Raw genomic sequence first — 115,343 nt, 5'->3', positions numbered from 1 at the left:
CCAGGAAATAGCAGATAAATTATACCTCAGCAGGCGCACTGTTGAGAGTCAGAGGGAAGCTTTGATCAATAAAACGGGCACCAAAAACTCTGCTTCGCTGGTCAGATTTGCCATGCGGAATGGCTATGTTTCCTAGGTTTTTTGCCTGGTTTTTGGGCATTTTTTAGGCTTTTAAAAGAAACCGTAAAAAATCGGGTATTTCTACAGATAACATTGGATGATACTATTTTGTTGAATGGGTACATCAATCCTAACTGAATATGGAAATATTAAATTTCAATTGCGACATTTACCAGTACAGACAACCACTATTAGATCGTGCCCTAGCTTATACCCGTGATGAAGATGATGCTGCAGATTTGGTGCAGGATACCTTTATGAAAGCGTTTAGGTTTTCGGCAAAATTCGAAATGGGCAGTAACGTAAGGGCATGGCTTTTTACGATCTTAAAAAATACCTTCCTTAATCACTATTACAAGGTAAAGCGCAAAAATGAAATGATACAACAAGGAGAGGATCTCACCTCTGTTCAGCTTATGCCAAGCGCATCGGCCAATAGCGGATCGGCCAAATTTATGATGGAAGATATTCAACGCGCTTTAAACTGCCTGCCCGATGATTGCCGCTTTTGTTTCTGCCGTTATTTTGAAGGGTATAAATATCATGAAATTGCCGAAGAACTCGACATTCCTTTAGGAACGGTCAAAACCAAAATACATGTTGCCAGAGGACTTTTAAAAAAGATGCTTAAAAACTATAGGGATGGGCTGGCTTTATAATACTGCCCACATTTGAGTGCAGCTTCGATTACTGAAATAGCAAACCGGTAATGTTTTAGGAAGATAAAAAAAGGGACAAGCTATAAAGCTTGTCCCCATATCTAAACTCAAACATGCGCTCAAACATGAATGAATCTCGGAAATTTAAACATTTTAGTTTAATATTAGTTTTAAAAAAATATTAATAGTTAAAGAAGGCCTATTATGCTTTTTAATTTAATGTTAAATAGTTTCTTTTTTGAGTTTAATTGCTCATTTTTATAAAATGAAACCATCGTAATTTCCAGAAATTACACTTCTAATTAACGATGGCACCAGCCAGCCCAGGCGTGGCTTCATTACAACAAAAGCATATTTATAAAGATGAAAGTAGCAACTTATAATGTGAATGGAATAAATGGGCGCTTACCTGTGCTGCTGCGCTGGCTCGAAGAAACCAAACCTGATGTTGTATGTTTACAGGAACTAAAAGCACCGCAGGAAAAATTTCCGGAGCAGGCCATTAAAGATGCAGGTTATAATGCCATTTGGCATGGCCAAAAAAGCTGGAATGGCGTTGCTATATTGGCCCGCAACCTGGAAATAAAGGAGCTAAAACGAAATTTGGATGGCGATCCTGAAGATTTGCACAGCCGGTATATCGAAGCAATGGTTAATAATGTTATAATCGGTTGCCTCTACCTCCCTAACGGAAATCCTGCGCCTGGGCCAAAATTCGAATATAAGTTGCGCTGGTTTGAGCGCTTTAATGCACATGCAGCAAAACTATTGGAGCATAATTTACCGGTAATTTTATGCGGAGATTATAACGTTATACCTACAGAGCAGGATGTATATAAACCAGAACGCTGGGTTGAAGATGCTTTATTTCGCCCTGAAACCCGTTTGGCATTTCAAAACTTATTGGAACAAGGCTGGACAGATGCAATCAGAAAATTATACCCCACAGAAACAATTTATACCTTTTGGGATTATTTCAGAAATGCATATGGCAGAGATGCGGGATTAAGAATTGATCATTTTTTACTAAGTCCTCAAGTTAGTGATCGCTTAAAGGCTGCAGGAGTAGATAAACAGGTAAGGGGTTGGGAAAAAACAAGCGATCATGGTCCGGTTTGGATTGAGCTAAGTGAAGTTTAGCAATATTGAACCTATTGCTTTAAATCGGTTACATCTAAAATTGTTCCTATTAATTTTAAGCTTTCGCCATCGTGTTGGGATAGTATTCCATCAGCTTTGATCCATCGAATTTTTCCATCAGGCCGACAAATTCTATGCACCGTGTGGTAACTGTTTTTTTCCTTCGAAACCGTAAGTTCAATCTCGTCCTGTACATAGTCAAGATCTTCTGGTACGATTAAGCTTAAAAAGGTTTCATAACTTAAAACCTGGTCTGGAGGGCAGCCTAAGCTTTTCTTAAATGACTGTGTTGAACGGAGTATGCCGGTTGCGATACTCAACTCCCAAAAACCGAGACCAACATGGTCGAATACCACATCCCAATGCGCATCGCGGATTATGGACAGGTCGATGCTTTTTTTTTTGTTACTCATAAATAAAGGATAAACTATTTGGATAAATTACACAAACAATGTAAAGATATTTTGAGTATTAATAAAATAAAGGTGGTGCGAGCATGTTAATTCAAATGATGCACGCAATATAGAATGTGTTAAAATGATGGAGATGTAGCGCAAAAAAGAAGTCAGGTTTTAATTTCAAAACCTGACTTCCTGATATTGATAATATTTAAACTTTTGTCAATTGTCTCTTTTTAACCGGCTCAATCTTACAGCAGTAAACCCAAAACGGGGATAACATTTGACGATTTAATTTTCATTATTTAAATTCCCTGAAATCCTGTCCATCAGTAATATTCAGTAAGCTTTCGTAAATCAGGCTGATTACATTATCAACATCCTCTTTATGCACCATTTCTACCGTGGTATGCATATAACGTAACGGCAGCGAAATCAACGCCGATGGCACGCCACCATTCGAGTAGGCAAATGCATCGGTATCAGTTCCGGTAGAACGCGAAGAAGCCTGGCGCTGGAATGGAATATTATTCTTTTCAGCTGTTTTAATCAGTAATTTATTCAGGTTGGTTTGTACGGCAGGTGCATAAGAAACTACCGGACCCTTACCTGCAAATAACTCGCCCTGAACATTTTTGTTGATCATTGGGGTGGTGGTATCGTGCGTTACATCAGTAATAATGGCCACATTTGGTTTAATGCGTTGGGCAATCATTTCAGCACCACGTAAACCGATTTCTTCCTGTACTGAGTTTACAATATATAAACCGAAAGGAAGTTTTTTCTTGTTTTCTTTCAGCAAACGGGCCACCTCGGCAATCATAAAACCACCAACACGGTTATCTAAGGCACGGCCAACATAATAGCGGTCATTCAAAACCATAAATTCATCTTCGTAGGTAATTACACAGCCCACGTGGATACCTAATTTTTCTACTTCTTCTTTTGATGTGCAGCCACAGTCTAAAAAGATATTCTTTAATTCTGGGGCCTGTTCTTTCTCGCCATGACGGGTATGGATTGCCGGCCAGCCAAATACCGCTTTAACCAATCCTTTTTCAGTATGGATATTTACCCGTTTTGATGGTGCAATCTGATGATCTGAACCACCGTTGCGGATTACATATATTAAACCGTCTGCTGTGATGTAATTTACATACCATGAAATTTCATCTGCATGGGCTTCTATCACTACTTTAAAAGTGGCTTTAGGATTAATAACACCTACAGCTGTGCCATAATTATCGATAAAATGTTCGTCTATGTATGGTTTTAAATAGTTTAACCAAAGTTTTTGACCTTGCCACTCATAACCGGTAGGAGCAGGGTTATTGATGTATTCTTCAAGAAATTGCAGCGATTTTTTAGTAACCACAGCAACATGTTTTTTCTTTTCGTCGTCTTTTTTCTTAGCCATAATGTTATTCTATAATTATTCGTCATCCTGAACTTGATTCAGGATCTGATTAATGAGATGCTGAACTAAATTCAGCATGACGGTTGGTAATTTAAAGTTCTTTTTCCATGATCACAAAATCGTAACCATCTTTAAAAAAGGTTTTATCTGTTTCGTAGAAGCCAAATTTAAAATAAAATTCTTTAGCATTTACACGCGCATTGCACCATAGTTTTGTCGCTTTTTGAATTTTACAAAAATCGAGTATATACGCCATTAGCTGTGAACCCAAACCTCCTCTTTGTGCCGATGGGAGAACGGCCAGTTTTCTGAACTGATAAATGCTGTCATTATGAAAGAGTGAAACAACGCCTGTTAGTTTATGATCGAGATATAGTCCGAAATGGATGCCATCAAAATCATCAGGCAGTTTTACAGAATCAAAAGGTAATTCCGGATACATGGCCTCATGCCTGATCCGCCAGGTTAGAGAGGGGAATATTTGCTCAATTTGAACCATAATTATAATAAAAAACTAAAGCCAATTCTTCCGCCAATCCCGTAATAGGTGTCGGTTTTGTTGATTGCAGCAATGGGACCTAAAGCCAGTTCAAAGTTAATTTTCCTGCCTACGGCAGTTTGAAATCCCCATTGAGGCATAATATTGACCTGATAACCATATACAGTATTGCTTTGCGTAGGGACGATTGCTAGCACATCAAGGCCTACGTAACCAGCGTTGTTATTTAAGGTTTTTTTACCTTTTTTAATTCTTCGGTTAAAATTGTAATAATGTCTAAATCCGGCATTTAATGCAGGATAAACTTTGAAATCTGTTTTCGTATGAGTACTAATATTATAATTGTTGTCAATTGTAATTTCGGTTTGATAAATAAATGCTCCTTCTGCTCCTGCGCCAAAATAGACCGAAGTTGTTTTACCTACTTTTTGTTCTCTTTCATAACTAACGCCAAGAAGGGTAAGCCGTATTTTATTGAGTGACTTTACTTCTGTTGGCTGTTCTACTTTTGTACTGTCCTGTGCTTTTGCACTTCCAAAAATGGCCGTACAGATAATTAAGATTAAAAGTGTTTTGATTGCGTTTTTAGATTTCATGAAGATTTATAGTTTAGTTGTTTGATTTTTTCTTTCCGTAAAACTGATAAATTAAAATGTTAAGGATAATTATACCTGTCATCCCATAACAGAATAAGGCCCATCCGCCCTGAGCCCAAAGCCACAAACCTAATGCTGAGCCACAACTTGCACCGATAAAACTAACCGACATAAAAATGGTGTTGAGCCTGTTCCTGGCTTCAGGGATCAGCATGTAAATGCGGGTCTGGTTGGTTACATGTATAGCCTGCTGCCCTATATCGATCAGTACAATGCCAATTACAAACAGGTATAAATGGTTGCCGGTAAAATAAAACAGGGCCATGCTCACCAGCTGCAGGATAAAACCAATCATCAGGTTTTTACGGGGATTGCTGCCATCGCTTAATTTTCCGACCAATGGAGCGGCCAAGGCGCCGGCAGCACCGGCAATACCAAATAAACCAATCTGTAAGGTTTGAAAGTTAAAGGGTGGATTGGCTAAAAAAAGCACCATAGTAGTCCAAAATGCACTGATAATGGCAAATGCCAAAAAGTTGATAAGGGAAGTTTCTCTTAGGGCGGGTTGTGTTTTAATATAACCGAACATCGATCCCATGAGCGCTTTGTAAGATCCCTTAAATGAAGGGAAACTTTGAGGAAAACGTTTGGCCATTAAAAAGATCAGCAAGCCACATATCGCAGCGGCAATATAATAAACTGCTCTCCATCCCAGCCAAAAGCCTATGCTTCCGCTTACCGCGCGCGAGGCTAAAATACCTACCAGCAAGCCACTCATAATCATGCCGATGTTTGCTCCACGGTTTTCATCGCTGCTTAAATTAGCGGCCAGTGGCAAAATTAATTGTGGTACGATAGAGCAGGTACCAATCAGGACCGAAGCTGCTTCCAGTATAAAAAAGCTCCGAGAAAGCGCAGCAATTAAAAGTGCAAAAATAGCCAGTCCTGTAATGACAAGGATCTGCTTTTTACGCTCAAACATATCACCCAGTGGTACCAAAAGGAAAAGTCCAAGCGCATAGCCAATCTGCGTAAGGTAGGTAATTTTACCGGCATTGGTTTCGGTGAGGTTAAAATCTTTTGCAATCAAGATCACCAATGGCTGACAGTAATAAATGTTTGCAACAATAAGGCCCGTGCAAAAAGCCATGAGGAGGATATCGGCTCGTTTTAACATGTAACGTTATATAATGTAAGATGTACAATGTAAAATGGATGATGAAATTAAAAAAGTACGATGTATAATGACAGTGTAGTTGTTCCATCTACCATCTTACCTCATCCATTTTCCATCTTTACAAAGGTATATTTCCGTGTTTCTTTCTGGGGTTGTTTACCACCTTATTTTCTAACATCTTGAAAGCTTTTATCAACTTTATGCGGGTTTGGGCAGGTTCTATTACTTCATCAACAAAGCCGCGTTCTGCTGTACGGTAGGGGTTAGCAAAGATATCAGAGTAAATTTTTTCTTTCTCCAGCCATTTTTCTTCCGGGTTTTCTGCTGAAGTAATCTCGCGTTTAAAGATAATTTCAGCAGCGCCTTTTGCACCCATAACTGCAATTTCGGCACTTGGCCAGGCATAGTTCATATCTGCACCTATGTGCTTGCTGTTCATTACATCGTAAGCCCCTCCGTAGGCTTTTCGGGTAATTACGGTAATGCGTGGCACGGTAGCTTCGCTAAATGCATATAATAATTTTGCCCCATTGGTGATAATGCCGTTCCATTCCTGATCAGTGCCCGGTAAAAAGCCCGGTACATCTTCAAACACCAGTAATGGGATGTTAAAACAGTCGCAAAAACGGACAAAACGGGCTGCTTTGTTAGAGGCATTACTATCTAAAACACCGGCCAGGTAGGCGGGTTGATTGGCTACTATGCCGATGCTTCTTCCTGCTAAACGGGCAAAACCAACCACAATATTTTCTGCATAAGCAGCATGCACTTCCAGAAAGCTATCGGCATCGACAGCGGTTGCAATAACTTCGCGGATATCGTAAGGTTGCGAAGCATTCTCAGGCATAAAAGTGTTTAGTTCTGGTCGGTTTTCGTCAGTACTTTCGTAAGGTAGATGGCCGGCAGTCTCTTCACAGTTTTGAGGCATATAGCTCAGTAACTTTTTCAGGTGGTTAATAGCCTCTATTTCATTGGCGCAGGCGAAGTGGGTAACGCCCGATTTTGTTGCATGTGTACTGGCTCCGCCCAGTTCTTCCGAAGTTACTTCTTCATGTGTTACTGTTTTTACTACGTTAGGTCCGGTAACAAACATATAGGAAGTATTTTCTACCATCAGGATAAAATCGGTAATGGCAGGCGAATACACTGCTCCACCGGCACAAGGTCCCATAATAGCCGATAGCTGTGGAATAACCCCTGATGCCTGTACATTTTTGTAAAAGATATCGGCATAACCACCCAAAGAAACAACGCCTTCTTGTATACGGGCACCCCCACTATCGTTTAAGCCAATTAGTGGTGCACCGTTTTTCATGGCCATATCCATGAGTTTACAGATTTTTTCGGCGTGTGTTTCGGATAATGAGCCACCAAATACCGTAAAATCCTGAGAGAAAACATAGGTCAGGCGTCCGTTAATGGTTCCGTAACCGGTTACCACACCATCACCAAGATACTTTTCGCGCTCCATGCCAAAATCGGTACTGCGGTGGGTAACCATCATGCCAATTTCTTCGAAACTGCCTTCGTCCATTAAAAAATGAATACGCTCGCGGGCGGTTAGTTTTCCCTTTTTATGCTGACTATCGATCCGATCCTGTCCGCCACCAAGGTTGGCCTGGTTGATTTTATCTTTAAGTAATGCTATTTTTTTATCCATTGCTGATGCTATGAGATTTTAAAATTAAAAATTACTAACGGTAATGCAAGATAAGCGGTGTTATTTTATCCAGGCCTAATACGCGATTTTGAGTAAAGCAGCTGGCCAGACTATCGTACCTATGAAAACTGATCTTGCATTTCCAAAAAAGAAAAATATTATAGTGTTAATTGGAAATGAACGGTTCCGTGCTTTTGGCAATTTCAGTCCCGCTTTTTGGTACGAGTTCCGATGAAAGATCGGAAGCTCTTCCCTGCAATCGGATTTATTTAACCTAGGTCCATGCAGGGAACAGCGATTTTTTCGTCTGCCGGTAATAAAAATGGGCTGTTTAGAATAAGCTTTTGTTTATAAAGCTAAGGGACAGCAGCGGCATCCTTTTTGGCTTTTTTTGATTTTGAATTAAAACTAATTTTGCCAAAAAAGATATAGCGGATGGCAGGACTGGACTGGCCGATAATAACGGAACCGGCTGTTTTCAAAACCTGAAAAGAATCTTATTTCTACATCGTAAATGCCTGTATTTTACTTATATTACATTTTTTTTACAGCTTACGGTATTGAAAAACCAATTATCCGTTTATTTTTGTAATTGTTAGTATTAAAATAACATTAGAAATTTTAGATGTTTTTAAGGAAATACAAGTATTTGATCGTTGCCTCATTTATGTTCATCTTCATGGCGAAGATGGGGATAGCTGCTGCACCGGTATTTTGTACGGGTATTGACAAGGAAATCATGAATGCTGTAATCATGCAGATTGAGTTAGAGCATGAAGGCGGAAAGGATACCGCTAAAGACACAGCAAAATTTACCGATTTTAAAATTGTTGAGCTTAATCATCCTATCTTTTCTTACGAGTTCTCTTCAAGCCATTTCTTTCTGAAGAGCAGTTTTATAGAACATTTTAAAAGATATGTAGACCCATATCATCCTACTGTTCCGACACCACCGCCTAACGTAATCTAGTTTTTTATTATTGGAGTAATTCTGGCCTGTTCAATTGAATTGAGCATAAACGTTGTGTTTAAAATTTTAAAACATAATGTAATGCTGTTCTGGATATGTCTTGAAATCCTCCTACGATTTATTCGTTAAAATTTACCAGATAATTATATCGTTATGCAAAAGTTTAACCCGGCCTTTTCAGGTTCGGACGTGAAAAAATATTTTCTTAAAAAGAATCTAAAGAAAGATTTACCTTCAAGTATTGTGGTGTTTTTAGTGGCCTTGCCACTATGTTTGGGCATTGCATTAGCTTCTGGTGCACCATTATTTGCCGGTTTAATCACCGGTATTATCGGGGGGATCGTAGTTGCCTCATGCAGTGGCTCGCAATTAAGTGTGAGTGGGCCTGCAGCAGGTTTAACGGTTATTGTTCTGGGAGCAATAACCTCTTTGGGAAGTTATCCTACCTTTTTACTTGCTGTGGTCCTTGCCGGGGTATTTCAGTTGATTTTAGGTCTGGTTAAAGCAGGTACCATTGGTAATTATTTTCCTTCGAGTGTAATTGAAGGGATGCTTGCAGCCATCGGACTGATTTTGATCCTAAAACAGTTGCCTCATGCATTAGGTGTTGATACTGACTTTACGGGCGACGAAGGTTTCTTTCAACAAGATCATGAAAATACTTTTTCGGCAATTACGGCTGCCATAAGTCATTTCAGTCTGGGAGCTGTGGTGATCAGTGTCTTATCAGTAGCCATCCTGGTCATCTGGCCTAAATTTCAGAAACTGGCCATTGTACCGGCTCCGTTATTGGTTGTAACTTTGGGCGTTTTGGGCACGCTGTTTTTTGCAGGTACCGATCATCCATTACGTGCTGATCAGATGGTGAAAATTCCGGTGGTTAATGGCTTTGATGAGTTTGCCCGTTTATTTACATTGCCCGATTTTTCACAATTGGCCAATAAAAACGTCTATATCGTAGCGTTAACCATTGCCATTGTTGCCAGTTTGGAAACTTTGCTAAGTATCGAAGCGATTGATAAAATCGATCCCATTAAACGTATAACACCTACAAATAGGGAGCTGATTTCGCAAGGCATAGGAAACATTACCAGCGGTATGGTGGGTGGTTTACCTATGACATCGGTAATTGTACGCAGCTCTGCCAACGTTAATGCAGGCGGTAGAACCAAGATGTCGGCTATTTTTCATGGTATTTGGCTGTTGTTGTCGCTGTTGTTTATACCGGGTTTGATTAACATGATCCCGCTATCGTGTTTAGCTGCCATTTTATTGGTAACCGGTTATAAGCTAACCCGGATCAGCCTGTTTAAACACATGTACCATAAGGGCTGGGACCAGTTTGTACCCTTTGTGGTTACCGTTGTGGCGGTATTATTTACCGATCTGTTAAAAGGCGTTGCCATTGGAATGCTGGTTTCGGTTTTCTACCTGTTGCGTACCAACATGCGTAACCCCTTTTTTTACCGAATAGCGAAAGAAGGTGATAAAAAAAACATCAGGATTAAACTGGCCGAAGAGGTTTCCTTTTTAAATAAAGCAGCGATACAGGTACTTTTAACGGATATTCCGAAAGAAACCAATGTGATTATTGACGGTTCGAATGCAAGGTATATCGATCCGGATGTATTGGAAACCATTTACAATTACAAGCATAATGCTTACACCAAGGGCATTGTGGTAACTTTAGAAAACATACAGAAACATTATTCTGTTCCAAAATTGAATATAAAAGTAGAAGAAGATATTAATAAGTTATAATTATGTGCGCTAAAACAATAGATACGAAAGACATAACATACGAAAGTTTATTACAAGGGAATAAAGACTGGGTTAAGGATACAATTGATAGCGATCCTGCCTTTTTTGATAAACTATCTGCAGGCCAGGCTCCGCCGGTTTTATGGATCGGTTGTTCTGACAGCCGTGTGCCTGCCAACCAGATTACCAATACAAGACCCGGAGATATTTTTGTACACAGAAACATTGCCAATGTGGTGGTGCATACCGATATGAATTTGCTGTCGGTACTCGATTACTCAATCAATGTATTAAAGGTAAAACACGTTATTGTTTGCGGTCATTACGGCTGTGGTGGTGTTAAGGCTGCATTGGGCGATAAACAGGTTGGTTTAATCGATAACTGGTTGAGAAACATCCGTGATGTATACCGTCTTCACGATCAGGAACTATCGGACATCCAGTATCCTGATCAGAAATTCGATCGTTTAGTGGAGTTAAATGCGATTGAAGGGGCTGCCAAAGTGATGAATACGTCAATAGTTCAGAGTGCCTGGGCTAATGGACAAGACTTATCGGTACATGCCTGGGTATATAGCTTAAAAACAGGATTGATCAAAGATTTAGGGGTAACAACCAAAAGCCTTGATGATGTTTCGCCTGCATTTAAGGTAAGTTAAAACGCCGATCAGGTGTTATTTTTTAGTTGTTAGGGAAAGCCCGGATTTATCCGGGCTTTTATTTTTTTGTGCTGTGTGGCATATTGCCTGCGCTACCTTTATTGCCTTTTTCGGCATCTTCCCTTGCTTCTTCGGCGCCAAAATCGCCTCCTCCGAAATTTCTGCCCAGGTTGCCGGCATCGGTTTTTACAGTGTTTTTCTTTTCTTTATTATTGCTGCGGTGGCGGGGTACCTGCTGTTCGGGCATGTTCGTTTTATCTGCTGCATTATCTGCATTTTTATTGCCCAGGTTTTCGTTATTATCTTTTGTGTTTTCCATAATCTTCCTTTAAGCTATTTTATATAAACAGCACAAAAGAAGATTGGTTTCATATCTTTAACCAGTGTTGTATAAATAGAGCCGGCCAGAAAGACTGGCCAGCTGATGTGTTTTTATTTGGTTTTTGCTTCTTCAGAGCTTAATAAAGCTTCCAATTCTTTCACTTTTTCCGGATATTTTAGGGCAAGATTGTTTTTTTCGCCCAAATCATCCTCAAGGTTGTATAGTTGTACCACCGGCAGATTTCCACTGTCGGTATGGGTAAGCTTATAAAAAGCTTCTCCTTTTGAGGGCCTGATGTATTTCCAATTGTCTTTAACAATTGCCAATTGACCACTCTGTTCGATAAAGGAGCTGCGGCCTTTTTGGTCTTTCCCGGTAAAGGCATCCCATACATTTTTACTGTCAATTGCGTTTTTACTTTCTATATTGAAGAAGCTTGCAAATGAGGCTAAGAAATCAATTTGAGAAACTAAGGCACCTGAAACACCGGGTTTAATTTTTGCCGGCCACGAAATAATAAAAGGCTCGCGTGTACCACCTTCTAAAATGCTGTATTTTCCTCCGCGTAAACTACCAGCAGGTGTGTGGCCGTTCAATTTTTCGAAACCCTGATCTTCGTAGCCATCCATAATTACCGGACCGTTGTCGCTGCTAAAAATGATCATTGTATTTTTATCAAGACCCAGATATTTTAGTTGTTTAGTGATTTCACCAACTGCCCAATCGAGTTGTAAAATGACATCACCCCGATTGCCCAATTCACTTTTACCTTTAAACATGGTGGCAGGTAAACGTGGTACATGTGGTTCGGTTAAGGCATAGTACAGGAAAAAAGGCTCTTGTTTATGATCTTCGATAAAATTTTTCGCTTTCGTTAAAAAAGTAAGCGGTACCTCCTCATCAGTCCAGCGGGCAAGTTTGCCACCCTGCATGTACCCAATACGACCAATACCGTTTACAATAGTTTGGTTGTGCCCATGATTAGCTTCAGCAGGCATTTTTAACAGTTCGGGATGATCCTTCCCCGTTGGGTCTGTACCAATTGGGTTTTTATAATCAACCGTAATTGGATCTTTAGGGTCTAAACCTACCACCAATTGATTTTCCATAAAAACGGTTGGCACCCTATCGGCAGTAGCCGGAAAAATAAAGGAATAATCAAAACCAACTTCTTTCGGACCGGGTTTTACTTCTTTGTTCCAGTCTTTTTCTACGGTATTGCCTAAACCCAAATGCCATTTGCCAACAAGACCTGTTTTATAACCGGCCTGCTGAAAAATTGAGGGTAGGGAGCTATTATCTGTTGGGATAATTAATGCGGCATCGCCAGGCAAAATGCCTGTTCCTTCTTTGCGCCATGCGTATCTCCCAGTCATTAAAGAATAGCGCGAAGGTGTACAGGTAGATGCAGTGGCATGGCCATTGGTAAAACGTATTCCTTGCTTTGCGAGAGCGTCGATATTTGGGGTTTTTATTTTGGTTGCACCATAACAGCTGAGGTCGCCATAACCCAGATCGTCTGCATAGATGATAATTACATTGGGTTTCTTTTGTGCAGTAGCGTAAAAGTTAAAGCTTGTCAGCGCGACAAGCAGGGATAATAAAAATTTGTGGTTCATGGTTAGAAAAGGATGTTGATGTTTTTAAAATTAATGCAATTGTCCTCGTTTATAACGAGGATGCACGAGAGCCACATTTTTAATGTGGCGTATAAGTTAAGCGATACAATCGCTTTTCTCCATAATCCTCGTTGCAAACAAGGACTATATGTGCATAAAAAAGGCCAAACAATCATGCTTGGCCTTGTATGTAAATATTAATCTTCTGCTAAGAATGGGTAACGGTAATCTGTTGGAGGGTTAAAGGTTTCTTTAATGGTACGTGGAGAAACCCAACGTAATAAATTGATCATTGCGCCAGCCTTATCGTTCGTGCCTGATCCTCTTGCGCCACCAAATGGTTGTTGCCCAACTACGGCACCTGTACATTTATCGTTAATGTAAAAATTACCAGCTGAGTTGCGTAAAGCATAACTGGCTTTTTCTATGGCATATCTATCTTGTGATAAAATGGCGCCCGTTAATGCATAAGGTGAGGTGGTATCGATTATTTCTAAAATCTGGTCAAATTCTTGATCTTCATATACGTATACAGATAATACTGGACCAAAAAGTTCCTCACACATGGTGGTGTATTTCGGATCATCAACAACTAAGACAGTAGGTTCGATAAAATAACCTTTGCTTTTATCGTAATTGCCACCGGCAATAACTTCTACACCTTTATCTTTTTTAGCCTGATCAATGTATTTAGCCAATTTATCGAAAGAACGCTCATCAATAACTGCATTAATAAAGTTGCTGAAATCTTCTGTTCCGCCCATTTTAAATGAAGCTAAATCTCTGATCATTAATTTTTTAATCTCAGGCCACAGGCTTTGTGGGATATAAGTACGACTAGCTGCAGAACATTTTTGGCCCTGATATTCGAACGCACCCCTAACAATTGCAGTAACCGAAGCAGCAACATCTGCACTTGGATGAACCAGGATAAAATCTTTACCACCAGTTTCGCCAACTATGCGTGGATATGATTTATATTTATGAATGTTTGTTCCGATTGTTTTCCAAATTTCCTGAAAAACTTTTGTTGAGCCTGTAAAGTGGATACCCGCAAAATCAGCATGATTAAAAACCACATCGCCAACTTCCGGACCATCGGCAAAAATAAGATTAATTACACCGTCAGGTAAGCCTGCTTCACGGAAAACCTGCATAATTACATTAGCTGCGTAAACTTGGGTGTCTGCAGGTTTCCAAACAACCACATTACCCATCATAGCTACACAAGCAGGTAAATTACCTGCAATTGCGGTAAAGTTGAAAGGTGTTAAAGCAAATATAAAACCCTCTAAAGGACGTTGTTCTGTTCTGTTCCACATGCCATTTGGCGATACAGGCGGTTGTTGGCCATAAATGTCATGCATGTAACTTACATTAAAACGCAAGAAATCAACCAGTTCGCAAGCGGCATCAATTTCAGCCTGATAAGCATTTTTACTTTGCCCAAGCATGGTTGCTGCATTAATTTGGTAGCGGTATTTTGTGGCAAACAAATCGGCAGCTTTCATAAAAATAGCAGCTCTATGTTCCCAAGCTAAAGCTTCCCAATCAGCCTTGGCGGCCAAAGCAGCGTCTATGGCTTGTTTTACATGGTTTTTATCGCCATAACTAAAGGTAGCCAGTACATGTTGGTGATCGTGTGGAGCGACTACTTTCTTTTTATTATTAGTATGTACCTCTTGTCCGCCAATAAACATCGGAATATCCAATTGTTTAGAACGGGCATTGGCAATAGCCTCTTTTAAAAGCAAACGTTCTTTTGTGCCAGGCGCATAGCTGTTAATGGGCTCATTAACCGGGGTAGGTACGTTAAAAAATCCTTTAAGCATATTTTATTTTTTATGATTTGGACAAAGATAATGCTTTTTGAGGTAGGCAATTCTATTATTCTGTAAAGAAAACAGGGCAAACGTTTGTGTAGAATAGTCAGGGGTTGGAGGTTCGATGACCAACGCCCGGGAATGGGTAATTTTAAAGAAAGTGTGGTTAAAATACGGGTAGTTTGAAATTAATACACCAAAGCCAAATACCGACCGTGATGGCTTACGCACCCAGGTTTAGTGCTTTTATAATCAAAAAGATTTTCCGGAGATTGGTAGATATTTATTCTGATTTTAGCTAATTGATGGTAAATAGGGGTAGCTATCGTATGAAGATAGCCTGGATGTACATCACTTTTGGTGAAATAAACATCTTTATCAATGCTTACTTTGCCTTTTATATAATCAGAGTTTGGTGAAAGAGTACAGGTTAAGCTTTTTGGTGCAAAATTTCGGATTCCGGTTTTACGGTTGTAAATTTTATAAGCCGATTCTTTCATACTCCATAACAGCCATACCATTAGATCTGGGTTTGGTGCTGATGTAACCATCAACTGTTCATCAGCGGTGAAAATCTTATTCAGGTAGTTCTTACGCCTCCAGTTACTTTGGATTTTAGCCAGGTCAAGATCAACAATATCGTTACCCAGCATGTGATTCCAGTTTTTGAGCTATAATTTCGGTTGTAGCTTTTACCGTAAGCATTTTAGCCATCGAATCGTTGTCTATTTCGATGTTAAATTTCTCTTCGATATCTAAAACAATATCAACCAAATTGGCCGAATTTATTTTTAAATCATTTATAAAATCGGTGTTTTCGTCAATATAGGCCAAGGCTGTTGTCTCTTCGCTGTAGGGCTCGATAATTTTTTTCAAAGCATCAATAATCTCTTCTTTATTCATGGGTGTATTTTTTAAAGATAACGCAGGCATTAATATCACCAAAACCAAAACTGGCTTTAGCTAAGGTATTAAATGGTTTATAAATTACGGTTTGTGGAATGCATTTCGCATCAATTAAAGCGCTAATCTCGGGATTTAAGTCTTCGCAATTAATATTAGGGAATATAAAGCCCTCCGAAAGTTCAAGTACCGAAGCTACGCATTCTATACTGCCTGATGCCGCAATACAATGACCAACCATGCCTTTTAAAGAATTGATATATGGGAAATCATCAACGGGTAATTGCAATGCTGCTTTCCAGTTTTCTATTTCAAGTGCATCTTTAGTGGTGGCCGTAAGGTGGCCGTTAATCACATCGATTTCATCGGCTTTAATACCTGCATTTTTTAAGGCTGCCCGGATACACCGCTGCACGGCGGTAGGATTTGGTGCAGTCATAGAGCCTAAACCCCGCTGACCACCAGAATTGATATGACCACCGCATACTTCTGCATAAACTTTTGCTTTCCTTGCCATTGCACTCTCGAGCGATTCCAATACTAATGCACCGGCACCGCTTCCGGGTACAAAGCCACTTGCTGTTGTACTCATAGGGCGGCTACCTTTTTCCGGATCATGGTTATGTTTAAAAGTACAAACCTTCATGGCATCAAAACCACCCCAAATATAAGGGCCACTGTCGCTGGTGCTGCCGGCCAGCATTCTTGTCGCCTGACATGTTTTAATTCTTTCGTAAGCCAGCAATATACTTTCGGTTCCGGTTGCGCAGGCAGATGAATTGGTGCTTACCTGATTGCCTAAGCCGAGTTTGCCACTGATAAATGCACTTACGCCACTGGCCATGGTTTGTATCACAACTGAACTTCCCAATTTTTTAATTTCAAGTGCATCTATCTTATTAATGGCCCATCTGAATTTATCTATCCCGGAAGTACCGGCTCCGAAAATGGTACCACTATCCCAGTCGGGTTCGTCATGATTTCCGGTGACCAGGCCCGCATCTTTCCAGGCATCTAAACCAGCAATAACACCGTATATAATTCCTGAGCTGTTTAGGTTTCGTAATTCGAGCGAAGTAAAATACTGGCTGATCCGCTCTTCGTTAAGCGTTGGTTTGCCTGCTATCTGGCAAGAGAAGTTCAAGGCTTCCAGGTCGGGTTGATGGCGGATACCCGAAAGCCCTTTTTTTATGGCATCCGAGAACTCATCAATGCTTGTGCCATTGGGTGCGCATACGCCCAAACCGGTAATTACAACTCTGTTATCCATTTTCTTTCGAAATTAACATGCCAGAAATATTTCCTTTGCAAACCATTTCACCAGTTGCATTTTCCATTTTAACCTTGCAACTGAGTTTATTAAACCTGAAATACACTTTTTCGCTCGTTACCGTTACCTGCTCACCAGGTGCAACTGGTTTTAAGAAATCGATTGCGTTTGAAGTCATCGCAATAGATGTATTTTGATTGATATCTTTCAGCAGGTAAATTCCCAAGCATACCAGGCCAATTTGTGCCATGGTTTCAGTAAGGATTACAGCAGGCGTAACCGGATGGCCCTTGAAATGGCTTTCGTAAAAGGGTAGATCTTGAGTATAAATATAAGTGCCCTTTACTCCGTTTTCATCAATGTGCAATAATTCATCAACAAAAAGAAAAGATTTTCCGTAAGGCAGTTTATCTAATATTTCTTGTGTTGTCATGATTATATTATCGAATGAGTAACCGTTACCATTGTAAAAGTATACGTTGTGCTGAAAAACCTGGTCCGAAGCTTAACATCAGCCCCTTTTCTCCAGGTAGAGGCTTTTTATCCATAATCTGCTCTAAAACATAAAGTACTGTTGCGCTGCTCATGTTTCCGTAAAGTCTTAGAACCTCTTTCGTTTCGTTTATATTTTTGCCCAGCTGGCCAAATAATTCTTCCACAATCTGGATAATCTTTTTTCCGCCAGGATGAAAAATCAAATGGTCTATATTGTCAATCCTTAATCCGTTTTTCTTCAAAAATGGATAAATGATGTCTGAAAAATGATTGGCGATGGTTTCCGGAACGGCCACATCCAGCACCATTTGTAGTCCGGTATTGGTGAGTTTAAACCCCATCATCTCTTCAGCATCATAAAAGTGGTACATTTCTTCAGCCAAAAGCGCTGGTCCGGTATCATCCTGATCCGAACTTAATAATACGCAGGCAGCACCATCTCCAAATATTGCTGCACTTACAATGTTGGCCATCGAAAAATCGTTTAATTGAAAGGTTGCGGTAGGCGATTCTACAGCAATAACTGCTGCGCGTTTGCCCGGATTGGCTTTCAGGAAATTCTTGGCGTAAATCATGCCCGATACACCTGCGGCGCAACCCATTTCGGTTACCGGTAAACGAATAATATCCTGGCGGAGTTTGAGCAGATTAATTAAATAGGCATCTAAAGAAGGGATCATGATTCCGGTACAGCTTACGGTAATAATGTAGTCTAAATCATGGGCTTGCCAGTTGGCTTTTTTGAGTGCCGTTTCCAAACATTTAGCCCCCAGTTTTATCCCCTCACTTACATAAATGTTGTTCCGTTCTTCAAAACTTAAATCGCTAAAAACCTCTTCGGGCGACATGATCGAATATCTTTTATCTACTGCCGCACTTTCAAAAATCTTTTTTACCTTTTTAATAAAACGCTCGTCCTGACCTTTTAGCCAAACATCAAGGAAAGGCAAAATTTCTTCGGTCGATCTCCAGAATTCGGGAAGGGCTTTGCTTACAGCTTTTACGGTTACACTCATATTGTTTTAATTATCCATTGATAGCGAAAAGCCCATTTCCATTTTATCGAACTCGATTTAAACTTTAATTGTTCCTGATATTTAACCAGATCGGCCCTTTTAAATCCGCGGAGGATTGATACCAATCCATCTTCGCGCGACATATCATTTAGGCGGAATACATAACATATCGCCTTAAAAAGACGATAGGCCAGTACACTTCTTTGCAGGTCATTAATTACGATGCCCAATTTTGCCGATCTTTTAAAGTTTTCCAACAGTTTAATGATCTCTTCATCTTTAAAATGGTGCAGTGTTAAGGTGCACAGTATAATATCGCAAGGATCATCTTTATCCAGATCATCAAAAACATCGCTACAACTGTAGGTGATATTAGGATAATTTTGAGATAAACTTTTTGCGTGATCGATGGTAAAACTATTGGCATCTATTCCTTTCAACATAAAATTTAAGCCTTTGTTTTTGGCGTAATCGGCCAAAGTACGCAGCATATCGCCGTTTCCACAACCAATATCAGTAATACGTATCAATTCATCCTTTGGTTTGCTACCGAGCAATGTTTTTACGCCATCCAACGTAACTTTATTGCCGCCAAGCAGTTGGTTAATACGGGCAATTTTATCCAGTGCATCACGTAATATTTCGCCTTCCATGGCAAAATTGTCCATAATTTCGTGAGCAGTGCTTCTATGAGTGGTATCTAAAGGCATTTATGTAGTAATGATGGGTTTCCCATGTGTTTGTTTAATAATGCTATTTAACAAAAAAGGCATTTTACTCAAAGTGTTCATTGTAAAACGCTCAAACGCATTGTTTTTTAACAAAGAAGATAAAATTCTGCCCATTTTTAAGCGGTTCTTAAACTCTTTGTTCCACTGTGAAATATAATTTTGTTCAAGCACATGGCGCGAAGGGATTTTGCCTTCTATTTTTTGGCGCAGCAGTGTCGATACAATTTTAGCACTATGGATGGCCATGGCCATACCGTTCCCACAAAGTGGATGGATCAGGCCCGCAGTATCGCCGGTCATTAAAATGTGGTTATAAACAGGCTCTTTGGCTTCAAAGGAAATTTGGCTGATGGTTAATGGCATTTCGAACAAGCTTTCTGCGTTCTCTAAAATGGCTTTAAGGTGGCTGTTTTTGTAGAGCACATTTTCCTGGTAAGCCACAATGTTTTTATGTTTTTTAAAACTTTCGTAATTGGCAAGATAACAGATGTTTAATCTGTCTTCTTCTACTTTTGAAACACCACAGTAACCGCCTTCGAAATTATGCAGACTTACTATGTGATTAGGGAAATCGGCTTTGTAATGCGCTTTCACTGCTAAATATGGCGATTGTTTATTAATGAATGCACGGTTCAGTTTTACATCAATGGCCGATCTTTTACCGTAAGCCCCGACTACATAAGGTGCAACAAAAAGAGCTGTTGCTGTTTCAACTATAAATTGATTATCGGTAAAATTTATCTGTGCTACGCGATCGTGTACCACTTTTACTTTCCTTTTGATGAGTTCGGTATATAGATAGTGATCAATGCTGTACCGGCTCAACCCGAAACCGCCGAGGGGTAATTTATTTTGTAGGCTTTGACCTGAGAGTGAAGTGAAAAGCAGATCGCTGATCAAAGCCGGAGCAAGGCTTTCGATATCCAGGCCAAGCCATTTTAAATAAGGTAAAACCTCGTTCGAAATATATTCGCCGCAAACTTTATGATGTGGATAAGTATCTTTCTCGATCAGTATCACATTTAGTCCGAGCTTATTCAGGTGGAGTGCAGCTGTTAACCCAGCCAATCCTCCTCCAATAATTAAAATTTCTGTTTCGGAATGCATAAGATGAGATGGAATACTAATATAACGTTTTAATAAATTGTTTGTTCCGATTGCTTAAATAAGTTTATTGTTAATCGTAAATTGCAAACTGTTAATTAGGTTAATCGGTCAATTGTTTAAAACTGGTTAACTGGCTCCAAACACCCAACTCCGAACTCCAAGCTTAAATAGGTTAACTGTAAATTGCAAACTGTTAACTGGGTTGATCAATTAATTGTTTAAATCGGTTAACTGACTCCAAACACCCAACTCTGAACTCCAAGCTTAAATAGGTTAACTGAGTTCTGGCTAAATCACCTTCCTACACAAACCATTTACCTCACTTAATGGTTGCTTTATTGCGCATAGGTTTTAGCCGATGCCTTTCTTTTTTAAATAATCCTTATTTTTGAAATCACGATATGCTATTTAACTATCTACGCCTTTTACTGCTTCCGTTTTCAGTTATTTATGGAATGGCTATTATTCTCCGTAAAAAACTTTATGATTGGGGTGTAATAGATTCTGTAATGTTTGATTTGCCTGTAATCTGCGTAGGTAATTTAGCCGTTGGCGGATCAGGCAAAACACCTACAACTGAATACTTGGTAAGGTTGCTGGCCGATTATAAAGTTGCTATACTGAGTAGGGGTTATGGACGAAAATCGAAAGGGTTTATTGTTGCCGATAGCACGGCTACAGCCGAAACGATTGGAGATGAACCTTTGCAGTACCATCAAAAATTTGCAGGTGTTACCGTTGCTGTTTGCGAAAACCGTGTAAATGGGATTAAACAGTTGAAAGAAAACCACGATTTGATTATTCTTGATGACGCCTTTCAGCACCGCGCGGTAAGGGCTGGCTTTAATATTTTGCTTTTCGAGTTCCGAAAATTGGGTACTTTACAGTTCTTATTGCCTGCCGGAAATTTAAGGGATGTCTTTTCATCACGTAAAAGAGCTGAAGTATTATTGGTTACAAAATCGCCGGTACCACTGTTGCATGTAGCCCAGCAAGCCTCCATAAATGAGCTGCAGCCAAATGTAGGCCAACCTGTATTACATTCTTATCTTAAGTACGGCGATTTGGTCCATTTATATGATAACGAAAACCTCCCTTTGAAGTCGGTCAAAGATTTCGAAATTTTTCTGCTTACCGGAATTGCAAATCCTGCTCCTTTAATAGAAGAACTGGAAAAATATTCCCATAACATTAAACACGAAGAATTTCCTGATCATTATGCCTTTAAAGAAGAGGATATTAAGAAGTTTAGATCAACTTTTTTAGCAGAAAATAAAAAAGATAAAATCATCATCACAACAGAAAAGGATAGCAAACGTTTAAAAGCTACCGGATTTGAAGATTTACTGGTAGATTTACCCGTATATTATTTACCCATAGAGGTTGAATTATTTGAAGAGGATAAGATTATCTTTGACGAACTCATTTTAAACTATGTTAAGAGCAATAGAAGAAACCGTTGAATATATAAAACGTAAAACAGAGAATTTTAAGCCAGAAATAGGCATAATCTTAGGTACTGGCTTGGGTGGCTTGGTAAAAGAAATTGAAGTTGAGCATCAATTGATGTATTCTAATATTCCAAATTTCCCAATTTCTACTTTAGAGTTCCACAGTGGAAAACTGATTTTTGGAACATTGAGCGGAAAAAAAATTGTAGCCATGCAGGGCCGCTTACATTATTACGAAGGTTACAGCATGCAACAGATCACCTTTCCTGTTAGGGTAATGAAGGGGCTGGGTATCGAAAACCTAATTGTATCTAATGCTGCAGGCTCGTTAAATCCTGAGTTTAAAAAAGGAGATTTAATGATTATCGATGATCATATCAACTTGCAACCCGATAACCCATTACGTGGTTTAATTGAGAGCGAGTTGGGTCCCCGTTTCCCGGATATGAGTCAGCCTTATAAGCGCGATATCATAGCTAAAGCGCTTGAAATAGCCCAAAATGTTGATATTAACTGTCATAAAGGAGTGTACGTGGCTGTTTCGGGACCTAATTTAGAAACAAAAGCCGAGTATAAATATTTGCGTTTAATTGGTGCTGATGCCGTTGGTATGAGTACAGTGCCCGAGGTTATTGTGGCCAATCATGCCGGGTTACCTGTTTTTGCCATTTCAGTATTAACGGATGAAGGTTTCCCTGAAGACCTGCAACCTTTTAATTTAGATGAAATTTTGGCTGCTGCAGCCAAAGCAGAGCCTAAAATGACAGAGATTTTAATACGCTTAATTTCTGAACTGTAAGATGCATAAAGGTGTTAAAATCTGTTTTTTTTTCTTACTGCTGCTAAGCATTAACAAAACCTTTGCACAAGATTTAAAAACGAGTGTTGGTACCAATAAGGAACTCGATTCGGTCAGGAAAAAGCTAGATGGAGGCAAAGATTCTGTTGTTTTTACGGCAAAATATATCAAGTTTACCAAGCTCTCGTTAACTAAAGACAGTATTATACTATTGCCTTTAGATACCTCAACAACCAATATTCAAAATTATAGTCCGCTTTTGCAGCCATTGTACCCTACCATAAGCAATGGCAACATGGGGCTGGCAGCCAGACCCTTACTATACGAACCCAGTAAAAGAATCGGTTTTGATGTAGGCTTCCATTCGCTTGATTATTATGCTTTAACACCCGAAGATATTATTTACTATCAGGCCAGAACCCCCTTTACCAGTTTGTATTTTGTGAGTGCCGGACAAAAGGAGCAGCTTTTTAGGGCCATCCACACACAGAATATAAAAAGAAACTGGAATGTTGGTGTTAATTTTAACCGTGGCGATTCCAGGGGTTTTTATTCCAGGCAGCGTGGCGATAATTTGAATGTGGCTATATTTTCTTGGTACCAATCGCCGAGTAAACGTTATAATATGTGGGCATCGGCAATTTTTAATACCATGCGCGCTTACGAGAATGGCTCTACTGTAGCTACAAACTTATTCGATCCAAACTATTCTAAAATTGCGCGAGAGGCAGAGCCGATTAAATTATCAGATGCAAGAAATTTATATCGTAAAAACACTGTTTTTTTAAAGCAAACTTATTATGTAGGCAGGATAGATACCTCTGCAAATGTGAATAATGCGGTTTTACCTACCAATAAAGTTTCGTATACATTTGAATATAATAACGACAGTTTTGATTTTTACAAAAATGGAGCAGATGTTAATAACGTGCTGCCTCCGGGAATTGCCAGTACAGTATTTACAAATGATTCTACCCATGTAAAGCACCTTAAAAATGAATTTATTTATAGTTTCTTTTTAAGGCCAAAAAACAGCTCAGTTATTAAAAATGAATTAAAGGTTGATGCGGGGGTAAGGCACGATTATTACAGGCATGAATACCTTGGTATAAAACAAGATGGAACCAATTACGAACAGAGTAGATTTGCTTACCAAAACATTACCATTTTAGGTGCCGCGGGCTACCGTTTTTCTAATAATATCGATTTCAATTTAGACCTACAGCAAATTTTGCAGGGTGAAAATGCAGGCGATTATTTATATGAGGCAAAAAGTAAAATTCTTTTAAGTAAAACCATTGGAAGGATCGAATTGGGAGCCTATGTTCAAAATCAAACCCCGTCGGCTATTTTTAATTACTATCATGGTAACCATTACCAGTGGACAAATACCGATTTTAAGAATACTAAAATTGCCAACCTATCATTCAATTATATCAATGATAAATATGGTTTTATGGCGGGAGCCAAATATTACCTAACCAGCAATTATGTTTATTTTGCGGCTGACCACACCAATGGTACAACCGCTATTTTACCAAAACAAGCAACTGCCGATATTAGCTTAATTAGGTTGGATCTGTCAAAGAAAACCAGGTTTGGCAGGTTTGTGATCGAAAATTACCTCGCTTATCAAAAAACAGATAAAAATGCAATATTAAGAACACCTGAATTTTATACCTATAACAGTCTTTACTTTGATAATACTTTTTTTAAGGTATTAAAAGCTAATGTGGGATTCGATGTAAGGTACAACTCTGAATATGCAAACTACTTGTATTCACCGGCAACAGCCCAGTTTTATATAGATGAACGCAACCCAACCAATCTGTCTTCCAAACCGATAGTTGATGTGTTTTTTAAGGCAAATTTAAAAAGAGCCAATATTTTTGTTAAATATGATTTTGTAAATCAGGGCTTATTCCAGAAAGGATATTATACAGTTAACAGGTACCCGATGCAGGATGCCCTGTTAAAATTTGGGGTAAGCTGGAATTTTTACGATTAACAATTTAAAAGGCATAAAAAAACCTTCCTGATTTTACACCAGGAAGGTTTTTTGCTTTTAAGGTTTTCCTTAGAATGAATAACCAACTGAGAATCCTAATACACGGTTAGTTAATTTATTCGAATTTGATTGTCTGTCTTTTGGTGTTAAATCGGTTAAACCTAAACCATAGTTAGCACCTACCAAGAAACCTGACGAAGTGCGGTAAGCTAAACCAAAGTTTGCACCAAAGTCTGTGCTACCATAATTTTTGTCGCTTGCACTACCAAAAGAAAGGTCTCTATCATTAGAACTGGTTACAGTTGCACTTGTGTTGTTGCTGTTGTTAACCGTAGTAGTGGTAGTTTGTCCTTTATCTTTACCTGAGATATTAAAACCGATATAAGGACCAGCACTGATCTGTAATGCACCAGCATCACCTGTAGGGATTCTGAATACTGCATTAACCGGAACTTCAATGGCCATTAAATTTGTTTTAACAGATGATGTAGTAGTAATGGTATTGTTTCCTACTGTTGCTGTACCTGTCGATTCAAACTTGTTACCCTTATTCTGTAATGATACTCCTGGTTGGATAAAGAAATTGTTTCCTACACCAAAGTCGCCAAATGCGGTAACATTAAAACCAACATTGTTTTTTGCATTATCGTTAAAAGCATTGGCTGCATTATCATTTCCGCCTGCATGAAATTTTGAAAGGTTAACACCAGCTTTAATTCCAAAACGTGCAGTTTCGCCAGTCATTTTTGTTTGAGCGAAAGCACCTGTTGCTAATAAAATGATCGATGCACTTAATAGTAACTTTTTCATGATATTTTTCTTTTATAAAAATCTAGTTTAAAAATTCAGGTTTTACCCTGCTTGTTAATTGTCAGTGCTAATCCAAAAGCTGTGCCAAAGTATCAAGTGTGTTACAATTAGATCGCTAATACGTTGGTTATCAATACGTTTTTTGTGGTCTTTAAGTATGGTTATGGCTTAGATCAGAAATGCTATAAAGCGCCATTTATTGTATACATAACAGGAATATAGTAGGGAATTAACAATTTTTTAACCTAAAAAGAAATAATACCAAAAGTTAAATTTTTGATAAATTATGTTTTTTGAGGTTTCTTTTTTGCTGCGGGAAAAAGAACATTATTGAGGATCAGGCGATAGCCCGGCGAGTTTGGATGCAGATTTAAATCTGTTGGCGGATCGCCAACAGCATGCTGATAATCTTCCGGATCGTGCCCGCCGTAAAAAGTAAACTGACCTTTGCCAATTTCGCCATGTAAATACCTCACTTCTGCCGCACCTTTGTTTTCACCTAAAACGGTTACACTCGGTTTCACTAAGCTCTTTCTGAATGCTGTGGTTTGTCCCATAAAACCTTTAATCACCCTATCGTGGTCTTGGGTAAGCATGGTTGGAACGAGGTCCCATTTTGCAGAAAAATCGAATAAGGTAAAGTAATCGTTCGTTTGGTTTAAGGTACGGGTTTGAGTGGCATCTATATCAGAAAACTCATAATTCATAGGGTTATTATCGAGTTTAAAATTCTGAAAGGCCAGTGTTTTGCTAAAATCCAGTTTAGATTGTGCATTTGGGTCGGCCGGATCTCCGTCAAACATCTGTGCACAAATATCTACGCCTTCTGCTGCCAAAGCAATATCGAAACTATCGGTACCCGAACACATAGCGAAAAGAAAACCACCACCGGCACAGTATTCTTTAATGTGTTTGGCTACGGCCAATTTCATTTCGGATACTTTTTTATAACCCATGCGTTTTGCTAAAGCTTCCTGGTTTTTAACATCTTCCTGGTACCAGGTAGCATACCTGAAATTGGCCCAAAAACGTCCGTACTGACCGGTGAAGTCTTCATGATGCAGGTGCAACCAGTCATATTTACTTAATTTATCCTGTAAAATATCATCATCGTAAATCACATCATAGGGTATCTCGGCATAGGTGAGTACCAAGGTAACGGCATCGTCCCATGGTAACTTGCTCTTAGGAGAGTATACTGCAATTTTTGGCGTTTTTTCCAGCTTCACCATTTCCATGTTTACCGATGGGTCGCTTATTTCGTTTAAAAGGCTTACTACCTTTCCATCGGCCACTACCTCATAAGATACCCCTCTGATCTTTAGTTCGTCCTCAACGATTTTGTTGTATTTGATTAAAAAACTCCCGCCACGGTAATTTAAAAGCCAATCAACTTCCAGCTGTTTGCTGATTGTCCAGTAGGCAATTCCATACGCTTTCAGGTGATTTTTTTGGTCTTCATCCATATAAATCAATAAAGATGAAGCCCTGAGCCCTAAAGAGCAGAACAGGCAAATGAGCAGTATATAATATTTTTTGATCAAATCGGTGTACTTAAAACACTAAAATACCGCATTTAAACTGGATAGAAAAATTTAATGATGTTATAAGTTACACAATTTTGTTATTTTTGCCCTCTACCAAAAAAATGAGAATTTTTTAGGTGTTAAAAATTAGTACCGATATTGATATGAGTAAAGCAATTATAAAAACAGAAAAAGGCGATATGACCGTAGAATTCTACGATAATGATGCGCCAAAAGCCGTTGCAAACTTTAAAAAATTAGCTAAAGAAGGCTTTTATGATGGAGTAACCTTTCACCGTGTAATTCCAAATTTCGTGGTTCAGGGTGGATGTCCGAATTCAAAAGACCCTGCTACTGCGCATTTAGCTGGTACTGGTGGCCCGGGTTACAAAATCGATTGCGAATTGGATGGCGACAACCAATATCATGACCGTGGTGTATTATCAATGGCACATGCAGGCCGTAACACAGGTGGTTCACAGTTTTTTATCTGCCACAGCAGAACAAACACTGCACACTTAGACAGAAACCACACTTGTTTTGGTAAAGTTATCGAAAATGTAGATCTTGTTGACGATATCCGCCAAGGCGATAGGATTGTAAATATTGAAGTTTTAGAAGATTAAAATAGCCTGGTGCGAAGGGCTTTGAGCATAGCGCTTGCTACACTTGGCACCATGCAAAATATTAACGCGTGAAGCGTTTGGCAGCAGGCAATTTATTGCGCTAAACCCCAACCGTTAACCGCTAAACACACATCATATGAATTTAAGAGGAATTGTTGCCGTATCCGGCAGGCCAGGTTTGTTTAAACTGGTTGGGCAAAATAAAGTAGGTTATATTTTAGAGAGCCTGGATGCCCAAAAAACTAAAATTGTAGCCAATATTACCAATACAAAACTAGCTTCGTTAGAAGATATTACTGTATATGGTGAAGATGAAGAAATCAAATTGGCTGATATTTTTGCTAAAATTTCTGCAAAAGGATCTACCCCTGATTTAAAGGGCGATTTACGTGCTTATTTCCTGGAAGTAGCTCCAAATCACGATCAGGAAAAAGTTTATGCTTCGGATATGAAAAAAATCATTACCTGGTATAATCTCCTTAAAGATCTTCCTTTGTTTACAGAAGAAGCTCCTGAAACACCAGGAACAGCTGCAGAGGTTAAATTAGCTGAAGAAAAAACAGCTGATAAAAAAGTAAAAGCTGCAGGCGCTAAGGCAACAGCCAGCGCAAAAGCAACGACTAAAACTTCGGCCCCTGCTAAAAAAGCAAGCATGACAAGTAAAAAAGGCGTTTAAGCTTTGTTTAATTAATATAAGGAACACCAGGCCATGGGTCTGGTGTTTTTTTATGGGGTTTAATCGAAAAAATACCAAAGCAGCGCAACAATCACCAAAGAAACAATAATGCTGATCCATAAGTATTTATTGTTGCGATTTTGATCGCTTTTGTATCTGTATTCCCTTTTATATTTATCTAGTAACATCGTTTCTTTTATTTAATGATGATTTTTATTCCCTTTTTCCATATCCAAGTCCCTACAATTTACGTTATCCATCTTCCTTAAGCCATTTTTCCGTTGCTTATGCATGATGGTAAGGTTCTCCCCTCAAAATACTAAATCCCCTGTAAAGCTGTTCTACAAAAAACAACCTGATCATCTGGTGTGAGAAAGTCATATCTGATAGCGAAATTAACCCGTTTGCCCGCTTGTAAATACTTTCGTCGAATCCGTAAGGGCCGCCAATGATAAAAATTAAATGCTGCACACTACCCACCATCTGTTTATTCAGGTAGTTTGAAAATTCTACAGATGAATATTTTTTTCCTTTTTCATCCAACAAAATAACAACATCTCCATTATTAATTTGTTTATGTAAGAGTTCTGCCTCCTTTGTTTTTTGCTGTGCTTCACTCAGGTTTTTAACGTTTTTTACATCAGGTATGGCCAAAAAACTAAAATTAATATAATGTTTGAGGCGGTTGATATATTTATCAATCCCCTCAATTAGATATTTATCTTCGGTTTTGCCAATGGCAATCAGGGTAATCTTCATTTAATATTTTGCCTATCTTTAGAATTTCGAGATTCAAATATAATGTTAAAATTACAAGCACAGATCATATCAGGTTACGGTGAAAAAATTAAAGAGGTCACTGATGGGATAAATCAGACTAAAAAATTAATCGACAAACTGTCATTAGTAAGGGTGGGGTTGTTCCTGACCGAAATCTTGTTCTTTATTTTACTGGTACGATCTGCCGATGATGGCTTTCGTACTTTGATACAGATCGCCTTATTGTTGCCTGTAATTGCATTTGCCTTTGTGGTACGTAAGCAAAGCAGGCTCGATATTGAAATTGATTACAAAAAACAGTTGTTGTGGGTGTATCAGAATGAATGGAATGTTTTAAACGGCGAGGAAAATGGTTATGACCACGGTACAGCATTCGAGTCTGAAACCCATCCATATACTTCCGATCTTGATATTTTTGGGAGAGCATCTTTATTTGCCCTTTTAAACCGTTGCAGTACTAAAAACGGGAACGATGTGCTGGCAAAAAAACTGGCAGAGAAATCGTCACGCGATATCATTTTAAGTAGGCAGGAAGCGGTAAAAGAGATAATAACCAAAATAGAGGAGACCTATAGTTTCAGGGCAAATCTGCATGGTTACGATCCCGATAAAATAGAGCAGATTAAAATGCAGCTAAAACTGCAACTTGGGGCACAACTGGAATTTGTAAAAGGTAAATTTTTGCGTTTGTATGTGAAACTGGTGCCTTTTGTTACTGTTGGTTTAATTTTGGCTGCCATTTTAACCAGTGCTGCTTTTTGGAAAGTGCTGGTACTGGTTTTTGTAATCCATACGGGTTGGAATGTATTGCTTAGCGCAAAAATTAATAAGGTATTTTATAGTTTTGGCGGCAGTTCAGGGTTGTTAAACGGTTATGCCAGTGCTATTTTATGGACGGAAAATCAAAACTGGAAAAGTGCTTATATTTTAGGTTTATTTGACTCTCGTATTCCGGTAAGTCAGGAAATCAAAAGCCTGTCCAAAATTATCCAAAACTTTGATGCCCGCCTGAATATCCTGGTAGGGGGAATATTGAATGCATTGTTGCTGTGGGATTTAAAGTGTTGCATAAATCTCGATACCTGGTACAAATCTTCCTCCAAGGATGTAATTGCCGCACTAAACCATCTGGGCGATTTTGAGGAATTAATTTCGCTGGCTACGGTTGCCTATAATCAGTCTGATTGGGTTTTCCCAATAGTAACCGATCAGTTTACGTTAAAGACCGAACAGCTTGGCCATCCACTCATCCGGCCTGAGCTTAGGGTGGATAATGATTTTCAATTAACCCATAACCCAACTGTCGATATCGTAACCGGCTCTAATATGGCGGGTAAAAGTACCTTTTTACGTACTTTAGGTATTAACATGGTATTGGCATATGCCGGTGCACCCGTTTGTGCCAGGAGCATGCAGTTATCGGTTTTTTCGATCAATACCTATATGAGAATAAAAGACTCTCTGAATGAAAGCACCTCTACTTTTAAAGCCGAATTAAACCGACTGAAAATGATTTTGGACAATGTAGTGAAAGATGACGATGCTTTTGTACTGATTGATGAGATGCTCCGTGGTACCAATAGCAGGGATAAATATCTCGGATCGAAAGTATTTATAGAAAAACTGATTGCAGAAAAAACACCTGCACTTTTTGCTACCCACGATCTGCAGCTGGCCGATCTGATTATTGATCATCCTGAAACGGTTCGCAACTTTCATTTCGATATCCAGATTACCGATGGCGAAATGAAATTTGATTACCTGCTAAAACAAGGCCCGTGCAAAACCTTTAATGCTGCTATTTTACTGAAGCAGATTGGGCTTAGTTTAGCTTAATTTATAAGATCAATTAAGCTGGTTATGACGATACTGTTTAGGTGAGGTTCCCATCACGTTCGAGAAAAGCCAGCTAAAATAGTAAAAGTCATTAAGGCCTGTTTTCTTTGCGATTTCAACTGATTTTTAAATTGTTTAGTACCATCAAAGGTTAATATTTAATCTTCTTTTTAAAAATGGCCGAATCTTTAACATAAAATTTATAGCTTAATGATTTGTTAATATTAAACTTGCAACTTATGGCAATTAATTGGTAAACAATGATTAATGCAAGCGATTTTGGTCGGGATTTTTTGTGGGGGGTGGCTACAGCTGCAGCTCAGATAGAAGGAACAGCAAGCCAGTATGGAAAAGGCCCTTCCATTTGGGATACTTTTACGGCTAAAAACGGCAAAATAAAGAAGAACCACAAATTAGATCCTGCCTGCGATTTTTATCACCGGTATACAGAAGACGTTGCGCTGGTAAAGCTACTTGGCTTTAAAGTGTTCAGGTTCTCTATTGCCTGGTCGAGGATATTGCCACAGGGAAGGGGAGAGGTAAATCAGGAAGGCGTCCGTTTTTATCATAACCTCATCGATGAATGCCTTACCCAGGGCATAACCCCTTATGTTACCCTTTACCATTGGGATTTGCCTCAGGCACTTGAAGACGAAGGGGGCTGGACCAGCTTTAGCATCAATGCTGCTTTTAATGCTTTTGTAAGTATCTGTGCGCTGGAATACGGCGATAAAGTGAAAAACTGGATTGTATTGAACGAACCTTTTGGTTATACTTCTTTAGGTTATATGCTTGGCGTGCATGCACCGGGTAAAACTGGTTTAAGCAATTTCTTTCCTGCGGTTTTGCATACAGCTTTAGCGCAGGCCGAGGGGGGTAAGATTTTGCGTGCTGAAGTAGCCAAGGCTAATATCGGGACTACTTATTCCTGCTCCGAAATACTTCCTTACACGCAAAGCGACAGTGATATACTGGCTGCAAAGCGGATTGATTGTTTAATGAACCGTTTGTTTGTAGAGCCTACATTGGGTTTAGGTTTTCCAACAGCAGACTGGGATGTATTAGAAAAATTTCAGATCGAATATGGTACCTGGCGATTGCAGGACAGAATGAAATTCGACTTCGATTTTATCGGCCTGCAAAATTATTTTCCATTGACGGTAAAATACAATGCTTTTATCCCGGTAGTTCAGGCCTGGGAGGTAAAAGCCAAAAGCAGGAAAAAACCACATACAGCCATGGGCTGGGAGATTAATGCCGATAGCTTTTATAATATTGTAAAACAGTTTGCAGCCTATCCTAATATCAAAAATATTATCATTACCGAAAATGGTGCCGCTTACCACGATAAATTAATTGATGGCAAAATAGAAGATACCGAACGGATCGAATATTTTAAACTTTACCTGAATGCTCTGCTAAAACTAAAAATTGAAGGGGTGAATATTACCGGCTATATGGCCTGGACATTAATGGATAATTTCGAATGGGCGGAAGGGTTTACAGCCAGGTTTGGCCTGATCTATAATGACTTTAAAACGCAGGAACGTACCATTAAAGATTCAGGGTATTGGTGGAAAGAGTTCCTGAAGAGTTAGTTGATAATATGCATTGCGGTATTTGGGCAACTATACTTGCATTTTTAATATTTACTAGCCTAATAAAGGTAGTAAGTGCCATCATTGTTACGATGACGTTATCAATTGGTAGATTGATTAGTATTTTTTGGAGCGCATGGACAGTCACAACTATTAAAGCTGGTTCCCGTTCTCCACTATATCCTTTCGCTGCGCTTCAGGGATGCCGATTCGCCCGGGGCTAAAAACGCTGTTACTGCAAAGCACAAAACGCATCATAACAGGCAAAGCGCCAGGTCGTTCCTTTTACTGCCCTTGTGGAATAAACCTTATTGAAGCGGTTATACTTTTTGGTGCACAAACAAACGTATTCTACTAACGATCACAAAATGATAGAAGCGGAAAGAAGGACTGCCGGAACCGACAGCGATAAACCTGCTTTCCAAAAAAAGAAATCTTAAATTTATCTGAAACAAAAAATCCCGTTCTGAATAAACAAAACGGAATTTACACGTTATAATCTTTTAAGGAAATTACTGTATTCTGGTTGCGGTAACGGTTGTATTTTCCGTGTACGTTCCCGAATTCCCGATACTGGAGACATCAGTCCTTTTCATGATCAATATGTTATTTGATATAGAAAAGGTAAAGCTGTTATGATTAAAAGCCAAATTTCCGCTCAGGTTTAATTTGTCCCCATTTACGGTATATTTTACCTTAACATCCTCTATTGTGTTTTGATTATTGCTGAAAGGGTCTTTAAAATAAAAAATGGCATGTAAATTACCATCTTCCTTAAATTCCAAAGTTGGCCTCGGACTTTCTCCTTTGGTATCGTCCTGATCTTTACCGGTGTTTTCAAAATTGGTAATTACGTAGGAATCTATTTGCCATTTACCAACAATAGTAGTCTTGGTAGTTTCATCCTTTTTGCATGAGCTGAGGTTAATTAAAGTTAAGAGCGTAAATGCTAGAAATAGTTTTTTCATTAATTTAATTTAGTTTAATCGGCAAAATTAGATTTATTATTATGTTTTGCAAACAAAAAATCCCGTTCTGAATCAACAAAACGGGATTGATAATATACATCCAAACTTCGGACTTCCGACTCCAGACTCTCAGGCTATTGAAGTGCAGCTTTTGCAGCAGCTTCAGCCCTAATGATGTTTAATGCACCACCAGCTTTAAACCAGTCTATTTGCTGTGCATTATAGCTGTGATTAACCGGGAACTGATCAGTAGTACCATCTGCATGGTGTAATACCAATGTTAATGGTTGATCAGGAGTAAACTCAGTTAAGCCTAAAATGTCTATCGTATCGTCTTCTAAAATTTTATCATAATCATCTTTATCGGCGAAAGTTAAGGCCAGCATACCTTGTTTTTTAAGGTTGGTTTCGTGGATACGGGCAAAAGATTTTACCAATACTGCACGTACACCCAGATGGCGTGGCTCCATGGCAGCATGCTCACGTGATGAACCCTCACCATAGTTTTCGTCGCCCACTACAATAGAGCCTAAACCTGCAGCTTTGTAATCGCGTTGTGTAGCCGGAACAGGTCCATACTCACCTGTTAATTCATTTTTAATTGTATCGGTTTTATCGTTAAAAAAGTTTACCGCACCAATTAACATGTTATTGGAAATATTATCCAGGTGCCCACGGAATTTTAACCACGGACCAGCCATCGAAATGTGGTCGGTAGTACATTTGCCCTTAACTTTAATTAAAAGTTTTAAGCCTTTAAGATCTGTACCTTCCCATGGGGCAAACGGATCTAACAATTGCAAACGGTGAGAAGTAGGAGAAACCAAAACCTGTACCTTTGAACCATCTGCAGCCGGTGCCTGGAAACCTGCATCTTCTACAGCGAAGCCTTTGGTAGGCAATTCGTAGCCGGTAGGCGGGTCTAATTTAACCTGCTCACCTTTATCGTTGGTTAAGGTATCTGTTAATGGGTTAAATCCTAAATTGCCGGAAATGGCAATGGCAGCAACCATTTCTGGCGAAGCCACAAAAGCATAAGTATTTGGATTGCCATCGGCACGTTTCGCAAAGTTTCTGTTAAACGAGTGTACTATGGTGTTTTTTTCTGCCTTTTCTGCACCGGTACGGTCCCACATACCAATGCATGGGCCACAGGCGTTGGTAAAAATAGTAGCGTTTAAATCCTGGAAGGTTTTTAAATAACCATCGCGATCGGCGGTATAACGTACCTGTTCAGAACCTGGGTTAATGCCAAACTCTGCTTTCGTTACCAAACCTTTGGCAATAGCCTGTTTGGCAATGGAGGCAGCTCTCGATAAATCTTCGTAAGATGAGTTGGTGCAAGAACCAATTAATCCCCATTCTACTTTTGTTGGCCAGCCGTTTTTTTCTGCTTCAGTTTTCATTTGCGAAACCGGAGTAGCTAAATCTGGTGTAAAAGGGCCATTTAAATAAGGTTCTAAAGTATCTAAATCGATCTCGATAACCTGATCGAAATAGCTTTCAGGATCAGCATAAACCTCAGGGTCGCCGGTTAGATACGAAGCAATTTTGTTGGCCTCATCTGCCACTTCGTTTCTGTTTGTTGCACGTAAATAACGTTCCATACTTTCGTCATAACCGAAGGTAGATGTGGTTGCGCCAATTTCGGCCCCCATATTACAAATGGTGCCTTTACCTGTACAGCTCATTGAAGTAGCACCATCGCCAAAATATTCTACAATGGCGCCGGTACCGCCTTTTACTGTTAAAATACCGGCAACTTTCAGAATCACATCTTTGGCAGCAGTCCAGCCGTTTAATTTACCGGTTAGTTTTACCCCGATTAACTTAGGGAATTTAAGCTCCCATGGTAAGCCAGCCATTACATCGCAGGCATCAGCACCGCCAACACCAATGGCCAGCATCCCTAACCCACCGGCATTTACCGTGTGCGAGTCGGTACCAATCATCATTCCACCTGGAAAAGCATAGTTTTCTAAAACAACCTGGTGGATAATACCTGCTCCAGGTTTCCAGAAACCAATACCATATTTATTGGATACGGACGATAAGAAATCAAAAACCTCGGCACTCTCTGTTTTAGCATGAGGTAAATCTATCGCAGCACCTTCTTTAGCCATAATTAAGTGGTCGCAATGCACTGTAGATGGAACTGCAACCTGAGGGCGGCCCGCTTGCATAAACTGCAATAAAGCCATTTGCGCCGTCGCATCCTGCATTGCTACCCGATCGGGTGCAAAATCAACATAGTCAGACCCACGTTTAAATGCCTTTTTAGGATCTCCGTCCCAAAGGTGTGCATACAATATTTTTTCAGATAAGGTTAAAGGCCTGCCTACCACTTTGCGTGCAGCCTCAACGCGGCTACCAAAGTTTGCATAAACCTTTTTAATCATGTCTATATCAAAAGCCATACTTTAATTTTTTATAATTATTATCAATAAGGTATTATCTAAAGTAAACAATTTTAAACACAGTTATTTTTGAGATTTGTCATAATCTGTTATTTAAAACCATTCTATCCAATTCTTTGCGTAAAAGAAAAGGCTACCTGATATCTCGGATAGCCTTTTCTATTGCTTAACAATTAATATGTTTTTTTGTTTACTACTGTTTTGTAGAGATTGGGGTGAACTTGGTTAAATTAATGCCTTCTACTGCTACTTTGTATTCTTCGATACTTGGAATACGACCTAAGATAGCTGAAAGAACAACCACTGGTGTAGAGGCCAGTAATGACTCTCCTTTTTTACCATCCCTGTCTTCTACTACACGCCCCTGGAATAAGCGGGTAGAGGTGGCCATTACCGTATCACCTTTAGCGGCTTTCTCCTGGTTACCCATGCACAAGTTGCAACCCGGACGTTCCAGATACATGATGTTTTCATATTCGGTACGGGCTACGCTTTTAGGTAGCGCATCGCTGAACTCAAATCCGGAGTATTTTTGTAAGTATTCCCAGTCGCCTTCTGCTTTCAATTCATCAATGATGTTGTAAGTAGGAGCAGCAACAACCAATGGCGCTTTGAATGATACTGTGCCTGTATTTCGTTCTACGTTTTTCAACATTTGTGAAACGATTTTTAAATCGTCTTTATGTACCATGCAAGAACCTACGAAACCAAGGTCTACTTTTTTATCGCCTCCGTAGTAAGTTAAATCCCTGATGGTATCGTGCGTATAACGTTTAGAAACATCAGCGTTATTTACATCCGGATCGGCAATCATAGGTTCTTGAATCAGATCGAGATCAATTACTACTTCTGCATAGTATTTAGCATTGTCATCGGGTGTTAAGGCAGGCTTAATGCCCGTTTTAATTTCCTCAATGCGTTTGTTTGCCTTGTTGATCAGTCCCTGAAGCACCTGGTTATGGTTGTCCATACCTTTGTCGATCATGATTTGGATACGGTTTTTGGCAATTTCAAGCGATTGGATTAACGTATCGTCCTGAGAAATACAGATAGAAGCTTTAGCTTTCATCTCTGCAGTCCAATCGGTGAAAGTAAAGGCCTGGTCAGCCAATAAAGTACCGATGTGCACCTCGATGATACGGCCCTGGAATACGTTTTCGCCATCAAACTGCTGCAACATTTGCAATTGTGTAGCATGAACCACATCACGGAAATCCATGTGTTCTTTCATTGTACCTTTAAAGGTTACTTTTACCGACTCCGGAATAGGCATTGAAGCCTCGCCGGTGGCCAATGCCAATGCTACAGTACCAGAATCGGCACCGAAAGCCACACCTTTTGACATGCGGGTATGTGAATCGCCACCGATGATAATTGCCCACTCATCAATGGTAATGTCGTTCAATACTTTATGAATAACATCGGTCATTGAATGATATTGACCTTTAGGGTCGCGGGCAGTAATTACCCCGAAATCATTCATGAATTTCATCAGTTTAGGAATATTGGCCTGTGCCTTTTTATCCCAAACAGATGCCGTGTGGCAGCCTGACTGGTAAGCACCATCAACAATCGGCGAAATCACCGTAGCAGCCATTGCCTCTAACTCCTGGGCGGTCATTAAACCGGTAGTATCCTGCGAACCTACAATGTTGACTTCGACACGAACATCAGAACCTGCGTGTAAAACTTTACCTGGTGTTAAGCCCACTGCATTTCTGTTGAATATTTTTTCTACAGCTGTTAAACCCTGGCCTTCAATAGAAACTTCTTTAGCCGGAGCAAATACAACCGGAGCTTCGATACCTAAAGTTTTGGCTGCAAATGTTTGGATTTTTTTACCAAATACGATGGCATAAGAACCACCGGCTTTGATAAACTCCATTTTTTGAGGGGTTAATGCTTTCGAAATATCAATCAGTTCCCGATCTCCGTTATATAACTTTTTGGTTTTGGTATTAATGGTGAGCACAGTTCCGGTTTCTACTGAATATACTTCTTCTAAAACCGGTTCGTCGTTTTCATTGCGGATAACATTGCCGTTTTCGTCAGTTTTCTTTACCCAGTTTTTAAGGTCGATACCAATACCGCCGGTTACATCAACCGTGGTTAAGAAAATTGGAGAAATACCATTGGTACCACCTACAATTGGCGCAATGTTTACAAAAGGAACATATGGACTGGATTGTTTACCTGTCCAAAGGGCTACATTGTTTACACCAGACATACGTGAAGAACCTACACCCATGGTACCCTTTTCGGCTACCAGCATTACACTTTTATCAGGATGTTGAGCCTGAAGGTCTTTGATTGCCTGTTGTGCCTCCGGCGTAATCATGCATTTACCATGTAATTCGCGGTCGGAGCGCGAGTGTGCCTGGTTACCAGGTGATAATAAATCGGTAGAAATATCGCCAATACCGGCAATAAACGTTACTATCTTAATTTCTTCGGCAACAGCCGGTAATTTGGTGAAAAATTCGGCCTTGGCGTAACTTTCCAATATTTCTTTTGCAATGGCATTGCCATTGATGTAAGCCTCTTTTAAGCGATCAGTATCCGCATCGTATAAGAAAACCTGTGTTTTAAGAACATCTGCTGCTTTTTTAGCTTTATCGCCATTATCAGCCAGCGCAATATCCAATAAAACCTTAATAGAAGGGCCACCTTTCATGTGCGATAACAGTTCGAAAGCAAAATCAGGCGTAATTTCAGCAACAACCGTTTCGCCTGCGATAATTTCTTTTAAGAATTGGGCTTTAACGCCTGCTGCAGCTGTGGTACCCGGAAGGGTATTGTATATGAAAAAATTAACCGCATCTGCCCGGTTAAAATTATTTACATTTTTGATCTGATCGATAATTTCGATCAACAATTCAGCGCTGTCAATAGGTTTAGGGTGAAGACCTTGATTTTTTCGTTCTTCAATCTCCTGGATATAATCGTTATAAATACTCATCTTGCTATTTTATTCTTTTTTCGCGAAGTTTTGCGTAGTAAATACGCCTTCCAAAAGAATATTATTATTTGTGATTAATTTGTGGTTATCAACCCAAAAAAATGAATTTTTGGATAGGAACAAAAATAACAAAAAGCAAGCTTTAAATGGAATTTAAGCAGTTGATTACATAATTTAGAATTGTTCTAAATTGACGCTTTGATATTAATAACCGATCATAAATCAACGCGTATTAATCCTTACAATTAAGAAGAAGATGTATCTGATTAACTGTTCAATTCCGTACAGTCTTGTCCGTTTTTGAACAGCTTGAAATTAGCTTCCGACCTAAAAACCTGTTTTTAGCTTATTGCAGTAAGCCCCATGAGTTATGGCATAACTATGGCTAAAGGGAGGCGAAAGTGAAACCCTTTTCGGTAAAATGGGCTAAAACCTTTGGAAGGGCGTGTGCCAGGCGGTCAAATGCTTTTAAACTATCATGAAAAACAATTATAGAACCATTTTCGGTATGTTTAATCACATTTTGATAACATTTTTCTGGCGAAAGATTAATGTCGAAATCGCCGCTGAGTACATCCCACATTATAATTTGCAATGGGGAGTTGGGAGTTCTGGGTTGGGAGTTGCTGGATGCTTTAAGCTCCGGGTTCCAAACTCCAAGCCCCAAGCTACGAATCTGGCTTTTTTTAATTCTCCCGTAAGGTGGGCGAAAAAGATTGGTTTGAGTAAGTTCCTGGCATTTTAGCGTGTTTTCGAGATAGGTTTCATCATCGGTTTTCCAACCCTTTAAGTGGTTGAAAGTGTGATTGCCAATGGCATGTCCATCAGCTTTTACACGTTCAAAAACTTCGGGGTGTTTAACAATATTATCGCCAATGCAAAAAAATGTAGCTTTAGCATTAAAGACTTTTAAAGTTTTTAATACAAAATCTGTAACATTGGGTATGGGTCCATCGTCAAAGGTGAGATAAATAACTTTTTCGGTGCGGGATTTATTCCATAACAGTGATGGATAATACCATTTAAGCAGAAGCGGTGATTTGATCAGGTACATTTAGGCTCAAAGTTAGTAAATGCCTGAACAGATTGAAATTATTAAAGTTGTTTATATAGATTTGAAACAAATTATGAAGATGTTTACCAAGAATAAGTTAATTACCGGATCTGCGTTATTAGTGGCATTAAGTTTTAGTCAGCAAATTAAGGCTCAAGAAGTGATCAGCATTCAACAGGCGGTTGAAAACACATTAAAAAACAATCTAAACATCAAACAGGCTGCTTTTAATGCCGCACTTAGCGAAGAAAATGTGCGCCAGTCTAAAAATGCTTTATTGCCCACTGTAAATGGTACTGTTAATCAGTCCATGCAATGGGGTAGGAGTCAGGTAACATCAGGTTTGTATCTAAACACTCAAAATTATAGCTTAAGTCCAAGCGTTTCTGCCAATTTGCTATTATTTGGTGGTGGAACTCAGCTTAACCAGATCAGGCAGAATAAATTATTGCTTGCTGCAGATCAAACCAATGTAGAGAAGGTAAAAAATGATCTTATTCTGCAGGTAGTAACGGCTTATCTGCAGGTTTTAAATAACCAGGACCAGGTTAAAGCTACCCAACAACAATTAGATGTAGCCAATTCTACTTTAAAAAGGGAGCAGGCATTGTTAGATGTTGGTAACAAAACGTTAGCTGATATTTCGCAGGCCAAATCGCAAGCGGCAACTGCTGAGCTTAACCTGACCAATGCGCAGAATCAGTTAACTATATCTTATTTAACTTTAGGACAGTTAATGGAAATTCAGCCACCAATGACATTCAAGGTGCAGCCGCCATTGGTTAACGAATTGAACAACATTCAGAACAATTATGTTCCAAGTGATATTTACAACCAGGCTTTAAACACTTTTCCCGATATCAAATTGGCAAGTTTAAATACAAAAGCAGCAGAAAAAGCAATTGATGTTGCCAGGGGTAGCTATTACCCAAGGGTTACATTTGGAGGCGGTTTAGGATCGTTCTATCAATACCAGTTTGCTTTCCCGGGGAATAATCCATTTTTTAGTCAATTGTCTGATAACTTCGGTAAATCAATTAATATGGGTATTTCGATCCCAATTTTTAATGGTTTTAATGCTAGGTCAAATGTAAGAAAGGCTAAAATAGCATTCCAGCAGCGCAAAACAGATGAGCAACTCTCGAAAAATAACCTGATCAAAGTAATCAATCAAGCTGTTGCCGACTTAAATGCCGCTCAAAGCAGGTATTCTTCTACCCAAAATGCTTTCCAGGCACAAAAAGATGCTTTTTACGTAATCGAGCAACGTTATGCCGTTGGTCTGGTAAACTCTTTAGATTACAGTACTGCACAAACCAATAGAAATAAAGCCGAAATAGATTTTATCTTAGCAAAATACGATTTACTGTTCCGCGCCAAAGTAATTGATTATTATTTAGGCAAACAGATTGTTTTTTAAGATCAAAACTGAAAGCAAGGTGAATTAAATAATAAAACCTTACAACTTTACCCGGTTTAACCTTGACAAATTAAACAAACGAAATACAATACATAAATTATGAAACTGAAGCATATTATTATTACCGTAGTTGCGATTATAGCGCTCCTGGTTATACTGAAACTCGCTGGTGTAATTGGAGGCGATAAAACTGAAAAGGTAACTACAGAAAAAGCATCAGATAAAACTGTTGTGGAAACAGTTACGGCCAGTGGTAAAATCCAGCCAGAAACCGAGGTTAAATTAAGTTCGGAGGTATCGGGCGAGGTGGTAGAATTAAAAGTAAAGGAAGGCGATATTGTTAAGGCAGGCCAATTGCTTTGTAAAGTACGTCCGGATGTATTGCAATCGGGTTACGAAAGAACAGTGGCTACCTTTAATGCACAGAAAGCGAGTGTGGCTGCGGCACAACAGCAACTTGCCCAAAACCAGGCAAACTTTGTAAATGCCGAAGCTACGTATAAACGTAATGTCGAGCTTTTCAATAAAAAGGTAATTTCAGCTTCAGAGTTCGATTCGGCTAAAGCAGCGTTTTTAACCGCTAAAGCCAATTTGGCCAGTGCAAAAGAAAATGTAACCGGTGCTAAGTTTACTTTGGAGCAAACAGGCGCAAATGTGAAAGAAGCAGGTGCTAACTTAGCCAAAACAACAATTTATGCGCCGGTTGATGGTGTTGTTTCTAAACTATCAATCGAATTGGGCGACCGTATTTTAGGAACTTCGCAAATGGCAGGTACCGAAATTATGCGTATCTCTAACCTGTCATCAATGGAAGTTAACGTTGATGTGAACGAAAACGATATTACCCGAGTTAAAGTAGGTGATAAAGCTTCGATCGAGGTAGATGCCTTCTCTGATAAAAAGTTCAAAGGGGTAGTAACCGAAATTGCAAGTTCATCAACCGCAGTGGGTACTGCAGTATCTACCTCCGTAGATCAGGTAACCAATTTCTCTGTAAAAATCAGGATCAGTGAAGAAATGGAAGGTAAACAGCGATCTATCTTCCGTCCTGGAATGTCGGCTACGGTTGATATTGAAAGCGAATCAGTAACAGGTTTGGCCATCCCAATCCAGTCTGTATTTACTGACAGTGGAAAATCTGGCGAAAACCAGGGCAACCAGGAAAATACTGATAAACAAAAATCAAAGCTGACTGATAAAAAGGTGAAGCAATATGTTTATGCTTACGATGCTAAAACCAAAAAGGTTAAAAAGACAGAAGTAACCACAGGTATCCAGAACGATCAGTTTATCATTGTAAAATCGGGTGTTAAAGCCGGCAATGAAATTGTAACCGGTCCGTATTCTGCCATTCAGAATAAATTGAAGGATGGAATGATCGTAGAAAAAACATCTAAGGACCAGTTGTTTAACAAAGACGCTAAGAAGTAGTTTATAATTAATCGCAAGAAATAGTAACTTGCGTTGTTTAAGGTGTATTCCTAAGGTTTAGGGTGTAAGGTTTAAGGTATAAGGCATTTGTCTTAAACCTTAGGCCTTACACCTTTTGCCTTATGCCTTTAAAATAAGGTCTTACACCTTTTACCTTTAACCTTTTTTATAAACATGGTACCTAAAATAGCAATGATAGGGGGTGGGAGCTGGGCGACTGCCATTGTAAAAATGCTTGCAGATAATTTATCTGATAAAGAGATTTTTTGGTGGATGCGTAATGAAACAGCCATTGAACACATTAAAAAATTTAAACACAATCCGCATTACCTCAGTTCTGTTGAGTTAAAGCTCGATCAGGACAATATCTCCTCTGATATTGTTGCAATTATAAAATCAGCTGATTTTGTTATTTTAAACGTGCCGGCTGCATTTTTAAAAGAAACCCTTTCTACTATTACTCCTGAAGATTTAAAAGGAAAGAAGATTGTATCTGCCATTAAGGGAATTGTACCTGAAAATAACCTGATTATAGGCGAATTTTTGCACAAAAACTACAATATCCCCTACCACGATATTCTGGTGGTAAGTGGCCCTTGCCATGCTGAAGAGGTGGCTTTAGAGAAATTGTCTTACCTAACCATTGCCTGTACCGATATAGAAAAGGCATCGGTATTTGCTTCGATTTTAAATACCCGATACATTAAAACCAATGTTTCTGACGATATTTTTGGAACAGAATATGCTGCGGTTTTAAAGAATATTTATGCGGTTGCCAGCGGTATTTGCCACGGTTTGGGTTATGGCGATAATTTTCAGGCGGTACTGATTAGCAATGCCATACGCGAAATCAAACGCTTTGTAGATGTGGTGCATCCTATTGATAGGGATATTAAAGAATCGGCCTACCTGGGCGATTTGCTGGTTACCGCTTATTCGCAATTTAGCCGCAACCGTACTTTTGGCAACATGGTAGGGAAAGGTTATACCGTAAAATCGGCCCAGCTCGAAATGAATATGGTTGCTGAAGGTTATTATGCCGCAAAATGTATGCATCTTAAAAATCAGGAATATAACGTTGATATGCCAATTTGCAAAGCCGTGCACAGCATCATTTACGAGAAACGTTCGCCACAGATAGAAATGAAACTATTAGCTGAGAAGCTAAGCTAGAGATATAACGCAGCAGCCGGCAGGCTTTACTAATTGTGACAGCCCTCTACGTTTCAAAAAGAATTAATTTTTTATTAAAGCAGGTTTACTGCCTGTCGGTTCGGGTAGTCCTTCTTTCCGCTTCTATCTTTTTGTGAAGGGCTGTGAAAAGATTTTTGTTTGTGCACCAAAAAGTATAACCGCTTCAATAAGGTTTATTTTACACAGGGCAGTAGAAGAAACGGGCCATCACTTACCCATTATTATGCCTTTTTCATTTTGTTCTTTGCAGTAACTGCGTTTTTAGCCCCGGGCGCAGCGGCATCCCTGAAGCGCAGCGAAAGGATATAGCGAAGAACGGGAACAGATTCTGATAGTTGTGACTGCCCCTGTGCTCCAAAAAACAATTAAGCCTTGATGTAAGTATTTTCAGTATGTTTTGTACAGATTGTCTTTCTTTTTGCTGTATACTTTATATGCTTAAAAAAATATATTCTTTATCTTTATTAGTGTAACAGAAATAAAACAAATCTAACCATTAACTGTTATGCTCTAAATAAAATTTACTGTCATGAAAAAGAAACTTGTAACGGGCTTATTAACGCTTGCCTTGTTTGGGGGTGTTGCCTTAAATTTAAATGCTCAGGAAAAGAAAAAAACTGAAGTAGGTAAGGCATTAGACCATACCGGCAAAGCCATTAGTAAAGGGGCTAAATCAGTAGGCAATAAAACGGCCGAAGTAGCGGTGAAAGGCAGCTCGAAAATAGCAGATAAAACCTGGAAAGGTAAAATGGCACCCGATGGTTCTGATGTTTATATTAACGGAAAGAACGAAAAATATTATGTAAATGCCAAAGGTGCAAAAATTTGGTTAAAACCAAGCCAGATTAAAAACAGGCCAGCATCAAAAAACTAAAACATAAAAATCCCGATCTATGATCGGGATTTTTTGCTGAAGGGCCAATTAGCTAAGGGCAATTAAATTTTTAATCTATAAATATTGTTCAGCGGTAAGCCGGTCGCGTTAGGAAGTTCTTTAACGGCTTCTATTTTATCGATTAATAGTTTATCAATAGAATTGTTGCCTACTTTTAAATTAAGCTCATACACTTTAGCATCACCCAGTTTAAGATAAAAGGTATTGTCGATACTTTTTGACAAGCGTGTTATTTCATAAGAAACTAACTGATAATAGGTAATTTTAGCATCGTTGGTATAAGTAAAAGGTTGTTTAATATCAAAGTTGAGTTGTTTAATCACATTGTTGGCATCTTTTGAATAAAGCTGGATTTTTGCCTTCTCAAAATAACCTGTACTGGTAGGGCTAAGCAGATCAACGTCACTGCTGTTTTTAATCACCAACATTAGGCTCGGACCCGGCAGTACAGAACAGGCACACAATCCGCCGCCGCCAATATTCTCTTTTTTACAACCCAGTCCAACGATAAAAATTGCAGAGAGGATAATTAGAAATTTTTTCATAGCTGTTTACGATTTTATACTAAAACGGGGAAACGTTTGTTTTCGCTACAAAGTGTTAATAATTAATGGGATGGCTTTAAAACAAAAATCCCGAAAGGGTTACTTCCGGGATTTTTAAGCAGTTATATTTTATTAAACAATTGTACCGTACAGATCGAAATCTTCGGCCCTGTCAATTTTCACATTAACAAAGCTTCCGTTAGCAGCATAACCAGTAACAGCATCAATTAACACTTCGTTATCTACCTCGGGCGAATCGAATTCTGTTCTGCCCACAAAGAAATCACCTTCTTTTTTATCCACCAGTACTTTAAAGGTTTTGCCTACTTTTTCCTGGTTAATATCGAAAGAAATGCCCTGCTGTATTTCCATGATATCATCTACACGTTGTTGTTTTACTTCCTCAGGAACATCGTCAACCAAGGTGTGGGCATGTGTTTTTTCTTCATGCGAGTAGGTAAAGCAGCCCAAACGATCGAATTTGGTTTCGGCTACCCATTCCTTCATCTCTTCAAAATCGCGCGTTGTTTCGCCCGGATATCCGCATATTAAAGTGGTGCGCATCGCAATATTAGGCACCTTATCTCTAATTTGGTTAACCAGGTCGATGGTTTTCTGCTTGGTGGTACCGCGGCGCATCGATTTAAGCATATTATCGGTAATGTGCTGTAGTGGCATATCCAGGTATTTGCAGATGTTGTCGCGCTCATTCATAACATCTAAAATTTCCATAGGGAAACCAGAAGGGTAGGCGTATTGCAGGCGGATCCACTCAATTCCGGGTACGTCCGATAAGCGGCGCATCAACTCATCTAACTTACGTACGCCATAAAGATCAAGGCCATAATAGGTCAGGTCCTGTGCAATCAGGATCAGCTCTTTGGTGCCGTTTTTAGCCAGTATTTTGGCTTCGTTAACGAGCTCTTCCATGGGCTTGCTCATGTGCTTGCCTCGCATTAGCGGAATGGCACAGAACGAACAAGGACGGTTACAGCCTTCGGCTATTTTGAAATAAGCAAAGTGAGATGGGGTAGTGAGTAAGCGTTCGCCAATCAGCTCATGTTTATAGTTGGCCCCCAGTTCGTGCAGGATATTTTGTAAGTCGTTGGTACCAAAAAAGGCATCAACATTGGTAATTTCCGATTCGAGTTCTGGTTTATACCGCTCAGAGAGGCAGCCCGTAACCACCACTTTCCCAATTTTACCGGCTTCTTTTAGCTCGCTAAACTGAAGAATGGTATCGATTGACTCCTGTTTGGCATTATCGATAAAGCCGCAGGTATTAATCACCACGATATCATCTTTACCCATTTTGTCCGATTCGTGGGTAACATTAAGGTTGTTGCCACGCAACTGGCCCATTAATACTTCCGAATCGTATATGTTTTTAGAACAACCTAAAGTGATTACGTTGATTTTGGGTTGTTTAGTTGCTGTTTTACTGCGTACTACTTTAGTATTCATCTTTTACACTTAATCTTTACTGTTATTAAAAGTAAGGAGATCGTCTGCCTGAATTTATTCCAGGGTCTTTAATTTAAAAAGCAATGCTGAACAAATTCAGCATGACGGATATTTTACAGGTTATTTAAACAAACTATTTACAAAATCCTTTTTATCGAAGAGTTGCAAATCATTTATTTTTTCGCCTACACCAATATATTTAACGGGAATTTTAAACTGATCGGAAATACCGATTACCACACCGCCTTTAGCTGTCCCATCCAGTTTGGTAATGGCCAGTGCATTTACGTCAGTAGCTTCGGTAAACTGTTTGCACTGTTCAAAAGCGTTTTGGCCGGTAGAGGCATCCAGTACCAGTAAAATTTCGTGTGGCGCACCTGGTACTACTTTTTGCATTACCTGTTTAATCTTGCCCAGCTCATTCATCAAGCCAATTTTGTTATGTAAACGCCCGGCGGTATCGATAATTACGACATCCTCGCCATTGGCAACGGCCGATTGCAGGGTGTCAAAAGCAACAGAAGCGGGATCTGAACCCATGGCCTGGGCTACTACTCTTACACCAACACGTTCGCCCCAAAGTTTAATCTGGTCAACAGCCGCAGCCCTAAAGGTATCAGCAGCACCCAAAACAACTTTAAGCCCTGATTCTTTCAGTTTATGGGCCAGTTTCCCGATGGTAGTGGTTTTGCCTACACCGTTTACGCCAACCACCATAATTACATAGGGTTTATGATCGCCATATTCGAACTGGCGGAAATCGTTACTGTTGTTTTCTGATAGCAGCAGCTGGATTTCGTCGCGGAGGATAAAGTTGAGCTCGGAGGTGTTAAGATATTTATCCCTGGCAACACGCTCTTCGATGCGTTTGATGATTTTTAGGGTTGTACTTACGCCTACATCAGAAGTAACCAAAACCTCTTCAAGGTTATCGAGTACTTCGTCATCAACAGAAGATTTTCCTGCTACGGCCTTGGTAATTTTATTAAAGAAACCATCTTTTGTCTTCTCTAAACCTTTATCCAGTGCTTCCTGAGCTTCAGGTGCGGTTTCTTTCTTTTTGAAAAAATCGAATAAACCCATATCTAAATTTTATATAACAAAAAAAGCCCTTCCGGTTAAAGCGGAACGGCCTATAATATTTTATATTAAAAAATATTAACCTTATTTAGATGCAATAGCATCTTTTACGTGGTCATTGTGTACGATAAGTTCTTTGAATGAGTAAGCACCAGTTTTAGGTGATTTTACCATTGTAATTACTTTCGAATATTCTTTACCTGTACCTGTTTTAAGGGTTGCAACTACTTTCTTTGCCATGTTCTTATAATTTTAAATGATTGAATGATAGAAGGATTGAATGAGTGCTTAAACCCTCAACCTTAAGCCTTTTACCTTCAGCCTTATTTAATCTCTTTGTGTACGGTTACTTTTCTCAATACTGGATTGAATTTTTTCAATTCTAATCTTTCAGTAGTGTTTTTACGGTTCTTGGTAGAAATATATCTAGACATACCTGGCATGCCACTTTCTTTATGTTCAGTACATTCTAAAATAACCTGAACTCTGTTACCTTTTTTTGCCATTTTATTATAAATTGAAAACTGTTAATCTCAACAGTTAATGTTTTTTACAAAAATCCTTTTTTTACGAAACGGTTAATTGCTTCGCTGATACCCACTTTATTGATGGTTTTGATCGCTGAAGTAGAAACTTTCAACGTAATCCAACGGTTTTCTTCAGGGATATAAAATTTCTGAAGTTGTAGGTTTGGGTAAAATTTGCGTTTGGTCTTAACGTTTGAGTGAGAAACGTTGTTACCTATCATTGCTTTTTTTCCTGTTAAATCACAAACTCTTGACATGACTTGTAAATATAGTTGTTAATATCGTCCGCTTAATTTTTTTAAGAGTGTGCAAATATCTGAATAAAATTTGTAAACGGCAATAGCCTAGTCAATTATTTTTATAATTCCCTTCTCTTAGCTCATTAATTCCGACTTTAAGCATTTAATGGCTGTTCCGGATTAAAAGTACCTGTTGATTTTTTTAAGAAAGCTACGGTTGTGCTTCTTCGGTTCATTGCTTTTAATATCTGGCTATTGAAGGTTTATTAATGCCAAATATCTGTTAAAATAAATATTGTACCAAAGTTTGATATTCATTTTGATACGATTTGTCTATTTCTCCTTATTATTATTTAGTTAAATTAGCCCCCACTAATCCAAAATATAAACAAGCAATGCAAATTACATCTTTTAAGCAGTACGAAGAAGATTATAAAAAAAGCGTAGAAAACCCAGAGCAGTTTTGGGGTGAGGTGGCACAGAATTTTCAGTGGCGTAAGCCATGGTTTAAAGTTTTATCATGGAACTTTAACGAGCCCAATATCAAGTGGTTCGAAGGCGCTAAACTTAATATTACCGAAAATTGTTTAGACCGGCACCTGGCTGCCAATGGAGATAAACCAGCCATTGTTTGGGAGCCAAATAATCCGGAAGAAGAAAGTGTAACTTATACTTATAAAATGCTGCATGAGCGTGTTTGCCGCTTTGCCAATGTACTGAAACGTAATGGAGCAAAAAAGGGCGACCGTATCTGTATTTATATGCCCATGGTGCCCGAACTGGCTATTGCTGTTCTGGCCTGTGCCAGGATCGGTGCCGTTCATTCGGTTATTTTTGGCGGTTTTTCTGCAAAGTCTATCGCCGATAGGATCAACGATTCGCAATGTAAGTTAGTGATAACTGCCGATGGCTCTTACCGGGGCAATAAACAGATTCCCTTAAAGGATGTAATTGATGATGCACTGATTGGCTGTCCGACGGTAGAAAAATGTATTGTGCTTACCCATATCCGCACTCCGGTTTCGATGTTGAAAGGTAGGGATGTTTGGTGGGAAGATGAAGTAAAACACGTGAACGATGTTTGTGAGGCAGAAGAAATGGATGCAGAAGATATGCTCTTCATCCTTTATACTTCTGGTTCAACCGGAAAGCCAAAAGGAGTAGTACATACCTGTGGTGGTTATATGGTTTATGCAGGTTACACTTTTGCCAATGTATTCAATTATCAGCCTGGCGAAGTTTATTTCTGTACAGCCGATATCGGTTGGATTACCGGGCACTCTTATATTGTTTACGGACCGCTTTCGCAAGGTGCTACTTCGGTACTGTTCGAAGGTATTCCCACTTATCCGAGTCCTTCGCGTTTTTGGGATATTGTAGAAAAACATAAGGTAAATACACTATACACGGCCCCAACCGCTATACGTTCTTTAATGAGCTATGGCGATGAACCTTTAAATGGAAAAGATTTAAGCACCATCAGGGTTTTAGGCTCGGTAGGAGAGCCGATCAATGAAGAAGCATGGCATTGGTTTGATGAGAAAATCGGGCATGGTAAAGCGCCTATTGCCGATACCTGGTGGCAAACTGAAACCGGAGGGATCATGATTTCACCTATTGCTACGGTAACACCAACCAAACCGAGTTTTGCAACCTTGCCTCTACCGGGTATACAACCAATTCTGGTTGACGAAAACGGTAATGAGATTGAAGGCAACGGCGTAATGGGCAACCTTTGTATTAAATTCCCATGGCCTGGTATGTTGCGTACTACCTATGGCGATCATGAACGTTGCAAACAAACTTATTTCTCTACTTATGATAATTTATATTTCACCGGCGACGGTTGTTTACGTGATGAAGATGGTTATTACAGGATTACGGGAAGGGTAGACGATGTGCTGAACGTTTCCGGACACCGTATTGGTACCGCAGAGGTAGAAAATGCCATTAACATGCATGCCGGTGTGGTAGAAAGCGCTGTGGTGGGTTACCCTCATGATGTAAAAGGTCAGGGCATTTATGCCTTTGTGATTTATCCGGATATGCATGGAGAGGCTGACCTGTCTAAAAAGGATATCTTACAAACCGTAACGCGTGTAATTGGGGCCATAGCAAAACCTGACAAGATATTATTTGTTTCTGGCTTGCCAAAAACACGTTCAGGAAAAATTATGCGTAGAATTCTACGCAAGATTGCCGAAGGGGATACCAGTAATTTAGGCGATACCTCTACACTGCTTGATCCAGGTGTGGTAGAAGAGATTATTGAAGCAGCTAAAAAGCTTTAATATAAAATTTAATAAGAAAGCCTCCGGATGTAAATCCGGAGGCTTTCTTATTTATAGATTACACTAGTAACCTGGATTTTGCTTTAAAGCTTTATTCACATTGATTTCACGGTCTGGGATTGGGAAAACCAGCTTAGGGTCATCATAAGCATATGTGCCTATAGAACGTTTGGTACGTTTGTAATCGTGAAGTCTAAAGCCTTCATAATCCAATTCTTTTTCGCGTTCGTTTAAGATAATATTTAGGGTAGGCACCACATCTGCTAATCCGGCCCTTGCTCTAAGGGTATTGATATCACTGGCTGGCGTGGCACCTACAACTGTACCTAATCTGAAGTTACATTCAGCACGGATCAGGTATTGCTCGGTAATCCTACAAACCGGAATATTATCGTAAAAGCTGTACCATTTTTTGGTGAAAAGACCTGTTCTCGCACCCGTGCCATCATAAATCATTTCGGTTTGTCGTTTATCACCTGCTTCGAATGAGTCGTAAAAGGTAGTGTTTACCAGCGCATCGGCCCGACCAACATTTCCTCCCGTAGCATTTTGATAGCTTGCATAAAAAGTAGCTAGGCCATCGTTAGAGGTGCCTGCATTGCTTTGCTCGTTCTGTTTGATTTCAAAAATACCCTCACTTGAGTTTTTGGTTCTGAATGGTGCTTCAAGAGAATTGGTAATTAAATGATATGGGCTATTGGTAATAATATCGTTAGCCATATCTCTCGCTAATGCATATTTGCCCTCCTGTAAGTAAACCCTGGCCAAAAAAGCCTTGGCAGCATATTGATCATCAACTGAAGACAATTTTGTAATAGCAGATTTTAAATCATTTTCTACCGCAGCATATACTTCTGCAACGGTGTTCCTTGCAACAGAATTGGTTACATTATCGATGGTTTTAACAGCTTTTGTAATAATAGGAACGCCTAAATTTGTGTTAGTGCCAGATGCATCATAAGGTAGCGCATACAGTCTCACCAGTTCAAAGTGCATTATGCCTCTGATAAACAATGCTTTACCTTCAATCACACTTTTGGTGTTGGCATCTCCTACAACGTTTAGTGCAGAAATTACAATGTTTGCCGTGTTAATTGCGCTGTAAGCGGTTACCCAGGTTCTTCTTACATCAGCGTTATCTGATACAATGGTTTTGCTCGAAATGTTACGGTAAGTAGTAAAACTGCCACGCCATGTTAAATAGTTATCGCTGGCGTAAAGGTCAGGTATAAATACAAGGTTATTTCCATAAAGGTCGCCTGTTGCTAAAAAAGTATAGGCTCCTGTCAATGCATTTTGAACATCTGCGGTTGTATTTAATGCCACATTGGCATCTATATTTTGTTTAGGATCTATATCTAATTGTTTTTTACAGCTGGATATGCTCAAAACAATAAGAAATGCAGCTAATATATTTTTATAATTTTTCATATTCTAATGTTTTTATAAGCCAATGTTTACACCAAAAGTAATGGTTCTCGCCTGTGGTGGAGTGTAAAAATCGTGACCAAGTTGAATGTTATCAGACTGGAGATTGCCGCCACTAGGGGTGTTTACTTCAGGATCGTAACCTTTATAACCGGTTATGGTAAACAGGTTAAGGGCCGATGCAAATATTTTTACATTCTGTAATTTATATTTATTGGCAAATGTTTTAGGTATATTATAGCTAAAAACTACACTTTTTATCCTCAGGTAAGAACCATCCTGTATCCATCGTGACGATGGACTTGTTCCGTTACCTTCGTTAAACCTGGGTTGTGGAATAGGAGTATTACGGTTCGTCGGTGTCCAATAGTTTAACTGATCGATGGTTTGATTATCAAAATAATCGCCATTGGCAGATTGGAAAACACCTGCCATGTTATAAATGTCGTTACCAGAAACAAATTGTGCCTGTACATCCAGATCGAAGTTTTTGAAAGAGAAATGGTTTCCGAAACCACCGAAAAATTTAGGGTTAGGATCACCAAGTTTTTGATTTTGGGCAGTGGTATAATCGTTGGTTGTTGTCGTTCTTGAAGCATCTACGTAGTAAAGTGCATCTCCATTAGCCGGATCAACACCAGCATAAGCTTTTCCATAGAAATAACCCAAAGGCTCGCCAACTGCAACACGGCCCAAAAATCTTCCTCCCGGGTAAATTGGTTGATCATTAACCAAACGTAAAACCTTATTTCTGTTTAAGGAGATATTAAAAGAGGTAGACCATTTAAATTCTCCAACAAAGTTTCTGGTGTTTAAAGAGAACTCAAATCCACGGTTCTGCATATCGCCAATGTTTTGGGTAATCGACGAAAAACCATTTGTTGCTGCGATTGGTGCATTCAGCAATAAATCGGTTGTTTTCTTTTTATAATATTCAACCGTACCTGAAATCCGGTCTGAAAATAGACCAAAATCTAAACCTATATTGTAATTTGTGGTATTTTCCCAGCTTAAATTCGGATCGCCTAGTTGGCTTGGACGTGTGCCGCCTACACCAGCATAGTTAACGCCACGATATAAATTTCTCGAGGCAAAATCGCCAATTTCTGCATTACCTGTTAAACCATAACTTCCTCTTAGCTTTAATAGACTTAACCAATTACTTGATTTTAGAAACTCTTCCTGGTTAATGATCCAGCCTGCAGAAACTGCTGGGAAAGTTCCATACCGGTTATTCACACCAAATCTTGATGAACCATCCGTTCTTATCGAGGCGCTTAACAAGTATTTCTCATCATATTTATAATTTACCCTGGCCAGGTAAGAAACAAAAGTATGCCTTGTTTCTGAAGACTCACCTGCAGAAATTACCGCTGCACTTGCAATTTTGGTAAAACTATCTGATGGTAAAGTAGTTCCTGTTACTGATGAATACCTGAATTTTGTATCCTGAAAGGCAAAACCAGCTAATACATTCAAATTATGCTTTTCGTTAAAAATTTTGGTATAATTTAAGGTATTGTTTGTGTTAAAGTTGATGGATTTTGCCATGTAATCAGTTGAAGACCCTCCTGTACTGCCACCGTCCTGTGTTTTCGACCCTAAAAACTGCTCCTCTTCCAAGTTGTTGAAATCAAAACCATACTCACTTCTAAAAACTAAGTCAGGTATAATTTTTAAACTCGCATATGCATTTGCAAAGGTTCTGTAAGTAGTTGATAGGTTTTTACCATTATCATAATCGATTAAACTATTATAATAAACAGTAGAGCCATTTAACTGACCTGATGCATCACGTACTGGTTGAATAGGAGGTAAGGCATTTAATTGTAAAGGATTAGAGAAGGCATTATCAGTAGGGATACGATAATTATCTACTTTCGAAACATTGATTGCTCCGCCTACATCTAAAATTTTAGAAACTGTATGGTCTATACTTAAACGACCACCTGTACGTACATAACGGTTGCTAATGATGATCCCATCATTGTTATTGTAGTTTCCAGATAGCATGAACCTGGTTTTTGCATCACCACCATTAATGTTGATACTGTACTGTTGGGTATGTCCCCTTCTAAAAGCTTCGTTAACCCAATTGGTGTTGTTGTTGCTTGTCCAGTCATCTGTACCTGTATAATCTTTCCACATTTCTGCTGCATTGGCATAACTGCCATTATCATAGTTGTTATATTTAAAAGATGCATCAAACAATTGGCGATATTGGTCGGCATTTAAAAAATTGCCTTTTTTTGTTGGATCGCTAAATCCAGCATAATATCCAACATCAATATTGGTTCTTCCCTGCTTACCCTTTTTTGTAGTGATGAGAACAACCCCGTTTGATCCCCTTGCACCATAAATAGCTGCAGAAGCTGCATCTTTTAACACTTCCATCGATTCAATATCATCTGGGCTAATGGCTGCAAGTGGATTATCAGCTTCTGTATAGGTTCCTAATGCTTCACTTACAATAGGAACACCATCGATTACAAATAGTGGCTGGTTACTTGCTGAAATGGAAGAAATACCCCTTACACGAATCTGAAGTGCCTGTCCCAGTTTACCACTACCTGAGTTAATAAAAACACCAGGCGCTTTACCCTGTAAAGCACCCTCAACAGTTGGCACAGGTCTGTCTTTAAAATCATCAGCGGTAACCTTTGCAATAGATCCTGTTACATCACGCTTGTTCTGTGTACCATAACCTACCACAACCACATCGGATAAGGTATTATTATCTTCCTCAAGATTTATATTAATGGCTTGCCCGGTGATGGGCACTTCCTTGCTTTTGTAGCCGATAAAGCTAAAAACAAGTATTTTAGCATCGTCTGCAACAGTTAATTTAAAAGCTCCCGAGGCATCGCTTTGCGTGCCATTGGCTGGTGAGCCTTTCACAAATACGCTAACACCTGGGAGCGGTCCAGAGGTCGACGTTACTTTTCCGGTAATTACCTTGCCTTGTGCGAAAGCAAACGAAATTACGCAGAGAGATAAAATCATACTTAAGAGTAGTTTTTTCATCAAATCGTTGATTTAGTTAGTAATGTTTAATAATTGATAGAAATAATACCGTTAATATAAATAAAATCTACATAAACCTCCGAGAAAAAGACAAAATAGCGTTGTTATTTAGGTGATTTGCCGAAAAATGAAACAAAAAGCGGTTAAGGTTGTTGATTAACTTATATAATACATTATTCACAACAAAAAAAAACGAGCCATGGATAAGTTAGAATTAAAAGGAAAGTGGAATGAAATAAAAGGAAAAGTTAAGCAAGCTTATGCTGATTTAACAGACGATGATTTAAAGCATGAAGAGGGACAAGATGATGAATTGTTAGGAAAACTGCAACAAAAAACAGGAAAAGGAAGAGATGAACTGGTGAAATGGATAAATTCCTTATAATATCAATTCAATAACTAAACAGGCGGTCAGAATTTTGGCCGCCTGTCTGCTTTAAAAACACTTTATGGCTGACATAGCCCAGCGGTTCACACAAAATCCAATCTTATCTCCAAAAGATTTACCCCCCAGCAGGGAAGGCCTGGAGATCGTTTGCCTGCTAAATCCCGGTGTTTTTACATTTGATGGTAAAGTATGGCTGCTGATCCGGGTAGCTGAAAGACCCGAACAAAAACCCGGTATAATCTCTTTTCCAATTTTAAAGAAACATGGAATAGAAATTTTGGCCATCGAAGAAAATGATCCATTTTTAAATGCAACCGATCCGAGGGTAATTCATTACAGAGGTGCCGATTATCTAACCACTTTATCTCATTTAAGATTGGTTTGCAGCGATGACGGTATTCATTTTTATCAACCCGAAGAATTTCCGTTGTTACAGGGAGAAGGCAAAGACGAGATATTTGGAATTGAAGACTGCCGTGTTTCCTTTATTGATGATACTTATTATTTGACCTTTACGGCCGTTTCCGGGCATGGGGTTGGTGTGGGGATGCGGACCACCAAGAATTGGAAAGATTTCGAAAATCACGGGATGATCATTCCGCCTCATAATAAAGATTGCGCTTTATTTGAAGAACGTATAAATGGCAAATTTTATGCCTTGCACCGGCCCAGCAGTGTGGCTTTGGGCGGTAATTATATCTGGCTTGCCGAATCTCCTGATGGTATCCATTGGGGAAAACACCGGTGTATCATCAAAACCCGATCTGAGCTATGGGATAGTGCCCGTGTAGGCGCTGGTGCAGCACCAATCAAAACCGCAGAAGGATGGCTCGAAATATATCACGGCGCAAATGAAAGGCATCAGTATTGTTTAGGCGCGTTTCTAATGGATTTAAATGACCCATCAAAAGTACTGGCCAGAACCGAAGAACCGATTATGATACCCAAAGAAGATTACGAACTGCACGGTTTTTTTGGCGAGGTTGTATTTACAAATGGGCACATCGTTAACGGCGACGAGCTAACCATTTACTATGGTGCGGCTGATGAATTTGTTTGCGGGGCTAAGTTTTCAATAAAGGAAATTTTAGAAACACTTGTTTTTTACCACTAATTTTCAGCTGGCAATTATCAATGAGTTAACAAACTTTCTGCACCATGCCCACTAATGAACCCATGACTAGTGAACGAATGAACTAATAAACCAAATAAAAAAAGCGATTCCCCTCTCAGAGAATCGCTTTGGTTTTTAAGCTTTAGTCTTCGCTTCCTAGTATCCGAAAATCTGTTCCAGGCTTAATTTCGTAACCGGGCCAAATTTTGCTAAATCGGCCATGTTGATTTTCTTTTCAGAAGCAACGATACAATAGTTGTAAGGTTTGCCTGAAAGATTGTTTTGGTGGAATGATTTTACATCATTGAAAGTTAAAGGCTTTAGATTAGCATACTCATCAATCCTCGAATCATGATCAAATCCTAATTTCTTGTCAGACAGGTAATTGTATATAATGCCGTCTTTGGTGATGCGGCTCGTTTCAATACCGTTTAAAGAGTTGGTTTTAGATAAGTCGAATGATTTGTCAGACTCAGGCAAGGTGGTCAGCAATTCGTTCATACCCGCCACAGCCTCATTCATTTTATCAGCCTGCGTACCTACATAGGCAATGATGGTATTTTCTTTTTCTTTACTGTTTGGAGAAGAATATACGGCAAAGGTAGAATAAGCCAGGGCTTTAGATTCTCTGATGGTCTGGAATACCACAGAACCCATACCGCCACCAAAATAATTGTTGAATAAAGCAATTTTGGCTGAATTGGCAGGATCGTATAAACCGCTGTTGCGAACCCAACGGATTTCTGCCTGAACCATATCATAATCTGCAAAATAAACCTTGTTCGAATCGGTTTTGGTGTATACAAATTTTTTGATCGGCGCCGCATCGGTAAATTCTTTTGCCAATGGGTGTGCTTTTACAATATCAGCAGAAAATGCCGCCAATGTTTTTGGCCCGTAATAGGTAATGGTATGTTTGTAATTAGTAAGATTATGCAAGATGTAGATCAGGTCGGCTGATTTCATATTTTTGATCTCATCGTTGCTTAATCCATAATTAAAAGGGTTATCAGAACCATATTGTGCATAACTCATCAAACCACTCAATATCGAGCTTTTGTTCAATTTTGCATTTTCCCTCGATTTTAACAGACGTCCTTTTAAATCTTCTAGAGCTTTTTCGTTTGGCTTGCAGTGTGCTAAAACATCTTCAAGTAAAGCCACTGCTTTATCGAAATTCTCTTGCAAACCGCTGATAGAAACGGTAGTGACGTCGGTACCTACATTGACGTTATAGCTACAGGCAATGTTATAAAATGCTTTACTGATGTCTTCTGCAGAATATTTGTCTGTACTTAAGAAAGACAGGTATTGTGCAGCATATGGTAACAATTTGTAGTTATAAGAGCCCATATCAAAGCGGTAGCCCATACGGAAAATTCCATTTTCTGTATTCTGAACGGCAATTACATCGGCAATACCTGCTTTGCCAAACTGAAGATCTTTTGTATAATCCAAGAATTTAGGGGCAATTGGCTTTACCGGTTGTGCAATAATATTTTTGGTAAACGACGAAACCTCGTTGGTATTGGTTTTTACCGCTGTAATGGCTGGTTTTTCTACTTTGATGATGCTTTTGTCTTCACCTTTATGCTTTAAAACAGCAACATAATTGTTGATGAAAAATTTATTTGCAAAATCTACAATTTCTTTTTTGGTGATTTTACCCATGGCATCAGTTGAAGCCAGCGTTTTATCCCATTCGGTACCACGGTTTTGGATAAAAGCATTCATGGTAGCATCCGCGCGGACATCGTTATTATCGAAACCCTGCAGTTCGGCCAGTTTAATGTTGGCTACTGTCGCTTTGATTAAACTTTCATCAAATTCGCCTTTTTTAAGCAGTTCTACTTGCTCCAATAATAATTTCTGAGCTTCTTCCAAACTCTGGCCTGCTTTTGGCGAACCCGATAAAATAAAGATACCATAATCTTTCATCGAGTTATAACCCGCACCGGCACGCAACATTTTTTGTTGTTTGTTGATGTTGATATCCATTAAACCCGCTTTGCCATTAGATAAAATGCTGCCGATTAAATCCAATAATAAACTTTCGTGGGTGTTTTGTGCAAAACCCCTGTAGGCAACATATAAATTTTCAGCACTCGGACCATAAATATCAACTTTCTGAACCTGTGTTAATGGTTTCTCAGGAGCAGGGTTGTATAACGTTAAGGGCTTTGGCTTCATATAAGCAAAATCCTTATCAATTTTTTTGATCAGGTCGTCATAATTGATATCACCGCTCATAATTAAGGCCATATTGTTTGGCACATAATACTTATCGTAATATTTTCTGATTTCGATCAATGAAGGGTTTTTTAGGTGCTCAATGGTACCAATGGTAGTTTGTTGCCCGTAATTGTGGGTCGGGAAAAGCGAATACAGCATTTTCTCGTACATTTTACGTCCGTCATTATCCATTCCAATGTTTTTCTCTTCATAAACCGCTTCCAGCTCCGTATGGAAAATACGGAAAACCGGTGCACGGAAACGCTCCGCCTGTACCGCTAAAAACTTATCAATGGCATTTGATGGAAGATCTTCTTCATATACGGTTTCCTCTACCGAAGTATGAGCATTGGTACTATTACTTCCGATCGATTTCATCATTTTATCGTATTCATTTGCGATAGAATAATTCGAAGCTTCACCAGAAGTTTTATCGATTTCCTTATAAATCTCTTTACGCTTAACCGGATCGGTTGTTTTATTATAAGTTTCGTAAAGGGCCTCAATCTTATCGAGGTATGGTTTTTCCTTGGCGTAATTTAAAGTCCCGAACTTATCAGTTCCTTTGAATAAAAGGTGTTCTAAATAGTGAGCCAACCCCGTATTGGTACGAGGATCGGTATTGCTACCGGCCCTAACCGCCATCTTGTAGGTAATGTTAGGCTCTTTATTGTTTTGTGATAGGATTACCGTTAAACCATTTTTTAAAGTATAGAAGCGGCTTTTGGTTGGGTCGTTGGTTACATATTTATAAGTATAACCACCTGATGTTCCTGTTTTCCACTGATAGGTTGTTTGCGCTTGCGCTATAGTACCTGTAATCAGAAAACAAGCTAAAGTAAATAGTTTGAATTTCATTGTTTGGTTTGGTTTTATGATCATGATAGTACCCGGTTGTTAGATAAATCCGAATACGATATTCATTTTTAATAAGTTATTTATCCAAATATAAAGGCTTTCCCTCACCGAATGAAAATATTTTTTATTTAATAACTAAAAGAGTAGGAATAAATGATTCCGGCATATAAATCATGCTTTGTTACGCCCTCAAATAATAATTCTGTATTTTTACCGACATGACGAAGCAAGGCACAAAACCAAATATTTTAGTTGTAAATGACGATGGCATTACAGCAACGGGGATCAAGAATTTAATGGAGGTAATGCAGGAGCTGGGTAATGTAGTGGTGGTTGCCCCAGATAGTCCGCAGAGCGGGATGGGACATGCCATAACCATTGGTAAACCAATCCGCTTTGATAAAGTAGAGCTTTACGAAGGGGTAGAAATGTACAAATGCAGTGGTACCCCGGTTGACTGTGTTAAACTTGCTGTAAATAAGATTTTTAAGGGTAAAAAACCCGATTTATGTGTTTCCGGAATCAACCATGGATTGAATAACTCCATTAATGTATTGTATTCAGGTACCATGTCAGCTGCGGTAGAAGGGGCTATTGAAAAAATCCCATCCATTGGTTTCTCTTTGGATGATTTTGCTGCAGATGCCGATTTTAGTCATACCAAAAAGTACATTAAAAGTATCTGTGAGCAGGTTTTGGCAAACGGTTTACCGGAAGGAACTTTATTAAATGTCAATTTCCCCAAAGGAAATAACCTGAAAGGCGTTAAAATCTGCCGCCAGGCCAATGCAAAATGGATGGAAGAGTTTGATGAAAGGACAGATCCTTACAAGCGACCGTATTATTGGTTAACCGGCGTTTTCGAAAATTTTGATAAAGGAGAAGACACCGATGTTTGGGCATTGGAGCATAACTACGTTTCTATTGTTCCTGTTCAGTTCGATTTAACAGCGCATCATGCTATCCAAACGTTAAACAGCTGGGATTTTATTGGAAAGAATGATGCTGGATCTGGCAATACAGGTACGAAAGTTTCGGCACCTGATGGTATTAATTTAGGTTAAGCAATGATGGATCGCTTAAAAAGTCTGAATAATTCGGTATGGGTTGGTTTGGGGATAGGTTTACTTGTGCCTGCAGTGTGTTGTTCCATTGCCTGGTACCTGATTCACCATGTGGCTTATCTGTCAAAAGCTCATCTCCTGTACATTGGTGGGATTGCAGTAAATGCCTATACTATGCAAACATTTTTTAAATATAATAAAGAGAATATTGGCAGAGGTATTTTAGCTGCAACGTTTTTGTGTGCTTTTATATTCTTTGCTTATAAAGTTTTTTAGCAACGGAAAATGTAAGATGGAAAAGAGATTAAGGTGATTATACCTTCCAGAGGACATCTACATCATACCTGACAAATTATGAAATATTACCTCGTAGCCGGAGAAGCCTCGGGCGATTTACACGGAGCCAATTTAATGAAAGCCTTAAAAAAGGAAGATGGCGAAGCTGCGTTCAGGTATTTCGGCGGAGATAAAATGCAGGCCGAAGGCGGAGAGTTGGTTAAACACTATGCCGACATGGCTTTTATGGGGTTTACAGAGGTGCTTTTAAATTTAAGAACTATTTTTAGAAACCTTAAAGCCTGTAAAGAAGACCTTATAAAATGGAAGCCTGATGCATTGATTTTGATCGATTTCCCTGGCTTTAACTTAAAAATAGCTGAATTTGCAAAATCCGAAGGCATCAAGGTATGTTATTATATTTCACCCAAAGTTTGGGCTTGGAACCAGAAAAGGGTGCTCAAAATAAAAAGAATTGTCGACTACATGTTCTGTATTCTGCCCTTCGAAGTCGATTTTTACAAGGAATGGGGCATGAAGGTAGATTATGTAGGCAATCCGCTTTTGGATGAAATTGCACAGTTTACACCCGATGTAAACTTTAGTGAAGACAACCAATTTGGAGATGAAAAAATTATTGCCCTCTTGCCCGGTAGCCGCAAACAGGAAATAGAACGTTTACTACCGGTAATGTTGAGCGTAACGGAAAATTATCCTGATTATATTTTTGCTATTGCAGCAGCTCCAACTTTTAGCCAGTCTTATTACGATCAGTTTACCGGAGGTAAAAAAGTTAAACTTCTTTTTAACAATACCTATAATTTATTGCATCATGCCCATGCAGCCATTGTGGCTTCGGGAACGGCCACGCTGGAAACAGCACTGTTTAAAGTGCCGCAGGTGGTGGTATATAAAGGAGGTACCATTTCGATAGCAATAGCCAGGATGCTGGTTAAAATTAAGTTCATCTCTTTGGTTAACCTGATCGTAAACAGAAAGATCGTAACAGAACTGATTCAGGAAGATTGTAATCCCAAAAAGTTAAGCGAGGAACTTAAAATTATTTTAAGTGGCGAAGGCAGGAGTGAGATGTTGAAACATTACGGCGAATTGCTTTTATTGATGGGAGAACCTGGTGCTTCGGCCAAAACAGCCAGTTTAATTATAGCCTACCTGCGCTAAACATTCAATTCTATCAGTATTAATAAACGTTTCTAAGACGATTAATATAAAAAATGTTAAATTGCACTTTATAGTGTTAAAATTTAAAGCTGTAATTTTTATTTAACTTTAAATCGATTAAATCAAAAGAAATTCAAGCCAATGAAATCGCTTTCTATCAAAGACATAGCCATAAAAGCAAATGTATCTATTACAACCGTTTCGTTCATCATCAACGGTAAAGCAAAAGATAAATCGATAAGCGATGCAGTAATAGAGAAAGTTGAAAAAATCATTGAAGAAAGCGGTTATAAGCCTAATCAGATTGCAAGAAGTTTAAGGACCGGTAATTCCAACATTATCGGTTTAATTATCGAAGATATCTCCAATTCGTTCTTCTCCAGAATTGCACGGTTAATAGAAGATAAAGCCTACAAAAAAGGATATAAAATTATTTATTCCAGTACAGAAAATAGTGTCGACAAAGCGAAAGAACTGATCAACATGTTTAAATCGCGAAAGGTTGATGCCTATATCATTTCTCCAATAAAAGGAATAGAAGAAGATATTCAAATGCTCCTGGATGATGGAAACCCCGTAATCCTGTTCGACAGGAATTTGCCGGAGGTTAATGTCAGTTACGTTGGAGCCGATCATTTTAATGCCTCGTACCAATCCATACAGAATTTCATCGATCAGGGTAAAAAGAATATAGCTTTGGTTACCACCGATATTAATGTTGAGCAGATTGTTGAGCGTTACGATGGTTATAAAAAAGCCCTTGAGGATAATGGAATCAAGTACGATGAAAGCCTTGTGCTTAAAATACATTTTAACCAGGAAGAAGGCGAAACCATTGCACAGATTAAGGAGTTACTTCAGCATAAACAGATAGATGCTGTGCTTTTTGCAACCAATTACCTGGCAATCAGTGGCCTAAAAGTGTTAAAACAGATCAATAAAGCAGTAGGAGATGATTTTGGCGTGATTGCCTATGATGATCATGAAGCATTCGAATTGCATACTCCCCGTATTTCTGCTATTCAACAACCCCTCGAAGAAATAGCCGAAACCATTATTAAACTCATTTTAAGCCAGCTTTCTACAAAAAGTAAATTACCAGCTGAAGAAGTAATTATCCCTTCCCGTTTAGTGCTTAGAGACTAAAAAGCCCACTCTTAGCCATTTGTCATAAATTTTTTACTTACTAAAACGTTTTATTATAATTTATAATTTTTATTATTGATTTGCTAAAACGTTTTAGCCTTACCAATATAATTTTATGAGCATTATGGCAGTTCCCCGACTGATTGTTAACGGATTGCATCAACTTCAGAAATGGATCTTATCTCCGGGATCTTCTGTTGTGATCCAGCTAAACCTTAACAACGATAAAACAATGGATATCAGGTACTAACAAGGTCAGGCCATTGCTTTTCAGATAAAAAACCAGAAACAATAACTAATCATTTATAATTAAAACAAAACCGTTAATGAAAATTAATTTACTCAAAATTACGGGACTGTCTGCTGCCATTGTGTTGCTGAACAGTCCTGCGTTTTCAATGAATCCGGAGTGGGAAGGTACACGGAGGTTCTTGAATAGAAACGTGCCCGGCGGGCGCGTTCAGGTGCAAAAAAATGTAACCGGAACGGTGATCGACGAAAATGGCCAGCCAGTTCCAGGTGCCGGAATTAAAAATCAAAGTACGGGTAAAACAACTGTAACCGATGTTGCCGGAAAATTTGTGATCGAAGCCAGTGCCGGGCAAGTGCTTCGTTTTACCTACATCGGTTACGAAACACAGAATATCACTGTGGGAGAGTCGTCGGTCATTAATGTAAAACTTGCTGTCTCTAAAAATACCAATTTAGAGGAAGTAACTGTTGTTGCTGTTGGTTACGGTACACAATTGCAAAAAGAAGTAACGTCAGCAGTTGCGCACGTCGGATCTGAGGATTTCAGGCAAAGTGGTTCAAGAAATGCGCTGGATCTGATCCAGGGTAAGGTAGCAGGCTTAAACATTACCCGTAGTGGTTCTAACCCGAACTCCGGTGTTAGTGTGCAGCTTCGTGGTGTGGTTACCGTAACCGGAAGCTCGAGCCCCTTATTTGTAATTGATGGAATTCCTGGTGGTAACCCAGATTTATTGCAACAAGACGATATTGAATCAATAGACGTATTAAAAGATGGTTCAGCTGCTGCAATCTACGGTTCCAGTGCCAATGCAGGTGTAATTTTAATTACCACTAAAAAAGGTAAAGCCGGACCTCCGCAATTTAACTATTCGGGTTATGCACGAAAAGAATATTATAACCAATGGTTAGATTTTCTAACACCAGCTCAGTATAAGGAAAAAATTGCATCGGGCGAGATTAAGCAACAAAACTTCGGAAGTGAAACCAATTTCGTTGATCAGTTAATTAATCATGACAACCTGACTCAAAACCATAACTTAAACTTTAGCGGAGGTACCGATAAAACCAGCTACAGGGCCAGTATCAACTACCGCGATTTACAGGGTATTGCTAAAGAAAACAGCCGCGAAGAGTATACATTAAGGTTTAACATCAACCAAACCGGTTTAGATAACAGGTTAAAAATTCAGGCCAATTTGGTAACCAACTTTAACAGGGCCAACCTCCTTGGTGGTGGTGGCTGGGAAAGCGAGCAAACCAAAAATCCTACTTTATCTAACTATAACCCTGACGGAACTTATCGTTTCGATTTAACCAGTACCAACGAGTTCGCCCGTTTGTTCCAGGAAACATCTTATCGTAAACAACAAACCAGCTCGGCAGATGTGAAAGCCGATTTAGACATTGTTGAAGGTTTAAAAGCTTCTATTTTTGGTTCGGTAACCCGTGATAACCGTTACGACGGACAATATCGCCTGAAAGCCAGTGAAAACTCTGTAGAAAACACTGATTTTCCAGGTGGTGGTTATGCTTATAAAGGCGATTACCTATCGCAGGCATGGGCAGTAGAGCCAACTTTGCAATACAGCAAAACCATCGCATCAAAGCACAATTTAAACGCTTTAGTAGGTTATAGCTATCGTTATTTCATGGAGGAAAGCTCAAGTGCATCCAACCGTGGATTCATTAACGACTTATTTCACGAAGATAACTTAGGTCAGGGTGCTGCTCTGGGCGTAGGTAAAGCTTCGATGAGCAGTGGTAAAAACGATAACACCCTAATCGCTTTCTTTGGAAGGATCAACTATAACTACGATGGTAAATATTTGTTAACCGCTATTTTAAGAAGAGAAGGTTCATCACGCTTCGGTGCCAATAACAAATGGGGTAATTTCCCGGCAGTTTCGGCAGCATGGAACGTTACTCAGGAAGATTTCATGAGAAACATTAACTGGGTAAATAACTTAAAGTTAAGAGTGGGTTACGGTGAAACGGGTAACAGTGGTTTCTCAAACAACGCATCGAGGGTAACCCTTGGTGGCGGGGGTAGGTATTTATACCCGGATGGCCAGTATCTTGAAACTTATGGTCCAAACCGGAACCCCAATCCAAACCTGAAATGGGAAACCAAAAGGGAAACTAACATTGGTCTTGAATTTAGCGTGTTGAAAAGTAAGCTATCAGGATCAATAGACTTGTTTAAACGTACTACTAAAGATTTATTGGATACTTATACCTCTCCTCAACCTCCGTTTGTTCAAAGTTCTATTTATACCAACGTAGGTACAATTTCGTCAAAAGGTATTGAGTTGGCATTAAGTTATGCGGCATTCAGAACAAAAGATTTCAGTTGGGATATTGATGCAACGGCTAGTACATTAAGAAATACTTTAGATTCTTATTCAAACGATGAGTATAAAATTTTATACAAAACCTTTGGCGGAATTGGTGGTGCTGGTGCATTAGGTGATGCAATTGTAACTTACGAAGGTGGTGCTTTGGGCGAATTCTGGGGTAAAAAATTCGCAGGTTTTACTTCTGATGGTAAATGGTTATTCTACAACAGAAATGGCCAGGCTGTACCAAATGCACAGATCAATAATTCAAGAGATAAAAATGTAACAGATTTACAAATGATTGGTAATGCCATTCCTAAGTATTACGCATCAATGGCACATAATTTCAGGTATAAACAATTTGATTTACGTGTTTTCTTAAGAGGCAAATTCGATTACGATATCTTAAACAGAAATGCACTTTCTTATGCAAACAAAACCTGGTCTGGTAACCTCTTAACCAGCACCTTCGATAAATACAGCCAAATCAATGATACCTATATGTATTCAGACTACTATTTGGAAAAAGGAAGCTATGTTAAGTTGGATGAGGTAACCATTGGTTACAACTTTAAATTAAAAACCAAATTAATTAGAAACATGCGCATTTATGCAACCGGACAAAACTTAGCCACCATTACTGGTTACACCGGTAGCGATCCTGATTTTATTGCCGATAACGGTACCGGACCAGGTGTAGATAACAGTGGGGCATATCCAAGTACCCGTTCTTTCTTGTTTGGATTAAATGTTGGATTTTAAAGAATAATAAAATGAAAAATAAATCAATCATATATGGTGTGCTTGCAGGTATACTGAGTATTACAAGTGCTTGTACAAAACTGGATGAAAACGCATACGATCAGTTATTAACAGATAATTTTTATAATAATAAAACTGAGGTTTTATCGGCCGTGTTAAGGCCATACACCCACGCCAATGCATGGGTTACTCCTTCCGGTCAGGATGGCTGGTGGCGTTTAGCTGAGCTTTCTGGCGATCAGCTGGCCTGGCCAACAAAAGGCCGCCATGGTGAAGATGGCGGCAAATGGAAAAGATTGCACTACCATACCTGGACTACTGACGAAGGTGGAATTAACAATGCCTGGTCTTTAATGTTCTGGGGTATGGGCTTGTGTAATGACCCGATTGAAAATATCGAAAAACGCGATATCGGCCAGATGGGACTTACGCAAGTTGAAAAAGATGCCTTTATTGCCGAATTGAAGTTATTAAGAGCGTTCCACTATTTAAAATTAATGGATTTGTTCGGTAATATTCCGGTGGTTACACAGGTAGGTATTCCTGCAAAACCGGCAACAAAATCTCGTAAAGAAGTATTTGATTTTATCGAATCAGAGATTAAATCGAACATCGATAAAGCACCTAAACTTTCGCGCGGTATGCTGGGGCGTATGAGCCAGGCCGGTGGTTATGCTATGTTGGTAGAACTTTACTTAAATGCCGAGGTTTGGACCGGAACACCACGTTGGGATGATTGTATTGCTGCAGCCAATAAATTAATTTCAGGCGAAGCTGGTGCACAGAATGGTGTAATGGCACTTGATCCGAACATCACAGATCAGTTTAAAACCACTAACGATTTATCTAAAGAGGTTATTTTCTCTATTGCCTATAACTATAGTATAGCTAACTTCCAGCCATCATGGCCAGGCGAATTCTACCATTTTAAACAACAGCAAATTTATGGCGGTGGTAGAAATGGTAACGATGGTATTGTGTTAATACCGGGCGTTTTTACCACTTACGAAGATGCTGATTTAAGAAAAAGAACTTGGCTTTTAGAAGGTCCGATGTTTCAGTTTGTTGATCCAACTCAACCGGTTCTGGCATCTGAAGAATATAACGGATCTCAATTGGTATTTGTCGATAATATCCGTAAAAACAAAACGGGTTCTACGGTGAGTAACATGAGCGAAGGTGAAGAAAACTCGGGTGTTCGTTTTAACAAATATAAATTGGGTAACCAGTTTGCCGGTCCGGGTGGTGTGCCGGCTATTGACCCGAATTACAACAATGGCGACTGGAATATCTACCGTTTAACCATGATTTATTTCGCCAAGGCAGAAGCAATTATGCGCAAGAATGGGGGAGTAGCCACGGCAGAAGCTGTACAGTTAATTAACGATTGTAAAAAACGTGCATTCAGCGATGCTGATTTTGCTACACGTGCCTATACTACGGCATCGTTAACACTTGATGAGTTGTTAGCTGAAAGAGGAAGAGAATTTATTTTCGAAGGAATGAGAAGAGATGATCTTATCCGTTTTGGAAAATTTACTACCGGCAGCTGGTGGGACCACACACCAACGGTTGCTACGAAAGCACTTTATCCAATTCCTCAGGTTCAACGTAGTTTGAACGGGAATTTAACTCAAAACCCTGGTTATAACTAAAACCGAAAAAGGTGCTCAATTTGGGCACCTTTTTTTGTGCTTTCTAAATCAAGTTGTTTGTAACCTATAAGTTACTGATTAACACGATTGAATTTGTCTTTTTTTACTAATATTGGTATACTAAAACGTTTTACTTTTGTTTTGAGCTTTCAGAAGCAAATCCATTTTTTAACCAGTATCATCTTCCACCTTTTATCTAGGTCTGGCAGAAGATTTTTGGCTGATAAATCGGTAAGATGTTTTTGATCAAACATAATGAAACCAAATATTAATCATGAGAAAACTTTCCTTATTAACATTTTACCTGTTTCTTAATTTAATTGTTAACGCACAGGATAAAGCCCCTGCCTATCCTTTAATCACACACGATGCTTATTTCAGCATTTGGTCTTTTGGCGATGGCCTTACCAATTCTGCTACCAAACACTGGACCGGTAAAGAGCAATCGCTATTGGGAGTGATCAAAGTTGATGGAAAATTATACCGCTTCTTAGGCAAGGAAGGCAAAACCTTTAAAACCATACTACCGGCTGCCGACGAATCCAAATACCAGGCAAGCTATAGTTTTGATCAACCACAAGAAGGGTGGGAAAGCAATGCTTTTAACGATGCTGGCTGGAAAAAAGCTGAGGCACCCTTTGGCGATGATGATCGCACAAAAACAAAATGGACCAGTAACGATCTTTATTTCCGTCGTACTTTCAATCTGAACACGATTTCTGCTACTAAAAAATATTTAAAACTTAATCACGATGATAACGTAATCGTGTACTTAAATGGTAAGGTGATTTACAATAAAAACGGATGGGTTTCTGATTATGTTTACCTTCCGATTGAAAATGGGGTACTGCAAAAAGGCAAAAATGTATTGGCTATCTATGTTAAAAATACCGCAGGTGGCCGGCATTTAGATGCAGGTATTGTTGAAGAAGAAGCAACAGGGATTAACACTGATATCGCCAAACAAACGAATGTAAACATTCAGGCTACCAGTACACAATATACTTTTAGCTGTGGCCCGGTAAATTTAAAGGTCAGTTTTACCTCCCCGCTATTAGCTGCGAATATTAAACTAACCGCCCGCCCCATTAGTTACATCAGCTATGCGGTAAATGCTACTGATGGTAAAACACACCAGGTTGATGTTTATTTTAGTGCATCATCGAACATTGCGGTAAACAATCCTACGCAACCTGTTTCGGCCTGGAAAAGTACCCGTAACAATTTATCTTTATTGAAAACCGGTACCGTAGCGCAACCTGTATTGAAAAAACGTGGCGATGACCTTCGTATCGATTGGGGCTACCTTTATGTTGCCGCTCCCGCAAAATTTAAGGCTACTCAATTTATTGGTACACCAAACGAAAGCCTCAAAGCTTTACGTTCGGCAAGGTACCCTGCCCAAACGCAGGTATTAAATACCAAAAACTTAAGCCTGTGCAGTGTGATTCCTTTTGGTAAAGTTTCTGCTGCTGCGGTAGAGAAATATGTAATGCTGGGTTACGATGATCTGGAATCGATAGAATACTTTGGCGAAAAATTGTTACCGGTGTGGCGACATGCAGGTGGACAGCACTTTGAAGATCAACTTGCAGAAGCCGCAGCACAATACCCGGCACTAAAAGCCGAATGTGCAACATTTGATGCTAAATTATATGCCGATGCGAAAAAAGCAGGCGGTGCAGCATATGCCGATTTATGTAAACTGGCCTACAGGCAGGCCATTGCGGCCCATAAAATTGTTTATGCACCAAATGGCGATATCCTTTTCTTATCTAAAGAAAATTTCAGCAATGGCTCAATCAATACGGTAGATGTTACCTATCCTTCAGCGCCACAATTTTTGATTTATAACCCCGAATTGTTAAAAGGTATGCTGAATGGAATTTTCTATTATTCCGAAAGTGGTAAATGGAAAAAACCTTTTGCCGCGCATGATCTGGGTACATACCCTTTGGCTAACGGGCAAACCTATGGAGAAGATATGCCGGTTGAAGAAGCGGGCAACATGATTATTTTAACTGCAGCCATTAGCAAAGCTGAAGGCCATGCAAAATATGCTGAAAAGCATTGGGAGGTGATGTCAGTTTGGGCCAATTATTTATTAAAAGAGGGGTTTGATCCTGCAAACCAGCTTTGTACCGACGATTTTGCAGGTCATTTGGCCCGCAATGCAAACTTATCAGTTAAAGCAATTGTTGCATTGGGTGCTTATGCGCAAATGGCACAGCAACTGGGTAAAACCGATGTAGCCGGTAAATACAGAACTGCAGCTTTGCAAATGGCTCAGAACTGGATGAAAATGGCCGATGATGGCGACCATTATGCCTTAACCTTTAACGATAAAAATACCTGGAGCCAGAAATACAACCTGGTTTGGGATAAGCTTTTAAAACTCGATCTCTTTCCGAAAGAGGTTTACAAAAAGGAAATCAATTTCTACTTAACCAAACAAAAAGATTTTGGCTTACCCTTAGATAGCCGCAGAACTTATACCAAATCGGATTGGATTATGTGGACAGCTACCCTGGCCGATAATGATGCCGATTTCGGGAAATTTATAAGTCCGGTATATCGTTATGCTACGGAAACGGAAAGCAAGGTGCCTTTGAGCGATTGGCACGAAACCACAAATGGCAAAATGACAGGTTTCCAGGCCAGGAGCGTAGTGGGAGGCTATTTTATTAAAATGCTGGCCGATAAATGGGGGATTAAATAAAAACCGATAAAACCAGCATTAGGCTGCAATATACAGCTGTAAATAATGCTGGTTTTCTTAAATATTCCAATAGTTTAAATGTCAAATAAGGGGTTTCTGCAAGCAAACCAATGTAACTTGCTAGTCAGAGATTATGGGTATTTCTTAATGCCGCTGGTTGAAGAACCGGTGGTTGATGGAAACAAGTGCGAAACAAAATTTAGTCACAACCTTGGAGCTGCCAAAATCATGTTGACGGAGGGTAAAAGCGGTTACAGAAGCTATTTTGTAATTCAGTTTAACTAAGCCATTAAATCCTGCAGAACCTGAGAAAATAAAAGCAATATCGTTTCAGATTCTCCTATGTTCTAAGGCTTGGCATTTAAAAATGGCAAAAAATTCACCAAAACTTCATTAATTATTGCGATTTTTTGAAAGGAGAGAGAATAAAACTGAAAATGAATGTTAAACATTCGTTAAATAGGGGAGTGATGGCTTAAGAGAGGCCGTTTTCACTTAGCAAATAGAAATGAATTGCTACTTTTGCAAAATTATTAGAAGTAGGAAGAACAAATAACTGAAAATATAGAATGGAAAAGCCTGTTGCATTAGGTGTAGATATTGGCGGCTCGCATATTACGGCCGCATTGGTAGATTTGGAAACAAGAACATTGATGAAAGATTCTATCAAGCGTAGCCCTGTGGATTCGCAGGAGAGTAAAGAAGTAATTTTATCAGCATGGTGCGATATTATTGATAAGGCTTTTAAAAATATGGGAAACGGTGCCCGGAATGTTGGGATTGCCATGCCTGGCCCTTTTAATTATAGTGAGGGCATTTCGTTAATTAAAGATCAGGATAAATTTAAGGCACTTTACCAGATCAATGTTAAAGAAGAATTGTCTAAAAGGTTGGATATCCCTACAGCGCATATTCACTTTATAAATGATGCAGCAGGTTTCTTACAAGGTGAGGTTTTTGCCGGTGCTGCCAAAGGAAATGCCAATGTATTGGGCCTCACATTAGGTACTGGACTTGGTTCTTCACTTTGCCTCAACCACAAAACTTTTGATGCTGCTCTTTGGAACTCGGAATTTTTAGATGGAATAGCTGAAGATTATTTATCTACGCGCTGGTTCGTAAAACGTTTTAACCAGCTTAGCGGTAAAGTGGTGGCAGGGGTTAAAGAGTTGGTCGAAATTGTGGAAACCGACCATCATGCAACCATGGTTTTTATGGAGTTTGGTAACAACCTTGCAAAGTTTTTAATCCCGATTATCGGACAGCATAAAATTGATACCGTAATTATTGGTGGCAACATTGCACAATCTTTTAATGCCTTTGCACCAGAACTTATCGCTACACTTAAAGGAAATGGCATTGAAACGGAAATAAAAATATCCGAACTGAAAGAACACGCCGCCCTTATTGGTGCTGCAAGTTGCTGCGATTTAAACTTAATTTAAGCTTCTGGTGTAAAAAAACTAATTTGATTTTAACTACAGGATTAATGATTTTTTATCAATGCTGTAGTTAATTTTTCTCTCTGATTTCAAGACAGGCATATAATATCGGTGTTTCAGGTTGCCTATCAATACTAAATAACTGATGAAACACATTTTTTTAACGCTTTTTGTTCAAAAAAATGCAAAAATAATTTTGGAATTGTAATAATATGCTTATACTTGTTTAGTTAAACGTTTTAGTTTTGTTTTTAGGGTTGTTTCATACTGGCATTCAATCTTTTAACGGCCTCTCGAAAGAAGTTTTAATAGCATTGAAGCTTTTTTTTATGAAAATAAACTAAAACGTTTTAGTAATGCTAAATCATTAATTATTCATTAAAAAGCAAAGGAGTTCCTATACGAAGAAAATTTTACACCACTAATCAATATTTATCGTTCTCGGCGAAAAACAAACAACCAAACTAAAACAACCAATAATACCAAACAAAAAACCGACTAAACCAACTTTAGCCATGAACCGGCAGGCATTGTATTTCAAGTGCTGAAAAGAAGGCTAAAGTTTAACTATGGTAAATGCCAAAGAGCATTTCGTATACAATACGAATCTAAATAACAGGCATTATAGGTCAAAAAATAAGCAGATAATAGAAATGAGTTCTTGCCAAGGCTGATGGGATTGGAATGCAGTTAAACTATTGTACAATTTGCTTTCCCTGTAATCAATGAGCTGCATTGTTTATTAAGCTGCTGTAAACTGTAACACTTTTACTAACTAATAAACCCTAAATTAATTATGAATGTTTTAAAAATGACCAGGGGTGCTATCGGGCTATGCTTAGCTGCGGTTTTACTTCTTGGATGTGGTAAAGAAGAATACCCTGCTGTGGATCTTTTTACCTGGAAAGCCAAAGTTGATGTGACGGCAAAAGCTGCGCTCACAGTGAACATCGAAAACCCTAGCGGCGCATCAGCCGGCGAAGGATCTCTAAAGGTGGTTGATAACGATATCAACTCAAAATTCCTGATCAATCCCTATCAGGCAAGCCTTTACATGCAATTAACTTTCCCATCAGCTCAACAAGTGGCATCTTATACTTTAACATCAGGAGGCGATGCCCCCGACAGGGATCCTAAAAACTGGAAACTAAGTGGTTCTACTGATGGTAGCAATTGGGTAGACCTGGATACCAGAACAGGCGAAACATTTTCTGGCCGTAACCTAACCAAGACATACAACTTTAAAAATAAGGTATTGTACAAATATTACAGGCTTAGTATTACTTTGAATAATGGTGGTTCTCTATTCCAGTTATCAGAGTGGAGGGTAATTGAGGTACCCGAAGAGCAACAATAATCTACTTCCGTAAATCAGACAGATCAAAATTTATTCGTCCATGCTAAAAGGATGGGCCATAAGATTTTCAACCAAGCAAACCAACAACAGTATACTGTTAATACTAAAAAAATTATGATGAAAAAAAATACAAATTTAACCGGAGGCAGGCTCAGGTTTAAAGATTGTGCTTTTAAAGCTATTGCTTTCACTTTAGCTTTAAGCAGTGGTTTTTATACCACGGCTCATGCTGCTGCTGTTAATATAAACCCTGCGGTCTCAATCAATCAATCGAGGGCAGATATTGTGATTCGTGGTATTATTAAAGATGAGGCAGGTTTGGCACTGCCTGGAGCTGGCGTAAAAGTTAAGGGCAGTTCTACAAGTGCTGCTGCCGATGTTAATGGTGCCTTCACCATTACGGTTCCAAATCAAGATGCTATTTTAATTGTAACATACGTAGGTTACGATACAAAGGAAATTCCTGTTGGCACGCAAACCATGTTAGATATCCGTTTAAAAGAAACAACCGGTGCTAACCTGCAAGAAGTGGCAATTGTAGGATTTGGAACGCAGAAAAAAGAAAGTCTTGTTGGTGCGCAATCATCAGTTAAGGCCGACGAATTAAAACAACCGGTTTCGAGTATGAGCCAGTTATTGGCTGGTCGCATTCCAGGTGTGGTAAACGTATCCAGAAATGGCGAGCCAGGTGCAACCGGCTCAGATATCTTCATTCGTGGTATATCGTCGCTAACATCAGGTGACAGAGGCCCGCTAATTATTATTGATGGGGTACCTAACCGTAATTTAAATGATATTAGCGTATATGATGTTGAAAACTTCACCGTATTAAAAGATGCTGCTGCAACGGCAGTATACGGTATTCGGGGTGCCAATGGTGTAATCTTAATTAATACTAAACAGGGAAAAACCGGGTCGCCGCGAATTAATGTGGAGTATTATGAAGGGATAAGCCGTTTTACCAAAAAACCACAATTGATTGATGGGGTAGATTACATGAACTTAGCTAATGAGGCCAAATATTCTGATTATTTAAGGGGAGGTGCAGCGGGTGCTTTTACACCAGCTTATTCAATAGATGCCATTCAAAAAACTGCAGCAGGCACCGATCCGGTTCTTTATCCAAATGTGAACTGGTTTGATGCCATTTACAATGATTTTGGTAGAAACAGATCGGCAACTGCTAACCTTTCAGGTGGCGTTAGCAATGCCAAATATTATGTTTCGTTAGGATATTATGGCGAGGATGGATTGTTTAAAACAGATGAAGCTGTAAATTCAGCTGTTAAACAAAATTTTAGCCGTTACAACGTAAGCACCAATTTAAACTGGGATATTACCGGAACGACTAAAATGGATTTGGGTATCAAAGGTATTTTGGCACAAAGCAACTATCCAAGTAACTTAGGGGCACAGGATATTTTTAGTCAGGCTTTCCTGATTAACCCCACTTCTTTCCCGGTTCTTTATCCAAATGGTAGTTTACCGGGTATCAGCCCACAGGCTGATCAGCGTAACCCTTATGGAGACATTACCAGAAACGGTTACAGAGTTGGCTATAACAATCAGTTGTATTCTAATCTTCGTTTAACCCAGGATTTAAAAGAGCTAACTCCTGGTTTGTCGGTTACTACAATGTTTTCTTTTGATGTAAACAACAACAACTCTATAGCGAGAACAAAGCGCGAGACTATATACAGGATAAACCCCAACGATCCTTACCTTGTTGCAGGAAACCCTGCTTCAGGTTATAAATACGGTTTGGTATTGCAAGGACAGGATTTCCTGAACTACAGTATCGGAAATGGTGGTGATAAAAAAATGTATTTTGAGGCCGCTATTAACTATAACCGTACATTTGGCAAACATGCGGTAACCGGTTTGTTGTTATATAACCAAAACGATAATACCACACCATTTGCAGGTAATTTAACCCTCTCTCTTCCATATCGCCTGCAAGGTATTGCCAGTCGTGCTACTTATGCTTACGACAATAAGTATTTCTTTGAGTTTAATGTTGGTTACAATGGTTCAGAAAACTTTGCACCAGATAAACGTTATGGTTTCTTCCCGGCATTGGGTATTGGGTGGTTATTGTCAAGCGAGAAATTTTTTGAGCCACTTAAAAATGCCTTTCAGATGGTTAAATTCCGTTATTCAGATGGTATAGTAGGTAGTGGTGGCAGTGGTTCTGGTTATGCGGGTAGCGAAGGCGACCGTTTCTATTATTTAACAAAAGTAGGTAGTGCAAGTGGTTATACCTTCGGGCAAAATGGAAACATTTCGCCAGGTGGTTTGGGCGTAACAGCTTACGGCGTAGATGTAACCTGGGCCGAAACCCGCAAGCAGGATTTAGGATTTGAATTAAAAACATTAAATAACAACTTATCATTAATTGTCGATTTCTTTAAAGAAAGAAGAAAAGATCAGTTTATACAAAGAGGTACTGTTCCAAATTATATTGGTTTAGCGAACACCCCAATTGGTAACCTGGGTATTGTAGAAAATAAAGGTATTGATGGTACTTTACAGTACGATGCTCAGTTTGGTAAAGACTGGTCGCTTAATTTAAGGGCTAACTTTACTTTCAATAAAGATAAGGTGATTGAAAATGACCAGGCACCAAAACCTTATCCGTGGATGGAACAACGTGGCCTAAATGTGTTAGCTTCTACACGTGTGGGTTACATTGCCGAGAAATTATTTGATAGCCAGGCAGAAATTAATGCAAGTCCGACACAATTTGGAACGCTCATGCCAGGCGATATTAAGTACAAAGATTTAAATGGTGATGGTAAGATCGATTCATTCGATCAAACTGTAATTGGAAGAGGCGATTTGCCAAGTACCACTTATGGTTTTGGTTTTTCTTTAACCTATAAAAACTTCGATTTTGGTTTGTTCTTTCAGGGGCAGGACAATGCAGATATTTTGTTAAACATTCCCTCATTTGCCAATTCAGGTGGTTTGGGTAATATGCTGGCCGTTGCTGCCGATCGCTGGACTACAACCAATCCTCGTCAGGATGCAGTTTACCCACGTTTATCTTATGGAGGTACCAATAACAATAACTATCAGCCAAGTACCTGGTGGAAACGGGATATCAGTTTCTTAAGATTGAAAAATGCGGATTTAGGTTATACCCTGAAAAATGGTATTAAATCTTTAGGTGTTAAGCGCTTAAGGATATATGCAACTGGTTATAATGTATTTACCATAAGCAAATTCAAGCTTTGGGATCCTGAGCTTTTAACCAACAACGGTACAAGATATCCGCTAACATCTAATTATTCTTTAGGTCTTACCGCTAATTTTTAAAATAAAAGGAATGAAAAAAATATTAATATATACGGCCGGAGCATTACTTATTGCAGGTAGTTATGGCTGTAAGAAATTTTTAAATCAGGTACCTGACGACCGGTTAACTTTCGATCAGATGTATCAGAAAAAAGCAACTGTTGACCAGGCTTTGGCCAATGTTTATTCAACATTACCTGATCAGAATCAGGATCGTTCTGCCTCTGCAAGTGGGAACATAGGCCCGTGGACAGCTGCTTCTGATGAAGCAGACTACACGTTACCTAATTTTACTGAAAATGTGAATTCGGGTGCCTGGGATGCAACCAGTGGGCAAGTAAATTACCACTGGCAAAATTATTACCGTGGCATACAGGCAGCCAGTTCATTTATGGCCAATGTAACGAAATGTACCGATTGTAATATTGGGGGCATTGACATTGTAAATCGTTATTATAATGAGGCAAGAGCACTAAGGGCCATTTATTATTACTATTTAGTGAGGCAATACGGACCTGTTGTGTTATTAGGAAATGATCCAATTGCTTCAGATGCGCCTTTAGCTGAAATCAGTAAGCCACGTAATTCGATGGATGAGTGTATTGACTACATTGTGAGCGAATTGGAAGCCGTTAGTCAAAGGTTACCTGCTACGCCACAGGCTAATGAAGATTATGGTCATATCACCGCCTCTGTAGCCGATGCCTATAAAATCAAAGCATTATTAACTGCTGCACGTCCGTTATTTAATGGAAATACCGATTATGCTAATCTTAAAAATCAGGATGGAAAGCAACTGATTAACCAGAACTATAATGTGGCCAAGTGGACAAGATTAGCAACAGCAGCCAAAGCATTTTTAAACAATCCTAATTATTCTGGCTACGCATTGTATACTGTTGCGGCAACACCATCAGGCTTACCAAATACGGCATTTAACAGGGCGTTTATAGCCACAAGGGATGTGTTTTTAAATGGTTGGAATTCGGAGGTTATTTTTGGAAGAGGTGGTGATGTAACTTTCTATCAATATTCATTAGCGCCTAATCATAGTGGTGCTTCCGGGGGAGATAAAGGTGGCTCTTTCTTGTCTCCATCTCAACAGTTAGTCGATGCATTTTTTACTGCAAATGGTTTGCCAATAGAAAGTGATCCCACTTATTCGGCAAATGGAACTTCAAGTTATCAGGCGCCAGATCCGAATGATCAGGGGGTTAGCAGAAACATTAGTAATATGTATGTTAACCGCGAACCGCGCTTTTATGCCGATATTACCTACAGCGGCCGTAAATGGATCAATCCGTCATCGAATATTGTTACCAGTTTTGAGTTTAACGGTAATGCAGGTAAAAGTGCTATCGCTAATAATGATTATACCAAAACAGGTTATACATCCAGAAAACATTTAACTGTTGCCGGCTGGACAAGTGGCAGAACAATTTTTACCGTAATCAGGCTTGCTGAAATTTACCTGGATTACATTGAAGCTTTGCAGGAATCAAATCCTTCTGATCCTGATATTTTAATCTACCTAAACAGAATCCGTACAAGAGCCGGCATCCCTGTTTATGGAAACGGTGGTTTGCCTGTACCAACAGACATGAGAGATGCCATCCGTAGAGAAAGAAGAGTAGAATTGGCTTTCGAGTTAGATCGTTATTTCTATACGAGGGAATGGAAAATTGCAGAAACTACTGATACCCAGATCAGGGGATTAAATATTACTCAAAACGCGCCAGGATTTTTCACACCAGTTGTAACTGAAAACAGGGTTTTCCAAAAGAAACACTATTTGTGGCCAATACCAAGTGGCGAAATCCAAAAAGTACCTGTAATTGTACAAAATACAGGTTGGTAGCACCATCCAGGCACCGGGTATTACACCCGGTGATTTTTTTAAACCTCCTAAATTTTAGGCTATGAAAAACATTTTTTTACTATTTGCCATTATTGTTTTTGCTGTTTTGGCATGCAATACTAAAAAGGCACCTGTTGAAACGGTAAGCCCGGCCCCACCTCTTATAGAAACGGTAGACCCTGCAGATGCACCACCTAAAACCTGGAAAGAACATTGGTTTGAACATGTTCAGTTACTAAACCGGATATACTATGATACCAGCGTAGTGGTTTACTATGATGGCGATGTTAAACCTACTGTTACATGGCCCAAAACTTACATGGCTGAGGCCTGGAACTATACTAAAAAGGCTTATGGAAAATTTGGTGATGACAGCCGTTTGTTTGTAATATATCATGCCGGTAAATATGGAGGCGGGCATCCAGGTACTTACCTCGATGCCGGTCATGATTACCGGAACGTAACCGATTGTGGCGCTAACGATTTTAATGCCTGGGTAACGGGTGTGGATAATGATATTGATTTGTCGACCCATGAGATTGGTCACATTGTAGAGGGAGCATCAAAGGGAGTAAAAGAATCTCCTGCTTTCGATATCTGGCATGATAGTAAATGGATGGAAATTTATCAATACGATGTGTATCTTGGCTTAAACAGGCCTGCCGATGCGCAACGTTGGTTGAACAAAATGATGACAACCACCGATAATTACCCAAGGGCGAGTACGCAATGGTTTAAAAACTGGTTTTTACCCATTTATGAAAACTATGGAAAAACCAAAGTGTTAAACGGGTTTTTTACTTTATTGTCGCTACATTTTCCTAAACAGGCCATTACAGTGCAGGGAAAGAATTATCAGCAATATACAAGGAAAATGAATTTTGGTGAGTTTATCCACTTTTGGAGTGGTGCAGCTAAAACAGATCTGGCACCTCTGGCATTAACTGCTTTCGGACCTAAAGATGAAAAAGGAGCTGATTGGGCACCAATGCTTGCAAAAGCTAAAACCGATTTTCCCAACATTAACTACTAAATTTTAAATTATCAGGAAAGATTCAGGCTTATTATTCTGAATCTTTCCTTTTTTATCATCAACACACAAATAAAACAAATGGTCAAGAAATTTTTAATCTTCGCATTGGTATCCTGCTCGGTATTTTCTGCTGCTGCACAAAATAGGGAAAGAGGGTATAAGATAACCAATAATGATCCCGACAGTGCTGCAAATGCCATTGTAGATGCCAAATTGAAAGCCGCTTTTTTTAACGTTTATCCAGGTTTTGCACAGGCAGATGGTTACCGTACCAAAAGAAATGTGGTGCTTGATTTTGTAACTAACGAAACATCAACCATTAAGGCTAAAGCCGGAGAAATCAAAGTAAACAGCGAATGGGTAAAAAATAAATCGCAAAAGAAAATAGAAAAAGAATTGTTTTCCGCACTTGCTCAAAACTGGGTTTCTTACAGCAAAGAAAAACACAAGGGCTATACTTTAACCTTCATCAGCAAAGACCCGAATTTAGATCCTGTGGTTAGAAAAAACCTGATTAAAACCTATTTCGAAATTTATCCTACTTTGGTTAAAACCTTTAACACCAAATCTACCCATGATGTACTTTTTGTAGTCGACACGGCATATAAGGCGGTTGCCGAAGCCAGTGGAAACCGGATTCTTTTCAGCGCCGGGTATATGAAAGCACATCCTACCGATATTGATGTAGTAACGCACGAAACCATGCACATTGTACAAGGTTACGGCTACAGTGCCGGTCCGGTTTGGTTAACCGAAGGCATTGCAGATTATGTGCGCTATAAATACGGGGTAGATAATGTAGGTTCTAAATGGAGCCTGCCTGCCTATACCGAAAAGCAGAGTTATAAGAACAGCTACCGCATTACTGCACGTTTTTTCGCCTGGTTAGAACAAAATGTAAAACCAGGTTTAATTGCCGTACTAGATCAGCAATTAAGGGCGCATCAATATACCGAGCAATCGTGGTCGGCTTTAACCGGTAAAACGGTCGACCAACTTTGGGAAGATTATGGCAAAGCCGCAGATAAAGTAACGCTTACTTATAGCAGTAAATAAAATTTAATAACAGGTAACCGGGAGAGGAATTTGTAAAAAATATAATCACATAAGTAAAATTTTTGATCGTTTAGTAAAACGTTTTACATATTATATTTACTTTGCAGAATCAAACGTGCTAACCAAAGCGATAAAATCTCAGATAAATGAAAAAAATATTTAACATTTCGATTTGTGCAATGCTGATTTCGGCTTTTTCTACACAGCTAAAAGCACAGGAAATCACCAAAAAAGGTGGTTACACCTTATCGTTCGAAAGCAATTTTGCCGAACTGGACCCACAACTGAAAAAGCGTTTAGTTAAAACATTTTTCGAAGTTTATCCCAAACTGGCGAAAGAGTACAATCCGGCTACCATAAAAGAAGTAAAATTTTTTGTTGATACGGCTTACAAAGGTGTTGCAGCAACAGCCAACGGTAAAGTGACGTTCAGCTCGCTTTGGATGGTAAAACACCCTGAAGATATTGATGTGGTCACCCACGAGGTAATGCACATCGTACAGGATTATGGTCGTAGCGTTGGGCCGGGTTGGTTAACCGAAGGGATAGCCGATTATGCCCGCTATAAATTTGGTGTTGATAATGCCGGTGCAAAATGGTCGCTGCCTGCTTTAAAACCTGAGCATAGCTATAAGAACAGCTACCGCATTACGGCGGCATTTTTTGCCTGGATGGAGAAAAGTGTAAAACCCGGCACCATTAAAGCTGTTGACGCTTCTTTAAGAGACCATACCTATACCAAAGAAATCTGGACTAAACTCACTGGTAAAGATTTAGATGCACTTTGGGCAGATTATGTTAAAAATTCGCAAGTTTAAATAATATTACACCCATTTTAAAACACAACCAAAACAAATGAAACGACTATTTATTGCCTTATTGGGTCTTGCGGCAACAACCGGTTTCGCACAAACCATTGGTAAGGTAACCGATCCGGTTGACTGGATAAATCCCCTGATGGGAACCGCATCCAAACCGGCATTATCAAATGGAAATACCTACCCGGCCATTGGTTTGCCATGGGGAATGAACATGTGGACCCCGCAAACAGGTAAAAACGGCGACGGATGGGCATACACTTACGATGCCGATAAAATCCGGGGCTTCAAACAAACGCACCAGCCGTCGCCATGGATGAACGATTATGGTGCTTTCTCTTTAATGCCAGGCACCGGTAAATTAAAATTTACAGATGACGACCGCGCAAGCTGGTTTAGCCATAAGGCAGAGGTTTCTAAACCTTACTATTATAGTGTTTATTTGGCCGATGCCGATGTAACTACCGAAATTACGCCAACCGAAAGAGCGGCACAGTTCAGGTTCACTTTTCCTAAAACCGATAGTTCTTTTGTGGTAATTGATGCACAGAACCGTGGTTCTTACATTAAAATTATTCCGGCCGAAAGAAAAATTATTGGTTATACTTCCAAGTATGCCCGTGGGCCGCTACCTAAAAATTTCAAAAACTACTTTGTAATTTATTTTAACAAAGATTTCAAACTGGCCAAAACCTGGGATGATAAAAAACTAAAAGATAAAGATTTAGAGCTTACGGTTGACCACGCTGGTGCCGTTATCGGCTTTGCTACCCAAAAAGGTGAGCAGGTAATTGCCAAAGTAGCTTCTTCATTTATCAGTTTCGAGCAAGCCGATTTAAACTTAAAAAGAGAGCTGGCTAATGATGCTTTCGAGGCTACAAAAGCGAAAGGCCGGGCTATCTGGAACAAAACCTTAAGCAAAATTGCTGTTGAGGGTGGTACCATCGATCAAACCCGTACATTTTACTCAGCAATGTACCGTACCTTGTTCTTCCCGAACAAATTGTACGAAATTGATGCACAGAACCAGATTGTACACTGGAGCCCGTATAATGGTCAGGTATTACCTGGGTATATGTTTGCCGGAACAGGTTTCTGGGATACCTTCAGGGCTTTATACCCTTTCTTAAACCTGGTTTATCCTTCAATCAATAAAGAAATGCAGCAAGGCTTAATTAACGACTACAAAGAAGGTGGTTGGTTGCCTGAGTGGAGCAGTCCGGGTTATGCCAATATTATGGTAGGGAACAACTCTGCTTCGGTAGTTTCTGATGCTTACATTAAAGGTATGCGCGGTTATGATATCGAAACCCTATGGCAGGCAGTAAAACATGGTGCCAACAACGAAGGCCCTATGGAAGCCGTTGGCCGCGATGGCGTTAAATATTACAACGAATTGGGTTATGTACCTTTCGATGTTAAAAAGAGCGAAAACGCAGCTAAAACCTTAGAATATGCTTACGATGATTTTACCATTTATCAGTTAGGAAGAGCATTGGGTAAACCTGCATCTGAAATTGATATTTACAAGAAAAGGGCAATGAACTATAAAAACCTTTTCGATCCGGCTTCGGGCTTAATGCGTGGTAAAAACCAGGATGGAACTTTCCAAAGCCCGTTCAGTCCGTTTAAATGGGGTGGTGCATTTACCGAAGGTAACAGCTGGCACTATACCTGGTCGGTTTTCCAGGATATTGATGGCTTAGCTAAACTAATGGGCGGTCACCAAAAATTTGTAACCAAACTGGATTCGGTTTTCTCTATGCCCCCAGTATTTGATGAAAGTGCTTATGGAGGTGTGATTCATGAAATCCGTGAAATGCAAATTGCCAACATGGGACAGTATGCACATGGAAACCAGCCGATCCAGCATATGATTTACCTGTACAACTACGGTGGTGCGCCTTACAAAACCCAGTATTGGGTACGCGAAACCATGAACAGGATGTACAAAGCAACGCCTGACGGTTATTGCGGTGATGAAGATAACGGACAAACTTCTGCCTGGTATGTGTTTTCGGCAATGGGCTTTTATCCGGTAACCCCTGCTACAGATCAGTATGTGTTAGGTGCGCCTTTGTTTAAAAAAGTAACCGTTACTTTAGAAAATGGCAAGCAGTTAGTCATCAATGCACCTGCAAACAGCGATAACAACCGTTATGTACAGTCGTTGCAGATTAATGGTAAGCCATATTCTAAAAACTGGATCAGCCATAGTGGTATGCAAAAAGGTGCCGTGTTAAACTTTAATATGTCGGCAACGCCAAATAAAACAAGGGGTTCAAATCCAGCCGATTTCCCATATTCATTATCAACAGAAAAGTAATTAATTTTATCTTTCCATTGAGTAGCAAAAACCTGCTCAATGGAAATTTTAAAACACAGCTTGCCTACAAGGGCGGGCACAACATGAAACCAAATATGATAAGAAACGTCTCAAAGACGGGTTTTACAGCCATGCTCTGGCTCTGTGGAACCATGCTGGCCTACAGTCAGCGCATTGAATTAAAAGACCTATCTGCTTTCCGGAATCCTGGAAATTCCTGGTCACTGGCCGGAAATGTCGTAGCCGATTTAAACGGTGAAAATGTTTTAAAAGCAACCAAAGGCGAAGGGATTCTGGTTAACCAGTCTTCGGCTAAGAAAGCCGGATCCGATTTGTTCACCCTAAACGAATATGGTAACGTAGCAGTAGAACTTGATTATTTAACTTCTAAAGGTGCAAACTCTGGTATTTACCTGCAGGGTAATTACGAAATCCAGATTGATGATGCCTGGGGATTAAGAAATGCAACCTCATCCAATAATGGAGGCATTTACCAACGCTGGGATGACAGCAAACCAGAAGCCGAAAAAGGTTTTGGTGGTGTAGCCCCGCGCCAGAATGCAAGTAAAGCGCCTGGTTTATGGCAGCACATTAAAATTGTTTTCCAGGCGCCTAAATTTGATGCTTCAGGAAAGAAAACCCAAAATGCTAAAGTAATCAGCGTGGTGCTTAATGGTGTAACCATCCATGAGAATGTAGAATTGTTTGGTGCAACCCGTGGCGCTGCTGGTGCCGAAAAAGCTACCGGACCATTGCGTTTACAGGGCGACCATGGTAGCGTTGCTTTTAGAAACATCGTAATTACCGCACTACCCGATATTCCGAAGTCGGATCAAAGAGGAGGTCCGGATCCAATTTATATCGAAGCTGCCAGCAACAACATGATCAGAAGTTTTGTTGATGTATTGCCTGGAGTACGTTCAGTACATGCCATTTCAGTAGGCGGACCAGAAAAAACAGCTTATAGCTATGATTTGGATAATGGAACCTTATTACAAGGCTGGCACGGAGATTTTGTTGATGCAACACCTATGTGGGACGGCCGTGGTAATGGTACCTCGCGCGCATTGGGTAGTGTAACCCGTTTTACCCAAAAACCTGTTTTAGCCATTTCTAAACTGGCAAATGCACAGGATAATTGGGTAGCTGACACGGCCGGTACAGGTTTCCGTACCAAAGGATATGTACTTGATAAACAGGAAAGGCCAACATTTAAATACCATATTTATGGTACCACGGTTACCGATGCGGTAAAAGTGATGGAAAACGGGCAGGGTTTAACCAGAGAAATTACTATCGACAACGCTTCAAAAGATTTGTATTTCCTTTTAGCTACTGCTTCAAATATCGAAGAAGTATCGAAAGGATTATACCTGGTTGATGATAAATCTTATTATATCCAGCTGGCTGATGGCGCTGCCAAACCGGTAATCAGGGATGTAAATGGCAAGAAAGAAATGGTGGTAGCCATTGGAAGTAAGTTGAATTATACCATTTTGTTTTAATTGAGATAGTAATGAGAAATACATTTAAGAAATTAGCAATACTGGCATTAAGTTTTAGCTTTACCACAGTTTTTGCGCAGGAAACACCGAAAGAAGAAGATTTTTTCAAAATAAATAAAGTACGCGTACCCGAAGGACCTATTTTAGAGGTTGGCGGGTTAATTACCTTACCAAATGGCGATTTAGCCCTTTCTACCCGTAGGGGAGAAGTGTTTATCGTAGAAAACCCAACCACAACCAAACCTTACTGGCGCAGATTTGCTTATGGCTTGCACGAGATTTTAGGTATCGCCTATAAAAATGGGGCTATTTATGTGGCACAACGTGGCGAGTTAACCAAACTGGTTGATAAAGACCAGGATGGTAAGGCCGATGTGTACGAAACCGTATATGCATGGCCTTTAAGTGGTCACTACCACGAGTATAGCTTCGGGCCTAAATTAATGCCTGATGGTACTTTTATGGTTACTGCAAACGTAGCCTTTGGCGATGAGGAGTGGTGGCGTGCAGAAAGCCGCGTACCGATGCGGGGTTGGGCGATGAACATTACCGAAGATGGTAAAATGAGTCCTTATGCCGCTGGTTTCCGTTCGCCTGCTGGTATTGGCGAAATCGACGGCAAGTTTTATTACACCGAAAATCAGGGCGACTGGGTAGGATCTGGTGGTTTATGGAAAGTTAACAAAGGCGATTTTATGGGGCACCCTGCAAGTTTAAGGTGGACCAGCCTGCCAAACTCTCCAGTTAAATTACAGTCTGATTTCTTTTATTCGCAAATAGACGAACGCAGAACTAAAAACGAGCAGGGAAGATACATTAAACCTGAAAACAGGGTTAATGAAACCTTTAAAACCTTGTTCGATATGAAGAAAGTATTCCCTGAATTACGTTTACCATCAGTCTGGTTACCTTACGGTATTTTAGGTATTTCTTCTGCTGAGCCAGTTAAAATTCCTGAAAATAAATTCGGACCATTTGCCGGCCAGATTTTAGTTGGCGACCAGGGTATGAGTATCATTTCGAGGATTTTTATGGAAACCGTAAAAGGTGAAGAGCAAGGTGCTGCCTTCTTGTTCCGTAAAGGTTTCCGTTCAGGTGTGTTAAGATTAGAGTGGGGTACCGATGGTTCCTTATTTGTTGGAGAAACCAATCGTGGCTGGGGATCAGCAGGTGATGCCAATGAAGGCTTAGAAAGATTGGTTTACAACAATAAAACCCCTTTTGAGATGAAAGCGGTCAGGGCAATGCCTGATGGTTTCGAAGTTGAATTTACCATGCCGGTAGATCGTAAATCGGCAGAAGATTTAGCTTCTTACAACGCAGAGAGTTTTATTTATAAATACCACCCGGTTTATGGTTCGCCACCGGTAAATACCGAGAAATTAAAAATTTCTGGGGTTAAAGTTTCTGCTGATGGATTGAAAGCAAGAATTATTGTTCAAAACCTGCGTCAATATTACATCCATACTTTAACGTTAGATGGTATCCGTTCGCAGGATGGTTTCTATTCGCTGATTCATCCGGTAGCTTATTATACCTTAAATCAGATTCCTGATGGAACCAAGCTTAGCATGAGCGAAGTGAGTACTAAAAACTCAGAAGCCAAACCGGCCACATCTGCACCAGCTAAAAAAACAACAGTGCCTAAAACAACCGCTGCAAAAACAGCTGAAACCAAAGCACCTGCAACTGCTGCTGCCACTGCAACAACCAAAGCACCAACATTTAAAGAAGTTGAAGGTTTATTAACTAAAAATACTTGCCTGGCCTGCCACAATCAGACCAAAAGACAAATTGGTCCTCCATTTGCAGAAATTGCAAAACGTAAATATTCACCTGAGAAAATATTTCAGTTGATCCACAACCCTCAGCCACAAAACTGGCCAGGTTACTCAACTGAAATGCCTCCAATGCCTCAGGTAACCAAAGCCGAAGCATATAAAATTGCCAGCTGGATCAATTCTTTAAAATAAAAATAGCTTAGATTAGTAAAAAGGCGGTTGATGGAAACATCAGCCGTTTTTTATGGAATTTGTACGTCACCCTGAATTTATTTCAGGGTCTGCTACATAAAAAGGAGGTTATTTAGATAAGTATGATAATAGAATCTCTTTAAAAAAGAAATGAGGATTCCACAATTGCAGAATCCCCATCATCTAAATTAACGCTCTCATATACATTAACGCTGTAAAAACGATTTATTGTGTCAGCTTTAAATTTTTTTCATTTTTCGCATTGGTATGTATCCGAACGAAACAAAATAAATGTTTTCATCATGTGTAACATTTAACTCCTATTTTTACTGTATGGAAAAGACCAATCAAAACCAGCAGGATGCCGAAAAACAGGCTGCGGCACTGGCGGCTGTAAAATACGTTAAAGAGGGCGATGTAGTGGGCTTAGGCACAGGATCTACTACCGCTTTTGCCATTAAAGCGTTGGGGAAGCGGGTGCAGGAAGGTTTAAATATTACTGCTGCTGCCAGTTCTGTTGCTACTGAAAAACTGGCTAAATCATTAGGCATCGAAATCCTTGATCTGGGCACTTTAAGCAAAATCGACATCAGTATAGACGGTGCCGACGAATTTACCGAATCGCTCGACTTGATTAAAGGTGGGGGTGGTGCACTTTTCAGAGAGAAAATTATTGCTTCGCTGAGTAAAAATGCCATCGTAATTACTGATGCCTCGAAAAAGGTAAAAAAGCTGGGTGCCTTTACTGTACCTGTTGAGGTTATCCCATTGGCTTACCAATATGTTTTCGATCAGATTAACTTATTAGGTGGGCAAGGCAAACTCAGGATAAAAGAAAATAAGACCTTTATTACCGATAACGGAAATGTAATTATCGATGCTGATTTTGGCCTGATTGATAACCCTGCGAAACTGTCTTCCGATCTCAACCAGATTAATGGTGTGCTTGCCCATGGTTTGTTTATCAATATCACCTCAAAAGTAGTGATGAGCGAGGGGACGGAAATCATTGTATTTGAATAGTTGGCAATGGTTCAATAGTTCATTGGTTTATTGGCAATAGTCCACAGCCTAATCTAAAAATAGTTCAATAGTCATTGATTCATAAGAAATCCGTCATTGCGCATTGAAGGGCAGGGCGGGTGTAGGCGTAGAGCTATCTTACCCCATTTTCATTCGTTATTGATCTATTGAAAATTGATTATTGCCAATTTGAGTCGCTTACACTCCATTCACCGATAAAATCATCTTTTCTTGAATTTTCCGAAAATTTTTACCGACGGTTTTATTTCACTCACCGATAAAATATCATAACTGGAGGAAAAACCATTCCCTAGCCTTCATTTCCGTGCTACATTTGAATCATAAAAACAAACAGTCATGGAAACTTTCATCAAAAAAAATCACGCTGATAAGCAATTAGGTTTAGGCATTTTAGTCTTAGTAATCGGGTCTGTATACTTACTTAGAAATACTGGGGTCGACGTTCCTCATTGGATATTGAGATGGCATACCATTATGTTCGGTGCAGGTTTGTGGATGGGTTACCGCAAAAATTTCCAGGGAAACGGCTGGCTGGCATTAACCATTATAGGTGGCTTGTTCACCTTTAGATCAATCAGCATTTTTGATTTCAATCTATCGGGGATCAGTGTTCCTTTGGTGTTAATCGGATTGGGTTTATATATGATCATGAAACCAAAAAAAGTTCAAAACTTTGACCAATATTTCGAAAAGAAACCAATTGACTTTAGCAATAAAGCAGAATAAAAAATTATAACTCTATCATATATTTTGAAAAGGGACATTTTTGAACAGGTGTCCCTTTTTTATGCTTAGTAGCTGAGCGGAGAGATTTGATCGCCATAGGCTCCGCTCTATGCACCATCTTGCCCTCTGCTAAAAAAGAAACGGGGATTCCAACCCTTAGGCAGTATCCCCGTCATCTAAATTAACGCTCTCATATACATAAACGCTGTAATTGGAATATATTGTGTTGAGTTAATCATTTCTACTGAAGTGAAGCTGGAGGGAGAAATCTGTTGAAGAAATGCTTCGACAACGCTCAGGTTGACAAAGACAAAAAAGAAACGGGGATTCCACCCTTAGGCAGTATCCCCGTCATCTAAATTAACGCTCTCACATACATAAACGCTGTAATTGGAATATATTGTGTTGCGTTTAATTTTTTTTTGCTAAACCTGTAAAACAGGTACCGCTTTATGGTATTTGTTGCGGTATTCAATTGGCGTTAAACCGGTAATTTTTTTAAAAACATCCCTGAATGATTTGGTATCGGTATACCCCACATCGAACATCACTTCGGTAATGTTTTTTCTGCTCGATTCGAAACTCCGTTTTGCCGCTTCAATTTTAACCCTTTGTATATACTCAATTACCGTATTTTTAGTAGCACTTTTAAATCTCCGCTCAAAACTCCTCCGGCCCAGGGCCAACATATCAGCCAGCTGATCTACCGTAATTCGTTCCTGGTAATTTCCATCAATAAATTCCTGAGCCTTTTTAATTTTTGCATCCTCATGGCCTTTCTGGCCCTGAAACATCATGAAAGCCAGCTGACTTTCGCGATCAATATCAATAGCGAAATATTTTGCTGCTAAAATTGCGGTATCGCGATCCGTATATTTTTCAACCAGGTATAAAAGCAGGTTCCAGTATGAATTTGCACCACCGCTCGAATATAATCCCTGTGCATCGGTAATAATGCTGCCATCAACCAATTCCACATCAGGAAACATTTCCCTGAACTGATTGGCAAATAACCAGTGTGTAGAGCATTTGCGGCCGTTTAATAAACCTGTAGAAGCCAATAAAAATGCACCTAAACAAAGTGAAGCTACTTCGGCACCTTTTGCATGCTGTTTTACCATCCATGGTATCAGCTCCTGGTTTGCCTCCATGGCATAACCAACATTACCACTTATTGCCGGAACAAAGATGAGATCGGTACGTTCCACTTCATGCAATAATTTATCGGCATGTACCGAGAAAAGATTGTTGTTGAGCTTTACCTCTCTAGTCATGGCTACAAGCTCCACTTTAAAAAGCGGCAATTTACCAGATGCCTGCAAAAATTCGTTAACAGCGGTAAATAAATAACGTGGATCTGCAATGGCCTCGATCACGGCAGTCTCTGGGATTAAGATAGATACATGTTTCATATCTCAAATATAGCAAGGCTCTTTGTCGTAAACAACCCCCGCAATTGTCGTGTCTACGTGTTCTACTTGCTGTAATCTCGCTGTATGTTTGTAGTGTTAAGGGCTTGATGCCAAAAAGTATAATGTAGAAACCGATTGCTGTATGGCATCAAAAAATAGCAATAAAATGGCTAGCATAAATTCATACCTCACTTTTAACGGGAATTGTAGGGAAGCAATGACTTTTTACCAGGAATGCCTCGGTGGAGAATTAACGCTCGAAACCATTGGGGAATCAGCTCGTGCCGAAAAAATACCAAATATCATACGCAGAAGCATTATGCATGCCGTTTTAGCTAAAGATGAAATGGTAATTATGGGTACTGATATGGTTGAAGAAAGAGGACTAGTAAAAGGAAACTCTGTTTCTATGATGATCAATTGTAATTCTGAAGAAGAGGCAAAGGTTTTTTACCATAAACTTTCAAAGGGTGGCAGAGCCTCGCATCCCTTACAGGAAAATTTTGGCGGGGTGCTTTTTGGCGATTTAACAGATCGTTTTGGGAATAACTGGCTAATTAATTACGACAAAAACAGATAAACATGAAAAAGTTAACAACCTGGTATTGGATTATAACAATTATTTTTGCTTTAATGATGATTATGGATGGTTTTGGTGGGATAACACAACAGGAGGCAGGTAAAGAAGTGTTTAAACACCTTGGTTATCCCATGTATATGCTCATCATTGTAGGTGTTGCCAAATTGCTTGGGGCAGTATCCATTTTACAGAATAAATATGCGGTCGTAAAAGAATGGGCATACGCAGGTTTTGCCATCAATTTTATTGGTGCCTTTGTTTCAAGGGCATTTGTTGGCGATGGTGTATCCCTTCTGATTCCGCCACTTGTAGCATTGGTTATTATGTTTATTCCTTACATTTTATGGAAAAAACTTCAGGAAAATGTTAAAAATAGTTAAAACTAAATAATTAGTTTAATTGTGGGCTTTTGAGAAGCAAATATTGTTAACTTTGGGTATTGTAAACAACCAGACAAATTACAATTAAACGATCATGGTTTCAGGAATCATAATCATTTAATCACCCCTAAAAACAATATTATACGAATGAAAAAGAGCCTTTTATTCATAATTGCTTTACTATTTACAACTTCAGCATTTTCTCAAAATGTTATCCAGCTGTTTAATAGCGCAAACGATTTTTTTAAGCTATTACAGGAAGAGAAGTTCACCAATGCACATGCTTTTTTTGACGATACGCTAAAAACCAAATTAACAGAAGAAAATTTAAAGAAACTTTGGATCGATATCGGTGCCAAATACGGCAAGGCTGAATCTTTTGATGCCATTCAAAGTAAGGCCCAGGGCGAATTTTTTGCTGTAACTGTTGAGGGTAAATTTGCCAACGGAGATCAGAATTTTATAGTAGGCTTTAATAAAATGCAAAAAATTGTAGGGATTTTCCTTGCACCCTCTAAAAAAGTAACCACCTATTTAAAGCCGGCTTATGTTGATACAGCTTTGTATGTAGAAAAATCGGTATATATCGGTCCTGCAGGTAAACAGGTAGCAGCCATTATTACCACACCAAAAAATGTTAAAAATTTTCCGATGGTTGTTTTTGTGCATGGTTCTGGTCCTGCAGATATGGATGAAACAGTGGGGGCCAATAAGCCGTTTAAAGATTTAGCTGGTGGACTTGCTTCTAAAGGGATTGGTTCTGTTCGCTACGTTAAAAGAACGCTTATTTATCCGAATGAATTTGTGAGCCCTTATACAGTAAAAGAAGAAGTTTTGGATGATGCAGGTGCCGCTATTGCTATCGCCAAAACAGCTGTAGGCGCTGATCCGAAAAACATTTTTGTATTTGGACATAGCCTTGGCGGAATGTTAGCCCCTAAAATGGCAACACTTTCGCCTGATTTGGCTGGAATTATTTTAGCCGCTGCACCTGCCAGAAAGTTAACGGATGTAATTGTTGATCAGAATCAATACATGTTCGATCAGGCCAACGATACTACTGCTGCCTTTAAAAAACAATTGGCCGACGCTATGATAGAAATTGATAAAAGCAGGATTTCCCAATTAGGAACCACTATAAAACCTGATTCTATTATTTTAGGATTGCCGGCAAAATACTGGGCAGATTTAAACAGTTATAACCAGGTTGTAACAGCAAAAAGCCTGTCGAAACCGCGTATATATGTTTTACAGGGTGGAAATGATTTTCAGGTAAGTAAAACAGATTTCGATTTATGGAATGAGGCTTTGGGGAAGAAGAAAAATGTAACCCTTAAATTTTACCCGGATTTAAATCATTTGTTAAGTCCGCAAAGCGGAAAAGGGACCATGGCCCAATACCAGGCAGCAGCAAGCGTATCTGATGTTTTAGTGAACGATCTTGTACTTTGGATTAAAGCAAAATAACGACCTTACAGACACGGTCTGAATGATAAAAGCTCCGAATATCGGGGCTTTTTTTATGGCTTTGCAGGTGGATAAAAAACTATTCAAAAAAATCAGGGTTTAATTTAAAGAATCTCATCCTAACCGTTATTATGGCAAAGAATAAAATTACTTTAAAAGGAATCTGGACTGTTTTAAAAGCTTCGTTTACAGGATTTACCGATCATAAGGTAACCAAGTTAAGTGGCTCATTAGCTTACTATACCGTTTTTTCTATGGCTCCTCTATTGGTCGTAATTATTTCTTTATGCGGTATATTTTTAGGCCGGGAAATTGCTGAAGGCCAGGTTTACGCACAATTAGAAGGCTTTTTAGGAAAGGAATCTGCAACTTCTTTACAACAGCTGATTAAAAATGCTTATTTAGACGGAAAAAGCACTATTGCCTTAATTATCGGCATATTCACCCTATTGCTGGGGGCTACTACTGTTTTTGGAGATATTCAGGATTCTATTAATATGATCTGGGGTTTAAAACCAAAACCCAAAAGAGGCTGGGTAAAGCTATTACAGAACAGGTTTCTGTCATTCTCTGTGATCATCAGTTTAGGCTTTGTATTGTTGGTTTCACTTGCCATAACTTCGGTGTTGGACGCTTTTAGCAGTCGTTTACAAGCCAGGTTTGCAGAGGTCTCCGTAATTGTATTTTACATTATTAACCAAGTGGTTACCCTTGCTGTTATCTCCTTAATATTTGGGGTAATATTTAAGGTATTGCCAGATGCAATTATAAAGTGGCGCGATGTTATTGCCGGTGCAATTGTAACGGCATTGCTCTTTATGATTGGTAAATTTGCCATTTCGGTTTATATCGGGCAAAGCAATGTTGGTGGTACTTACGGTGCCGCCGGATCACTCGTGGTGGTGCTCCTCTGGACTTATTATTCTTCAATCATTTTATATTTTGGGGCCGAATTTACCAAGGCTTATGCGGTTGCTTTTGGCTCAGAGATTTACCCTTCACATTATGCGGTTACCACTAAAGAAATTGAAGTAGAAACAGAAGGTAAATCTATACAGGACAATCACCCTGAAATTAAAGAAGAGGCAAAAAAGTCATAAATTACTCGCCCCAGGCAGTAATGATTAATCTTCTTTGTCCGCCACGGTTGCGGTGCTCACAAAGGTAAATTCCTTGCCAGGTACCAAGAGCCAATCGGCCATTCCTGACCGGAATAGTAACCGAACTCCCTAAAATTGCCGATTTTAAATGTGCGGGCATATCATCTGATCCTTCATAATCGTGTTCGTAATCCGGATCATTTTCTTTAACGGTTTTATTAAAAAACATTTCAAAGTCCATTCTAACGGTAGGATCAGCATTTTCGTTAATGGTAAGCGAGGCAGAAGTGTGCTGGATAAAAACCTGGCAGATGCCGATATTAATCTCATCAAGCTGAGGTAAGGCATCTTCAATCTCATCAGTAATGATATGGAAACCCCTTCTTCTTTCCCTAAGGGTTAATGCTTGCTGGTATATTTTCATTTGAATTAATTCTCAATAATTTTAATGAAATCCTTTTCGCTAGGTAAAACAGTTAGATATTTACTCGCGAAAATTTGGTCGTTATTTTCTGGAAGCGTATATCTTACCAGCGATTCACTTTTATCTTGGCAAAGGATGATACCGATGGTTTTGTTTTCATCTTCAAGTTTTACTTCTCTATCAAAATAGTTTACATACATCTGCATTTGGCCAATATCCTGATGTTTTAGTTCTCCAATTTTCAAATCAATAAGTACGAAGCATTTTAAAATGCGATTGTAGAAAACTAAGTCTACCTTGAAATGCTTTTCTTCAAAAGTTATTCTTTTTTGGCGGGCCACAAAGGTAAACCCATTCCCTAATTCTAACAAGAAATGCTCAAGTTTATCTATTAGCTTTTGCTCTAAATCACTTTCTGAATAAAAACTTTTTTGAGGCAAGCCTAAAAACTCCAATACATAAGGATCTTTTATTAGGTCTTTATTTTTTTCAATAATCTGTCCCTTTTGCCCAAGAGATATTACCTCTTCCTTGTTTTTACTTAATACTAAACGGGTATATAATGCTGAATCGAATTGACGCTGTAGTTCTCGCAGACTCCAATTATTTTTGATGGCTTCTATTTCGTAGAAATTACGTTCATTTAAATCTGGTATCCTCATCAATTTGAGATAGTGCGACCAGGTGAGCTTGAATTGGACAGGCACTGTATAGTCTTTTGCGAATTCGTCAGACACTGTCTGACGAATTGAATATGTGAGGTAAAATGACCTCATTTGTTTTAAATTTGTTTCGGAGAAGCCCTTGCCAAATTCTACAACTAGTTTTTCTGAGAGTTCATTCAAAATTTGTTTACCGTACTCAGCTTTTTCTTTTCCTTGTTGTTCTTCTTCAACGATCATTCTGCCAATTTCAAAATAAGTTATCGCCATTGTATTATTAATCGTCTGGGATACCTTTTGTCGGGCCTGAACTAACAATTCGATAACTCTATTAAAAAGATTTTGGTTCTTTAATTCCATTTTTAAAAAATGCTATCTAAATGTATACTTTAATAATCTTCCTTACTTCAAAAACTCAACATTCCATATCTTTTCTGCTTTTCGCCCAATAAGCCAGAAAGAGGCAGCCAGCACAGAAAAAAACAGGGCTTTGTGCCAGCTATCCCAAAAGTACTCAAAGTAGCGGGTATAGAGGTTGATAAACAAAAAGGTAATACCAAATTCGCGGGCAATATCATCGCGGTATTTTAAACCGAACAGCGTACTGGCTACACAAATGGCTGCAGAAATTAATGCCCAGTAAAATAAACTCAATTGTCTTACTTTGTACCATTCATCGAGACTGGCAAAGTTTCCAAATACAGATAGTGCCCATAACGATACAAACAGATACACCATCCCGGAGATGTAGGTTACCTGAAAAAAATGTTGGGTTTTGGGAACGGCTTTCATCATGAAAGATGCAGCAGTTAAAACTGCTCCAAAAATCACAAAGCGAAGAGGGTAATTCATTCCGAGAAAGTAATAATTCCAGCGACTAAGGTAACCGGTTTCGGTTCCAAACCAGGCACCCAGTGAGATTAAGGCAAAAATCCAGATCAGCCTGGAGTTGAACAGATAACCAAGTGTGCCATAAATAAAAACCGAAATCAGGATGAGGATAGAAAAATTGCCAGAGCCGTTGTCCAGTACCTTACCAAAATAGGCAATTGCATTTGCAGTAAGCAAAATGGCCGAGAAAACAATGGCTTCGTTGCTGAATTTGAGATGTGGCAGTTTCTTTTTACGCCTGAAACCCAGGATATAAAGCCAGGCAGCCAAACCACCCGAAACAATAGCTATTACAATATTTGGGGTGTTATAAACCCTTTTAAGGTAGTTTAATATCGAATTATCGATCAATAAGGAGCCGAGTGCAATAAAACCACAAGCCAAGGCTACCCAAAAAGCATATTGAGCCAGGCGTAACCAGTCGAAATTTTTGGCTTCATAACTTTTACGGAGCTTTTCGCCGGTTTCTTCGGTAATTAAGCCATCACTTTGCCATTGCTCAATCATATCATCCAGAAATTCACTCTTTTCTCTATCGACTTTCATAGGTTCGGTTCTGTACGAAGATATACCTTTTAGTCCTTAGTCAAAAGGCTTTAGTCAATAGACTCCCGACACTTCTGACTAATGAGTCCGGACTGATCTATATAACCTCTTTAATCTTCTTATTGTTTCCCACTATCCAAATTACATCGCCGTTATCGAATACAAAATCTGATGAAGGATTCAATATCCGATCGGCACCACGCTCTATACCTACAATCAAAGCCTGAGCTTTCTCCCTGATACCGGCATTTCTAATGCTTAATCCATACACGGGTGATTCGGCATGAACAACTACTTTTTGCAAGGTCATCTCTTTATTCGGGAAGTTGCTTTCTTCGGTTATCTCCGGAGCGTCTACTTCTAAAAGGGTTTTAACTGCTGCCAATTGATCATCGGCACCAATTAATAACAATTTATCGTTTGGATACAGCCGTTCATCTCTTCCTGGTGTTGGGATATTATTTCTTCCCCGTTCTATCAGCGCAATATTTACCCCATATTTTTCCCTGATCATTAACTCGCTGAGCGTTTTTCCAACCACTTCCGATTCTGGCGAAACGGTAAGTTCTGTTAAATGGGTATCCCAGGGTAAGATATCGGGTTTCTGGTTCTCCCGGGCATTTAAGTTCAGCATGAAACGCCTTTCAAGTTTATCATAAAATGATTGAAGTTTTCTTGAAAAGATGATCATTCCGAGGATAATCAATACAAGTGCAATTACCGCTGCCACCCAGGTATCGAAAAACTCGTACATCAAAAAACCAACAAAGAAAATCCCCAGTGCAATCCTGAAAAATTCGATTGCAATCAGTGGACCACGGGTATACTTTTTATTCAGCCAAAGGTGCGAGTAGGCGGTGCGTTGTATTCTCCGGATAGATAATGCCCATAAAAATGGCGACATTAATATAAAAGATACCACTACACTGATGATAATGGAAGTTAAACTATTGGCAATATTGCTCGCGATAAACGGTTGAATGTACCGATAAGCCAAAAAGATAATGGCAATGATGATTACCGAATGGATAATGGTATTAAATATGTACGAACGCAATAAAATTCGCCAATCGCTTAACGTTGTAATCCCTTCGGTGCTCGAACTGTATCGTTCGATTCCATCCAGCCACTTTTTAGGTAAAACGCGTTTTAAAAACTCGTAAAATGGTTCAGAAAGTTTAATCAGGTAAGGTGTGGTAAAAGTTGTTATGGCTGCGGCAGCTACAGCAATGGGATATAGAAAATCACTGGTCACCTTTAGCGTTAAACCCAATGATGCAATGATGAACGAAAACTCACCGATCTGTGCCAAACTCATACCCGATTGCACCGAAGTTTTTAAAGGCTGACCGGACAATAATGCACCTAAAATGGTAAAGATGATTTTTCCGAAGATAATAACCACGGTAGCTACTAAAATGGGAACAGCATATTTAACCAGCATAGAAGGATCAATCAGCATCCCTACAGAAACAAAAAATACAGCAGCGAACAAATCCTTTACCGATTTGGTTAAATGTTCTATTCTTTCTGCCTGTGTAGTTTCTGCTAAAATTGAACCCATAATAAACGCACCCAGGGCAGGGGAGAAACCAACCTTATCCGCCAGTAATACCATCACCAAACATAATGCTAAAGATACTACTAACATGGTTTCATCGTTCATTAGCTTTTTGGTTGCTTTAAGAAATGAAGGCACCAGGAATATTCCGCCTAAAAACCAAAGTACCAGGAAGAAAGCTAGTTTTAATATAGAATAGAGCATTTCTGTCCCTGCCGATTGCTGGCTTACCGCCAGGGTAGAGAATAATACCAATAACAAGATGGCAACCAGGTCTTCTACAATTAAGACACCGAAAACCAACCCGGCAAACTTTTTATGTTTTAACCCTAATTCTTCAAAGGCTTTAATGGTAATCATGGTTGAAGAAATAGACAGGATACCGCCTAAAAACAGGCTGTCCATATCTTTCCAGCCCATGCCTTTACCAACAAGGTAACCTGCTAGAATGATAAATAAGACCTTTACAATTGCAGTGATAGAAGCCGAACCTCCAACTTTGACCAGTTTTTTGAAACTGAATTCTAAACCCAGGCTAAATAAAAGGAAAATTACGCCAATTTCGCCCCAGATATTTATACTCTTGGTATCGGTAACAGATGGAAAAAAATCTAAATGTGAGCCAACCAACAGGCCAGCCAATATATAGCCCAAAACCAAAGGCTGTTTAATTTTCTTAAATATGAGTGTAGTTATTCCTGCAGCAGCAAGAATTAATCCTAAATCGGCTATTAAATCAGGTAAATGCATTTATATAAGGGTAATGATTTTTAAATAATTTATGCCCAGGTAAAATTTAATACCTGGTATTTTATCGGAAAACCCACATTGAAGTGGTTAAAATGAAATTATTTACCAAAAAAAATGTTTTGGATACAGCATCTTAAACAAACACCAATAATGATACTTTAATGTTTTGATTATAACTTTTGTATTGATGGTTTTGTTCTTGAAAAAAAGAAACAGCAAAAAAGTAATGAGTACAAAAACACTGGGAGATACTTTTACAATAGAACGGGTAATAAAGTCTTTTTGAAAGCTTTCGTTATCCTGATTGAAACCAGAATTGTGCCTGATGATTTTTTTGCCCGTAATGAAACTTATTTTAGTGTTTTTCGATTGGACATCCTTTCTTTTTTCTTGCGCTGCGGCGCCCGCAAAATTTATAGTGATGGATAAAAAGAAGATGATGTAAAAAAGCCTCATTGCCGCTAATATAACGAAAATAAGGCTTTTTTGAAAGGGAAATATTGATTAAATGAAGCTGAATCCTTTCTTAACTTAGATTTCGTAAAAATGGTCAGCCATGCTGAATTTATTTGACAAGTAGAAATAGTGTTTTCAATTGCCTTGTAGCTACTTCGTGGTCAGCATCTGTTAACGCTGCAGTAAATTGCCTTCATTAAGCTCATCAAGACCTGTTTTAGGGTGACGATTGCGAAGGATACTTTAAAATAATTTTACCCATTAAAAAAAGCTAAAGTAGCTTCCTTATCTTTTTGTAATTGAACAGTTAGCGCTTCTAACCCGGTAAATTTTACATCATGACGCAAGAATTTTAAGAAATTCATTTTAATGTCCTGGCCATAGATTTCCTGGTTAAAATCGAAAATATTAACCTCAATATTCCTGGTCATTCCATTAATGGTTGGTCTTTGCCCAATATAGGCCATTCCTTTGTAAGGCTGGAGGTTTAAGGTTGAGGGTTTAGGGTTTAGGACTTCGGACTCCAGACTTCGGACTTCGGACTCCATTTCTACGGTAACTGCATAAATACCATCGCCGGGGATGAGTTTATAGGTTTCTTCTACAAAGATATTGGCTGTAGGGAAACCGATAGTACGGCCAATTTTGTCGCCTTTAATTACCCTGCCGAAAATAGAAAAAGGATAGCCCAGGTAATCGTTGGCCAAGCTTACATCGCCCGCCAAAAGTGCCTGGCGGATCTTGGTGGAGCTTACTGCCACATCGTGGATATCCTGTTCCATAATTTCTTCTACAGTAAAGCCGAAATGTTCGCCGGCAGCTTTTAAAATAGCTAAATTGCCAGAACGGTCCTTACCAAAACGGTGATCATATCCAATAATAATGTGTTTAGTGCCAATATTGTCGACCAGGGTATTTTTGATATAATCTTCTGGTAACTGGTTAGAGAAATCGCGGGTAAAAGGGGTAATAATCAAGTGATCCACCCCCAAACTTTTTAAAATCTCTGCTTTTTCATTAATGGTGTTGATCATTTTTAAATCCTGGTTTTCAGGATCAATAATCATTCTCGGGTGCGGGAAAAAGGTTAAGATTACACTTTCTCCATTATCGGCTTTTGCCTTTTCTACCAGTTGTTTAATGATTTTTTGATGTCCGAAATGCACACCATCAAAAGTGCCAATCGTAACAATGGCATTATCTAATTTTTTAAATTCGGAAAGGTTATGGTATATCTTCAATGGGATAATAAATTAGTGTAACGCGTGGCGTTTTACAACTCCACCTTTTAAATCGGCAATTTGTTGTTGTATTACAAATGCATCCGCATCAATCTGGCGGATAGCGGTTTGTAATTTACTCATTTCCAGTTTGGTCACAACGGTGAAAATAATATCGATATCTTTTTTTTCCCCGTAACCACCCTCACCTTTATAAAGGGTAACACCACGTTTCATCTCGTTGATAATAAAGTTTTTGATCTCTTCCTGATGTTCGGAGATGATGGTAACGCCGGTATATTGTTCAATACCGTTTACTATAAAATCGATGGTACTTGATGCTGACAGGTAGGTTAATATGGCATAAAGCGCTGTTTCGATATTCAGGAAATAAGCTGCAAATGCAAAAATAATGATATTTAAAATCAGGATAATGTTCCCAACGGTTAATATGCTGTTTTTACTGATGTAAAGGGCTAAAACCTCAGTGCCATCAATTACACAGCCCCCGCGCATGGCCAATCCAATTCCGCCGCCTAAAAACAAACCGCCAAAAAATGCAATAAGCAATTTATCGTGTGTAATGGGCTGAAAAGGTAGAATAATTAAAGCCAATGAGAGCGCAGCAATAGCAATAGCCGTTTTAAGGGCAAAACCTTTGCCGATCTGCCTATAACCTAAAATAACGAATGGAATGTTGATGATAGCAATCAGGTACGATAAATTCCAGCCGGTTAGGGTACTTACCAAAAGAGAAATACCGGTAACCCCGCCATCTATAAAATGACTTGGCATTAAAAAGCTTTTTAGGCCGAAACAGGCTGAAGTTACCCCTGCAATAATCAGGAAAATTTCTTTTGCAAACCTGGTGCCCCGGTTTTTAATGTGGTTCATACTTCTGTTTCAGTTTTAGCTTCTTCTTTCTTATTACGAATATAACTAACAAGTTCTAGTACCTCAAACGCATCTTTTAGCAAAAAGTTTCCGCTCCGGGTACGAGTAAGTTTAGAAAGATAGGCACCACTGTTAAGCTGTTTGCCAAAATCGGATACTAATGAACGGATATAGGTGCCTTTGCTGCATACAACCCTAAAATCAACTTCGGGTAGTGCTATACGGGTAATTTCAAATTCTGGAATACTTACCGCGCGTTTACGTAGCTCTACTTCTTCACCTAAGCGTGCCTTTACATATAAACGTTCGCCATTTACCTTTACTGCCGAGTGTGCCGGTGGGTATTGTTCAATATCGCCGATAAAGGGTTTACAGGCGGCATAAATTTCTTCTTCGGTAATGTTGCTGATGTCGAATGTTTCATCAACTTCTGTTTCCATATCGAATGATGGGGTAGTAGCCCCTAAAATCATGGTGCCGGTATATTCTTTCTCTTCGGCCTGAAAAGTATCGATCTGTTTGGTTAGCTTGCCGGTACAGATAATCAATAAGCCGGTAGCCAGAGGGTCTAAAGTGCCGGCATGGCCAACCTTTAGTTTTAATGGTTTTAAAGAATTACGGATTTTGCCCACCACATCAAATGAAGTCCATTTGTAGGGTTTATTGATTAACAGCAATTCGCCTTCAGCAAAATTGAAATCTTTAAATTTTGAATTTTCGGTACTCACAAATCTTTTTTGCGCAAAGATACGGATTAGTTTATATCAATGTGATATCCTGATAAGAACAATGCCATTATGATAATTCCCAGTGCAATACGGTAATATCCGAAAACTTTGAATCCGTGTTTGGTTAAAAAGCCAATAAATGATTTTATGGCAATAATGGCAACAATAAAGGCAACAACATTGCCCACTAATAACAGTTTAATATTTTCAGTGTTTAACAGGTGATATCCTTTTAAAAGTTTGTAACCTGTAGCTGCGCACATAGTAGGTACAGCTAAAAAAAATGAAAATTCTGCAGCAGCGCTTTTTGTTAGTTTTTGGCTCATTCCACCCAAAATTGTGGCAGCACTTCTGCTCAAACCCGGGAAAGCTATTGCTAAAACCTGAAAAAATCCGATTTTTAAAGCGGTTGCATTTGTGATTTCTTTTTCACTATCAATCGTGGCATTTTTAAACCATTTATCAACCAAAAGAAGAATTACTCCACCAACAAGTAAAACGGCAGAAATAAATATTGGGTTACCAAGCGTATTATCAATAAAGTCATTCAAAAGGAAACCAAAAACCAAAGCCGGTATAACAGCAATAATTAATTTCAGGTAGAATTTCCAATCAGAAAAATTGAAGAATTTTTTCCAATAGAGAACCACAACGGCCAGAATTGCGCCCAATTGAATCGCAACCTCAAAAAGTTTTACAAAATCGTCTTTACCAATTCCCATCAGGGCCGATGTGATGGCCATGTGGCCAGTGCTCGATACGGGTAAAAATTCGGTTAATCCTTCAATAATGGCTAAAATAATAGCTTCGAAATAGTTCATATACGCTAATTAATGGGTTATTCCCATTGTAGTTTTAAGTTATAATTTTTTAATTTTTTGTCTCTTGAAATCAAGGTTAAATTTTCTGAAATGGCTTGCGATACAATAATCCGATCAAAAGGATCATTGTTGATAAATTCAAGATTTAATAATGTGGTAAGATGGGTTTCATTAATGGGGATAATCTCTATCTGATTTCTTTCTGCAAACCTGAAAAGCGCTTCAAAATCAATTTTTAACTCGAGCTTTCCTATTTGCTTTTTAATGGCAATTTCCCAAAAAGAAGCAATGCTTAAGAAGCAAGATGTATTAATGTCAGATAACCTTTTTTTAACAGAAAGAGGCAATTGGTCATCACCTGCTACAAACCATAAAAAGGCATGGGTATCTAATAAATATGCCATTAAATATAATCAGCAAACATTTTTAAAGGATCATCAAAATCATCTGATAATTTTATTTTACCTTTCGCATACCCAAATTCACGTGATTTTAATTTAGGTTTGTTCTTATGTTTTGTTTTTAAGAATTCAACAAAATCTGCCACTTCCTGCCTAAGATTTAGTGGAAGCGAATTAATTTCGATCTGCAAATTTGTTGTTGTCATATTATAAAGTTAAAAAACACTTTATTGAATACAAAACATTTATTTTTTTAAGACGGCATAAATGCCAAATGCAAAACCTGCCAATACCACCATCGGAGCCAATAAAGTTCTCCTGAAATCGTAAATATTACCTGTTGTGCCCATCATCAGGATAAAGCCTAGTGCAACAATTGCAATGCTAATCAACAATAACTGATAGTTTTTTTTGGTAAAAACCAATTCGCTTTTAACGTCCTTAACAACCGGACCTGTTTTTTTTTCTGCCATTATCTATAAAGATGATAAGATTTTAAACGTAAATACCTGCTTACCGCAAACCATGTACTAATACCTGTTATAAAAATACCCACAATTAAAAGGCCTATAAATACAAAGCCAAATTCCTGGTAGTTGTTTAAAATAATAATTTCCGGTACTTCTTTGCGGGCATAAATCAATGTTGCCAATAAAATAATAATGGCGATAAATGCAGCAATTAAGCCATGCAAAGCCGCGTACAGTAAGAAAGGACGTCGAATAAAATTTTTCGTTGCACCAACCAATTGCATACTTTTGATTAAAAAACGCTGCGAATAAATCGCTAACCTTATGGTGTTGTTAATCAGCGCGATAGATATGATTAAAAGCAATACCGCGAAGGCAAAAATAATTAAGCCTATGGTGTTGATGTTCTTGTTTACCATGTCAATTAAAGAACTCTGGTACACTACTTCTTTTACCACAGGGTTTTTAGAAATACTGGCTTTTAGTGCGTCGATGCTTTTATTGTTGGCATATTCTGCTTTTAAGTAAACATCAAAGGTTGAAGTTAGCGGGTTGTAACCTAAAAAGTTAACAAAATCTTCACCTAAATCCTGTGTTAAGTTTCTTGCAGCAAGCTCTTTGTTTACATATTGGGTTTGCTTTACTGCAGGGTTTGTATTTAATTCTTTCTGGAAAGCCAGTACATCCGCTTCTTTTGCACCTTCATCAACAATAATGTTTAAAACAATGTTTTCTTTAACGTAGTTAGACAGATTTTTGGCATGTACAAGTACCAACCCAAGTAATCCGAGCATTAATAAAACCAATGCAATACTGATTATGGTAGAGATATAAACGGTTTTGGTTTTTTTAGATGCATCACTTACTTCGAATTCTTCCATGTATTTCATTTTTGTTTCTGCGAAAATATAAATTATACCTGACAAACACCAATTTAAAAAAGCCTTAAATCAACATTAACGGATAGGTTTAAGTTTTAGTTTAGTGATCAAATTCTTTTAATTATTCATCATTTTGTAAAAATACGGTACGAAATTTGTTAAAATGCCGTTAATCATAAAACTTAAGACTAAAATTAAACTATGAAAAAACAAATTACATTAATAGCCATACTATTAATAGTCGCAAGTACGATCATTTCCTGCAAAAAAGACACCACTTCTTTAAAGGCCCAAATGATGGGACGTTGGACTTTAAACAGGATTGTGACAACAGGTTATACGGCCGATGAGACGTTAAAGGACCCTACTAAAATTAATGGAGATGTAACTTATGGTAAAACCAGCGATTATGTTGATTACAAATCAAACAACGATGATCAGGTAGAAATAAGCCTTTCAGGAAATAAGACAATCGGTACTTACCAGATTATTTATTCCGATCAGTTTACCATGGAATTGAATGATGGAAACAATTTTTGTATGGTTAACAGTTTGAACGGAAATCAATTTCAGTTTACAGCTACCATTAACAACAGGATAAAAAAGGTTTATTACCTGTCAAGATAATATTCCGATCACTTTATTATTTGAATGCGCCATTGATTTCTAATCAATGGCGTTTTTTTTCGATAAAAATTGATCAGATCTATATCTTTTCAGTTTGGAAAGCAGTTGCCGTAAGATTTAGGTTAATGAAGTCCCGCCCCCGCTTCTGCCGGTTGAAAATACCGGCATCCCGCTTCGGTCGGGTTTAGGTGGCCGCCATTGAGCTGCTATCTGCAGTGGAAAATACGACCACCAGTTTCCAGAAAAAAATTGACCACCTAAGTCAACTGAGAATAGTCAAGAAGATTTAGCGCTTTAAACCTCATAGGTTTAAAAACTGGCGGTCTTTTGTCGAAAAGTAATGGCTTTTGACGCTAAAATTTATGTTTTACTAAACCCCTTAATTTCCGTATTTTCGCACCTTTAAAAATTTAAAACTTGCAATGGATTACCAATTCAAAGAAATAGAGCAAAAGTGGCAGAAATTTTGGGCAGATCATCAAACGTTTAAAGCCGAAAGCAATTCTGAAAAACCAAAATACTATGTGTTAGATATGTTTCCATATCCATCGGGGGCAGGCCTGCACGTTGGTCACCCGCTTGGTTACATTGCATCAGATATTTTTTCAAGATACAAACGCCTTAAAGGCTTTAATGTATTGCATCCTATGGGATACGATTCGTTCGGTTTACCTGCAGAGCAATATGCGATACAAACCGGTCAGCACCCGGCCATTACCACCGAAGCCAATATTGCAACCTACCGCCGTCAGTTAGACCAGATTGGTTTTTCTTTCGATTGGAGCAGGGAAGTACGTACCAGTGAGCCATCTTATTACAAATGGACACAATGGATTTTTATGCAGTTGTTCAATTCCTGGTATAACATCGAAAATGACAGGGCTGAAGACATTACCACTTTGATCGAAAAATTTAATGCCTCTGGCACAGCCGATGTGAAAGCGGTTTGCGATGAAGATGTTAAGTCTTTTCTGCCGAGTGACTGGGCAACCTTTACCGATGAAGAGAAACAGGTCGAATTGTTAAAATACCGCTTAACTTATCTCCGCGAGAGCACGGTAAACTGGTGCCCTGCATTGGGAACGGTTTTAGCGAATGATGAAGTTAAAGATGGTTTTTCAGAGCGCGGCGGTTTCCCGGTTGAGCAAAAGAAAATGATGCAATGGAGCATGCGTATTACCGCTTATGCTGATCGTCTTTTACAGGGTTTGGATACCATCGATTGGCCAGAGCCGATTAAAGAAATGCAACGCAACTGGATTGGGAAGAGTGTAGGTGCATCTGTGAAGTTTAAAATTGAGACTTCGGACTCCGGACTCCGGACTTCAGACTATATTGAAGTTTTTACCACCCGCGTTGATACCATTTTTGGGGTTTCTTACCTGGTTTTGGCACCTGAACATGAGTGGGTAGCCGAATTAACTACACCGGAGCAAAAACAGGCCGTTGAAGATTATATTGCTTTAACCAAAAAGAAATCGGAATTAGACCGTATGGCCGATACCAAAACCGTTTCGGGTGCTTTTACGGGTACTTATGTAATTAACCCGGTAAGTGGCGAACGCGTGCAGCTGTGGATTGCCGATTACGTATTGGCAGGATATGGAACAGGTGCCGTAATGGGAGTGCCAAGTGGCGATCAACGCGACTGGTTATTTGCTACCCATTTTAACCTGCCTATTGTACAGATTTTAGATGCGCAAAAAGATATCGATGTTCAGGCAGATCCAACAAAAGAAGGAAAATATATCAATTCGGGTTTTATTAACGGAATGGAATATAAAGAGGCTGTTGCCTTTTTAAATAACTGGTTGGAAGAAAGGGGAGCAGGCAAGGCAAAAGTAAACTTCCGTCAACGCGATGCGATTTTTGGCCGTCAGCGTTACTGGGGTGAACCAATTCCGGTTTACTTTAAAGACGGGTTGCCTTACCTCGTGCAGGAAGAAGAATTGCCTTTGTTACTGCCTGAAATTGATAAATATTTACCAACAGAAACCGGTGAACCACCATTGGCCAGGGCCGAAAACTGGTTGCCAAAAGACGGTGGGCATTATGAGTTAAGCACTATGCCGGGGTGGGCAGGCAGCAGTTGGTATTGGTACCGCTATATGGATGCCAACAACAACAACGAATTTGCATCAAAAGAGGCTATTGACTACTGGAAGGCAGTTGATTTGTATATCGGTGGTTCAGAGCATGCTACCGGGCACCTGTTGTACAGCCGTTTCTGGAATAAATTTTTGAAGGATCTGGGTTATACCAAAGAAGAAGAACCTTTCAAAAAACTGATTAACCAGGGTATGATCCAGGGGAGAAGTAATTTTGTTTATCGCGTTAATGACGAGAACGGTAAGCCTACCAATACTTATGTATCTGCTGGATTAAGAAAAGAATATAAAACATCGGCATTGCATGTGGATGTTAACATAGTTGAAAATGATACATTGGACCTTGCTAAATTCAAAGCCTGGAGAGAGGAATATGCCAATGCAGAATTTATTCTGGAAGGTGGAAAATACATCTGCGGCGTTGAGGTGGAAAAAATGTCGAAATCGAAATTCAACGTGGTTAATCCTGATGATCTGATTGAGCGTTACGGTGCCGATACCTTGCGTATGTATGAAATGTTTTTGGGGCCGTTAGAGCAAAGCAAACCTTGGAACACCAATGGTATTGAAGGGGTATTTAAGTTCTTGCGTAAATTCTGGCGCTTGTTCCACAATGAAGACTGGACTTTCCACGTAAACGATGCTGTACCTACGAAAGCTGAGCTAAAAGCATTACATAAAATTATTAAAAAGGTACAGGACGATATTGAGCGTTTCTCATTCAATACTTCAGTATCGAGCTTTATGATTGCGGTAAATGAATTAACCGATCTGAAATGTAAAAACCGTCAGATTTTGGAAGATATGGTGATTATCCTTTCACCTTATGCACCGCACATTTGTGAGGAGCTTTGGCAGTTATTGGGTAACGATGCCGGAACACTTTCGTATACCGCTTACCCAACGTTTAAACCCGAATACCTGGTAGAAGATGAGTTTGCTTATCCGGTTTCCATCAATGGTAAAATGAAAATGAACCTGAATCTGAGCTTAACTTTAGCTCAGCCAGAAGTAGAAAGCATTTTACTTGCCGATGAACACTTCCAGAAGTTCTTAGACGGAAAAGCACCTAAGAAAATCATTTTCGTAAAAGGGAAGATTATTAATGTGGTAGTTTAAGGAGCCTAAAGCTAAAAGACTAAAGCGGAAAGGTCTCCCCGCGCTTGTCTAAGCTAGAAATATAAAAACCCGATTTGCGTTTACAAATCGGGTTTTTTGTTATCATTTATTAGATACGTCATGCTGAATTTATTTCAGCATCTATCTGGCAAGTAAGATTCTGGAACAAGTTCAGAATGACGACCGTGATTATCTGTCTCCTCTTCTCCTGTTTCCTCCATACTTTCTGTTATTGCTGGCGTTACGGGGTTTGCCGCTCATATTGCCATCGCCACCTTTTTTACCACCACCACCTTTAGATTGCGCCTGAGGTTTGCGTTTTACCTGGTTTTTGGCCAGCATTTTTTCCCAGGTTAGGGGATAAGGATGATCATCAACAATAGGCAAGGTAATTTTAATCAGCTTCTGGATATCCAGTAAATACTCATTTTCTTCAGCATCGCAGAATGAAATGGCAAAGCCGTTTGCACCAGCACGGCCTGTACGACCAATCCGGTGCACGTAAGATTCAGGGATATTCGGTAACTCGTAGTTAAAAACGTGCGATAACTGGTCGATATCAATTCCACGGGCAGCAATATCAGTAGCCACCAATACCCTGATATTTTTGTCTTTAAAATCATTTAAAGCACGTTGCCTGGCATTTTGAGATTTGTTGCCGTGAATGGCGGCTGCCTTAATACCGGAATGTCCCAAATCTTTGGCAATCCGGTCGGCCCCGTGTTTGGTACGGGTAAAAACAAGCGCAGTTTCGATGCTTTTATCCTGCAACAGGTGGATTAATAGTTTCTTTTTATCAGGTTTATCTACAAAGTATATTGATTGGTTAATGGTTTCGGCAGTTGATGAAACCGGGGTAACTTCTACCTTCGTTGGGTTTGATAAAATGGTATTGGCCAGTTTCTGGATTTCATCGGGCATGGTAGCCGAGAAAAATAAAGTCTGGCGTTTTGCCGGTAGTTTAGCCACCACTTTTTTCACATCGTGAATAAAACCCATATCAAGCATGCGGTCGGCCTCATCTAAAACGAAAAGCTCGATCGTATTCAGGCTGATAAAGCCCTGGTTCATTAAATCTAATAACCGACCCGGGGTAGCCACTAAGATGTCAACACCTTTTTTCAATGCTTCCACCTGCGAAAACTGGTTTACACCACCAAAAATTACCAGGTGGCGGAGGTTTAAATTTTTACCATAGGCTTTAAAACTTTCCTCAATCTGGATGGCCAGTTCGCGTGTTGGGGTTAATACTAAAGCTTTAATGTTTTTATTGGCTTTGGTATTAATGTGTTTTTCGTGTAGCAATTGCAGCATCGGGATGGCGAAAGCCGCAGTTTTTCCGGTGCCTGTTTGTGCACAGCCCAGTAAATCCCTGCCCTTTAATATCGTTGGGATAGATTGCTCCTGTATAGGGGTTGGTTGTGTATAACCTTCAGTCTCAAGGGCCTTTAAAATTGGCTCAATGAGGTTTAATTCGTTGAATAACATGTATGTTTCTGTATAATAATTATCGAAGAAGCTAGAACAATCATTTATTGAAGGACTAACTTGCGGAGAGAATATGCCATGCAGAATGGCAAGCCCTTATTCCTGCTTCGGCGGCAAAGATACGAAAAATGCATCAGCAATACACTTTTTTGATCAGTGTATATCGCTGCCATGCTTATACTACTCATTTTATGATTATAATATTACATATTTATATTTTTAATTAGCATTTTATATATGTATTATTTGTAGTATAATTATTATTTATATGTATATTTATTTTTATTGACCTTGCGTGCTGATTACTCCTGCCAGTTAAAAAAACAGTACCATGTAAACGATAATAAGAATAACTAACTAATCTAACCAACCCCATTATGAGAAAAAATCAACCTGCTAAAGGGAGAAATTCATTCTTCTATTCCTACTTTTTTTTAGTATTAGTACAGTCCGGCAAGGCAGATCACTTAAATAGGTCATCGTAACTGCTGACCATAACCAGGTGTTCTCCATGTCGAATACATGAAAACACCGGAAGTATATTACGCATTAGTTAACCTAACCAATATAAACCTATGGAACAAAATCTATTTTGTATCAAGAGGGGTTTTCTCCTCTTGTGTTTGGGAATGCTGTTTGCTCTCGGTGCAATGGCCCAATCAAAAATTACTGGTAAAGTTATTGCCAGCGATGATAAATTGCCTGTTATTGGCGCTACCATCAAAATCAAAGATGCCGCTGGGGGCACCACTACCGATGCCAACGGAAACTTCTCTTTAAATGTAAAACCTACTGATATATTGATCATTTCGTTTGTTGGTTACAGTACCAAAGAAATACCGATAGGCAAACAGACTAATATTGCAGTGGTGTTACAGGCCAATAATAACAACCTTACAGATGTTGTGGTAACCGGTTATTCCGCTCAACGGAAAAAGGATCTAACCGGTGCCGTTGCCGTGGTTAACATGGAATTGTTAAAAGCACAGCCCGCCGCAAGTGCTGTAGAAGCCTTACAGGGTAAAGCTACGGGTGTACAGATTATAAACGATGGTGCGCCGGGCTCAACGCCGCAGATCAGGATCAGGGGAATTAGTACCATTAATAATAACGAACCGCTTTATGTTATTGATGGGGTTCCATTCGAGGGTAAATTATCCTGGTTAAATCAAAATGATATCGAAAGCCTGCAAGTATTGAAGGATGCTTCTTCAGCCTCTATTTATGGATCAAGGGCAAATAACGGTGTAGTAATTATTACCACCAAAAAAGGGATAACAGGTGCACCAAAAATTACTGTCGATTCTTATTACGGTACCCAGGTGCCCAGGAAAAATAGTTTTCCTGAAATGATGAACCCACAGCAATATGCACAATATGTATTCGATGGCTATACCAACGCAGGGAAGCCAATTGAGGCAGGGAAAAATTATGGTTCTGGTCCAACTCCTGTATTACCAGAATATTTAGTGGCAGGTTTAAAACTTGGGCAGGATGTTACTGCAGCAGATGCAGATCCATCCAAGTATAACTATAGCCGCGATCCTGATCTCTTTTATCAGATTACCAAAGCAAATAAAGCAGGTACGAACTGGTTTGATGAAATTACTGAAACCGCACCGGTTCAAAATTACCAGTTAAGTGCCACCGGAGGTGGAGAGAATGCAACATACACTTTCTCGGGCGGTTACCTGGATCAGAAGGGAACCATTAAATATACTGGATTTAAACGGTTTAACTTTAGGTCAAACACCAATATTTCGGCATTTAACAAAAGGGTTCGCTTTGGTGAAAATGCGCAATACAGTTATTCTGAGGGGTTTGGTCTGGGGGTAAACCCAAATGTTTCGGGCGATTACCAGGACCAGGGAAGCGCATTGGGATGGGCATACCGGATTCCTACCATTATCCCGGTTTACGATATTGCCGGAAATTTTGCCGGAAGCCGTGGCAGCCAGCTGGGAAATGCCGAAAACCCCGTTGCCTTTCTGTACCGTGCTAAAGACAATAAAAATAAGAGCAATTTCTTCTTTGGAAATGTTTACGCAGAGGGCGATATTATCCCGGGTCTGGTATTAAAAACCAATTTTGGAATACGTTATGAAAACTTTATCGGTTTATCCATGCGTTATCCGAACCTGGAATTTTCTGAAGGTAACAATTCGAACAGCCTGAACGAATACCAGGGCTATACTACCGAATGGACCTGGACGAACACGTTAAATTACAGCAAAGTATTTAGTGAAAGGCACAGGATAAATGTATTGCTGGGTACTGAAGCCATTAGATCAAGGTCAAGGCAGTTAAATGCAGGCAGAAATGGCTACTTCATTTTAGGCAGCCAGGACTATTATTACCTTAATACAGGTTCGTCGAACATCAGCAATTCAAGTTATGGATCAATAGGCTCACTTTTCTCCCTTTTTGCCAAGGCAGATTATTCTTATCATGACCGTTACCTGGCCAGTGTTACCATTCGCCGCGACGGTTCTTCCAACTTCGGGCCCGCAAACAAATACGGTTACTATCCGGCAGCAAGTGTGGCATGGAGGTTATCAGAAGAAGAATTTATGAAAAGTATTAAATGGATCAGTGATTTAAAACTGCGGGTTGGATATGGCCAAACGGGGAACCAGCGGATACCTCCATACCAATACATCAACAGGTACCAAAGTTCTATTGTTAACTCGGCCTATGCCGTTGGTGGTGGTAATGGCCTTACTACCGGTGTATGGCAAAATGCTTACCAAAACCCTGATGTAAAATGGGAATCGTTAAAGGCTTTAAACATTGGTCTTGATTTTACATTGCTTGGTGGCGCAATTGATGGATCATTAGACTGGTATAACAAAAAGACCTCCGATATGCTTTATAACCAGCCGCTGCCTTCAAGTATAGTGGGTTTAGGTAGTTCGCCTTATGTAAATATTGGCGATATGAGCAATAAAGGGGTCGAATTTAATGTTGCCTATCACTACGGAAGGAATGCAGACAGTCCTTTTAAATTCGATATTGGCCTAAACTTCTCCAAAAATGAGAATAAGATCGTGAGGTTGGCACCTGGTATTTTTAATCAGATTTATGGCAATTACAGAAGCTTGCAAACCAGTGTATTACAGGAAGGTGAATCTTTTGGCTCTTTCTTCGGCTACAAAACTGCCGGGATTTATCAAAGTGCTGCCGATATTCAAAACAACCCGTCGTATGCAGGTGCAAGGGTTGGCGGTCTGCGTTACCAGGATATTAATGGCGATGGCATCATCGATCCTAAAGACCGTACCATTATTGGCAATCCAAATCCGGATTTTACTTATGGAATAAACCTAAATGCATCTTATCGAAATTTTGATATTTCTGCATTTTTATATGGCGTGCAGGGCAATGATTTATTTGAGGCTACCCGTTATTTTACCGACTTTCCATCATTTGCAGGTGCTAAAAGTACAAGATTGTTAAACGCCTGGAGTCCGTCTAATCCTTCAAGTCTAATCCCATCGGCTTATGTGGGAGCCTCAGATGTTGAACTGGCTTCATCAAGCTATTATGTTCAGGATGGTAGCTTTTTAAGGCTTAAAAATATACAGTTAGGGTATTCAATTCCAACGGCTAAAGCATTTGGACCAAAATCGGGCATTAGCCGGGTAAGGATTTATATCAGTGCTACCAACCTTTTCACCATTACCAATTATACGGGGCTGGATCCGGAGGTAAGTCAAACCCGAGATGCCGCTTCTTCTGTAGGAAGTGCCAGTCCGCCTGCAGATACCTTTTCGGCACTTGGGGTAGATAAAGGCGTTTATCCTTCGCCACGTCAATTTTTAATCGGTATTAATGTTGGATTTTAATTAAAAGAGATCAAAATGAAACACATCAAATATATTCTTCTTTCCTTACTGATTTGCAGTACGTTTTCCTGCAAAAAGGAGTTTTTAACGCTTCAGCCACAAGGTGAACTTACAGAAGAACAACTTACTACACAAGATGGCGTAGAAGGTTTGCTGGTAGGGGCTTATGGTTTACTCAATGGCAATGTAAACGGAACTTATGGCAATTACGGCGCGGCCCCAAGTCAATGGTTATTCGGCGAAGTTGCTTCTGATAATGCCCATAAAGGGAGCGAGATTGGCGATCAGCCACCTATGAATGCCATTGAACAACATGCGCCGACCAGTACAAACGATAATTTATCGAATATCTGGGACAGGTGTTTTGAGGGCATTCAGCGTTGCAATAATACGCTTAAAATTTTGGCTAACCTGCAAGCCGGAAAAGGTACCGCAAAATTTAGCGATGCCCGTGCAAAGGAAATTCAGGGCGAAACCAGGTTACTCCGGGCACATTATTATTTCTTTTTAGTACGGATATTTAAAGTTGTACCATATATTACAGAGGCTACAAGTGGCACTTTTGTTCCGAATGATAAAGATATTTATCCAAACATTGTAGATGACCTGCAGTTTGCCGTTGCCAATTTAAGCACAACCAAACCAAAAAATCAAAAAGGCAGGGTAGATAAATATGCTGCCCAGGCTTATTTGGGGAAGGTGTTT

General features: G+C 39.2%; 95 protein-coding genes (2 of these 95 cut by a window edge). 48 read left to right on the top strand and 47 right to left on the bottom strand.

Annotated elements, in window-relative coordinates:
- The 3 genes from ACFSR6_RS14140 to xth form a co-directional block, all read left to right on the top strand.
- On the top strand, nt 1–136 hold the final stretch of the coding sequence (locus ACFSR6_RS14140; RefSeq protein WP_379079980.1) for a response regulator. Its footprint begins 515 nt before the window's first position; only the last 136 of its 651 coding nucleotides appear in the window; its start codon lies off the left edge, out of view; its stop codon occupies nt 134–136.
- A gap of 124 nt (nt 137–260) precedes the next feature.
- A complete protein-coding gene (locus ACFSR6_RS14135) occupies nt 261–779 on the top strand; it encodes an RNA polymerase sigma factor (protein WP_379079978.1) in 519 nt (172 codons plus the stop codon).
- Between the two features lie 363 nt (nt 780–1,142).
- Nucleotides 1,143–1,919 (top strand): exodeoxyribonuclease III, encoded by a 777-nt coding sequence (xth, locus tag ACFSR6_RS14130; RefSeq protein WP_379079976.1) that lies wholly within the window; start codon nt 1,143–1,145, stop codon nt 1,917–1,919.
- 11 nt (nt 1,920–1,930) lie between these two features.
- On the opposite strand, the gene ACFSR6_RS14125 is transcribed toward xth, so the two are convergent.
- From ACFSR6_RS14125 to ACFSR6_RS14100, 6 genes are all read right to left on the bottom strand, one after another.
- Nucleotides 1,931–2,332, bottom strand: coding sequence for a PAS domain-containing protein (locus ACFSR6_RS14125; RefSeq protein ID WP_379079975.1), 402 nt, complete (start codon nt 2,330–2,332; stop codon nt 1,931–1,933).
- Nucleotides 2,333–2,618: 286 nt separating this feature from the next.
- Nucleotides 2,619–3,734 carry a M42 family metallopeptidase gene (locus tag ACFSR6_RS14120; RefSeq protein ID WP_379079973.1) on the bottom strand — a complete coding sequence of 372 codons (1,116 nt, stop codon included), beginning with the start codon at nt 3,732–3,734 and terminating at the stop codon, nt 2,619–2,621.
- A gap of 91 nt (nt 3,735–3,825) precedes the next feature.
- Complete coding sequence (locus tag ACFSR6_RS14115) at nt 3,826–4,233, bottom strand: GNAT family N-acetyltransferase (protein WP_379079971.1); 408 nt, start codon at nt 4,231–4,233, stop codon at nt 3,826–3,828.
- 2 nt (nt 4,234–4,235) lie between these two features.
- Nucleotides 4,236–4,829, bottom strand: coding sequence for a hypothetical protein (locus tag ACFSR6_RS14110; RefSeq protein WP_379079969.1), 594 nt, complete (start codon nt 4,827–4,829; stop codon nt 4,236–4,238).
- A 13-nt stretch (nt 4,830–4,842) separates the two neighbouring features.
- A complete protein-coding gene (locus ACFSR6_RS14105; protein WP_379079967.1) occupies nt 4,843–6,006 on the bottom strand; it encodes an MFS transporter in 1,164 nt (387 codons plus the stop codon).
- A 118-nt stretch (nt 6,007–6,124) separates the two neighbouring features.
- Complete coding sequence (locus ACFSR6_RS14100) at nt 6,125–7,666, bottom strand: acyl-CoA carboxylase subunit beta (RefSeq protein ID WP_379079965.1); 1,542 nt, start codon at nt 7,664–7,666, stop codon at nt 6,125–6,127.
- 625 nt (nt 7,667–8,291) lie between these two features.
- Here ACFSR6_RS14100 and ACFSR6_RS14095 point away from each other — a divergent pair.
- The 3 genes from ACFSR6_RS14095 (at nt 8,292) to ACFSR6_RS14085 (ending at nt 11,056) form a co-directional block, all read left to right on the top strand.
- Nucleotides 8,292–8,636, top strand: coding sequence for a hypothetical protein (locus ACFSR6_RS14095; RefSeq protein WP_379079963.1), 345 nt, complete (start codon nt 8,292–8,294; stop codon nt 8,634–8,636).
- 153 nt (nt 8,637–8,789) lie between these two features.
- The gene (locus tag ACFSR6_RS14090) at nt 8,790–10,397 is read left to right on the top strand and encodes a SulP family inorganic anion transporter (RefSeq protein WP_379079961.1); all 1,608 of its coding nucleotides are present in this window, start codon (nt 8,790–8,792) and stop codon (nt 10,395–10,397) included.
- 2 nt (nt 10,398–10,399) lie between these two features.
- Nucleotides 10,400–11,056: a carbonic anhydrase gene (locus ACFSR6_RS14085; protein WP_379079960.1), complete on the top strand. Its 657-nt coding sequence runs from the start codon at nt 10,400–10,402 to the stop codon at nt 11,054–11,056.
- A 58-nt stretch (nt 11,057–11,114) separates the two neighbouring features.
- Here the strand turns inward: ACFSR6_RS14085 and ACFSR6_RS14080 are convergent, their stop codons facing one another.
- The 10 genes from ACFSR6_RS14080 to ACFSR6_RS14035 all read right to left on the bottom strand — a co-directional run bounded on the left by ACFSR6_RS14080 (nt 11,115) and on the right by ACFSR6_RS14035 (nt 20,342).
- Entirely contained in the window at nt 11,115–11,375 is a 261-nt protein-coding gene (locus ACFSR6_RS14080) for a hypothetical protein (protein WP_379079958.1), read from the bottom strand.
- 113 nt (nt 11,376–11,488) lie between these two features.
- Nucleotides 11,489–12,997, bottom strand: coding sequence for a sulfatase family protein (locus tag ACFSR6_RS14075; RefSeq protein ID WP_379079956.1), 1,509 nt, complete (start codon nt 12,995–12,997; stop codon nt 11,489–11,491).
- 197 nt (nt 12,998–13,194) lie between these two features.
- The gene (pruA, locus tag ACFSR6_RS14070) at nt 13,195–14,829 is read right to left on the bottom strand and encodes an L-glutamate gamma-semialdehyde dehydrogenase (protein WP_379079954.1); all 1,635 of its coding nucleotides are present in this window, start codon (nt 14,827–14,829) and stop codon (nt 13,195–13,197) included.
- Nucleotides 14,830–15,008: 179 nt separating this feature from the next.
- Nucleotides 15,009–15,473 (bottom strand): 4'-phosphopantetheinyl transferase family protein, encoded by a 465-nt coding sequence (locus ACFSR6_RS14065; RefSeq protein ID WP_379079952.1) that lies wholly within the window; start codon nt 15,471–15,473, stop codon nt 15,009–15,011.
- Nucleotides 15,463–15,723 carry an acyl carrier protein gene (locus ACFSR6_RS14060; RefSeq protein WP_379079950.1) on the bottom strand — a complete coding sequence of 87 codons (261 nt, stop codon included), beginning with the start codon at nt 15,721–15,723 and terminating at the stop codon, nt 15,463–15,465. Before ACFSR6_RS14060 ends, ACFSR6_RS14065 begins: the two co-directional genes overlap by 11 nt.
- Entirely contained in the window at nt 15,716–16,993 is a 1,278-nt protein-coding gene (locus ACFSR6_RS14055; protein ID WP_379079948.1) for a beta-ketoacyl-[acyl-carrier-protein] synthase family protein, read from the bottom strand. Before ACFSR6_RS14055 ends, ACFSR6_RS14060 begins: the two co-directional genes overlap by 8 nt.
- Nucleotides 16,986–17,426, bottom strand: a complete 441-nt coding sequence (locus ACFSR6_RS14050; RefSeq protein ID WP_379079946.1) for a 3-hydroxyacyl-ACP dehydratase FabZ family protein — start codon at nt 17,424–17,426, stop codon at nt 16,986–16,988. Before ACFSR6_RS14050 ends, ACFSR6_RS14055 begins: the two co-directional genes overlap by 8 nt.
- Nucleotides 17,427–17,451: 25 nt before the next feature.
- A complete protein-coding gene (locus ACFSR6_RS14045; RefSeq protein ID WP_379079944.1) occupies nt 17,452–18,504 on the bottom strand; it encodes a type III polyketide synthase in 1,053 nt (350 codons plus the stop codon).
- Nucleotides 18,501–19,214 (bottom strand): methyltransferase domain-containing protein, encoded by a 714-nt coding sequence (locus ACFSR6_RS14040; protein WP_379079942.1) that lies wholly within the window; start codon nt 19,212–19,214, stop codon nt 18,501–18,503. The genes ACFSR6_RS14045 and ACFSR6_RS14040 overlap by 4 nt, the downstream gene beginning before the upstream one ends.
- A complete protein-coding gene (locus ACFSR6_RS14035; RefSeq protein WP_379079940.1) occupies nt 19,215–20,342 on the bottom strand; it encodes an NAD(P)/FAD-dependent oxidoreductase in 1,128 nt (375 codons plus the stop codon).
- Between the two features lie 401 nt (nt 20,343–20,743).
- Here ACFSR6_RS14035 and lpxK point away from each other — a divergent pair, with 401 nt between their 5' ends.
- From lpxK to ACFSR6_RS14020, 3 genes are read left to right on the top strand one after another with little or no spacing between them, the layout of a single operon-like run.
- Nucleotides 20,744–21,805 (top strand): tetraacyldisaccharide 4'-kinase, encoded by a 1,062-nt coding sequence (gene lpxK / locus ACFSR6_RS14030; protein ID WP_379079938.1) that lies wholly within the window; start codon nt 20,744–20,746, stop codon nt 21,803–21,805.
- Complete coding sequence (locus ACFSR6_RS14025) at nt 21,777–22,592, top strand: purine-nucleoside phosphorylase (protein ID WP_379079936.1); 816 nt, start codon at nt 21,777–21,779, stop codon at nt 22,590–22,592. Before lpxK ends, ACFSR6_RS14025 begins: the two co-directional genes overlap by 29 nt.
- Nucleotide 22,593: 1 nt before the next feature.
- Complete coding sequence (locus ACFSR6_RS14020; RefSeq protein ID WP_379079935.1) at nt 22,594–24,600, top strand: putative porin; 2,007 nt, start codon at nt 22,594–22,596, stop codon at nt 24,598–24,600.
- 69 nt (nt 24,601–24,669) lie between these two features.
- Here ACFSR6_RS14020 and ACFSR6_RS14015 read toward each other — a convergent pair whose 3' ends face one another.
- Nucleotides 24,670–25,410 (bottom strand): outer membrane beta-barrel protein, encoded by a 741-nt coding sequence (locus ACFSR6_RS14015; RefSeq protein WP_379079933.1) that lies wholly within the window; start codon nt 25,408–25,410, stop codon nt 24,670–24,672.
- A 284-nt stretch (nt 25,411–25,694) separates the two neighbouring features.
- Nucleotides 25,695–26,876, bottom strand: a complete 1,182-nt coding sequence (locus ACFSR6_RS14010) for an asparagine synthetase B (protein ID WP_379080057.1) — start codon at nt 26,874–26,876, stop codon at nt 25,695–25,697.
- A 224-nt stretch (nt 26,877–27,100) separates the two neighbouring features.
- Between ACFSR6_RS14010 and ACFSR6_RS14005 the strand changes: the two genes are divergently transcribed.
- Together ACFSR6_RS14005 and ACFSR6_RS14000 are read left to right on the top strand one after the other, a co-directional pair.
- On the top strand, nt 27,101–27,562 hold the full coding sequence (locus tag ACFSR6_RS14005; protein ID WP_343523287.1) for a peptidylprolyl isomerase: 462 nt from the start codon (nt 27,101–27,103) through the stop codon (nt 27,560–27,562).
- 136 nt (nt 27,563–27,698) lie between these two features.
- Complete coding sequence (locus ACFSR6_RS14000; RefSeq protein WP_379079931.1) at nt 27,699–28,238, top strand: DUF5606 family protein; 540 nt, start codon at nt 27,699–27,701, stop codon at nt 28,236–28,238.
- Between the two features lie 285 nt (nt 28,239–28,523).
- Here the strand turns inward: ACFSR6_RS14000 and rlmH are convergent, their stop codons facing one another.
- Nucleotides 28,524–28,997 (bottom strand): 23S rRNA (pseudouridine(1915)-N(3))-methyltransferase RlmH, encoded by a 474-nt coding sequence (gene rlmH, locus ACFSR6_RS13995; RefSeq protein WP_379079929.1) that lies wholly within the window; start codon nt 28,995–28,997, stop codon nt 28,524–28,526.
- A gap of 42 nt (nt 28,998–29,039) precedes the next feature.
- On the opposite strand from rlmH, the gene ACFSR6_RS13990 reads away from it, so the two are divergent.
- Complete coding sequence (locus ACFSR6_RS13990; protein WP_379079927.1) at nt 29,040–30,854, top strand: MutS-related protein; 1,815 nt, start codon at nt 29,040–29,042, stop codon at nt 30,852–30,854.
- Between the two features lie 9 nt (nt 30,855–30,863).
- On the opposite strand, the gene ACFSR6_RS13985 is transcribed toward ACFSR6_RS13990, so the two are convergent.
- The gene (locus tag ACFSR6_RS13985) at nt 30,864–30,968 is read right to left on the bottom strand and encodes a hypothetical protein (protein WP_379080055.1); all 105 of its coding nucleotides are present in this window, start codon (nt 30,966–30,968) and stop codon (nt 30,864–30,866) included.
- A gap of 146 nt (nt 30,969–31,114) precedes the next feature.
- Between ACFSR6_RS13985 and ACFSR6_RS13980 the strand changes: the two genes are divergently transcribed.
- Nucleotides 31,115–32,452 carry a GH1 family beta-glucosidase gene (locus ACFSR6_RS13980; RefSeq protein WP_379079925.1) on the top strand — a complete coding sequence of 446 codons (1,338 nt, stop codon included), beginning with the start codon at nt 31,115–31,117 and terminating at the stop codon, nt 32,450–32,452.
- Between the two features lie 512 nt (nt 32,453–32,964).
- On the opposite strand, the gene ACFSR6_RS13975 is transcribed toward ACFSR6_RS13980, so the two are convergent.
- The 4 genes from ACFSR6_RS13975 to ACFSR6_RS13960 all read right to left on the bottom strand — a co-directional run bounded on the left by ACFSR6_RS13975 (nt 32,965) and on the right by ACFSR6_RS13960 (nt 39,850).
- A complete protein-coding gene (locus ACFSR6_RS13975; protein WP_183768107.1) occupies nt 32,965–33,420 on the bottom strand; it encodes a lipocalin family protein in 456 nt (151 codons plus the stop codon).
- 134 nt (nt 33,421–33,554) lie between these two features.
- Nucleotides 33,555–35,837, bottom strand: coding sequence for an aconitate hydratase (locus ACFSR6_RS13970; RefSeq protein WP_379079923.1), 2,283 nt, complete (start codon nt 35,835–35,837; stop codon nt 33,555–33,557).
- Nucleotides 35,838–36,030: 193 nt separating this feature from the next.
- Nucleotides 36,031–38,796, bottom strand: a complete 2,766-nt coding sequence (locus ACFSR6_RS13965) for a bifunctional aconitate hydratase 2/2-methylisocitrate dehydratase (RefSeq protein WP_379079921.1) — start codon at nt 38,794–38,796, stop codon at nt 36,031–36,033.
- 385 nt (nt 38,797–39,181) lie between these two features.
- The gene (locus ACFSR6_RS13960; protein WP_379079919.1) at nt 39,182–39,850 is read right to left on the bottom strand and encodes a polysaccharide deacetylase family protein; all 669 of its coding nucleotides are present in this window, start codon (nt 39,848–39,850) and stop codon (nt 39,182–39,184) included.
- Between the two features lie 19 nt (nt 39,851–39,869).
- On the opposite strand from ACFSR6_RS13960, the gene ACFSR6_RS13955 reads away from it, so the two are divergent.
- The 4 genes from ACFSR6_RS13955 to ACFSR6_RS13940 all read left to right on the top strand — a co-directional run bounded on the left by ACFSR6_RS13955 (nt 39,870) and on the right by ACFSR6_RS13940 (nt 44,769).
- Nucleotides 39,870–41,270 (top strand): TolC family protein, encoded by a 1,401-nt coding sequence (locus ACFSR6_RS13955; protein WP_379079918.1) that lies wholly within the window; start codon nt 39,870–39,872, stop codon nt 41,268–41,270.
- A 99-nt stretch (nt 41,271–41,369) separates the two neighbouring features.
- Nucleotides 41,370–42,701: an efflux RND transporter periplasmic adaptor subunit gene (locus ACFSR6_RS13950; protein ID WP_379079916.1), complete on the top strand. Its 1,332-nt coding sequence runs from the start codon at nt 41,370–41,372 to the stop codon at nt 42,699–42,701.
- A gap of 174 nt (nt 42,702–42,875) precedes the next feature.
- Entirely contained in the window at nt 42,876–43,874 is a 999-nt protein-coding gene (locus tag ACFSR6_RS13945) for an NAD(P)H-dependent glycerol-3-phosphate dehydrogenase (RefSeq protein ID WP_379079914.1), read from the top strand.
- Between the two features lie 550 nt (nt 43,875–44,424).
- Nucleotides 44,425–44,769 (top strand): hypothetical protein, encoded by a 345-nt coding sequence (locus ACFSR6_RS13940; protein ID WP_379079912.1) that lies wholly within the window; start codon nt 44,425–44,427, stop codon nt 44,767–44,769.
- A gap of 62 nt (nt 44,770–44,831) precedes the next feature.
- Here the strand turns inward: ACFSR6_RS13940 and ACFSR6_RS13935 are convergent, their stop codons facing one another.
- From ACFSR6_RS13935 to rpmB, 6 genes are all read right to left on the bottom strand, one after another.
- A complete protein-coding gene (locus ACFSR6_RS13935; RefSeq protein ID WP_379079911.1) occupies nt 44,832–45,335 on the bottom strand; it encodes a hypothetical protein in 504 nt (167 codons plus the stop codon).
- A 132-nt stretch (nt 45,336–45,467) separates the two neighbouring features.
- Nucleotides 45,468–46,799: a 30S ribosomal protein S12 methylthiotransferase RimO gene (gene rimO, locus ACFSR6_RS13930; protein WP_379079909.1), complete on the bottom strand. Its 1,332-nt coding sequence runs from the start codon at nt 46,797–46,799 to the stop codon at nt 45,468–45,470.
- A gap of 120 nt (nt 46,800–46,919) precedes the next feature.
- Entirely contained in the window at nt 46,920–47,882 is a 963-nt protein-coding gene (ftsY, locus tag ACFSR6_RS13925; RefSeq protein WP_379079907.1) for a signal recognition particle-docking protein FtsY, read from the bottom strand.
- 81 nt (nt 47,883–47,963) lie between these two features.
- Nucleotides 47,964–48,119, bottom strand: coding sequence for a DUF4295 domain-containing protein (locus ACFSR6_RS13920; RefSeq protein ID WP_010599808.1), 156 nt, complete (start codon nt 48,117–48,119; stop codon nt 47,964–47,966).
- Nucleotides 48,120–48,202: 83 nt separating this feature from the next.
- A complete protein-coding gene (gene rpmG / locus ACFSR6_RS13915; protein WP_010599807.1) occupies nt 48,203–48,385 on the bottom strand; it encodes a 50S ribosomal protein L33 in 183 nt (60 codons plus the stop codon).
- A 44-nt stretch (nt 48,386–48,429) separates the two neighbouring features.
- Nucleotides 48,430–48,663 carry a 50S ribosomal protein L28 gene (rpmB, locus tag ACFSR6_RS13910; protein WP_293307238.1) on the bottom strand — a complete coding sequence of 78 codons (234 nt, stop codon included), beginning with the start codon at nt 48,661–48,663 and terminating at the stop codon, nt 48,430–48,432.
- 317 nt (nt 48,664–48,980) lie between these two features.
- On the opposite strand from rpmB, the gene acs reads away from it, so the two are divergent.
- Nucleotides 48,981–50,936: an acetate--CoA ligase gene (acs, locus tag ACFSR6_RS13905; RefSeq protein ID WP_379080053.1), complete on the top strand. Its 1,956-nt coding sequence runs from the start codon at nt 48,981–48,983 to the stop codon at nt 50,934–50,936.
- A gap of 63 nt (nt 50,937–50,999) precedes the next feature.
- Here the strand turns inward: acs and ACFSR6_RS13900 are convergent, their stop codons facing one another.
- A complete protein-coding gene (locus ACFSR6_RS13900; protein ID WP_379079905.1) occupies nt 51,000–52,367 on the bottom strand; it encodes a RagB/SusD family nutrient uptake outer membrane protein in 1,368 nt (455 codons plus the stop codon).
- Between the two features lie 12 nt (nt 52,368–52,379).
- On the bottom strand, nt 52,380–55,388 hold the full coding sequence (locus tag ACFSR6_RS13895) for a SusC/RagA family TonB-linked outer membrane protein (RefSeq protein ID WP_379079903.1): 3,009 nt from the start codon (nt 55,386–55,388) through the stop codon (nt 52,380–52,382).
- 199 nt (nt 55,389–55,587) lie between these two features.
- Between ACFSR6_RS13895 and ACFSR6_RS13890 the strand changes: the two genes are divergently transcribed.
- Both ACFSR6_RS13890 and ACFSR6_RS13885 read left to right on the top strand, forming a co-directional pair.
- Nucleotides 55,588–55,773, top strand: coding sequence for a CsbD family protein (locus ACFSR6_RS13890; protein WP_029276197.1), 186 nt, complete (start codon nt 55,588–55,590; stop codon nt 55,771–55,773).
- A gap of 64 nt (nt 55,774–55,837) precedes the next feature.
- Complete coding sequence (locus ACFSR6_RS13885; protein ID WP_379079901.1) at nt 55,838–56,890, top strand: glycoside hydrolase family 130 protein; 1,053 nt, start codon at nt 55,838–55,840, stop codon at nt 56,888–56,890.
- A gap of 156 nt (nt 56,891–57,046) precedes the next feature.
- Here the strand turns inward: ACFSR6_RS13885 and ACFSR6_RS13880 are convergent, their stop codons facing one another.
- Nucleotides 57,047–59,980 (bottom strand): M16 family metallopeptidase, encoded by a 2,934-nt coding sequence (locus ACFSR6_RS13880; RefSeq protein ID WP_379079899.1) that lies wholly within the window; start codon nt 59,978–59,980, stop codon nt 57,047–57,049.
- A gap of 218 nt (nt 59,981–60,198) precedes the next feature.
- Between ACFSR6_RS13880 and surE the strand changes: the two genes are divergently transcribed.
- The 20 genes from surE to ACFSR6_RS13780 all read left to right on the top strand — a co-directional run bounded on the left by surE (nt 60,199) and on the right by ACFSR6_RS13780 (nt 89,807).
- On the top strand, nt 60,199–61,044 hold the full coding sequence (gene surE, locus ACFSR6_RS13875; RefSeq protein WP_379079897.1) for a 5'/3'-nucleotidase SurE: 846 nt from the start codon (nt 60,199–60,201) through the stop codon (nt 61,042–61,044).
- Between the two features lie 3 nt (nt 61,045–61,047).
- Entirely contained in the window at nt 61,048–61,320 is a 273-nt protein-coding gene (locus ACFSR6_RS13870) for a stationary phase survival protein SurE (protein WP_379079895.1), read from the top strand.
- 78 nt (nt 61,321–61,398) lie between these two features.
- Nucleotides 61,399–62,502 carry a lipid-A-disaccharide synthase gene (gene lpxB, locus ACFSR6_RS13865; protein WP_379079893.1) on the top strand — a complete coding sequence of 368 codons (1,104 nt, stop codon included), beginning with the start codon at nt 61,399–61,401 and terminating at the stop codon, nt 62,500–62,502.
- Nucleotides 62,503–62,643: 141 nt separating this feature from the next.
- Entirely contained in the window at nt 62,644–63,648 is a 1,005-nt protein-coding gene (locus ACFSR6_RS13860; protein WP_379079891.1) for a LacI family DNA-binding transcriptional regulator, read from the top strand.
- Between the two features lie 115 nt (nt 63,649–63,763).
- Nucleotides 63,764–63,898 carry a hypothetical protein gene (locus ACFSR6_RS13855; protein ID WP_379079889.1) on the top strand — a complete coding sequence of 45 codons (135 nt, stop codon included), beginning with the start codon at nt 63,764–63,766 and terminating at the stop codon, nt 63,896–63,898.
- A gap of 76 nt (nt 63,899–63,974) precedes the next feature.
- A complete protein-coding gene (locus ACFSR6_RS13850) occupies nt 63,975–66,998 on the top strand; it encodes a SusC/RagA family TonB-linked outer membrane protein (protein WP_379079887.1) in 3,024 nt (1,007 codons plus the stop codon).
- Between the two features lie 11 nt (nt 66,999–67,009).
- A complete protein-coding gene (locus tag ACFSR6_RS13845) occupies nt 67,010–68,653 on the top strand; it encodes a RagB/SusD family nutrient uptake outer membrane protein (RefSeq protein ID WP_379079885.1) in 1,644 nt (547 codons plus the stop codon).
- 274 nt (nt 68,654–68,927) lie between these two features.
- Nucleotides 68,928–71,372, top strand: a complete 2,445-nt coding sequence (locus ACFSR6_RS13840; protein ID WP_379079883.1) for a glutaminase family protein — start codon at nt 68,928–68,930, stop codon at nt 71,370–71,372.
- Nucleotides 71,373–71,941: 569 nt separating this feature from the next.
- A complete protein-coding gene (locus tag ACFSR6_RS13835) occupies nt 71,942–72,817 on the top strand; it encodes an ROK family protein (protein ID WP_379079881.1) in 876 nt (291 codons plus the stop codon).
- A 793-nt stretch (nt 72,818–73,610) separates the two neighbouring features.
- Complete coding sequence (locus tag ACFSR6_RS13830) at nt 73,611–74,171, top strand: discoidin domain-containing protein (RefSeq protein WP_379079879.1); 561 nt, start codon at nt 73,611–73,613, stop codon at nt 74,169–74,171.
- Nucleotides 74,172–74,288: 117 nt separating this feature from the next.
- The gene (locus ACFSR6_RS13825) at nt 74,289–77,489 is read left to right on the top strand and encodes a SusC/RagA family TonB-linked outer membrane protein (RefSeq protein ID WP_379079877.1); all 3,201 of its coding nucleotides are present in this window, start codon (nt 74,289–74,291) and stop codon (nt 77,487–77,489) included.
- Between the two features lie 10 nt (nt 77,490–77,499).
- Nucleotides 77,500–79,326, top strand: a complete 1,827-nt coding sequence (locus tag ACFSR6_RS13820) for a RagB/SusD family nutrient uptake outer membrane protein (protein ID WP_379079875.1) — start codon at nt 77,500–77,502, stop codon at nt 79,324–79,326.
- Between the two features lie 61 nt (nt 79,327–79,387).
- Nucleotides 79,388–80,359, top strand: a complete 972-nt coding sequence (locus ACFSR6_RS13815; protein WP_379079873.1) for a hypothetical protein — start codon at nt 79,388–79,390, stop codon at nt 80,357–80,359.
- A gap of 78 nt (nt 80,360–80,437) precedes the next feature.
- Nucleotides 80,438–81,415, top strand: a complete 978-nt coding sequence (locus ACFSR6_RS13810) for a basic secretory protein-like protein (RefSeq protein WP_379079871.1) — start codon at nt 80,438–80,440, stop codon at nt 81,413–81,415.
- Between the two features lie 146 nt (nt 81,416–81,561).
- Entirely contained in the window at nt 81,562–82,233 is a 672-nt protein-coding gene (locus ACFSR6_RS13805; protein WP_379079869.1) for a basic secretory protein-like protein, read from the top strand.
- Nucleotides 82,234–82,270: 37 nt separating this feature from the next.
- Nucleotides 82,271–84,559, top strand: coding sequence for a GH92 family glycosyl hydrolase (locus ACFSR6_RS13800; RefSeq protein ID WP_379079867.1), 2,289 nt, complete (start codon nt 82,271–82,273; stop codon nt 84,557–84,559).
- 95 nt (nt 84,560–84,654) lie between these two features.
- Nucleotides 84,655–86,064 carry a 3-keto-disaccharide hydrolase gene (locus tag ACFSR6_RS13795; RefSeq protein ID WP_379079866.1) on the top strand — a complete coding sequence of 470 codons (1,410 nt, stop codon included), beginning with the start codon at nt 84,655–84,657 and terminating at the stop codon, nt 86,062–86,064.
- Nucleotides 86,065–86,075: 11 nt separating this feature from the next.
- Nucleotides 86,076–88,037 carry a c-type cytochrome gene (locus tag ACFSR6_RS13790; RefSeq protein WP_379079864.1) on the top strand — a complete coding sequence of 654 codons (1,962 nt, stop codon included), beginning with the start codon at nt 86,076–86,078 and terminating at the stop codon, nt 88,035–88,037.
- 333 nt (nt 88,038–88,370) lie between these two features.
- Nucleotides 88,371–89,060 (top strand): ribose-5-phosphate isomerase RpiA, encoded by a 690-nt coding sequence (rpiA, locus tag ACFSR6_RS13785; RefSeq protein WP_379079862.1) that lies wholly within the window; start codon nt 88,371–88,373, stop codon nt 89,058–89,060.
- 357 nt (nt 89,061–89,417) lie between these two features.
- A complete protein-coding gene (locus ACFSR6_RS13780) occupies nt 89,418–89,807 on the top strand; it encodes a LiaF transmembrane domain-containing protein (protein WP_379079860.1) in 390 nt (129 codons plus the stop codon).
- A gap of 425 nt (nt 89,808–90,232) precedes the next feature.
- Here ACFSR6_RS13780 and ACFSR6_RS13775 read toward each other — a convergent pair whose 3' ends face one another.
- Nucleotides 90,233–91,219 carry a GlxA family transcriptional regulator gene (locus ACFSR6_RS13775; RefSeq protein WP_379079858.1) on the bottom strand — a complete coding sequence of 329 codons (987 nt, stop codon included), beginning with the start codon at nt 91,217–91,219 and terminating at the stop codon, nt 90,233–90,235.
- Nucleotides 91,220–91,385: 166 nt separating this feature from the next.
- Between ACFSR6_RS13775 and ACFSR6_RS13770 the strand changes: the two genes are divergently transcribed.
- The 4 genes from ACFSR6_RS13770 to ACFSR6_RS13755 all read left to right on the top strand — a co-directional run bounded on the left by ACFSR6_RS13770 (nt 91,386) and on the right by ACFSR6_RS13755 (nt 94,746).
- Nucleotides 91,386–91,799 (top strand): VOC family protein, encoded by a 414-nt coding sequence (locus ACFSR6_RS13770; protein ID WP_379079856.1) that lies wholly within the window; start codon nt 91,386–91,388, stop codon nt 91,797–91,799.
- 2 nt (nt 91,800–91,801) lie between these two features.
- The gene (locus ACFSR6_RS13765; RefSeq protein ID WP_379079854.1) at nt 91,802–92,179 is read left to right on the top strand and encodes a DoxX family protein; all 378 of its coding nucleotides are present in this window, start codon (nt 91,802–91,804) and stop codon (nt 92,177–92,179) included.
- A gap of 147 nt (nt 92,180–92,326) precedes the next feature.
- Nucleotides 92,327–93,646 carry an alpha/beta hydrolase gene (locus ACFSR6_RS13760; protein WP_379079852.1) on the top strand — a complete coding sequence of 440 codons (1,320 nt, stop codon included), beginning with the start codon at nt 92,327–92,329 and terminating at the stop codon, nt 93,644–93,646.
- Between the two features lie 131 nt (nt 93,647–93,777).
- Nucleotides 93,778–94,746, top strand: coding sequence for a YihY/virulence factor BrkB family protein (locus ACFSR6_RS13755; protein WP_379079850.1), 969 nt, complete (start codon nt 93,778–93,780; stop codon nt 94,744–94,746).
- Between the two features lies 1 nt (nt 94,747).
- Here the strand turns inward: ACFSR6_RS13755 and ACFSR6_RS13750 are convergent, their stop codons facing one another.
- The 12 genes from ACFSR6_RS13750 to ACFSR6_RS13695 form a co-directional block, all read right to left on the bottom strand.
- Nucleotides 94,748–95,170: a secondary thiamine-phosphate synthase enzyme YjbQ gene (locus tag ACFSR6_RS13750; RefSeq protein WP_379079848.1), complete on the bottom strand. Its 423-nt coding sequence runs from the start codon at nt 95,168–95,170 to the stop codon at nt 94,748–94,750.
- A 5-nt stretch (nt 95,171–95,175) separates the two neighbouring features.
- Nucleotides 95,176–96,192, bottom strand: a complete 1,017-nt coding sequence (locus tag ACFSR6_RS13745) for a PDDEXK nuclease domain-containing protein (RefSeq protein WP_379079846.1) — start codon at nt 96,190–96,192, stop codon at nt 95,176–95,178.
- A gap of 42 nt (nt 96,193–96,234) precedes the next feature.
- Entirely contained in the window at nt 96,235–97,269 is a 1,035-nt protein-coding gene (locus tag ACFSR6_RS13740; protein ID WP_379079844.1) for a DUF2157 domain-containing protein, read from the bottom strand.
- Nucleotides 97,270–97,366: 97 nt separating this feature from the next.
- Entirely contained in the window at nt 97,367–99,580 is a 2,214-nt protein-coding gene (locus ACFSR6_RS13735; protein ID WP_379079842.1) for a cation:proton antiporter domain-containing protein, read from the bottom strand.
- Between the two features lie 710 nt (nt 99,581–100,290).
- Nucleotides 100,291–101,277 (bottom strand): bifunctional riboflavin kinase/FAD synthetase, encoded by a 987-nt coding sequence (locus tag ACFSR6_RS13730; RefSeq protein ID WP_379079840.1) that lies wholly within the window; start codon nt 101,275–101,277, stop codon nt 100,291–100,293.
- Between the two features lie 12 nt (nt 101,278–101,289).
- Nucleotides 101,290–102,150: a YitT family protein gene (locus tag ACFSR6_RS13725; protein ID WP_379079838.1), complete on the bottom strand. Its 861-nt coding sequence runs from the start codon at nt 102,148–102,150 to the stop codon at nt 101,290–101,292.
- Nucleotides 102,147–102,878: a tRNA pseudouridine(55) synthase TruB gene (gene truB / locus ACFSR6_RS13720; RefSeq protein ID WP_379079836.1), complete on the bottom strand. Its 732-nt coding sequence runs from the start codon at nt 102,876–102,878 to the stop codon at nt 102,147–102,149. The genes ACFSR6_RS13725 and truB overlap by 4 nt, the downstream gene beginning before the upstream one ends.
- A gap of 26 nt (nt 102,879–102,904) precedes the next feature.
- Nucleotides 102,905–103,699, bottom strand: a complete 795-nt coding sequence (locus ACFSR6_RS13715) for an undecaprenyl-diphosphate phosphatase (protein WP_379079834.1) — start codon at nt 103,697–103,699, stop codon at nt 102,905–102,907.
- 17 nt (nt 103,700–103,716) lie between these two features.
- Nucleotides 103,717–104,103, bottom strand: a complete 387-nt coding sequence (locus ACFSR6_RS13710; protein WP_379079832.1) for a type II toxin-antitoxin system VapC family toxin — start codon at nt 104,101–104,103, stop codon at nt 103,717–103,719.
- Nucleotides 104,103–104,306 (bottom strand): type II toxin-antitoxin system VapB family antitoxin, encoded by a 204-nt coding sequence (vapB, locus tag ACFSR6_RS13705; protein ID WP_379079831.1) that lies wholly within the window; start codon nt 104,304–104,306, stop codon nt 104,103–104,105. Before vapB ends, ACFSR6_RS13710 begins: the two co-directional genes overlap by 1 nt.
- A gap of 39 nt (nt 104,307–104,345) precedes the next feature.
- Nucleotides 104,346–104,573, bottom strand: a complete 228-nt coding sequence (locus ACFSR6_RS13700) for a DUF3098 domain-containing protein (RefSeq protein WP_183768204.1) — start codon at nt 104,571–104,573, stop codon at nt 104,346–104,348.
- On the bottom strand, nt 104,573–105,451 hold the full coding sequence (locus ACFSR6_RS13695) for a cell division protein FtsX (protein ID WP_025145075.1): 879 nt from the start codon (nt 105,449–105,451) through the stop codon (nt 104,573–104,575). The genes ACFSR6_RS13700 and ACFSR6_RS13695 overlap by 1 nt, the downstream gene beginning before the upstream one ends.
- Nucleotides 105,452–105,652: 201 nt before the next feature.
- Between ACFSR6_RS13695 and ACFSR6_RS13690 the strand changes: the two genes are divergently transcribed.
- Nucleotides 105,653–106,078, top strand: a complete 426-nt coding sequence (locus ACFSR6_RS13690) for a hypothetical protein (protein ID WP_379079828.1) — start codon at nt 105,653–105,655, stop codon at nt 106,076–106,078.
- A gap of 422 nt (nt 106,079–106,500) precedes the next feature.
- A complete protein-coding gene (gene leuS / locus ACFSR6_RS13685) occupies nt 106,501–109,305 on the top strand; it encodes a leucine--tRNA ligase (protein WP_379079826.1) in 2,805 nt (934 codons plus the stop codon).
- Nucleotides 109,306–109,494: 189 nt separating this feature from the next.
- Here the strand turns inward: leuS and ACFSR6_RS13680 are convergent, their stop codons facing one another.
- Complete coding sequence (locus ACFSR6_RS13680; RefSeq protein WP_379079824.1) at nt 109,495–110,793, bottom strand: DEAD/DEAH box helicase; 1,299 nt, start codon at nt 110,791–110,793, stop codon at nt 109,495–109,497.
- A 575-nt stretch (nt 110,794–111,368) separates the two neighbouring features.
- On the opposite strand from ACFSR6_RS13680, the gene ACFSR6_RS13675 reads away from it, so the two are divergent.
- Both ACFSR6_RS13675 and ACFSR6_RS13670 read left to right on the top strand, forming a co-directional pair.
- The gene (locus ACFSR6_RS13675; RefSeq protein WP_379079822.1) at nt 111,369–114,638 is read left to right on the top strand and encodes a SusC/RagA family TonB-linked outer membrane protein; all 3,270 of its coding nucleotides are present in this window, start codon (nt 111,369–111,371) and stop codon (nt 114,636–114,638) included.
- Nucleotides 114,639–114,653: 15 nt separating this feature from the next.
- Nucleotides 114,654–115,343, top strand: partial view of a RagB/SusD family nutrient uptake outer membrane protein gene (locus ACFSR6_RS13670; RefSeq protein WP_379079820.1) — the start only. Its footprint extends 1,023 nt past the window's final position; only the first 690 of its 1,713 coding nucleotides appear in the window; it begins with the start codon at nt 114,654–114,656; its stop codon lies off the right edge, out of view.

Source organism: Pedobacter vanadiisoli, assembly GCF_042684385.1.
Taxonomy (GTDB): domain Bacteria; phylum Bacteroidota; class Bacteroidia; order Sphingobacteriales; family Sphingobacteriaceae; genus Pedobacter; species Pedobacter vanadiisoli.
The sequence above is the reverse complement of the archived record's forward strand: the minus strand, read 5'-3'. Positions and strand labels throughout refer to the sequence as shown.

Coding starts and splice junctions, on each gene's coding strand:
- ACFSR6_RS13845 (WP_379079885.1), top strand. CDS start 67,010: ATGAAAAATAAATCAATCATATATGGTGTGCTTGCAGGTATACTGAGT.
- ACFSR6_RS14120 (WP_379079973.1), bottom strand. CDS start 3,734: ATGGCTAAGAAAAAAGACGACGAAAAGAAAAAACATGTTGCTGTGGTT.
- ACFSR6_RS14095 (WP_379079963.1), top strand. CDS start 8,292: ATGTTTTTAAGGAAATACAAGTATTTGATCGTTGCCTCATTTATGTTC.
- ACFSR6_RS13740 (WP_379079844.1), bottom strand. CDS start 97,269: ATGAAAGTCGATAGAGAAAAGAGTGAATTTCTGGATGATATGATTGAG.
- ACFSR6_RS14035 (WP_379079940.1), bottom strand. CDS start 20,342: ATGCATTCCGAAACAGAAATTTTAATTATTGGAGGAGGATTGGCTGGG.
- ACFSR6_RS14055 (WP_379079948.1), bottom strand. CDS start 16,993: ATGGATAACAGAGTTGTAATTACCGGTTTGGGCGTATGCGCACCCAAT.
- ACFSR6_RS14040 (WP_379079942.1), bottom strand. CDS start 19,214: ATGCCTTTAGATACCACTCATAGAAGCACTGCTCACGAAATTATGGAC.
- ACFSR6_RS14000 (WP_379079931.1), top strand. CDS start 27,699: ATGAATTTAAGAGGAATTGTTGCCGTATCCGGCAGGCCAGGTTTGTTT.
- ACFSR6_RS14125 (WP_379079975.1), bottom strand. CDS start 2,332: ATGAGTAACAAAAAAAAAAGCATCGACCTGTCCATAATCCGCGATGCG.
- ACFSR6_RS13770 (WP_379079856.1), top strand. CDS start 91,386: ATGGCTAGCATAAATTCATACCTCACTTTTAACGGGAATTGTAGGGAA.
- ACFSR6_RS13760 (WP_379079852.1), top strand. CDS start 92,327: ATGAAAAAGAGCCTTTTATTCATAATTGCTTTACTATTTACAACTTCA.
- ACFSR6_RS13735 (WP_379079842.1), bottom strand. CDS start 99,580: ATGCATTTACCTGATTTAATAGCCGATTTAGGATTAATTCTTGCTGCT.
- ACFSR6_RS13900 (WP_379079905.1), bottom strand. CDS start 52,367: ATGAAAAATTATAAAAATATATTAGCTGCATTTCTTATTGTTTTGAGC.
- ACFSR6_RS13955 (WP_379079918.1), top strand. CDS start 39,870: ATGCCTGAACAGATTGAAATTATTAAAGTTGTTTATATAGATTTGAAA.
- ACFSR6_RS14050 (WP_379079946.1), bottom strand. CDS start 17,426: ATGACAACACAAGAAATATTAGATAAACTGCCTTACGGAAAATCTTTT.
- ACFSR6_RS14075 (WP_379079956.1), bottom strand. CDS start 12,997: ATGAACCACAAATTTTTATTATCCCTGCTTGTCGCGCTGACAAGCTTT.
- ACFSR6_RS13840 (WP_379079883.1), top strand. CDS start 68,928: ATGAGAAAACTTTCCTTATTAACATTTTACCTGTTTCTTAATTTAATT.
- ACFSR6_RS13690 (WP_379079828.1), top strand. CDS start 105,653: ATGAAAAAACAAATTACATTAATAGCCATACTATTAATAGTCGCAAGT.
- ACFSR6_RS13825 (WP_379079877.1), top strand. CDS start 74,289: ATGAAAAAAAATACAAATTTAACCGGAGGCAGGCTCAGGTTTAAAGAT.
- ACFSR6_RS14090 (WP_379079961.1), top strand. CDS start 8,790: ATGCAAAAGTTTAACCCGGCCTTTTCAGGTTCGGACGTGAAAAAATAT.
- surE (WP_379079897.1), top strand. CDS start 60,199: ATGACGAAGCAAGGCACAAAACCAAATATTTTAGTTGTAAATGACGAT.
- ACFSR6_RS13885 (WP_379079901.1), top strand. CDS start 55,838: ATGGCTGACATAGCCCAGCGGTTCACACAAAATCCAATCTTATCTCCA.
- ACFSR6_RS13750 (WP_379079848.1), bottom strand. CDS start 95,170: ATGAAAATATACCAGCAAGCATTAACCCTTAGGGAAAGAAGAAGGGGT.
- rimO (WP_379079909.1), bottom strand. CDS start 46,799: ATGAATACTAAAGTAGTACGCAGTAAAACAGCAACTAAACAACCCAAA.
- ACFSR6_RS13920 (WP_010599808.1), bottom strand. CDS start 48,119: ATGGCAAAGAAAGTAGTTGCAACCCTTAAAACAGGTACAGGTAAAGAA.
- ACFSR6_RS14105 (WP_379079967.1), bottom strand. CDS start 6,006: ATGTTAAAACGAGCCGATATCCTCCTCATGGCTTTTTGCACGGGCCTT.
- ACFSR6_RS13675 (WP_379079822.1), top strand. CDS start 111,369: ATGGAACAAAATCTATTTTGTATCAAGAGGGGTTTTCTCCTCTTGTGT.
- ACFSR6_RS13895 (WP_379079903.1), bottom strand. CDS start 55,388: ATGAAAAAACTACTCTTAAGTATGATTTTATCTCTCTGCGTAATTTCG.
- rpiA (WP_379079862.1), top strand. CDS start 88,371: ATGGAAAAGACCAATCAAAACCAGCAGGATGCCGAAAAACAGGCTGCG.
- ACFSR6_RS13810 (WP_379079871.1), top strand. CDS start 80,438: ATGGTCAAGAAATTTTTAATCTTCGCATTGGTATCCTGCTCGGTATTT.
- vapB (WP_379079831.1), bottom strand. CDS start 104,306: ATGACAACAACAAATTTGCAGATCGAAATTAATTCGCTTCCACTAAAT.
- ACFSR6_RS13765 (WP_379079854.1), top strand. CDS start 91,802: ATGAAAAAGTTAACAACCTGGTATTGGATTATAACAATTATTTTTGCT.
- ACFSR6_RS13880 (WP_379079899.1), bottom strand. CDS start 59,980: ATGAAATTCAAACTATTTACTTTAGCTTGTTTTCTGATTACAGGTACT.
- ACFSR6_RS14045 (WP_379079944.1), bottom strand. CDS start 18,504: ATGAGTGTAACCGTAAAAGCTGTAAGCAAAGCCCTTCCCGAATTCTGG.
- pruA (WP_379079954.1), bottom strand. CDS start 14,829: ATGCTTAAAGGATTTTTTAACGTACCTACCCCGGTTAATGAGCCCATT.
- ACFSR6_RS13970 (WP_379079923.1), bottom strand. CDS start 35,837: ATGGCTTTTGATATAGACATGATTAAAAAGGTTTATGCAAACTTTGGT.
- ACFSR6_RS13855 (WP_379079889.1), top strand. CDS start 63,764: ATGAGCATTATGGCAGTTCCCCGACTGATTGTTAACGGATTGCATCAA.
- rlmH (WP_379079929.1), bottom strand. CDS start 28,997: ATGAAGATTACCCTGATTGCCATTGGCAAAACCGAAGATAAATATCTA.
- ACFSR6_RS14010 (WP_379080057.1), bottom strand. CDS start 26,876: ATGGATGAAGACCAAAAAAATCACCTGAAAGCGTATGGAATTGCCTAC.
- ACFSR6_RS14005 (WP_343523287.1), top strand. CDS start 27,101: ATGAGTAAAGCAATTATAAAAACAGAAAAAGGCGATATGACCGTAGAA.
- ACFSR6_RS14110 (WP_379079969.1), bottom strand. CDS start 4,829: ATGAAATCTAAAAACGCAATCAAAACACTTTTAATCTTAATTATCTGT.
- ACFSR6_RS13710 (WP_379079832.1), bottom strand. CDS start 104,103: ATGGCATATTTATTAGATACCCATGCCTTTTTATGGTTTGTAGCAGGT.
- ACFSR6_RS14135 (WP_379079978.1), top strand. CDS start 261: ATGGAAATATTAAATTTCAATTGCGACATTTACCAGTACAGACAACCA.
- ACFSR6_RS14080 (WP_379079958.1), bottom strand. CDS start 11,375: ATGGAAAACACAAAAGATAATAACGAAAACCTGGGCAATAAAAATGCA.
- ACFSR6_RS14025 (WP_379079936.1), top strand. CDS start 21,777: ATGTTAAGAGCAATAGAAGAAACCGTTGAATATATAAAACGTAAAACA.
- rpmG (WP_010599807.1), bottom strand. CDS start 48,385: ATGGCAAAAAAAGGTAACAGAGTTCAGGTTATTTTAGAATGTACTGAA.
- ACFSR6_RS14115 (WP_379079971.1), bottom strand. CDS start 4,233: ATGGTTCAAATTGAGCAAATATTCCCCTCTCTAACCTGGCGGATCAGG.
- lpxB (WP_379079893.1), top strand. CDS start 61,399: ATGAAATATTACCTCGTAGCCGGAGAAGCCTCGGGCGATTTACACGGA.
- ACFSR6_RS13805 (WP_379079869.1), top strand. CDS start 81,562: ATGAAAAAAATATTTAACATTTCGATTTGTGCAATGCTGATTTCGGCT.
- ACFSR6_RS13820 (WP_379079875.1), top strand. CDS start 77,500: ATGAAAAAAATATTAATATATACGGCCGGAGCATTACTTATTGCAGGT.
- ACFSR6_RS13935 (WP_379079911.1), bottom strand. CDS start 45,335: ATGAAAAAATTTCTAATTATCCTCTCTGCAATTTTTATCGTTGGACTG.
- ACFSR6_RS14085 (WP_379079960.1), top strand. CDS start 10,400: ATGTGCGCTAAAACAATAGATACGAAAGACATAACATACGAAAGTTTA.
- ACFSR6_RS13715 (WP_379079834.1), bottom strand. CDS start 103,699: ATGAACTATTTCGAAGCTATTATTTTAGCCATTATTGAAGGATTAACC.
- xth (WP_379079976.1), top strand. CDS start 1,143: ATGAAAGTAGCAACTTATAATGTGAATGGAATAAATGGGCGCTTACCT.
- ACFSR6_RS13830 (WP_379079879.1), top strand. CDS start 73,611: ATGAATGTTTTAAAAATGACCAGGGGTGCTATCGGGCTATGCTTAGCT.
- ACFSR6_RS14020 (WP_379079935.1), top strand. CDS start 22,594: ATGCATAAAGGTGTTAAAATCTGTTTTTTTTTCTTACTGCTGCTAAGC.
- ACFSR6_RS13890 (WP_029276197.1), top strand. CDS start 55,588: ATGGATAAGTTAGAATTAAAAGGAAAGTGGAATGAAATAAAAGGAAAA.
- ACFSR6_RS13725 (WP_379079838.1), bottom strand. CDS start 102,150: ATGAACCACATTAAAAACCGGGGCACCAGGTTTGCAAAAGAAATTTTC.
- ftsY (WP_379079907.1), bottom strand. CDS start 47,882: ATGGGTTTATTCGATTTTTTCAAAAAGAAAGAAACCGCACCTGAAGCT.
- ACFSR6_RS14060 (WP_379079950.1), bottom strand. CDS start 15,723: ATGAATAAAGAAGAGATTATTGATGCTTTGAAAAAAATTATCGAGCCC.
- ACFSR6_RS13780 (WP_379079860.1), top strand. CDS start 89,418: ATGGAAACTTTCATCAAAAAAAATCACGCTGATAAGCAATTAGGTTTA.
- ACFSR6_RS13755 (WP_379079850.1), top strand. CDS start 93,778: ATGGCAAAGAATAAAATTACTTTAAAAGGAATCTGGACTGTTTTAAAA.
- ACFSR6_RS13795 (WP_379079866.1), top strand. CDS start 84,655: ATGATAAGAAACGTCTCAAAGACGGGTTTTACAGCCATGCTCTGGCTC.
- rpmB (WP_293307238.1), bottom strand. CDS start 48,663: ATGTCAAGAGTTTGTGATTTAACAGGAAAAAAAGCAATGATAGGTAAC.
- ACFSR6_RS13700 (WP_183768204.1), bottom strand. CDS start 104,573: ATGGCAGAAAAAAAAACAGGTCCGGTTGTTAAGGACGTTAAAAGCGAA.
- ACFSR6_RS14015 (WP_379079933.1), bottom strand. CDS start 25,410: ATGAAAAAGTTACTATTAAGTGCATCGATCATTTTATTAGCAACAGGT.
- ACFSR6_RS13835 (WP_379079881.1), top strand. CDS start 71,942: ATGGAAAAGCCTGTTGCATTAGGTGTAGATATTGGCGGCTCGCATATT.
- ACFSR6_RS14100 (WP_379079965.1), bottom strand. CDS start 7,666: ATGGATAAAAAAATAGCATTACTTAAAGATAAAATCAACCAGGCCAAC.
- ACFSR6_RS13775 (WP_379079858.1), bottom strand. CDS start 91,219: ATGAAACATGTATCTATCTTAATCCCAGAGACTGCCGTGATCGAGGCC.
- ACFSR6_RS13945 (WP_379079914.1), top strand. CDS start 42,876: ATGGTACCTAAAATAGCAATGATAGGGGGTGGGAGCTGGGCGACTGCC.
- ACFSR6_RS13965 (WP_379079921.1), bottom strand. CDS start 38,796: ATGAGTATTTATAACGATTATATCCAGGAGATTGAAGAACGAAAAAAT.
- ACFSR6_RS13975 (WP_183768107.1), bottom strand. CDS start 33,420: ATGAAAAAACTATTTCTAGCATTTACGCTCTTAACTTTAATTAACCTC.
- lpxK (WP_379079938.1), top strand. CDS start 20,744: ATGCTATTTAACTATCTACGCCTTTTACTGCTTCCGTTTTCAGTTATT.
- ACFSR6_RS13960 (WP_379079919.1), bottom strand. CDS start 39,850: ATGTACCTGATCAAATCACCGCTTCTGCTTAAATGGTATTATCCATCA.
- ACFSR6_RS13850 (WP_379079887.1), top strand. CDS start 63,975: ATGAAAATTAATTTACTCAAAATTACGGGACTGTCTGCTGCCATTGTG.
- ACFSR6_RS13815 (WP_379079873.1), top strand. CDS start 79,388: ATGAAAAACATTTTTTTACTATTTGCCATTATTGTTTTTGCTGTTTTG.
- ACFSR6_RS13790 (WP_379079864.1), top strand. CDS start 86,076: ATGAGAAATACATTTAAGAAATTAGCAATACTGGCATTAAGTTTTAGC.
- ACFSR6_RS13870 (WP_379079895.1), top strand. CDS start 61,048: ATGATGGATCGCTTAAAAAGTCTGAATAATTCGGTATGGGTTGGTTTG.
- ACFSR6_RS13745 (WP_379079846.1), bottom strand. CDS start 96,192: ATGGAATTAAAGAACCAAAATCTTTTTAATAGAGTTATCGAATTGTTA.
- ACFSR6_RS13990 (WP_379079927.1), top strand. CDS start 29,040: ATGTTAAAATTACAAGCACAGATCATATCAGGTTACGGTGAAAAAATT.
- ACFSR6_RS13940 (WP_379079912.1), top strand. CDS start 44,425: ATGAAAAAGAAACTTGTAACGGGCTTATTAACGCTTGCCTTGTTTGGG.
- ACFSR6_RS13950 (WP_379079916.1), top strand. CDS start 41,370: ATGAAACTGAAGCATATTATTATTACCGTAGTTGCGATTATAGCGCTC.
- ACFSR6_RS14065 (WP_379079952.1), bottom strand. CDS start 15,473: ATGCTGGGTAACGATATTGTTGATCTTGACCTGGCTAAAATCCAAAGT.
- ACFSR6_RS13800 (WP_379079867.1), top strand. CDS start 82,271: ATGAAACGACTATTTATTGCCTTATTGGGTCTTGCGGCAACAACCGGT.
- leuS (WP_379079826.1), top strand. CDS start 106,501: ATGGATTACCAATTCAAAGAAATAGAGCAAAAGTGGCAGAAATTTTGG.
- ACFSR6_RS13980 (WP_379079925.1), top strand. CDS start 31,115: ATGATTAATGCAAGCGATTTTGGTCGGGATTTTTTGTGGGGGGTGGCT.
- ACFSR6_RS13695 (WP_025145075.1), bottom strand. CDS start 105,451: ATGGAAGAATTCGAAGTAAGTGATGCATCTAAAAAAACCAAAACCGTT.
- ACFSR6_RS13680 (WP_379079824.1), bottom strand. CDS start 110,793: ATGTTATTCAACGAATTAAACCTCATTGAGCCAATTTTAAAGGCCCTT.
- ACFSR6_RS13860 (WP_379079891.1), top strand. CDS start 62,644: ATGAAATCGCTTTCTATCAAAGACATAGCCATAAAAGCAAATGTATCT.